This is a genomic window from Trichocoleus sp. FACHB-591 (genome assembly GCF_014695845.1).
In the GTDB taxonomy this organism is placed as follows: Bacteria; Cyanobacteriota; Cyanobacteriia; order FACHB-46; family FACHB-46; genus Trichocoleus.
This window is the reverse complement of sequence record NZ_JACJPA010000083.1, coordinates 1-115,343: the sequence shown is the minus strand read 5'-3', so window position 1 is coordinate 115,343 and position 115,343 is coordinate 1. Positions and strand designations below refer to the sequence as shown.

Here is a 115,343-nt window from a genome sequence, read left to right as displayed (position 1 = left end):
ATTTGGCCAACTGTGTGGAGCGGATTACCCGCCAAACGTCAGTCGCAGGTCTGGATGCTCTCTTGACTTGCCGCCAAGTGCGACGGCCTCTAGAACTTGCCAGTTGCGTGGTAGACATTAATCGCGAGACTGAAAACCCCGCCCTCCCAGAAGTATTGGATACTTGCCGCCGTAGTTTGCTACCTAAGCGCTTTGCAGACTGTGTCGTGGGATTGAGCCGCCGGGTTGACGACCTCACCCCAACCAATGCAATGGCAACCTGTCTGGATGCTGGTGACCCAGTCGTCGATTTTGCACCCAACTTCATTCCACAAGATGCCAGCCTACCTCCTCGCTTTACCCCGCTAACAACCCCCGTAGAATCGCCTGCCCTACCTTAAGGGCTTTCAAGTCTGCGATCGCTTGGTCTAGACTGGAGCCAACTCCGACGAACGGTTTGGCTTCAGGATAGGCATCCACTATGAACCTTGGCAAGCGAATCGCTGACTGGCTAGAAACGCATTGGGTCACGCCCTCCTACAGTGGTTGGCTCCTAGCAGGGCTGGCCATTTTCTTCTTCGCAGCGGGCACCAATACCCTGTCTGGTTGGTTATACGTGATGAGCGGGGTGATCGTGGCGCTGTTGGGGGTTGCCGCCATTTTGCCAGAGCGATCGCTGCGAGGCATTCAGGTGACACGCCGCCCCATTAATCCGGTCAGTGTGGGGAGCGACCTCACCATTGAGCTAGACCTGGAAAACCGCACCGCCCAAGCTAAAACACTGCTGCAAGTTCGGGATTTGCTGCCCTATCGCTTGGCGAAACCTGCGGCAACGGTCGTGGAAGCAATTCCACCTCGAAAAACTTACCGTTGGACTTACTTCCAGCCGACTGAGAAGCGGGGGGTGTATCGTTGGCACAATTTACAACTCCGCACTGCTGCACCCTTGGGATTGTTTTGGTGTCGGCGGGAGCGCACCGTTAAAGCAGCCGCGATCGTTTACCCTACAGTTTTACCCCTCACAGCTTGCCCCCTGATTGATGAAATTGGGCGAGAGAACAGCCCCAAGTTTCACAGTAGCCGTCGCTCCCAAAACGCTACAGAAGGGATTACTCGGGCTTTACGACCTTACCGTTGGGGTGATCCGATTCGCCTAATTCATTGGCGGACGAGCGCTCGTTATGGTGAATTTCGGGTGCGGGAGTTAGAAGTTTTTACAGGGGGAGAAGAGATTGTCATTTGCCTAGACAGTGCGGGGGCTTGGCAAGCCGATGATTTTGAACAAGCGGTGATTGCGGCAGCGTCGCTGTATTTCTACATGGCTCACCGGGATACTCATGTGAAGCTGTGGACGGCGGGTACAGGGTTGCTCCAAGGCGATCGCTCGGTTTTAGAGGCATTGGCGGGTACCTACGCTGGCGAAGAAGTGCGGGCAGAGAGTTTACCTGAGTTGCCCATGGTTTGGCTGACGCAAAACCCCCAAAGCCTGAATACCTTGCCTCCCGGTAGCCGTTGGCTTTTGTGGCCACCCACAAACCAAAAGACTCATTTAGTAGCCAGTAGCGACCTAGAGTTTCCTGGCTTAGTGATCCAATCAGATAAATCTTTACAAATTCAGTTGCAATCGCAGTTACAGCGTTTGTATTCAGAAAGCAAGAGTCAAGAGCCAGGCGTTAGGAGCTAAGAGTTACGAGTTATAAGTTGAGTTATCTAGGTTTTGGCTGCCTTTAGCCCAGAGAAGTGCTGCGATACAATGCGGGAATACGCTTGTATGAAAGAGCTTGCCCTATGAACTCATCTGAAAACGGCACCCTCGCGAGTGAAAAAAACTTGGAAGCGATGCGGAACTTTGCCGAAACCTATGCCAAGCGCACCAACACCTACTTTTGCGTTGATTTGTCTGTGACGGCTGTGGTGATCGAGGGTTTAGCCAAGCATAAAGATCAATTGGGTTGTCCTCTCTGCCCCTGTCGGCACTACGAAGACAAAGAGGCAGAGGTGAATGCGACGTTCTGGAATTGCCCTTGCGTACCTATGCGGGAGCGCCAAGAATGCCATTGCATGCTATTTCTACAGCGCGATAATGACTTTGCGGGTCAGCAGCAGGAAATTTCGATGGATGAGCTAGCTGTGGTTAGAAGTAGCCTCTCGGCTTAAGCTGAGGAAGCTGCGTCAGGAAGGCTTTATGAGTGAAACCATGCCACCAGAGTTTTGGCAGGCAGTGGAGCAGTTTAATCAAGGCGAGTTTTATGCCTGTCATGACACTCTAGAAGCGCTGTGGCTAGAGGAAGTTGATCCCCTACGGCGGTTCTATCAAGGCATCTTGCAGATTGCGGTGGCTTGCTATCATTTGTCAAACCTCAATTGGCGCGGTGCAGCGATCCTCCTAGGCGAGGGCATGAATCGTCTAAGAGATTACCAACCGACTTACGGCGGCATTGAGGTGACGCATTTACTGGAGCAAAGTGCAGTGTTGTTGCAGCAACTTCAAGCCCTAGGCCCAGAAAACGTGGAAAGTTTGAGACAGCAGTTGCAAGCGAATCAGGTGGAAGAGGAAGCGATCGCTCTCTCTGATACCCAACCCGCACCTTGTTGGCCCCAAATTATTTTAGTTACCTCATCCTGATGCTCGCAGGTATAAATGACAGAGGTTAGCGGCTGCGAAACTTCCAGGGGACAAGCATCGTCAAAGTTTCTACCTCAGTTGCTTACACTTTCTCCTGAACTAGGCACCAGGATTCGGTAAACTACCTACAGAGATTTTGCCTCTCTTCCAGCCTGAGGTCTGACCCGGTTACTGTTTTGCCCTCTGAACTTGTACGACCTATGCTGCCTTTCTCCCAACTGTCCCGTTCTACTAGCCGTCGCCTCGCTGCGGCCTTGCTAGTTCCTGCAACCCTAGCCGCGATCGCTCTACCTGTTACGCTCAAAAGCGCTGAAGCCCAAACTGCTCCAGGCCGCGCCCTGACGCTACGCTCGGATGTGCAAGAAGCCAATGCCAAAACGGGTGTGGTGACAGCTCGTGGTAATGTGCAAATTACTTACCCTGCTCGCCAAATTCAGGCAACTTCGGCTCAGGCTCAATACTTTAGCCGCGAACGCCGGATTGTCCTGAGTGGCAATGTGTACGTTTTGCAGCAGGGCAATAGCTTACGGGGCGAAAATATTACGTATCTGATTGACGAAGGCCGCTTTGTGGCTTTGCCGCAGACTAGCAAGCAAGTGGAATCGATTTATATTGTGGCTGACCCAGCATCAACCCCAGCAACTCCACCCGCTTTAGCGAACCCACCTTTTTAATGCGAAACCTGGATCTTAGGGGTTTACTCAGTGGAAGTAGCCTCAGACCACTCATCTTTGATACCATCAAGGCCGATTGGTCTGCGATGCAGCTAGGCTGGGAGTAAATCGTTGAAGATTGTTCTGGAGAATATTCACAAGTCCTACGGCAAACGCACAATCGTCAATCGGGTCAGCCTGTCGGTTTCCCAAGGAGAAATCGTCGGTTTGCTCGGCCCGAATGGTGCTGGGAAAACCACCACGTTTTACATCGCGACTGGATTGGAAAAGCCTAATCAAGGTCGCGTTTGGCTGGATAACCGCGATATCACCACTTTGCCAATGCACTCCCGCGCTCGGTTGGGCATCGGTTACTTGGCCCAGGAACCCAGTATTTTTCGGCATTTGAGCGTTCGGGACAATATCTTGCTAGTACTGGAGCAAACTAAGATTCCTCGGCGAGAGTGGCGATCGCGCCTGAACCATTTGCTACAAGAATTTCGCTTGGAAAAAGTTGCTTCCACCTTGGGAATTAGGGTTTCGGGTGGCGAACGGCGGCGAACCGAAATCGCCAGAGCCTTGGCAGCAGGAAGAGAAGGCCCGAAATTTTTGTTGCTGGATGAACCCTTTGCAGGTGTAGACCCAATCGCAGTGGCAGAAATTCAAGAAATTGTGAGTCGGTTGCGCGATCGCCAAATGGGGATCTTGATTACAGACCACAACGTGCGAGAAACTCTAGCGATTACCGATCGCGCGTATATTATGCGGGACGGGCAAATTTTAGCTTCTGGTAACGCCGAAGAACTCTACAATAATCCCTTGGTGCGGCAGTACTACCTAGGAGACAACTTCCAACGTTAGCGTTGCAGCTCGGTTCGACTGTTCGCCAGGGCTTCGGCTTCTATGACTAGCATCACAAAATCTTTCCGCTTTCTCTTCTGGCCTTTAACTTGGTTGGCAGGTGGCTTGTCCTTGATGGATCGCTACATCACCAGTCAACTAATCATGCCGTTTCTATTTGGCGTGGGGGCATTTTCGGCGATCGCGGTTTCGATTGGCACTTTGTTTGATTTAGTCCGCAAGGTGACAGGTGACGATCTACCCTTGAATTTGGCGATTCAGGTCTTTTTTCTGCGCCTGCCAGAGTTCGTTGTTTATGCCTTGCCCATGTCCACCTTGCTGGCAGCATTGATTGCTTACGGTCGGCTCGCCACCGATAGCGAATTGATTGCGTTGCGGGGTTGTGGGATCAGTGTGCGACGGTTAGTAGTTCCAGCACTGATTTTGAGCTTAGTGGTGACAGGCTGCACGTTTGCCTTGAATGAAGCGATCGCTCCACAAACCACTTATCAAGCTTCTGTCTTACTGAATCAAACCCTGAGGAAAGATCGCCCTTCCTTTCAAGAACGCGATATCTTCTACCGAGAATTTAGCGATATCCAGCGACCAGATGGCAAAACAGAACAGGCTCTATCGCAGTTGTTTTACGCCAAACAATTCGATGGTCAGCGCATGATCAACCTGACGGTGCTGACGTTTAATCAAAAAAACTTACAACAGATCGTGTCTGCCAAATCTGCTCTCTGGAATCCTACTCAAAGTGCTTGGGATTTTTTTGAGGGTACTATCTATGCCGTTGCTCCCGATGGTTCTTACAGCGGCATTCAAGAATTTCAGCAGCAACCTTTCGCGATCGCCCGTACTCCTCTTGATCTGGCAATGTGGAATAAAGACAGTAACGAGATGAACATTGCGGAGGCGCAACGATATCTCTCTTTGCTCAATCAAAGTGCGGATGAGCAAACCCTACGAAAGCTGAGGGTACAGATTGAACGCAAATATGCCTTTCCCTTTGTTTGCGTGGTCTTTGGTCTGATTGGTGCGGTGTTAGGCGCTAAACCAGGCCGCACCAACCGAGCTACAGGCTTCGGCCTCAGCGTTTTGATTATCTTTGTCTACTACACATTGGCGTTTCTCACGGCAGCGCTGGGGCAAGCAGGAGTTTTTTCCCCGGTTATGGCAGCTTGGCTCCCGAACATCTTTGGCTTTGGGGTAGGAGGCTTTCTGTTAGCTCGCTCTACCTGATCGCGTGACACTCATCACCTGATCAAACCCCAACTATCACAAGGCTGAGCTTGGTCTATCACTTGAATTGGCTGAGAAAAATTGGATATTAACAGTAGCGAGTTCCTGAACGTCACGATGCCTCCTGTTAACCTCTTGCCCTCTGCTCTCTCCGAACTATTTGCTCAAGTCAGCAGCTCTGGCAAGATCACCTTAGCCGATCGCTATGGCATCCTGGCAGCCCTCCTAAGCAACAACATGAGCGCAGAGGAGCAATGCACGATTGACCGTTTACTTCATGCCTTAAAACAACGTCGAGTGCAGGTTGTAAACGAGTTGTCGGCAGAGATGTAACTGCAAACCAACTACAGGGTGAGGACGATGGAAGTTAGAAATCAATCATTCATGCGATTTTTGCAAGAGGATTTGGCGATTCCTGCTGCTGCCGTCATGCTAGCTTGGCAACACTCAGAATTTCCTAGCCTATTGCCAATGGTCCTTTGGCAATACGGCTTAGTCACTTTAACCCAACTAGATCAAATCTTTGACTGGCTAGAGCAGCACAGCCTGACCTTGCTGTAGGTAGAACTTGAAGCGGGTACTGGCAGAACGCGATTGCCCGTTGGGGGTTAGTCAGTCTCGGCTTAGCACTTGACCCCACAATCACCTCAGTCAAGCTGCCTAAGCCGTTAGAGGCACAACTGAGTTTTGATTTCTGTATTGCGATAGAATCCGCCGCAGCGATCGCCGCATAGCATGATCGAAAGCAGTATTTCAAATCCAGCTTTAGCTCTGACTTCAGCGTCTTTGACCGAGATAATTTAGCTGGCTTCACACATACCGTTGTGGAAGTAGTGCGGGGTTGTCTGAGGTCATAGCTTCATTTTCGAGCATTTCTGGTTTTAGTAGAAATATGAGTCCTCCCCTATTCAGGAGGGCTTCAATTTCTACTCCAAGCCTGAAGTGCCTAATCATTGGAGAGACCAATATGAAAGTTCCTTTAGAAGTTACCTATCGTGATGTTGAAAAAACAGCCGCGATCGATGCTCTCATTCATGAAAAGGTTGCCAAATTAGAAGAAGTTTGTGACCACATTAGCAGTTGCCATATTGCTGTAGAAAAAATCCACGATCGCCCTCGCAGCGGTTCTCCTTACCGAGTCCGCATTGATATGACCGTACCTCCTGGGCATGAATTAGTGGCTGACTCTAACCCTGGAGAAGAAACGCAATATGTTGAACTCGATACTGTGATTCGGGATGCTTTCAGCGCCGCACGTCGCCAGCTAAGCAAACTCACCAAACGTCAGCACGAAAGTGATAAGTCTCAAAACCAAGAAGCCTATGAGACGACTGCCTTAGTCAACAAAATCTTTCGGGAAGAGGGATACGGTTTTATCAAAACTCTGGATGGTCAAGATATCTACTTCCACCGTAATAGCGTCCTGCACGACGATTTCGATCGCCTGGAAATTGGCACAGGTGTGCGTTTCTTTGTGGAAGACGGAGAAGAGGGGCCACAGGCAACCACAGTCAAAATTGTGGATAAGCCAGGAGTAACGGTTGGCAAATCTGATCAATCTTTAATTGAACCGCCTCTGGGTTGGGAATAGCACTAAGCTTCTGGGGGCAACTGCCTCCAGAGCTTCCTGAAAAAATGGGCGATCGCGCCGATATACGCCAATAAATTAGGGCAGCAAAAAACAACAAAGCTGGCAGGGTTAGTGCTGCCAGCGATCGCAAAACTGCGTAAAACTTTAGAGTCTTGCCCTAAGCTTGAATCACGTCTGGCAAGCAAACATTGGTCCCACCCAAGCCGCAGTATCCGTTAGGGTTTTTCGCCAAGTATTGTTGATGGTAGCTTTCCGCGTAGTAAAACTCTGGAGCTTCAATAATCTCTGTGGTGATGGTTCCATAACCTGCTTTACTTAAGCCTGTTTGGTAGGCATCCCGCGAAGTTTCCGCCAATTTATGTTGCTGTTCCGAATACACATAAATTCCAGAGCGATACTGAGTTCCAGAATCATTGCCTTGGCGCATGCCTTGGGTAGGATTGTGGTTCTCCCAAAATACCTTCAGCAGAGCCTCATAGCTGATTTGCTTGGGGTCAAACACCACTTGCACCACTTCATTGTGCCCAGTCATACCAGAGCAAACTTCCTGGTAAGTGGGGTTTGGGGTCACCCCAGCAGCATAGCCCACGGCTGTGGTGAACACACCAGGTAGCTGCCAGAACTTCCGCTCTGCGCCCCAGAAGCAGCCCATGCCAAACATTGCCACTTCTAGCCCAGCGGGGTAAGGTGGCTGCAAGGTGTTGCCATTGACGTAGTGCTTTTCCGGGACTGACATCGGTTCTGCCCGTCCTGGTAAGGCTTCTGCTGGCGTGGGCAAGCTCAGCTTTTTGCCAAATCCAAATAACGCCATGAGTTTTAACCCTACTTTTTGAGATACGCTTTACCTTACTTCATGATAAATGACTAACTTGATAACTGCTTTACCCCCGCCAGTCAGCTTTATCTAACGCCAAGGAAATTCGATGCGATTTACAGTGCTAACAACTTTACTCTTGCTAAGCGCAGTAATTTTAGCGGCTTCCTTTTTACCCTGGGCTTCGTTGCAATCTGCTTCACTCATAGATCCTAATATTTCCCCACTTGAAAACTTACCTGCAAAGCTAGGAGTCGCCAATGGTGCCTTTATGCTGGGTCCTAGTGATACATTCACGGCTTGGCAAGGAGGATTCCGATTGGGAATTTATGCCATTCCTAACTGGATTGTCGTGCTGGGAGCGTTGCTGATCCCCTTGGGAGCGTACAAGCCTGTCATTGGCATCACTGCCGCTCTGTTTGGGCTGATCCATCTAACGATATTCTCTGTCACCATGCACTCATTGGGTGCTCAATTCGGCATTGGTTATATCGCAACTCTTGTGGCCTACCTTGCAGCGCTGACTCTGTTGATTCAAGGCTTCTGTCGCGATCGCAGGTCATTGCCAAGCAGCAATTAGCATTTGGAAGTTACGGCTTGAGAAGGGCAAACTCGTAACGCAGAGGAGCTTTGGCACTAGGTTGTACTTTTACTAATACCCCAATGCCTGGCACAATTCGGCGCTCCCCAGAGGGAAGGAATTGAATTACGCCGCTAGCTCCCTCTAGTAGAAAATCTGGGCTTCTGAGGGTATCTCTTAAGCCTTTGCGAGTCTGTTGATGTTGTAATCCCATGTATACGGTTTTAGTTGCATCGTAGGACATAGCAGTACGCCAGTTTACCGAGCCGCCCCAAAGTTGCTGGGCATCACGAAGAAAAGAGTGTTTGGCCCGTGGTGTGGGATGCCAAGGCACAGGCAACACCAAGCCATTGACTGTGTTCTGTCCAGCCTGGAGGGTTTGGGAGGTATATAGCGTTGGGCTGCCGAATAAAGTTAAACGCCCTTGGTTGGCGCGTGCCATCTCCACAGCTTTATTGATGCGATCGACATGGGGAGCGAGGAGAATACTGTCAGCTCCACTACTGATGATGGTGGCGATCGCGGTTTCAGCATTAAAGTCAGAAGCGGAGAAGTCACACGGAACATTGATAAACTGTCCCCCATCGGCAAAAACCGCTGCCGTAAATTGATTGCGAAAAGATTCATTATCCACAGCCGCCGTATCAGAACAGATGGCAATTTTGACTTTATAGTCATTTTTGATGGTGTAGCGGGCCAACGCATCGGCAATGAAGCGAATGCTGGGCACCATGCGAAAAATATATTTGCCGCTAGAGGAGAGTTTGTCAGAAAAACTAGTGGGGGACAGCATCACCAGTTCTCCCTCGTCATAAATGGGAGCGGCTGCCACAGAAGCATCACTGGCGTTATGTCCCACCACGGCTATGGTCTGAGCATCCTTCACTAGTGCTTTGGCAATCTGACGGGCGATCGCTGGTTGGTTCTCATCATCCGCGATCGCCACCTGCAAGAGTTGTCCTCGCAGACCACCTTGTCGATTAATCTCATCCTGAGCTTGAGCCACTCCTCGAAGAATCTCCTGAGCGACATTCAGGTTGCTACCAATCGGCACGCTAACTGCGACTCTAACTGCTGCTTGGTTAGCGATCCGAGCATTATTTAAGTAGATCAAGGTTTCTGGATCGTTATGTTGTTGCTGCAGCGAGGCTTGAAACTGCTGCGCTGCCGAACTAAATTGTTTGGTGCGAAATGCTTTAACACCTGCTTCCTTAGCGGGGGTGGCGATCGCCCGAACCAAAATCTTGTCGCCCAAGCTGATGCGGTTGGCCCAGGGTGTTGGCAAGGGGGGAGTCGGCTGTAACATGCCTGTGCAGAGAGCCGCGATCGCCCCTCCAAACAATGTTTTGGCAAGACGATAGGGTTTTCTAACCACAGGCCAGGCCAAAGGAGACTCCACTGGATTTTGGCAGAGCACAGGCAACCAAGAAGCACAGGGAAAGTCTCCTTCCATCCCCTGTAGCTGTTCTCTCGCTTGACGCACAGATAGATATAATGACTGACCTTGGGCAAAAGCTTGCAGGAAATAGCGCAAGAATGCCTGAGCTACTGGATCGGGCACAGGTTCTCGCATCACAATTACCTGCGGAATGCCTAAATCTCCCAGATGTCGAGCCAGTTCTAAGCCATCGCAAGAATTGAAAATGGCCAGCTTCAGATTGTTACGCACTGCTGCCTTTAAGGCATAACGGAGCTGATCTAGGGAGAGTGTTTCGGTGTCATTAATTTGAATTTGCCCGCGTTCCTCACTAGAACTATGGCCCGCAAAAAACAGGATGTCCCACGGCTGGCTCCACAACTGTTCACTGAGTTGCTGGCGACGGGGTTTCTCTAGCAAAGTCACCTTGGCTCCTGGCAACTGCTCTAGCACCGCGCGATCGGCTTGGACATCAATACCTTCACTGTTACCCAACACCGCAAGAATTCTAACTGGGCTGTGCAGTGGTGGGGAAGGAGGTGCGTAATCTGCACATAAGGCCATCTCCGCGCCAGGACGACGTTCAAATAAGGCCCACAGATGCCAAGGTAACTTGCGTAAGAGGAGATCTTGAGTCTGTACAATTACCCGCGCCGCCTCATGCCGCTGCACCTCTTCTTGGACCTGCTCCCGCAAATCCCGCACACTGGCTTGGCTCCACCAATGGATTAAGCTGGCTCGTAATTTCTGCGCTGCTTGGTCGCACTCGGTCACGGTAGAGACATTGGTGACTTGGGCAGGGGGCACTTCAATTCGCATGCCTCCCAGTCGATAGTAGAGGTGTTGCCACTGCTGATATAGCTGAGGAATATCTGGAGCAGCCGGAAATCTCCCTCTGACCTCGATCGCAGATGCTTGTCCATCGTCACCAATTTGCAGCGTCACAGGAAATCCCTGTGCAAAACTGCCCTCACCAAACTTGAAGACGACCAACTTACTCACAATCTTTTTTCCGTCTTACGATCGCCCGCCAAACAACGCTAAACCACAAAATTTTCCACGATGCTAGCTGACTCTAGAGCAATTCTCACACTAAATTGTTCTCCTAGGTCAGCGGTAAACTTCAACTGAATGTAATCATCTTTACGTCTAGCTTGGGTGGTCAAAAACGCCTGCCCTTCAGCATCTAAGCCTACCAATTGCAATTCGGGTGGTAAATAAGCTTGACCTGCCATCGGGTAAACCCGCAAGAGTACCGCCACTTTTTGTTCTGGTTTGGGCAGAATCGCCACCATCAAGGCGATCGCATGGCCTGCTAGGTGCATGCCTAAGTCTGTGATGCGTCTGACTCCGGCGGCGGGATGGTCAGGATCAAGCGTCCACAATAGTTCAGCCGCAGTCCAACGGATTTCTTCGTCTTGCGTGGTTTGCAGCAGTTGAGTCAAGGCAGGAATAACACCCAAATTAGGGGCACCTAGTGTAGAACGTTCTGGTTCTTGCTCAGCCTGATTGGCATACAACTGCTCAACCAAGTGTTTCACTGCTTCCGGCGTATCGATGGTCATGCCTTTTACCTGTTTAGCCCGAAAAGCCATCGCATAATTGGTGTCTCGGTTCTCTAGCCAAGCCGCGATCGCCTGCCACTGCGGTTCAAAGACCTGATTAAACCACTGGCCCAGTTGCACAGCAGCAGGAGCAGGCTGATGCAAGCGCAACAGTAGAGCATCTAAAGATTGCAGTTGTGCGAGTGGCAGCAGGGTAGTAGTGACACGGGGGACAAATCCCAATAGGGTGCCAGCACGGCAGGCTTCATCTAACTGCACCACTACATAACCAATCCGGTCTTGCCATACCTCCGGCGGCATGGAGCAACTGCGATCGCCCATTGAAATAGAACGGCATTCCAAACGTCCCACTCCCGCAATTTCCAGGTCAGCCACATCTGCACAGAGACGAGCGATCGGATTCCAGCTATAGCTTGCCTCCAGATTGATAGGCATGTCGAGCATTTGTAAATAATCTCGCATCAGCAACACAGCCAGCGTATTGCGATAAACTTGAGTCGCTTTCTCTGGAGTGGGCTGGGCTTGAGCAAATTGTTGCGCCACCTGGCGGGCAGAGGCAGGAATTGGCAGCGTAATTGTGAGGTCTTGGGTGGAGTCAATCATGGGTAAGGAGGTTGAATGCGGCAATCGAAACGATACTGAAACGATCTATGAATCTAAATATCCTTGCGTTTGTCCAAACTTGAGCAAGCGAGGAAAACACTCTCGTTGATAAAAGTTACTCAAGGTGGCGATCGCCACACCAAACTCCTGAGATAGCGCTTCCCAAGCAGTTTCTGGTGGTAAGCGGCGCAGAATCAGCACTTCGCAGTTGATATCGGGGCGATCGCGCACATGAATCCGCCGGAGTTGTCTGCCTTCTCGCTCTACCCATTCCCGAATCTCTTCTAGGATCGGTGGCGGATTGGCAGGAGCAGGTAGAGTGTCGATCGGATTAATTACTTCCCCCGTCTCGGCAAGCTGACCAAATGCCCGTTCTGCCTGTTGTTGAAACACTTCCCGCTGGCGATCGCTCAACCGTCGCTTGAGATAGGCATTTAACCAAGTAATCACACTGGCTAGCTCTGGGTCGTAAGCGTTGCCAGTTAGCGCTTCGCAGAGGTTGCGACAGCAGTAGAGCCACGTTTGCTGGAGGGCATCTTCATAATCAGGGACACCAACGCCTCGGAGTAGTTTGCCAGAGCGCTGAATTTGCCAGATCAGTTGGTTCAAGGCCCGTTGGCGCTCCAGGCTCCCTCGCGGCTGGCGACAAGCAGCCATCACCAATTGGCGCAATTGTTGATCGATTTCATCCATGCGGTTAACCACCGCCGTCACCGCCACCACAGCCCCCACCGCCTCCGTCACCGCCCCCGCAACCCCCGCCTCCATCTCCACCGCCGTCACCGCCTCCATCTCCACCACCCACGCTTGCAGGAGGCATGAACACCTGATCTAAATCAGCCAAAACCGTGTCTGCCAAAACCGTATTACCAAACAGAGCCACCACCAATGCTAGTTGAGTAGCTGGCGAATTGTATTGCAACTTGGCATGTTGTCGCTGCAATTGCTCCAATACAGAATCTCCATATCGACTGCGATGCGGCTTAATAGATAGAAGGCCAGCGATGACTGTTGTTAATAGACAAAGTATGACGAGAAATCCTACAGGTTTATCCTGAGCAATACCGACCACTATCTTGCTAACTCCTAACACCAGTACCGCAGCAACAGAGAGCGTGGGTAACCACTGAGTCCTTGCTGCTTGACTTTGCTTGACTAGTAAGCCGAGTTCTTGCAAATTTGTGTAGATAGTCTTTGTCAAAGGTTCTACTAGGGATCTCACGTTCTCAATGCTGCCACCTCTAGAAACTGCTCGCACGACTGCTTGCTCTAAAAAATGACTATTTTTCGGCAGGGGGAGACCTCTCCGAAAGGCTCGTTCAGTCGTCAACAATCTCAGGTGTTTACGCTCTACCAAATGTGCGATCGCCGCTTCTACAGCCCGACGTTTACCACCTGCTAAGTAAGCCACCTCGTAGGGATCGAGATGTACCACCTGCACAGAGGTTTGATGACCTGGTTGGCAGAGATACCATCGTAAACCACAGGCAAAGAGTGTTACCACACTGAGCAATCTAAAGTAGAAATCTAAAAATTCAACTCCTGCAAAATCAAAAAGCGGATTACTAATGTTGGTGGCGCCATTAGTACCGACGCTACTAGCAAGCGATGGAGTAAAACTAGTGATGGCTAGGGTGAACAAAAACGACAAAACTGCGATCGCGCGTCGGTTAGCTCGGTGCCTTGTGAGAAGCCAGTTCCAGAGCTGATCTCTGTTGCCAACCTGTCTACCCGGATGAATCTGCCTAGGTACTGGCGGCCAAATATTTGAAGGAGGAGCTTGTCCAAACCAAGTTTGATAGCTATAAAGCGTTTGACTATACCAGCTATCAAACTTGTCACGTTCACTGCCACTCCCTGTGGTTGGCTCCTGATGTAGGAAAACTTGTAAAATCTCTGGACAAAAGTATCCCCCATAGGAGCGTGTATAAAGGAGATGCAAATGCCATGCCTCGTCCACATCCTTGGAGGGGCTAACTGGGTGCCCAGCAACTACTGCGAGAAATACAAACTTTTTGTACTCAGCAATCACTCGCTGCGTATACTGAGCAGTCCAGCCATTCTCCCTCGCCAATCGTTTGCTAAACGGCAGCTCGGTATCTACATCATCTAAGGCAAATTTCTGAATCCGGTCGTAAAGTTCTGCTGGCTCAATATTCATCTCCGGATACCTACCAAAGTTGAAAGTCAGGAAGCAAAGCGATTATGGACGGAGTGGCGCAAAGTCATAGCCAGAAGCACTGGGCTGGATTTGCACCAAAACAGCTTGACCCAGGCGATCGCCTGATGGCAGAAACTTCACCGGATCTCCGGCTCCAGAAGCTGAAAAGGCTGGACTCCGCAAAACGTTCTGCAAGCCACTCCGAGTTTTATCCTGCTCTAAACCCTTGATAATGGCACGACTGGCATCATAGGTCATTGCCGTTCGCCAGTTTACCGCTCCTCCCCATCGATACTTCGCATTGACTGCAAATGGATGGTCGGCAAAAGCAGTCGGATGCCAAGGCACAGGTAAAACTAATCCATTCATATCGGCTTGACCAGACTGCGGCGTTTTGATTGTGTATAAAGTTGGGCTACCCAATAATGCGAGCCTGCCTTGATTGGCTCTAGCTAACTCGATTGCGCGATCGAGCCGATCAATGTGAGGAGAAACCAACAGCCCCTCAGCCCCACTACTCACCGCTTGGGCGATCGCCGTGGTTGGGTTAAAGTTTGGAGTAGAGAAGTCACAAACGGTTGGCACGAGTTTGCCTCCCTGAGCTACCAAAGCTGCCACAAACTCATCTTTAAAAGAGACATTGTCTGGAGCTTGGGAGTCATAACACACAGCAATATTAGTTTTACGAGTGGTGCCAACTACATATTGCGCCAGAGGTTCCGCCATTAACCGAGTTGTAGGAACAGCGCGAAAGACATAACTGCCAAACCCAGAAAGATTGTTGGCAAAGCTAGTCGGAGTCACCATCACCAATTGTCCTTGTTGGTAGATCGGCGCAGCGACCAAAGAAGCATTACTGGCGTTATGTCCTACTACGGCAAGAATGCGCGAGTCTTTTACCAACTCTGTCGCCACCTGCTTCACAATTTCTGGATTATTTTCATCGTTGACAATTTCAACTTGTAGCGGCACGCCATCAATGCCACCATTTCGATTCACTTCATCCTGAGCTTGGGCAACCCCGCGCAACATCTCCTGAGCTACATTCAGGTTGCTCCCAATCGGAACACCCACGGCAATTCGGAGCGCTGTGTCATCAACACGGGCATTGTTCAAGTAGATCAGCGTTTCTGGGTCATTTTGGCGCTTTCGGAGAGAAGCCTCAAATTGGGCGATCGCGCCTTCAAAATCTCCTTTGGCAAAAGCTGCAACTCCGGCGCGTTTCTCTGGTGTAGCATCTGCCTCAATCAAGAGCTGATTCCCCAGACTCATGCGGTCTTTGAGAGCACCCGCATTGAGCGACTGGGATGATGGAGAAAAGATGTTTCCCTTCAGCCAGGAGATACCTGTGACTACTCCTAAACCTATTAACAAGAGCACAATGGGTGGGACACTGGCTTTGGGCCGCACAGAAGTAGAATTTCTTTTTTGAGTTGAGGTCATTGTAGGAGTTCCTTTAGGCATCTGAGGGAGTGACTGAGCGAGAGGATGAAGATGAAGTTGTCAGTCGTTGCAGTCGTTGAGCAATCTCATCGTCAAGCGTCATCTGAGCTAAATCTGCGGTCAGTTTCTCCGCTGGATTTTCTGAAAGCTCTGCCTGTGCTGTCATCTGGAGATGTCGCCGTTCTATAGAAGTTTGAGCCGTCGCAAACTGCGATCGCGCCGAGCCAATTTCAAGTTCAGTATTAGCCTGATCGATCACAGCCAATGCCTCATTTAGCTCCGCCAAATCTTTGAGATTTTGCATCTCCAGCTTGTAAGTTTCTAGCTTCTGGCGTTCTCGGTTGAGTCTGTCCTTAGCAGCCCGCACTACTGTCTCCGCTTTGGCAAATTTTTCCGCTAAGGAAGGCAGCGAGCGATCGAGCAAAATGGCCTTCGTCATCGCCATCCGGGCGGCTTCTGCATTGCCTTGTTGTTGTGCCAAAATTGCTTGTTGTTCAGCTTGCCGAAATTCTTTCTGCCTACTTTCGTACATACTCTTAGCTTGCTGGTAAGCAGCCATTAGACTCGCCACCGATTGGGTGAGTTGCGCTACCGACTTTTGCATCGTTTCCAAAGATTCCTGGGCCACTTCCACCGCAATCTTGCCGCCTGACTCCACAGGCAAGCCCCAGAGCCACGACCAAGTGGCTGTCAGTACGCGCCCAGCCCGCTCGCCTACGAACCAATAGATAAATTGTTTGAAATGTTTTTGAGCCATAGAGCCTAGATCCCGCCGTTGTAACGACATCGATATTTCGAGAAGCGATCGCCTATGTGCTTCTCAGGCTCTAGCTAAGAACTTATTTTGAATTTTGCAAAACTTTACAATTAGCCTTAAATTGAGGCCACAATAAGGAAGGAGAAACCTCGCTGATCCTCACGGTAGAGTCATAGTTGCATGGATAACCGATCAATTGAGCGGCTACTTGAAGACCTCAAGCACGCAGACCCAGAGGTGCGTAATCGTGCTACCCAGGAATTGTGGCGACGCTGGTTTGAACAGAAGGGCGTTGCGGGCCTGGAGCAAATTCGGCAGGCACAGATGTTGTTAGAAACCGGAGAAAAACTCAAAGCAGAAGCGGTGCTTACCCAGCTGATTCAGGACTTACCCGATTTTGCCGAAGCATGGAACCGACGAGCAGTGTTGTACTACGTTCAGGGCAAGTATCGTAAGTCGCTGGCCGATTGCCAACAAGTAGTGCAGCTCGACCCGATTCATTTTGGCGCACTTCATGGCATAGGGCTCTGCCATGTGGCATTGGGCGAATACCGAGAAGCCATTCCTGCCTTTCGTCGCGCCTTAGAAATTCAACCCTATTCAGTCGAGAACCAACGTTTGATTTTGGAATGTAGCGCTAAGTTGAGCTGAGCGATCGCATTGAGACCTAACCCCCAGCCCCTTCCCTAAAAGGAAGGGGAGCCAGCTTGCTGTAAAGCAGCATATACACTATTTACACAAAGCGAGTTAGCTGAACTCGGTAGCGATCTTTTTTGGTGACGGCGACTTCGCCAACTTCTAGGCGACCTTTGCCGCGGATTGCCACCAAGTCCCCAGTTTTGAGTTGATGGCTGGCAGAACTGATCTCCTTCCAGTTCACCCTGACATCTCCGCCGTCGATCAAGTCCACCATTTTGCTGCGAGACATGCCGAAGCCTGCCGAGGCGATCGCATCCAAGCGTAGTGAGGCTTCTACCGTCGTCAGTTCCTTTTTCTTGGGTTCGCGGATTTTCAGTTCGCTGAGTTCGATCCGTCGAGTTTTTACGGGCACCGATCGCACTTGATTAAGCTGGAGTTCTAGAAACTCCACTAGGTCAGGCACTACGATCGCCTGCGCTCCTCGCTCTCCTAACACAATAATGTCACCTACTTTTTCCCGAACAATGCCTGTGCCTAAAAGCGCTCCAAGGAAGTCACGGTGGGTCGCAGGGTCAAACAGAAAGTTACCAGCAATGTCGAGAGCTGCTATTTCTACTTGAGTGTCTTCTAGGGGGAGTTCGGCCCGTGCGATCGCCACTCGTTGCCGTTCTGCTTGCGGGTAGCCGCCCCAGGGTAACAACTGGACTTCAGTCAACCGCCCAAATGATTGCTGCATGTCAGCGAGTTCTGGAGGGGCAAGAAAATCACTACAGACGACTTCCCAGGTTTTGATCGCCTGGTCGGCTTGGTCGATCACTCGTGCGATCGCGTCTCGATTTTCAATACCTTTTAATAGGTCTTCGCGTGGCAGCATGCGTTAGCTGTAATTCTAGAGAGCACTTCTGATTTTAAAGGGAGAACTTACTGGATGACCATCTGGCGGTAGCGGGCCAAGACAAAATTGTAGATACCATAGGCCACCAGTCCTAGGGCTACCAGCCCCAACAACCAAGGACCATAAGGCTGACTCGCCAAAGCTGCCAAAGCTCCTCCCAGACCTCGCACCTCACTGGCATTAGAAGACCGAGCCGCCTGAATCAGGAAAAAACCAATCACGGCAAACACAACGCCTCTGGCAGCTAAGCCGAATCTACCCATGCGAGTGGCCCAGGTTTTTTCATTCTCACTCATTTCGTTCAGCTTCAATTTACGGCGAAACTTGGCGGTGTAGGCTTTATAGAAGTGGTAAAAACCGAAGCCAATAATTGCCGCTCCAATGGTGCCTACCAGCCATTGACCAAAGGGTTGAGCTAAGAGACGAGCCGTCCAATCTTGGGAAGCGCTACTACCACCTCCACTACTACCGGAACCTAGGACTAGCCGAGCCGCTGTCAGGGCTAATCCTGCGTAGACAATAGCCGTCCCGACGTAACCGAGTCGCTGGGCAATTCCCTTAGCATCGGTACCATGATTTTCGGTATCCATCGTTGCTTGGACCAAGCTCCAAAGCACATAACCCAACAAACCGATCGCTACTAATCCCAACAAAAACTGCCCAAAAGGCTGGTCTAGGATGGTTTGCAGCGCTCCTCGCGAATCTGTGGTTTTGCCACCTGAGCCAAAAGCAGCTTGAGCGGCTAGGATACCAACTAAACCATAAACAATCCCTTTAGCGGTATAGCCGAATCGGGCTAGAGGCTCCACCCACGGTTGAGACGCAACCTGTCTGGCAGCTCGCCCTGCTTGATTACTGGCTCGCTCTACTGAATCGCGCCCTCTCATTGATCTGCCCCTCGCTTGCCGCTGTCTAATTGGTTCTAAACTAGCAGCGATCGCGGTGATCCTCTGTCTTCCGGAAGGTGAGATTTCTCAACAAAGTGTACTTAGTCAACTCAATATACTGTTGCCGATTTGACAGCGATCAGTTGCAGCGCGATCGTAGAGAATGGATGGAAGGCTAGCAAGGCACCCCCTCTATGGAATCATTCAACTACCTCGGCATTGTATTGTTGACGTTGATCTCCCCGCTTCCGACTGAAGTCATCATGCCGTTAACAGGGTTTATGGCAGCCCAAGGCAAACTGAATCTAGTGTATGCAGTATTAGCGGGAGTCTTAGGTTCTGTAATTGGGGCGTTGCCTTGGTACTTTGCGGGCAAGTACTTAGGGGAGCCAGGATTGCGGAAGCTGTCCCATCGCTCGGGTGGCTGGATCAAAGTATCGATGGAAGATATTGAGAAGTCTAAATATTGGTTTAAGCAGTACGGGGGCCGAGCTGTAGTACTGAGTCGAGCCGTACCAGGCGTACGGACATTTATCTCTGTGCCAGTGGGTATCAGCGGTATGCCTGTGCTGTTGTTTCTGTTTTATGTAGTTTTGGGCGCAACGATTTGGGATGCCTTGCTAGCGGGTTCAGGATATGTCTTAGGCGATCGCTACTATTTAGTTAAACAATATTTGGGGCCTGCTTCTAATGTGGTGGTCGCGATTTTGTTGATTGCAGTGGTAGTTCTGCTGTTTAGGCGTAAAATCCGGCGTGCTAATAAATCTAAATCAAGCTTAAGACCAAAAAAATTAGAATCGAAACTATGACAGCTCAGCAACTCAGCCCCAACGGTAGCAACTCTGCTCTTTGCCAGCTCATTGCTCAACAGATAACCAACAGTCCCAATCAGCGAATTACCTTTGCTGACTATATGGAGTTGGCGCTCTACCATCCCCAGCAAGGTTACTATTCCACCAAAGCGGTCACCATTGGGGCTCAAGGTGATTTCTTCACTTCTCCTCATTTAGGGGCTGATTTTGGTGAATTGCTAGCGGAGCAGTTTGTGGATATGTGGCGATCGCTGGGGCAACCCTCTCCTTTTACGTTGGTAGAGATGGGAGCAGGTCAGGGACTCTTAGCCACAGATATTTTGCAGTACCTCCAGCAACAACATCCTGATTTCTTGCAAGCGATCGAATATGTAGTGGTGGAAAAATCTCCTACGCTGCGCTTACAACAACAGCAGCGTCTGCGATCGCAATCTCACCTTACTGCCTCTCTCTCGGTGCGTTGGTGCACCTGGGAAGAGATCCCTCCTGATTCTATTGTGGGTTGCTGTTTTTCCAATGAATTAGTCGATGCATTCCCGGTACATCAAGTGGTACTCACTGAGGGAGAACTACAAGAAGTTTATGTCACCCTCACTTCTAGCCCATCTGCTCCCGACACAATGCAGTTTGCTGAAGTGCTAGGAGAACTCTCAACCCCTCAACTGAGAGAATATTTTGATTGGTTAAATATCCCGCTGCTATCAGGTAATTATCCGGAAGGATATAGAACTGAAGTCAATCTAGCCGCTTTGAGCTGGTTACAAACAGTTGCCGATCGCTTACAGCAAGGCTATCTTCTGACCATTGATTATGGCTATCCAGCGACTCGCTACTATAATCCAGCGCGATCGGAAGGCACTTTGCAGTGCTACTACCAACATAGTTATCACAACAACCCGTATTTCTATGTAGGTTACCAAGATATTACGGCGCATGTGGACTTTACAGCTTTAGAACGCCAAGGCGATCGCTGTGGGTTGCAACAGGTCGGTCTGATTCAGCAAGGCTTATTCTTAATGACGCTGGGCTTAGGTGATCGCATTGCCGCGCTCTCCCACACTGATCTCAGTCAACCTGGGGAGTCTTTGCAAGCTCTGCTCGCTCGGCGGGAAGCATTGCATGCTTTGGCTAGCCCAATGGGATTAGGTAACTTTAACGTCCTGATTCAAAGTAAGGGGCTAGGGACCTCTGAGCAACAAAAAATCTTAAGGGGTTTGAGTTTGTAAACGAGTATAAAAGTCCCGCAAATGACACCCTGGTATTAGGAACGAGCTTTAGCTGTTGGGTTCTGCTTCCCACTCTACAGAAGTCACTGTTACGGTGCCCGGTTGAGAAAGCGTGCCCTCAAAATTGCCTGTTTGTCCAGGCTGGAGAGTTTCCGGGGTCACATAAGTGAAGCTAGCTGCCGCATCAGTAGTGGGAGCAGCGACTGCATAGTTCACAATCGCGAATCTAACTGGTTTCCCCGTATCATTACGGACTTGGCCCACCACGCGATCGCCGCTGCGCTCAAAACCAAGTACTACTACTTGAGGATTGCTGGGGATAGTAGGAGCCGATCGCTGACACAAATGGCTCAGATCTACTAAACCTTGATTGGTTGTCTGCATGTAGCACAGGGGCGTTCCTGCATCTGCAATCATGCTATTTTGACTAGCTGCATTATTTTGATTAGTTGCTAAGAAGGTTAGCTGTGAACTGGGTCCGGGCAAGGCTGCTGGCGTTTCCAACGGCATCAGTGTCAGTCCAGCCGCGATCGCTAGGTATGAGAATTTCTGCATACAAGTCTTAAGCCAACATTCTCCTTTCTACTTTTCAGGTTTATCAGGCGTCAACCGGGCGATTTTCTAACCGAAGTCAAAAAACATACCAAAAATTCTCTGAATAAATTAAAGATTGTGTAAAAGATTTTGAAGATTCGGTAAATTTTCTAGGCCACCTTCTTCCAACGCTGGGTTAGATTGCACAGGGTCAACGGTTCATTGGTGCATCCTGCCTCGTTTCTACATGGTTCAAGTTTCATCAGTTGGTTGTGCACAACCAAACCAGGTGTAGAAGCGGTGAAACATAACTTCTGACAAAGTTTTTGCTGGAGAATTCCTATGAATCAGCGTTTTCTGTCTGCGTTGCTTGGGCAACGACAACTCAACTTGTCTTCAAAGCAGCCTCATCAGTTACGCAGCGATCTCAACGCTTCGGCACCATCACAGCAAACCCGTCAACTTTCAACCAAGCTTACTGCTTTGGGTCTCACAACACTCCTCGGTGCAAGTAGCAGTATCGGTTTGGCAGGCGTGACTGCCCAAACTGCACAAGCAGCTCCTGTGGCATCAGTGGGTAGAGCTGTGGCTTTCACCTGTACCGACAGCCAAGCGACAATTAAGGCGAAGGGTGGCCCTTCTGTCACCTTCGGTACCACTAGTATTTACATCGGCTATCAACAAGTTTCATCGATCAACAAAAATCCTCGTCTAGTTCGCTTTGACAACGGACAGCGCACTTGGTGTAAAACAGATTACGAAGTCACCAATGACGATGGCACCGGATATGGCTTGATTTGGGATGGCGGGAGTGTGTTGTATGGCGTCTTCAGCTCTACTGGCACTCAAGGTTATTCCAGTCAAGACTTCCGTCGTTTTGCAACAAGTGGTTGGTTAACGAGTTATGGCAAAGGTGGAAGCCGTAAAGTTGCTGTGCTTGCTCGGATTAACCCCTCCACCGGGACCGTTGCCAATGCCACTTTTCTCTCCGGTATGCTCACTAGCGGCGACAGCAACTCCTTAACGGTCACGGGCTTGGCTTGGACGGGTAGCAGTTTGGTGGTCAAAGCCAATTCTTGGTTTGCTCCTCGCCGTAGCGATCGCTCCCGGATGAACTGCCCAGGCTCATCTCCTTTTGTCCAAACCATCACCTTTGCTGCTAATTTAAGCTCGGCCCTCCAATCTACTGCTGTTGGCTGTCAGTAGATTTTATCTACACAAGTGACTTGCTAAGAGCATACGTTGAGACCTAACCTTCAACCCCTTCCCTGTAGGGAAGGGGAGCCAAAGCCTAGCCAGAATCGCTATTCCTGATGCCTATACTGGAAGTAATCACGATTATGGTTTCGCAAGGGAAGGAAGCGGATGGTGCCAAATCCCACGATTATGCAAGCGGTAGAACGACTAGATTACCGCGTTACGGTTGGGGATATCGCGGCTCAGGCAGGGCTAGATATTAATCTGGCTCAGCAGGGGCTTTTAGCCTTGGCATCAGATGCGGGCGGGCACTTGCAAGTCGCCGAGTCTGGTGAAGTCGTTTATCTCTTTCCCAAAAACTTTCGCAATATCCTGCGGAACAAATTCCTCCGCTTGCGCCTGAAGGAATGGTGGGCCAGGGTTTGGCGAGTTCTGTTTTATCTGATTCGCATCTCCTTTGGCATTGTTTTGCTAGCGTCGATTGTTTTAATTGTGGTGGCGATCGCTCTCATCGTCATGGCAATGAATTCTAGCCGAGACAATGACAATGACTCCGGGGGCGGGGGTGGCATCTTTCTCCCCAATTTTTGGTTTACTCCCGATTTCTTCTGGATCTTTTACCCCAATTATTACGACGATCGCCCCTATGAACGCCGCCGTCGCCGTTCTCGCAATGCCGAAGGGAATCAGCTCAACTTTTTAGAAGCGATCTTTTCCTTCTTATTTGGGGATGGTAATCCCAATGCTGACCTAGAAGAGCGACGCTGGCAGACTATCGGCACTGTGATTCGCAATCATCGAGGTGCAGTGGTTGCTGAGCAAATTGCTCCTTATTTAGATAATGTCGGCCAAGGCTATGGTTACGAGTACGAAGACTTTATGATTCCCGTACTCTCTCGTTTCAATGGGCGGCCCGAAGTGAGTCCGGAAGGCGGGATTGTCTATCATTTTCCTGAATTGCAAACCACCGCTGCTCAAAATCGTCCGCGATCGGTGCCTGCTTATTTAGAAGAAATTCCTTGGCGCTTTAGTGCTGCTGGTGCAGGGCAAATTATTCTGGCGATCGGTCTGGGTGGACTGAACTTGATTGGTGCTTTGGTTCTGGGTAGCTTGCTAGCTGATGGAGCAGCAGCCGCAGAGTTGGGTAGCTTGGTTGCCTTTGTCCAGTCGATCTACTGGTTATTACTCGGGTATGGCACGGCGTTCTTAACTGTGCCGCTCGTCCGTTATTTCTGGGTTCAATGGCGCAACAGCCAGCTGGCGATTCGTAATCAAAATCGTCGGCAACGTGCCCTGCGGCTGAACCAAGCTGAACCAGAACTACAGCAGAAGCTGGCTTACGCCGAGCAATTTGCTGCTGAAATGGTGGTAAGTGAGAAGGATTTAGCTTACACCACTGAGACTGACTTGATAGAACAAGAGGTTGAGCGATCGGACCAAATTGACGCAGAATGGCAGCGTCGCCTGAATGAATCTTCCTAGCTGTCGCATCAGCAATCTCCTCAATATTGCCGCTTTCCCATCAAGAGTGGAAAGCGGCTCAGTTTATTTACGCAAACTTTATGAAATTCAGTTTTATAGAGGCTTTGTCTCTCAGCTGATTCACGCAAACTTGATAAAGCTTGATTTTGTATTAATGACTTAGTTAGGATGAGCTTTAAGATCCAATCTAAGTCAGATTTGCGACTAGCTGATCTCCTCAGATTCAGGCATCCTCTGCTTGACTTTCACCTCAGTTCGCTATGTTTCTTTTCATGGCCGTAGCTGTAGATTATTGGTTACAACAGAGCCGCTATAGCAATCGAGGCAGCATTTATTTGTTTGCCCCCATGGCTGACTTCAATGTGATGGCTGAAGTTGGCGACACTCCGCCTTAGACAGGCTCAGTGATTAAAGTTTTATTCATGAGTTGGTGAATAACTCATCTGATTTTTAGGGAGAGCAAAGTTCTGATTAGCTCTCTAGCTTCAGCCTTATTTTTATAGTTAGCGATCGCCCTTGGTATTTGCGATCGCTGAAAATCCCCCTAGGCCGAGAGTCAGAACTTAGCTTTTGCTCAGTCACCTAAAGTCGCATCAATTTTGAGCCTCAACCTTGCCTTGGAGGCTGGCAATTCACCTCACGAGTTGTCGTGAATCATTGTTTGCATATTTATCTGAAATGAGACTTAGCTATGAACGCCGAAGAGCATCTACCTGTTTTAACTCGATGGTTACGCCATAAAGAATCTCTTGTGATAGCTCCTTTAGAGGGAATACCCTTTGCCTTAGGAATTAAACTCCGCGAATGGCTCTACCGTAATGTTTTGGGCCGCTTAGGGAATGCGGTGCAAATTCAAAAAGACGTTGGATTTAAGGGTACTGCTGGCATTGAAATCGGTGATCGAGTTAACGTCGATCGCGGAGCTACTTTCAACAATTCGGGCAAAGATAACAAGATTTGTATTGAAGAACAAGTAAAAATCAGACGAAATGTTGAATTGGATAGTTCAGGTCAAAATAATACAATTTTAGTTCGTTGCCGAGCCCGCTTAGGCCGAGGAACTCGCTTAAGTAGTGCTGGTCAAAATAGCCAACTGATTATCGCTGAGCATGCCTGTCTCGATCGCGGTGTTGATATTAAATCTCATGACCACGGCTATGTAGAGATTGGTCAAGAAACCTATATTGGCCCCTACACCTGTATCGCTGGGCCTGGTCACGTCATCATTGGCAAAGACTGCCTCATCGCTTCGCATTCTGGTATTTATGCCAGCAATCATGACTTTGGCAATCCATCACAAAAAATTCGTGATCAAGGCGTGACTGCCAAAGGAATTGTTATAGAAGATGATTGCTGGTTAGGCAGCGGCGTCCGAGTGCTGGATGGAGTGACCATTCATCGCGGTAGCGTAGTTGGGGCAGGTGCAGTAGTCACCAAAGATATTCCTCCTTACTCAGTGGCTGTTGGAGTACCCGCCAAGGCGATCGCCCAGCGTCATCAAATCGACAACTCTCGGTTAAACGAGCTAGTCAGCTATGCAACTTTAGCTTTGGCTCAAGACTTGCAAGATAGACCTTAAAAAAGCTAGAAGTTGGCTTGGTGCTGGCTTCTAGCTCCTAAATCTTAATTTCTGGCTAACTCCTGTGTTCCCGCTAAAGGACGTTCTAGCTCAGGAAAACAGCTCTATTGCACTTGAATTCTGGCGAGGGCGGTGCCTTTGTAATAATGCAAGACAATTTGTTGATAGTTATAACCACGCTGAGCTAGGTTATGGGCTCCCCATTGGCTCATGCCTAAGCCGTGACCAAAGCCACGACCTGAGATTTGGAATCCTGGCAGCGAACTGCTGCTCTTGGTGCCAGCGGAACCAGAAACGGCAGTAGCAGTAAACAGCGTGCTTCTAAGACCCAAAGCATCTCGGAGGGCACTACCGCTGATAGTGCGGCTTCCAGCATCACCGACCACTTTCATGGTGACAATGCGACCTTGAGGCGTTGTCCGGGCGGGTTGCATGGAGATTACATTCCCCACTCCAGAGATGCGGTTGCTCAGTTCGGAGTTGGAAAAAGTCTTAGTCCATTGATAAACGGGTGCGCCTTGGTCATAGTCTTGCACGCCACGCAGGTAAGGCAGCGGTTGCTTCCAGACATCTTCCACGTTTTCTGTGTGTCCACCAGAGGAAGAATGGAACACCGCTTCAATGATGCGACCACTATGAGTCAGAACTTGACCAGCGGTGGCGTTGACTGCGGCTTGGGTAGTGGAGGTTTCTTTGGCGACCCCTTCATAAACTTGCCATGCTTGTGTATCGCCGACATCGTAAACACTGTTAGCAGAACTTTGCCGCTGATAGAGGGCATAAGAACGAGCCGCGATCGCTTGAGCTTTCAGAGCTTCTTGGGGCCAACTCGGAATCATCTCAGCCGCAACGACACTGTAGAGATATTGCTCTAGATCCACATAGTTGACAGCAGTGAGACCCTTAGCCGTGGGAACCAAGAACGCCCGTCCGCGATACCAGCGATCGCCAATCCAGACATAGCCACCTCCTGTGGGCTCCACCCAAATCTGACCTGCCTGCCACTGTCCTTGGAGGGACACACCACCCGCACTCAAGGCAGCACTCAAAGATTGCTCTGGAGCGAGTTCTCCTAAGATTCGTCCGTTACCATCTTTGATCAAGGCTTTTGTAGAGCTAGCCACTCCAACCTGCTGCTTGCCTTCTTCAACCGCAACTCGTAAGTCTAGAGCCGCCTGTGCAGGCGCAATCATGGCTAGCCAAATCAGGGCAGATACCCACCAGTGACGCCCTCCCAATCGAACCAAATGCCGTAGTCCTTGAATCAGGAAGGCAGGGGTATGTCCAGATGTCATTCCGTAAATCTCCTCACTCCAAACAGTGCGGCTAGATGAGTTGTAACTAGAATAATGATCAGCTTGAGTAATTCGATGCAAACCCTAGTTAATATAAGCTAATTTCTTCAAACTTGGGATAGAGAAAGTGAATAAAAAACAAGTCAAATTCATTACCACTGTTTGTGAGACTCCATCTTGAGAGTGAATGTTTCTCGAACTTTCCAAGAAAGCTGCTAACTATTACAAGACTCTGAGATAGTCTTTCCCTGCATACGAATAGGGGCATCGGAAGTGGCTGTCAAAATAAAAACTGTTGGGGTTGTTGTCTGTTGAGTCACAAAACAGTCTGCACCTGGAACCTTCTCTGTATAATGAATCACCCATTCCTTACGCTGAGGCATTACCACCTTTTCTATTCGGTCAATTTGTATACTAAAACCTCCTGTTGAGTGAGAACCTGAGGTTAGCCCAATCACCTGATGCCGCGAAAAATCCACGCTGGGAGCCGTTGGTTTTTGTAAATTTAAATCGAGCGAAGAACTGCGGTTCCAAAACTTAAACCAATCCTGCTGATTTTGAAATACTAAAACTTGGGGTTGAGTCGTCATACTTTGAGACAAAGGATTGGACCCAACCCGCAATACCTGAAAGGGAATGGATGTCTTCATGGTGGTCAGTTTGGCTGAGGTGTCAATTGTTGAACTAGTCGGCACTGAGATAATTGGTGTTGAAATAATTGGGGTTGACTTGGTTGGACTCGTTGGAGCAGTTGGATAAAGAGCTGTAGCCAGCGAATTGCAACCGACCAAGGCGATCGCTAGCCCACTGATTAATAGTGGTAACCAAAACTGGCCCGGAGGGAATCTCAACCACTGGGAAAACCAGATTTGCTGCATGGTGAAGACCTCACACTTGCTAAGGGCTGGCTAGAGAGCGATTTTAATAGATCCCTTCTTTTCCTTTCCAACTAAAGACAGGAAGTCTAACAAAGATAGGAAGGGATCTGAATCAGCAAGGCTTAGGCTAATGCGATCGCTCGCCGCACCGCTGCGTCTGCATTAACAAACCCATCGCCGTATTCTTCGTCATAACCAGGATCTCCTAGATCATAGGCAGTGGTTGACAGAATTTCCCGGACTTGAGTTGCTGTGAGCTCAGAGTTGATGCTCCAAACCAAGGACGCCACTCCAGCCACATTGGGGGTGGCAGCAGATGTACCGTTAAATTGAGTTTCGTAGCCGAAGTTTGTGCCTGAGCCGGCTGGAGTTGCACCAGTGGCAACGACTTCAGACGGTCCCATCAACGTTAAACCTTCACCATAATTAGATCCCCAAAAGTCAGGATAAGAAATCCGAGTGCCTGGGGTTTGAGAATTGCCATACATGTCTTCTGCGCCCCAAGAAGCTCCAACAGCGATGACGTTGTTGTAACGCGCCGCGAGTTGAGCGGGATAGAGAAGACTGTTCTGATCACCATTACCCGAAGCGATGACAAACAGTACATCCTCTTGGTGATTCGCGACCAGTGCTTCAAAGTCAGGCTCAAGGCCACCACCTCCCAGACTCATGTTAATGACTAAACGTTGGCCTTGGCGCGCAGCTTCAGCAATCATGGCTGCGGTCGCTTCAGCTAAGCTGTAGTCACCCGTTTCTCCTCCCAGCACATCAATGTTGATGACGCTGGAATTCCAGTTGATACCGCTCATACCTATACCGTTATTGACATTGGCAGCAATAATGCTCTGAACCGCTGTGCCATGTGATAGATCTGTTGAATCATCGTTGTAGTTGTCTGAAAAAATGGTTGTGGTCCTGAGGTCTGGATGTAAGAATCCGTCAGCATCCACGCCTAAACCTGAATCCTGAACGCCCACTAGCACTTCCTCTGAGCCAGTGGTAAAACGCCAAGCATTGTGCACACCCATCATATGGAGGTTCCACTGTTCGTTAAAGAGTGGATCGTTAGGGGTCACGGATAAATCGAAAGTTGTGTCAGCGAAAGCAATGCTGTCGATACTTTCAAATAAAATTTCGCGACCATCTCCTAAAGTCAAAGCATCAAAGAGGCGATCGCCATTGCCAGGATCGTAAAGTAAGCCCCCACCCGTAGTTGTTGCTAGATTGAAGGTGACATCCGTTGACAGCAAATGGGAAAGATCCAGCAGGTCATATTCGCCAGTGCCAAACTCCAGATTGCCATTGCCAGAGAAAACCATGCGACTCGCACCTGGTATCAGTGTGAAGGTATCTGCTTCTAGAGAGCCCCAAACGGTTTGCACGAGTTGGGAGGCAGTCAAACTAAAGTTGTAGTTGGTGTCGCCAATATATTGATCGATCAGTACTGAGTAAGTACCAGCAGCTAAACTACCAAAATTAATTGTTTCTGGCTGACTGTCTGAAGCTAAGGAGGAAGCCAAAACTTCAGCGTCGTCCATCAGGCCATTGTCGTTAAGATCCTGGAATAGGAAGAGATCGGCATCGTTCTCTAACTCACTCAAACTTAAGTTGAGGTTGCTGGTATCCTCCAAGGAGAAGCGATAGAAGTCTTGAGGATCGGAGTTGCCGACAAAGTCTCTATAGCTGCTCGTGCCGACTAAAAGCCCTAAATCCCTGGCTTCAAATAGCGTGTTGCCTGCTGCATCAGCGGTGAGGTTTAAGCTATAGCTCGTGCCGCCAATGTACTGCTCCACAATCACTGCATAGTCTCCAGCTTCTAGCCCTGTGAGAGCGATCGCTTCTGAAGTGGTGTCACCCTCAATGGACGACGCAATAATCTCATCAGTTTCGATCGCGCCATTTTGATTAGTATCTTGCGCTAGGTACAGATCCGCGTCAGTCGCTAAGTTAGTAAGGCTGAGATCAAGGTCGCTGGTCGTGTCTAGCTGGAAGTAGTAGATATCCTGAGGATTGTAGCTATCTACGAAACCACTAAAGTTGGAGCTACCACTTAAGGTGTCTAGCTCATAGGTGCTTAGCGGGGTGATTGGGTTGGATGTTGCTGGTGTTTCTGGAAAGGGCAGCGCTTCTAAACGAGCGCTAAACACCTCACTGCGAAATCTGCTCGCATCAGCAAGAATGGGCTGTAGGGATGACCAATTCTCCAGTGCAAAACTGAGGGCATCGGGCCCAGCCTGACGGTGGCCTAAAGGCGATGCCCCTAAATTCGGATCTGTTTCTCCCGCTAAGATGGCAGCTGAGTTGGAAGGAAGGGCAAAATGAGACAGGACTTGGGAGTCTAGTGGTAGAGGCTCTAGCATGGGGGCTACTTGTGAGAGAGTTGAATCTGGCCTTGGATCTGTACGGATTGATACAGTCCCTTAACAGGCATCAACTGCAAGCAGGGAATTTCCGCAAGGTTCTTTTCCCTATCCAAAGGGAAGCGTTGAGAATAGAAGCAAGCCCCTAGGAAAGATGCTATGTCGGAATTTTTTAACGTGTTGCTGGCTTCCAGCGGATTTATGCCTCACGGCCACTGCTACCTCTGGAGACCAGGCTTAGTCGGATTGCATTTAGTTTCAGATGCTCTGATCGCCCTCTCTTATTACTCGATTCCAATCATGTTGGTGTATTTCGTGCATAAGCGCCGAGATATCCCTTTTGACTGGATTTTTTGGATGTTTGGGTTGTTTATTGTTGCTTGTGGCACGACCCACATCATTGACATCTGGACTTTATGGCATCCAGTCTATTGGCTGGCTGGTCTCGTCAAGGCGATCACGGCTTTGGCTTCCGTAGGCACAGCCGCTTCCTTATTTCCCTTACTACCTCAAGCCCTGGCTTTACCCAGCCCCAGTCAACTGGCAGCCGTGAACCTGGCTTTGTCGAATGAAGTGACGGAGCGCAAGCAGGCAGAAGCTTGTGTGCGAACCTTGAATGCCGAGCTAGAGCAACGAGTAGATGAACGGACCGCGACCCTCCTGCAATTGAACGAACAGCTGAAAAATGAAATTGCTGAGCGTAGCCGAGTTGAAATAGAGTTGCGGCGATCGCTCAAAGAGTTATCGGATATTAAATTTGCCCTAGATAAAGCCGCGATCGTCGCGACAACAGACCACCACGGCACCATCAACTATGTCAATGACAAGTTCTGTGAGCTGTCGAAATACTCTAAAGCCGAGTTGCTAGGCCAAAACCACCGCATTATTAATTCGGGGCATCATTCTTCGCTGTTTTTTCAAGTTCTTTGGGCCACGATTAGCAGTGGCAAAGTGTGGCACGGGGAAATTCAGAATCGCGCTAAGGATGGTAGCGACTACTGGGTCGATACGACCATCGTGCCGTTTCTAGACCAGGCGGGTAAACCTTTTCAATATCTGGCAATCCGCTTCGACGTCACCGAGCGCAAACAGGCAGAAATCGCCTTGTGGGAAAGTAAAGAGCGCTTTCGTTTGCTTGTAGAAGGTGTGCAAGACTACGCCATTGTGATGCTGAGTGCTGATGGTCAAGTCGCCAGTTGGAACAGTGGTGCAGAGCGAATTCTGGGTTACCAAGCCCCGGACATCATTGGTCAATCACTGTCTCGCTTTTACCCGGATGCCAGCAACTCGCACGCTAAGGCCCAGCAAGAAATACAGCTTGCTACTACAACAGGCCGTTTTGAAGAAGAAGGGTGGCGCATGCGCCAAGATGGGTCACAGTTTTGGGCTCACGTCATCCTCACCGCCCTGCATGACCGCACTGGCCAACTACGGGGCTTCTCTAAGGTGACTCACGACATTACCGATCGCAAGCGGGCAGAGCAAGAAATCAAAGCACTCAATCAGGAACTTGAGCAACGGGTGATGGAGCGCACCACCCAACTGGCAGCCATTAACCAAGAGCTGGAAGCCTTTGCTTACTCGGTGTCGCACGACTTACGGGCTCCCTTGCGGAGTATTGATGGCTTTAGCCAAACGTTGCTAGAGCGCCATGCGGAGCAGCTAGATGCTAAAGGTCAACATTATTTGCAACGAGTCCGGGCAGGCACTCAGCGGATGGGACAACTGATTGATGATTTGCTGAATCTGTCGCGAGTCACGCGCAGCGAAATGAGTTGGCAACCCGTAGACTTAAGCGCGATCGCCCAATCTATTGCTACCGAGATCCAGCAGGGCCAACCAGAGCGGCAAGTCGAATTTGCGATCGCCCCTGACCTAATGGCCTATGGTGACACTCAACTGCTAACGATTGTGCTCGACAACTTACTCAGAAACGCCTGGAAGTTTACTTCCAAACATTCTCAAGCCTGGATTGAGTTTGGAGCCTTACCATTAGAAGGAATTACACCTGTTTACTTCGTGCGGGACGATGGCACTGGTTTTGATATGGAGTATGCTCACAAGTTGTTTGGAGCTTTCCAGCGATTGCATGCCATGACCGAATTTCCTGGCACTGGCATTGGCTTAGCCACTGTGCAGCGAATTATTCACCGACATGGAGGCAAGGTGTGGGCCGAGGGAGCCGTAGAGCAGGGAGCTTGCTTTTACTTTACGCTGGTCCCAGAAAGCGATCGCACCTCCCTTTGAGATCTACAGAGCCATCTAAAACGACTGCCATGCTCAAAAAAAGAATATTACTTGTAGAAGACAATCCAGACGATGAAGAGTTAACTTTATTGGCATTTGAAGATTGCCAGATTGCCAACGAAGTCATTGTCAAGCGGGATGGAGCCGAAGCGCTAGATTACTTATTGGGTCAGGGAATCTACAGCGATCGCCATCTGTATCCCATGCCATCCTTAGTTTTGCTGGACTTGAAGCTGCCTAAAATCGATGGTTTGGAAGTGTTGCGCCGTCTTCGCAGTGAGGCTCGTACCAAAGTTTTGCCCATCATTATCTTGACGACCTCGAAAGAGGAGCAAGACTTGATTAACAGTTACAGCTTAGGGTGCAACAGTTACATCCGAAAACCCGTGGACTTTAATCAATTTATGGAGGCGATTCGCCAACTGGGTGTTTATTGGTTACTGATCAATGAAACGCCGCAAATCCGAGAACTTTAATCTGACGGGAGCACATCATGGGTCAGATCTTGCGAGCTTTGATTGTGGAGGATTCTGAAGATGACACAGAGTTGTTGGTGTTGGAATTGGAGCAACAGGGTTACGACCCCATTTACGAGCGGGTAGATACTGCGAAGGCGATGCAGGCCGCTCTGGATCGAGCCCCTTGGGATGTGATTATTTGCGACTACTCTATGCCCCAGTTCAGTGCTCCGGCGGCTTTAGCTTTGTTGCAAAGCAGAGACTTGGATATCCCCTTCATTATTGTCTCCGGCACCATTGGTGAGGATATTGCGGTGGCTGCCATGAAAGCGGGGGCACATGATTATTTGATTAAAGGAAATTTGGTGCGGCTAGTGCCTGCGATCGCGCGAGAACTGCGGGAAGCCCAAGAGCGCCAAGCGCGGCGAGCCGCCCAGAAAGCTTTGCGAGAAAATGAAGAACGCTTTCGGTCACTGATTGAAAATGCCCTCGATCTGATCGTGGTTTTAGCGATTGATGGCACGATTCAATACACTAGTCCTTCCAGTAAAACCTTGTTTGGCTATGAATCAGAGGCGATCGCCGCCACCAATATTTTCAAATACCTGCATCCGGAAGATATCTCTCATGTGCGGCAGACCTTTCAAAATGTGATTGCTCAGCCTGGAGTGACTGCAACGGCGGAATTTCGCTGCCACCATCAAGATGGCTCTTGGCGGCTGTTAGAAGCCAGTGGTAAACATTTTGTTGAGCCCAGCGGCACGACTCGGATTATTGTGAATGCGCGAGACAGCACCGAACGCAGACAAGCTGAGGAGATGCGAAAAGCGCTGGAAACGGAGAAAGAACTTAGTGAATTACGCTCTCGGTTCTATTCCATGATGTCTCATGAATTTCGTAGCCCCCTCACCGCCATTCAAATGACCGCCCAACTGATGCGAGATCATTCTCAGGCTTTTGAGGTCAATAAGCAGAAAGAATGTTTTCAACGAATTCTGAACGCGACGAAACGCCTAGGGCATTTAGTGGATGATGTTTTAGTCATCGGCAAGGCTGAATCTGGTAAGTTTCAATTCGCACCTGTCCCTCTAGATTTGAGCGCCTTTTGTCAAGAACTAATCACGGAGTTTCAACTAACCAGTGGCAAGGAGCATCAAATTGTTTTTAGTTATGAGGGAGATGGCTCAGATGCGGAGATAGATGAGGAGATATTGCGCCATGTCCTGAGCAACTTGCTCGCCAATGCCATCAAATACTCGCCTGCAAACACCAAGATTCAGTTTGAGTTGCAGCAAAAGCGTGATGTCGCCATCATCCAAGTTCAAGATCAAGGAATAGGTATCCCTCCTGAAGATTTACCCCACTTGTTTGAACCTTTTCATCGTGCCAGTAATGTGGATCGGATTCCAGGGACAGGTCTAGGTTTAGCGATCGCCAAAAAATTCACGGAGTTGCAAGGTGGCATCATTACAGCTACCAGTGAGCTGGGTGTAGGCACTAACTTTATCGTCACCCTGCCGCTCCAAGCCCAATTGTGAGGAATTGAAGAATTTTGCGATCAATAGAGTTTATCCCTAGTTCTGTTTCACAACTTAGACTATGTTGGCAGTATCACTCATTCTGATAGCGGCACTCTCATTTCTTCGTTGTCAGCTTTGCGGTGAAACGTAGACTGTTAATCCAGAAACTAATCTAAGCAATGAGCAATTCCCTCATCCCCGTGATTCTGGCTGGTGGCAAAGGTGAACGCTTCTGGCCCCTAAGCCGCAAGCTACGACCCAAGCAATTTCTGAGTTTAGATGGCAGTGGTAAAAGCCTGTTGCAAGCCACAGCCGATCGCTTGTTGCCTTTAGCTGGAGGTTGGGAAAATCTCTGGGTGGTTACTGCTTCCCACTTAGCTGATGGGGTGAAGGAACAACTTCCCGATCTCCCCCCTGAAAACTTGTTGGTAGAGTCGGAAGGTCGCGATACTGCCCCGGCGGTGGCTTGGAGCACTTTGGAAATCGCTCGGCGCTATGGAGAAGATGCCGTAGTGGGCTTCTTTCCGGCTGATCACTGGATTGATGATCAAGCTACGTTTGAGCAAACGCTGAGCGCGGCTACGGAACTCGCAACGCAACAAGATGCGATCGTGACTTTAGGGATTAAACCCAATGCTCCTTCCACCGGGTACGGCTACATTGAGCAGGGAGAACCCGCTGGCAGCTATGCAGGCTTTCCCGCTTACCGAGTCGATCGCTTTACGGAAAAGCCCGATCGCGAAACCGCAGAAACATTTCTCGCCAGTGGTCGCTTCAGTTGGAACAGCGGCATGTTTGTCTTCCGGGCAGGAGTGACCCTAAATGAACTCCGAGTGCATGCCCCAGAGCTGATGCACCTGCTAGAACAACAAGGCCCCAGCGCTTATCCTCAGTTGCCCAAGAAGAGCATTGACTATGCGCTGATGGAGAAGACCCAAAAGGCTTATGTTTTACCTGTTGGATTTGGTTGGGATGATTTAGGAGATTGGACGGCGATCGAGCGCTTGCTCAAAGGAGATAAAGCTAACGTCGAGTTGGCGACCCATGTGGGCTTGGACACCCAGGGAGCCATTCTTTACGCCAGCAATACTGAGGATGTGATCGTCACGATTGGTCTGGAAGATGTGGTGGTGGTGCGAGATGGCAACGTCACCTTAATTGTCAAAAAAGACCGCACCCAGGAAATTAAGCAAGCCCTTGGTCAGCTACGCGATCGCCCCGATCTAGAACACCTACTCTAGAACATCTACTTTAGACCTTGCCTGCTGGAATCTCTCCCTTGGGGGACTTGGCGAACTGAGGCGTTAGGCGTTAGAAGAGAGTCAGTGAACGCAGCAGTGCCAGTGGATAGGGTTTCTAGCTCTGGCTATGAGCGATCGCGGCTCACTGACTCATGCCCCCTGACCTCACCCCCTAGGAAGTCCCGTGTTTTTAGCGCAAACCAGCTCCCGTCAGCGAGAAATTATTGAAGTAGTCCTCCGCAACGGCTGGGACTTCATGCGGCGCTTGCTGACCGGAGGCAAGGCGGATGAGCCAAAATTGCCACCTCCTGCCGTCCTGCGGAATATTTTGGTAGATTTAGGCCCTGTTTATGTCAAGCTTGGTCAGCTCCTCAGCACTCGCCCTGACTTGCTTCCCGCTGAGTACATTGAGGAACTCTCTACCCTGCAAGACGAAGTGCCTCCCGTTGCTTGGCCCGCGATTGAGATGGTGATTCGGCAAGCCATCCGCAGGCCGCTAGATGAAGTGTTTGCCACCATTGATGCAGTCCCCGTCGCTGCGGGTTCGATCGCCCAAACCCATCATGCGACGTTGATCGATGGTCGGGAAGTGGCTCTCAAAGTCCAGCGTCCTGGTTTGGAAGCGGTGATTAGGCAAGATATTGCCTTGATTCGGGGCATGGCAGATTTGGCCGCTCGTACCGAGTTAGGTAAAGAGTACGACATTGTGGCGATCGCCGAAGAATTTACCAATGCGCTGCAAGCAGAATTAGATTTTTGCCAGGAAGCCAGCTACACCGACCAACTGCGCCGCAATCTCTCTAAGAGCCGCTGGTTTGATCCTGCGCGCCTCGTGATTCCAGAAATCAACTGGGACTTAACCACAGAGAAGCTACTGGTGATGCAGTGGTTGGATGGTGTACCGTTGCTGTCTGCCGAGATTCGCCCCAGCGCGGATACGATCATTCCTGAAGAAGAACGACGACAAATTACGGTTTTGTTGTTTCGCGTATTCTTCCAGCAACTCTACATTGATGGCTTCTTTCACGCTGATCCTCACCCCGGAAATCTGTTTTATCTCAAAGATGGCCGAGTCGCGATTTTAGACTGCGGCATGATGGGACGATTAGATCCACGCACCCAGCAGATTTTGACCGAGATGATCTTGGCGATTTCGGATATGGATTCCCAGCGGTGTGTGCAACTCACCATCCAACTAGGGACTTCCGGACAGAGCGGAGTGAATATGGCCCGCTTGGAAACCGACTACGATCGCATGTTGCGGAAGTATGCCAATGTCAATCTCTCAGAAATCAACTTCAGTCAAGTGTTCTACGAGATTCTGCAAACCGCCCGTAACAATAAAGTTCGTTTCCCTAGCAACCTAGGACTGTATGCCAAAGCGCTCGCCAATTTGGAAGGAGTCGCTAGGCAATTTGATCCAGAAATCAATTTGCTAGAACAAATTAAACCGCTAATTACTGATCTGTTTCGACGACAGTTAATTGGCGATCAACCCCTGCAAGCTTTACTCCGCACCGCTCTAGATATCAAAAGCCTCTCCCTGCAATCTCCGCGCCAAATTGAACTGCTGCTCGATCGCGTCACTTCCGAAACCCTAAAGTGGAATCTGACTATCCGTGATCTCGACCCTCTGCGTCGCAGCATGGACGACTCCGCCAACCGTCTCTCTTTTAGTATCCTTGTGGGTTGCTTGACGATTGGGGCAGCGATCATCTCCTCCAATGCCCCCACAGGTAGCCTTTCTCAACTCAGCATTGGCTTATTCGTCGTTGCCAGTTTTCTAGGGCTTTGGCTCGTTGTTAGTATCCTAAGGTCAGGGAGATTGCGGTAGGCGATCGCACCACAACACCAGGCTCGCTTACACTCAAAAAAATATCTGCGGAAAGTGATGACAAGCATGAAAGCAGTCCGAATTTACGCTTATGGTGGTCCAGAGGTTTTGACCTATGAGGATGTCTCGGTGCCTGCGATCGCCGAGGATGATGTACTGATTCGGGTTCATGCTGCTGCTATCAATCCGGTAGATTGGAAGGTTCGCGAAGGGTATCTGCAAGGTTTTATCGATTATGACTTGCCCTTAACTTTGGGTTGGGATGTCTCTGGGGTTGTAGAAGCAGTTGCCGAGAACGTGACCACCTTCAAACCAGGCGATGAAGTCTACTCTCGCCCTGATATCAAACGAGATGGCGCTTACGCAGAGTACATTGCGGTTAAAGCCTCGGAGGTTGCTTTCAAACCCAAAACTGTTGAGCACATTCATGCAGCGGCTGTGCCTCTGGCTGGAATTACAGCCTGGCACTGTCTGTTTGAATCGGCTGGATTAAGCGCTGGACAGCGAGTTTTAATTCACGCAGCGGCAGGTGGAGTTGGCAGCTATGCAGTTCAGTTTGCTCGCTGGAAAGGGGCACATGTGATTGGCACTGCTTCGGCTCGGAATCAAGACTTTTTGTTCCAGTTGGGAGCGGATGAAATCATTGATTACCAAACCACTCAGTTTGAGGATGTTGTCGAACCTGTAGATGTCGTGTTCGACACGGTTGGGGGTGAGGTGCAAGAGCGTTCTTGGCAGGTAGTCAAGCCAGGCGGCATCCTAGTTTCGGTCGTTTCTCCCCCACCTGAAGAAAAAGCTGCGGCTCACCAGTGTCGGAGTGCTTATGTTTTCATTCAGCCCAGAGCTGATTGGCTAACCGAAATAGCACAACTGATTGATTCGGGGCAGGTGAAGCCGATCGTTGAAACAGTGCTACCTCTGAGCCAAGCAGTTGTAGCGCACAAGCTAAGCGAAGGTGGGCATACACGCGGCAAAATTGTGTTGCAGGTAGCCACAGCTTGATCGTTAGCGTTTCTAGCGCTCCGGGAATAATACAGCCACGAATTCGGCCTATGGCTATTTTGCTACTGTTTATTCTTAAGAGTTTTCTATGCCTTACCAAGACATCAACGTAACCTTATCGGACGCAGATCTCAAAGAAATTCGTCAAGCGATCGCTCGTGAAAATGGTACTTGCTATCAATGTCCTAGAATTTATGCGTAGGGCTATATTCCGGCGATTGCCTTATGGAATGGGTTTTAGAACAGCAGGTGCTGTTTGATGCGCTGTACTACTATAGGGGCAATCCCCATCCACATTTGTTACAGCTCTCAGCATGGGCAGAGATTCGGGGATTTTATAAATGGGAGTACCCTTATAAGAAAAGGCATTTAGAAATGGATTGATCAACTAAGTTAATTAGTTTTGTCAAGGCTTATGATTGCTTCAAGCTCAATAACTTGACCTCTTAATTGCTACTTGCCAAAACTGATCATTTGAATCATTAAGTGCCAGGCTGCGAATCATCTTTGGAGTAATAAGTGCGAAGCTGCTTGTCTACTTCTCTTAAAAAACGTTTGACTTCGGCAGCCAAAGACTTAATATCATCATGACCAATTTTACGATGATTCCCATCATTATTATTTTTCCCATTTCTATGAACGATATCATGACGAATTGCTATTGCTTTGTTTATTCTTTTGGTTGAGTCTTTGGGAAACTCTACACCTAGGCTTGCTTTATACAAAGCTTCTACTTTGGGTAAATTATGAAAAGATAATGCGGTTAGGTAATCAGTGACCTCACCCTTCAAACCATCCATCTTTATAAAAATATCGCTTAAGCTTATCTTTTGATTTTGAAACTCTTTAGTTGTTTCTACAAATCTTCTTAATCTTTCTTCTTTTGAAAGTACAATTTTGATAAAAGCGTCAGAGAGATAGCTCTCCATGGCAGTGATGATATTTGCATAAAGCATTCTGTTTAATGGTTCTTCCAATTCGCTTTTGAGTGTGTAAGGACCGTCAGTTGAGCGGCTAAGTTTAATAATGTGACTTATAGAAGTCGTAAATTCTTTATAAAAATCCGTACTTAAATTTTCTAAGTAATAGCTATTAATATCTCTATCTTTAGGGATTTTTGACCACTCAAAACATTCAAACTCATCTTCCAATAACTCCACGGCCTTTGATATGACGTTGGGAGATACAAAGCCCCAAAATTTATTCTTTATGACATCAAGTGCTAAGAAAGGGCCATCAAAATCTGCTATATATTCGTTGTCTTCAAAACTACTGAAACTGCGATCATAAAGAGGCTCATATTCCGACAAGAACCATTCTTTAATGGATTTAACTGTTGGATAGAATGTGGTTCCAGTAGTTTGGACGTTCTCATTCTGATTTTTTTCGGCATTAGAATCTAGTTCCTCTCCAATAAACTCAGGTTCCGACAAGTAGAAATATTTACCCTCATCGTTTATGAAGAAGTACTTTGTTTTTGAATAGGAGTTTTTTTGCTCAAGTCCTTTGCAATGTTTTCTGATCTGTCCTTTGACAATGTGCAAAGGATCTACGGCTCCGAAGGTATATAGCTTATCCCGTAGAATTGCTTCATAAATCTCCTCAGGAAACATTGGATGGGCGTGCTTTGTCATCACCTCTTTTATCGCTTGTACAATTGTTCTCCTGTCTTTTTTGCTCATACAATTCAAGAATTATTTGTAACTACTAAAACGATTTAAAACCAACTACTCATTTACCGCTTTTTCGTTCCACCTGTTTAGAGCGTACAGTAGCTTGTATGAGCTTAACTTGATACAGGTCAACATTTTTACGCCATACTACTGGATGTTCCTTCAATTCGGCACACTGTTTTTCTAGGCACTTCTGTCGCACTTCCGTCAACCTCAGCGATCGCGAATGGCTTCTACTTCCTTCGCCACATGCCAGATGTAGAATAGCTAAAGAGGTTATACAAACCCTATGGCTGCCACCCTTACCCTACAAATTCCAGACCTAATCTATCAGCGGTTGGTCAATACTGCTAACGCAACCGGGCGATCGCTCCAACACTAGATCCAGAATCGATACTTGAGCGATCGCACCTGTATAGTTGAAAAGGACTATTTTAGGCGCAGCGACAAGAAACGGCTGTTTAACTGAGATCATGGCAAAGCTGCCCCACATTCAACTTCCCACTGCGCTCAAAGAGCGGCTCCTCCAAGGGCATCCTTGGGTTTACCGTAACCATGTCCCGTCGAATCTGCACTTCCCCTCTGGAACTTGGGTGCGCGCGCGTTGTGGCAACTGGACAGGCTATGGTCTGTGGGATACCAATGGCCCGATCGCGATTCGGATTTTTTCAGAAGAGCAAGTTCCAGATCCACGATGGCTCCGGGAACAAGTACAGGCAGCCTGGGACTTACGCTCTCCCCTCCGAGACAAAGGTTGTACGGCGTATCGGTGGTTGTTTGGGGAAGGAGATGGCCTGCCAGGGATCACAGTGGATCTCTACAACGACTTTGCCGTAGTGCAAACTTACATGGAAGGAGCGGCTGTGCTGCTCGATTGGCTAGTGGATGCGCTCAAAGCTGCCAAACCGCTACAAGGCATTTTCCTCCGCACTCAACATAGAGCCTCTGATGAAGCGACTGATAATAAACCTGATAGCAAGATAGAACGGCTGTGGGGCCAAGCTGCACCGGATGATTTGGTGGTGAAAGAGCACGGGCTATCGTTTCAGGTAAATTTATATTCTGGGCAAAAGACGGGACTATTTTTAGACCATCGCGAAAACCGCCGCTTTGTCCAAGACTTGAGCCAAGGACGTGAGGTGCTGAACTGCTTCGCTTACACCGGAGCCTTCTCGTTATATGCCCTGCGCGGCAAAGCCCAACACGTTACCAGCGTAGACATTGGCAAGGGGTTGGCGGAAGCGGCAGATACCAATATTGCGCTCAATGGTTTAGACCCCGATCGCCACACCTTTGTCACGCAAGATTGTTTCAATCTGCTCAATAGCTACGCAGAACAAAAGCGCTTTTTTGATTTGGTGATTCTTGACCCGCCCAGTTTTGCCAAGAGTAAGCAAAATCGTCATGCTGCCCAAAGAGCTTATGTCAAACTCAATGCGTTCGCTCTGCGCTGTGTGGCTCCTAGTGGTTTATTGGTCAGCGGAAGTTGTACGAGCCAAGTTAGCCCAGAGGCATTTAAGGAAGCGATCGCGGCAGCAGGAGCTTCAGCAGGGCGACGCGTGCAAATCATCCATGAAGCGGGTCAACCCCTCGATCATCCGGTTCCTGCTCATTTCCCCGAAGGACGCTATCTCAAGTTTGTGGTGGGGCGAGTGAGATAACTAGGAAGTCAAGTAACGGCTGAAGTTCAGAATTCTGTTCGCGATCGCCCTCGGGCTACGGTAGAAGAAAAACGATGGAGATCGTCACTAAAAGATTTCTACTACGAGACTTTATCCAGGAGGATGAGCCTGCTTTTATGGCTTATCATGCCGATCCAAGATATGCCGAATTCTGTGCGCCCGAAGAGGTGACACCCAACCGAACCCGTGAATTGCTCCACCTGTTCAGTCAGTGGGCAGCCGAATCTCCCCGTCGCAACTATCAGCTTGCCATCCGCGATCGCCGAAAATTGCATGAGCTGATTGGCTGCGGTGGACTGCGACGTGAAGGTTATGGTGCTGATCAAGCAGAACTAGGGATTGAGTTAGCTCCCCAGTTTTGGGGACGTTATGCCTACGCAATCGAGATTGCCCAAGCCTTGATTCAGTTTGGCTTCCGTGATTTGGGATTAAAAGAGATTTGGGGTGTTTCTGTGAGTGCAAACTTGCGAGTCACCCGTTTAGCCCAACGGTATGGGTTTGTTGAAGTTGGCCCACGTCCTAGCCCTGGTTGGATGACTGCGCGGGGATGGAGTCAAACTGAATGGCAACTGACGCGGGAAGCGTGGGAGCATTTATCAGCCGTCTGACTAGCAGATGGCAGCGGGTGAAATTGAGGATGTAGTTATACCCAAAGTTTAGCGAATGGCTACCTAAGCCTAGGTTTACCATTCGCTAAAAGCGATCGCTTGATTCTACTTGCGATCGGCAGCAGCTTGACGAGAGATAGCGACAAAAGCAGCAAAAGGATACTCAATTAAAACAGGATCTTCAGGGACAAAGCGCCCTTTCAGAGGTGCCTTTTGACCCAACCCCTGCAAAGAGGCGATCGCGATGGGAGCTTTCAGTTTCTCTAATTCTTGCACTTCCCAGTAAATCGCCCAAGTCGGTCTCGCTCCAGCAGTAGATTGGGGACGAAACATCGATTTGCCTGGGTAACGGCCATTGCGAGAAGGCACATGCCCAATGTAACGGGCCCGCCACCAAACTTCAGGATTTAATGGCTGATCTCCTTGAGCCTCAGAAGCGTAAATTAACACTTCGACCGCGCGTTCTTTGCGAAGCTCATCCGCTTTCCGAATGACTTCAAAGGCCATACTACCAAAAGCCACCTTGGGCAACCCTTCGTTTGTGACTTCATCTAAGTTGAGTTGAGCAGCGATCGCTTCTAGTCCCGAAGGCAGGTGAATTTCCGGGACAGGAGCAAGAATCGCAAACGTGCGTGTCGTCTCCATTCATGCATCTTCTAAGCTTCCTTAAGCATTCTAGGCCGTCTTGCCGCTTCTGGAGATTTTCTCTGAAGCGAGCTAAATAAGATTGCTTGGACTGCTTGGGTGAGTAGGCACAAAACTTGCTGCTACGGAAATACTGTAGTTCAGCCAATTAAAAATTGCGCTAAGAAATCTTTTAATTAGATTTAATTAGAACTATTGGCGTTAGGCAGTCCTTTGATGCTGGCTAAACAGTGGGCGAGTAGGCAGCGATTAAGCGAGCTGTATTTGGTTTGTCCCTCTTTTCTGACTTGGACTAGGCCGCAGTCAACCAAGGTTTTGGAGTGATGGCAGAATAAGGCCAGGCTAATTTCTAGATGGTTGGCGAGTTCGGAGCCGCTCATTTCTACGGACTGAGCTAACAAATCCACAATTCGTAGACGGGTGGGATCGCCAAGAGCTGCAAAGATTTTAGCCCGTTGTTCTGAGTCTAGTTTTAGGAGCGGGGCAGCGCTGCGAGATGAATCAAGGTTGGAGTCGAGCATGGGGCGATCGCAAGGGTAGAACCCCTTTTTATGGCTAATGATTCTACTTCTATCTTAAGGCGTAAAAGCTTTTACTTAAATACTTAAACAAGTACTTGACGATCGAGAATAGGTTGTTTACTATTTAGTTAAATGGTTGTTTAACTACTTGAACTGCAACAACCAACTGGAGGCGTAACGCCATGTCAGATCATTATCAATCCATCAAGCTGACCGACGAAAACTTTGACAGCGAAGTGCTGGCTAGTTCCATGCCCGTGTTAGTAGATTTTTGGGCTCCCTGGTGTGGGCCTTGCCGAATGCTCAGCCCCATTGTGGAAGAATTAGCCGCAGAGTTTGAGGGGCAGGCAAAGGTAGCCAAGCTCAATGTGGATGACTACGAGCAACTTGCCACGCAATACAACATCAGCGCTATCCCTACTCTCATTTTCTTCCAAGATGGTCATGCCGTTGACCAAGTGAGTGGAGTGGTGCGTATGCAAGTCTTGGCAGATAAGCTCAACGCCCTGTTACACCGCGATCGCGCTTCTCATTCCGCTGCCTAACTTCGTTGATTTTCAGGAATCTCAGGGAGATTTTGTTCATGAGTGCCAATGTTGATCTGCTCTCTCCGGTAAAGCTCGGTCCGTACGAATTGCCGAATCGCTTAGTAATGGCTCCGCTAACTCGCAATCGGGCGAGCGCAGGATATGTACCTGGAGCCTTAATCGCGACTTACTACGCTCAGCGAGCTTCGGCAGGTTTGATCATCAGTGAAGCCAGCCAAGTGTCACCGCAGGGTTTGGGATATCCCAGTACTCCTGGGATTTACTCACCAGAACAGGTGGCAGGATGGCGGCTCATCACCGATGCTGTGCATGCCAAGGGAGGTCGGATCTTTCTGCAACTTTGGCACGTGGGACGAATCTCCCATCCTTCTTTGCAACCTGATGGAGCGTTGCCTGTAGCTCCTTCCGCGATCGCCCCTACAGGACAAGCTTCTACCTACGAAGGGATGCAGCCCTTTGTCACGCCCCGCGCTCTAGAAACTCATGAGATTCCTGGGATCGTAGAGCAATATCGCCAAGGAGCGCAAAATGCTCTAGAGGCTGGGTTTGATGGCGTAGAAATCCACGCGGCCAATGGTTATCTAATCGATCAGTTTTTGCGAGATGGTACCAACCATCGCACAGACGAATATGGTGGCTCGATTGAAAACCGAGCTAGGTTCCTGCTAGAAGTCACAGCAGCAGTAACGAGTGTATGGGGCGGCGTTGGCGAAGCCTCCCGGAACGGGAATTGCGTTGGAGTTCGTCTCTCTCCCAGCGGTTCCTTCAACAGCATGTCTGACTCTGATCCTGTGGCAACGTTTAGCTATGCGGCTCAAGCGTTAAACCAGTTCAATTTGGCTTATCTACATATTGTGGAACCCAGAGCTGATGAGAACTTTACTGCTGACACACCCGCATCTCGCTTGACCACAGGCTACTTCCGCTCGATCTTCAAAGGCACGCTGATTGCTGCGGGGGGCTACGATCGCGAGAGTGGCAATGCGGCATTAGCCAACGGAGAAGCAGATTTGGTCGCTTATGGCAGACACTTTATTGCCAATCCAGATCTGCCAGAACGCTTTGCTCTCAATGCTCCGCTCAATCCTGCAGATCGCTCTACTTTCTACGGAGGAGATGAGCGGGGCTATATCGATTACCCCACTTTAGCTCTCCAATCTGCCTAAATGCTCTAACTCTAACCAGCGCTTGACCGAAACACTCAACTAACTTCACGCGATCGCCTGATTTAAGCACAGGCGATCGCTTTTTTAGCTTTTTTGGATGTTGCAGAACGCCTCAAGCTTTCGCAAGACGATGGAGCCAAATAAAGTTAGGTCCTTCTGGCGAACACTTGCTTTGGATCAACTGATTAGAATAATGGAGGTTTTCCCCAGATAAATCGTTTCTGTAGCCTGACGCAAACCACTCCCCATAAGGATCATTGACATAGAAACCGTTGGCATCATAACCACGAACCACCATAATGTGACCGAAGCTCGTGAAGTAGCCATGAATAATACAGGGTCTCCCTTCCGCGATCGCTTTACGGATATCCGACAGCCGCGCTTGAGTTGTGAAATCTACCTTTAATCCATAAGCTCGACCCATTTTTGCTAAATCCAGCGGCTCCCAACGGGACAAACCATTTCGCTCCATGTAGCGATACAGTTCATCCTCTAGCTGTCCCACTCCGGTTCGTCCCTTAATTTGCAGGTATGCCATCACCATCGCGTAGGAGGTGACATTACAAGCACCAGTAGGATTTAAGGCATTATCTAACTGGCTTTTGTGGGGAATATTCAGCGTTTTGCGTTCTGGTAGACGGCGAGTCGGGAGCGGCAGTGAAATCTTCGGTCCTGGGGGAGCGGCCGTCGTCACTTTGTTTTGATTATTGATTAGTTGAGTATGGGGTGTATAAACATACCAAGTATTTTGCGGCGGTGTTCCTAGAACATCTTTGAGGAGTGCCACCTTGAGATGATTTTTACCTACTGCTTTCCACGAATGAACTTCAAATACTTTACCTGCTTCGACCTGGACTTTGTCTGATTCAGGCAACTTGGCAGAATCATCTGTGGATTGCTTAAAAGTAGTATTGCGAATAACTTTGAGTTTCATAATTTCATTGAAGATCAACTCAAGGGGACAGTTCCACCATATCTCTGCTTCAACCCTGTTCTGATAGCTTAAGCGATTGCGCGATCGCCGCTATTGCCACTCAATCCTTGAACTCAATCCTTGGTCTACAGGGCTTGGCGTAGACTTCGCTAAAATGGCTATAGGTAGCTCCTAAGTTTAACAATCTTAAGAATCTACTCCCTGAAGCTCTCTCCCACTTCAGTCAAGTTGCCCCTCGTTGCTGTGTTGATGCCATGACCCAACCCCCTGACGCAGATTCTCAATCCGCTCATCCACCAACTCCAGGCATGACCCCGGAAGCGGGCAAAGAAGCTTGGAAGCAGCGTATTTCGGGGGTTTGGAGCAATGCCACAACTCGCCTCACCAAACTTCTGCCAATGGAGCAGGTTGCTCAACTGACATCAGGCTGGTTCAACGTCAGCGAAGAGCAGGTTGCCGAAATTTTAGAGAAAGTGCGGGCCGAGTTGCCTACTACGGAAGCGCTGCTGATTGGCAAACCCCAATCTGGCAAGAGTTCCATTGTCCGAGGCTTGACAGGAGTTTCAGCGGAGATCGTGGGTCAGGGTTTTCGGCCTCACACCCAGCATACGGAGCGCTATGCCTACCCTTCCAACGATTTACCGTTGCTGATTTTTACCGATACGGTTGGGCTAGGTGACGTGAACCGGGAGACGCAGCTAGTCATTCAGGAACTCATTGGGGATCTACAGCAGCAAAGCCAATGTGCCAGAGTGTTAATTCTCACTGTCAAAATTAACGACTTTGCTACCGATACGTTGCGCCAAATTGCTCAACAACTGCGGCAACGCTATCCCGAAATCCCCTGCCTGCTGGCAGTGACTTGCTTACATGAGCTATATCCCTCTGGCACCGCTGATCATCCGGCGTATCCCCCCGACTATACAGAAGTAAACCGCGCCTTTAGCGCTTTGCAGAACGCTTTTGGAGAGTTATGCGATCGCGCTGTCTTAATCGACTTCACACTCGAAGAAGATGACTATCATCCGGTCTTTTATGGCTTAGAAGCCTTTCGCGATGCCTTAGCTGACTTACTCCCAGAAGCAGAAGCGCAAGCAATTCATCAACTGCTAGAGCAAGGTGCTGGTGAGAAAATTGGTAATCTTTACCGAGATGTTAGCCGTCGCTATCTATTGGCCTTCTCCATCAGTGCTGCGACTCTCGCCGCTGTACCCTTGCCATTTGCTACCATGCCTGTCCTCACCGCTTTGCAGGTGTCGCTGGTGGGTTTACTGGGTAAACTTTACGGCCAAACCCTCACTCCGTCTCAAGCAGGTGGTGTCGTCAGTGCGATCGCAGGTGGTTTTGTGGCGCAGGCGATCGGACGAGAACTGGTCAAGTTTATTCCTGGCTTCGGCAGTGTGATCGCTGCATCTTGGGCAGCAGCTTATACCTGGGCTTTGGGTGAAGGAGCTTGTGTTTATTTCGGCGACTTAATGGGTGGCAAAAAGCCTGATCCCCAAAAAATTCAGACGGTGATGCAAGAAGCTTTCAAGTCAGCTCAAGAGCGCTTTAAAGGAATTAAACCTTCGTAGGGGCGAGCTTTGTAGTTGCCCTCATCTTGGCTTGCCCTGATGCATTCAGGGGGCAGGTGCAAAACCCGCCCCTACAGTCATTGTTGCCATGTGACGCGTGTCTATCTCAGCAGCCTGGTAACTCTTGCGTCGTACTCAGCGCCTTGTGGGTAGTCACTTCTAGCCTGGTCGCAGGCGATGCCACCCGCTTTTTGCATTGACTCAGCATCGATTTCGTATCGGGTTGTGCCGTGGTTAAAGGTCGTGCATAGCTGCTCAGCACATTCTTTGATGTCAACCCATACTTCGTAAGTGTGAACCATTTCGGAGCCTCCTCGTTTAACTCGAAACGATGGGAATCGCTTCAGTATAAAAACATTGGGCTGGAGTCATCTGGGGAGAAAGACAATTCTTTAGTTGTTGTTATCTAAGTTAGGAGCTTGTTACAGCAGGCAAATAATTAGCCGTATCGGATGGTAATCTGCTGCCCCTTTTAATTGTTAATTTTCTTAAAATACTAAGTAAGCTAATACTCCTCTTACTTGAGCACTCACGCCCTAGAACTGCTATGCCCTTAAATGCCTACGAAGATGCCTCGTCTACACAACTGCCGCTATCCGAAGTTAAAACTGTAGCCGCTACACCCTCCTGGAAAATTAAATTGCTGTATGACGGTGAATGCCCGTTGTGCTTGCGGGAAGTTAATTTCTTGGCTAAGCGCGATGCAGGCCGAGGATTAGTCGCATTTGTAGACATTGCCAAGGATGACTACGATCCCAAAGCCAATGGTGGAGTAGATTTTGCAGCGGCTATGGGACGCATTCATGCCGTGCTAGCCGATGGCACCGTGATCAAGAATGTGGAAGTGTTTCGCCGAGTTTATGAAATTCTGGGGATGGGCTGGATCTACGCCGCCACAAAATGGCCTGTAATTGGCCCCATTGTGGATCGCCTGTATGACTTTTGGGCAGATCGACGACTGGCGCTGACGGGGCGACCCCATTTAGCGGCGATCGCGGCAGAACGCCAGCAGCGACTAGAATGCCAGACTCAAGGACGCTGTCAATTGGCTCACGATGATGTTTAACTATGGATGCATCAGGCAACTCTTTCTTAAATGAGTCCCCATGACACGAATTTTAATTCTGTACTCTTCTTTAGGATCAGGGCATGTCAGCGCTGCCAGAGCCTTGAAGGACGCATTCGCTCGCTTTCCTGATGTAGAAGTGCTCAGTGAAGACGCCCTTACCTATGCCAGTTCAGTTTACCGCAACGCCATTACTCAACTTTATGAGCAACTAAGCGAAAAAGTGCCATTGCTCTACAAGGCGTTTTATGAAGGCAGTGACGTAGATGACCTGGAACGCGCTATTGACAGTAATCTCACTTGGGCTCGGTTGGAACGGCCCTTCTTTCGCAAGTTAGGGCAGTTTATCAAGAAAGCCGATCCCGATGTGGTGGTCTGTGTGCAGCAGATTCCCAGCCGCTTGTTACAACTCCTAGACCAGGAAGATGAAGTCTCCAAACCACAATATGTGGTTGTAACGGACACGATCGCCCACAGCACCTGGATTAACTATGGCGTTAATGGCTACTTCCTGCCGAATGATTTAAGTGCGAATTTTTTAGTGCAGCGGGGGGTAAATCCGCAATTGCTGCATGTAACGGGGATTCCAATTCACCTAGAGAGTACGAAGCCTAAGACTAAAGTCGCGGTGCGATCGCAGCATGATCTACCTCTTGATGGCTCGATCATTACACTTTTTGGAGGTGGCCTAAACCCCAGGCGAGTCCGGACAATGGTTTCTAGTCTAGTGGAGTACTCCGGGGCGAGCATGGTAGTGTTGGTCGCTGGACGTAATGGTGATTTGTTAGAAGCAGTGTCCGATTTGGCGGACAACGATACAACTAAGCTGCGTCGGCTGGGCATGATTGATCATGTAGATGATTTGATCGTAGCCAGCGACTTGACGATTACGAAAGCAGGGGGACTGATTACCAGCGAGATCTTGGCGCGGGGTACACCGATGGTGATTGTTGATCCAATTCCCGGTCAAGAGGAGCAAAATGCTGACGTAATTGCATCGGCGGGCGCAGGGGTGCAACTGAGACTTTTAGAAATGGTCACTCCAGCAGTTCAATATCTGCTACAGCATCCAGAGCGCCTAGCAGAGATGCGGCAGGCAGCTTTGGAAATTGGTCAGCCTGCGGCTGCTCTGAATATTGCTGAATATGTTCTCCACAATTGGCAATCTCACTACGTTTCTAAAGATTCGAATCTAGAACCCTATGCAGAACAACTCAACGATGTCACGTGAATCATTCTTGTGGGGAGTTGCCACCTCCGGTTACCAAAGCGAAGGGGGATATAACGGTCCTGGACAACCCCAGAACAACTGGTGTTGGAGTGAGTCGAAAGGCAGCGTGATGCCGACGGTAGGGGCGACTGAATTTTGGCATCGCTATGAAGAAGATTTTCAGCGTTGCCAAACCATTGGCTTAAACTCATTTCGCTTAGGCTTAGAGTGGGCCCGAATTCAACCTTCTAGCGATCGCCACCCCAGTTCTCTTCCAGCTTTTGACTACAGTGCCCTAGATGCCTATAGCGATCGCGTCGCGGCTTGTCGTCGATATGGCTTAGAGCCAGTCGTTACCTTACATCATTTCACTCATCCTGCGTGGTTAGGGATAGATGCCTGGCTAACTGAAGCGACTGTTGATTATTTTGTGGAATATGTCCGGGTGGCAGTTACACATATTAATCGCCGCCTAGTGGATCATCATCAACTGCCGCCGATCCATTGGTACATCACCATCAATGAACCCAATATTTTAGTTTCCAATACCTATTTGAGTCGGCAGTTTCCCTCGGATGCGGCAATGGGTTCGAGTATCGTCCTAGAGGCTTACAATCACATGTTGGCCGCTCATGTTCGAGCTTACAACTGTATCCATGACATCTATGTTGCCTCTGGGTGGACCACGCCACGAGTCTCTCTCAATACTTACTGTAGCGATCTTTATTGGTCAGAGAAAGTAATTTGGGATCTACTAGATTTACGACAACATGATGTTAAGCCAAGGGATATTAAAGAGTATATTCATGACAAAGCGGATCAGTTAGAAACAGCGCTGCTAGAAGCCAAGCTGCCCTTTCGACATAATTTGCCGTATCAACTGGGGCGCTTTACTCATTGGAGTGTGAATCGTTTAGGCTACCGCTTATTCAATCTTGAGCAGCTTGACTTATTCTTGCAAGAGCTAGAGCTTTCACCTCGGCCTCAGGTCATTGACTATCTAGCGATCGATTATTACGATCCGTTTATTGCTCATATTTTTCGTCTCCCCGCCTTCTCAGATTTCGAGTTTAAAACTAAGGGCTTCCGGGCTTGGCTGATGAGTGGCATTACTAGTAAGTGGTGGGATTGGCGCAGTTTACCCGAAGGTCTACATTTCTTCTGTAAATACTATTCCGAAGATCTCCGTAATCTTCCTATGATGATCGCTGAAAATGGTATGGCGCTGCGGCGGAAGCCAGATAACAGTGTAGCCACCCATCGGGCGGATCAACTTCGTCGTAGTGAGTTTCTTAAAGCCCATCTCCAGCAGGTGCAGCGGCTATTGCAGGAGTCTGTGCCCATGATTGGCTACATGCATTGGTCACTCACTGATAACTATGAGTGGGGTTCTTATACTCCACGTTTTGGTTTGTTTACCATTGACTTTGCTCACGGCAGCGATCGCTTGCTAGAAGACCACCTCGGCGATCGCCCCTCAGAAACTTATGCCCAATTAATTCAAGAAATTATGGCTGAGCGAGTGAATGTATCGGGATGACAATATCATGATGGAGCGCAAGGATTCTAGTAGCTTAATAGGGAAAGGTTCTAAAGGGTTTGCCTTCAATGGATCAAAGCTGGGTGTTTCTTGCGTCTGCCATTCTTTGCGAGTTGATAGCAACTCTGTGCTTAAAGAAAACCAATGGTTTCGTTAATTCCAAATATCTATTGGGTTCTGTGATTGGCTATCCAGCCGCTTTTATCTGTTTTGGATTCTCTCTCAAAGGAATAGAAGTGAGTGTAGCCTACGCCATTTGGTCGGCAATTGGCATTGTTGGCACGACGATCTTGGGAGCAGCTTTGTTTGGCGAGAGCCTGAGCAATTTCAAGCTGGCCTGTATACTTCTGATCCTCTTTGGTATCATTGGCCTGAACGTCGCCAAAAGATAGTTTTTTTGATTTCTGACTTGAGTTGCCCGATGGCAGGCGGCGATGAACTTGGACATAACTGGCGATCGCGAGCATGTACTGTCGGGTTACTGCGTAGATAATCACTGACCCAATCACATCCTTGTTGCATCAGCCAGTCTAGTTCTAGGCTCCATAACACCACTTTTCCATTACTCACGGAAAGAATTTGTTGATTATCCAGGCCAAATGTTGCTCCGAAGACACTTCCGTTATATCCCTGGAGCGTCTTCAGCAGTGTGCCATCCAAGCTCCACAGTTTCACAGTGTTATCAGCACTTCCAGATACTAAGGTTTGGCCATCGGCACTGAAGCCGATGCTGGTGACAGTATTACTATGGCCCCGTAAAATGCTGAGCAATCTGCCATCGATACTCCATAGCTTGATCAGATTGTCGGCACTGGCAGAAGCTAGCATTTGACCATTCGGGCTAAAGCTAATTGCTAGAACGCTGGAATTATGGCCTTCTAGGGTCTTCAGAGGCGATCCATCTTGCCGCCATAGCCGAATCGTGCTGTCTTTACCCGCAGAAGCCAAAGTTTGCCCATCCGGGCTAAAGCGAACAGTCAGGGCTAAATCTTGATGACCCCATAGAATGTGCAAGAGTTTTCCTGTCGAGTTCCATAGGCGCACGGTGTGGTCGAAGCTGGCAGACGCTAATGTTTGCCCATCGGGGCTGAAGCTGACATCGTAAACCGCAGCGTTATGCCCTGTTAGGGTGATCAGCAAAGTGCCATCCTGCCGCCAAAGCTTCACCGTGCCATCACCGCTAGCGGAAGCCAGAGTTTTACCATTGGGGCTAAAGCGAATGCTGTAAACCGGAGCTGCGTGCCCTTGCCATTGATGCAGGAGCTTACCATTTGGCTGCCAAAGTTGGATCAGACCATCTCGGCTACCTGCTGCAATCGGGCGACTGCTGGGACTCAGACTGGTGATATTGCTGCGATCACCAATACTCTGTGAGGCGCGGCGCTGGAGTTGCCAAAGTTTAACGGTGCGATCGCCACTCCCAGAAGCGAGTAGTTGCCCATCCGGGCTAAAGCTGACCGTTTCAATCCGTGAGCTATGACCCGGTAGAGTTTGGAGCAGCTTGCCCTTGAGATTCCAGAGTTTGACGGTGCGATCGCCGCCCACAGAAGCTAACCTTTTTCCATCCGAGCTAAAACTGATGGCTGTTACGGCGGCGCGGTGCCCTGACAAAACCTGAAGCATTGCTCCATCCACATGCCATAGGCGAATCTTTTGGTCATTACTAGCTGAAGCCAGCAGTTGGCCATTGGGGCTGAAGCGCACCATGTTCACTGTGCCCTTATGTCCTTTAAGGGTTTGTTGCAGAGTGCCATTGAGTCGCCAGACTTTGATGCTGCCGTCCCCGTGGGCGGAGGCTAGTGTCTGACCCTGGGGACTAAAGCTAAGAGACTGAATGCTATCTCCCTGAGCAGTCCACGTTTTTAAGGGCGTACCATTGCGTTGCCATAGTTTAATCTTGCCGTCGGTACTGCCCGAGGCGAGAATTTTGTTGTCCGGGCTAAAACTGACGCTGGTTACTGCTGCTGCATGGCCTCGCAGAACTTGTAGCGGCTTGCCATCAGCTTGCCACAATCGCACCGTTTGGTCGGCACTGCTCGATCCGATAAGTTTTCCATCTGGGCTAAACTGCACCGCTGTGACGCGATCGCGATGACCGGAGATCGTTTTTTGCAAGGTGCCATCCAACCGCCACAACAAAATGGTTCGGTCTGCACTGGCTGAGGCGAGAATCTGACCGTTGGGACTAAAGCTGACACTGGTAACCGAGTCTCGATGTTGTTCCAGTCGTTGGCGCTCTTGCACCGTATAGAGCGCTTGTAGGAGGGTCGAGGCAACTCGTATGCGCGTGGTGGGGGTCACGCCTGACGCATGTTGGAGCTGATTACCAGCGCGAAGCGCTTCCAGCAGGGCATCGAAGGCTTTGTCAGACGCCAGCAGCGCTTCTGAGGAAAAGCTTCGGGCACTGAGTTGAGCATTGCGGGTTTGGATTTCTGCCCGTTCCCATTGCCAAGCCGCGATCGCGCCCAATCCCAGCGACCCAAACAAGCCCAAACTGAGACCGAAAATCACCCGTCGGCGGCTGCGGTGACGCTCGGACTGCTCCTGGTGTTGGTAAGCTAAACTGCGCTGAATAAAGGCTTGTTCCTCTGGTCTTAGATCCGCCGACTGTTCTTGCAACCAGAATTGGGCTTCCAGTAAAGGGGCACCCCGCAGCAAGGCTCCATCATCGCGATCGCTCACCTGCCATTGCCGAATCAGCGATCGCAGTCGCTCCTGCCACAGCCGAAACGTCCGCACCTCTTCCATCCACTGGCGCAACCGCTGCCACTCCCGAATCAAGGCTTCATGCACTACTTCTGCGGTTTCTATGCCATCGGCACTGCGATTCGTCACCACCAATCGAGCATCAGCCAAGCGTCTGACCAAGGGCCAGTTAGTTTCGCCAATCTCACTGCGAGTGGCTAAGCGGCGGATATCGACACCACCTTCTCCAGGCCGTACCAACTGCGTCAACAAACGCTGCACCTGTTTTTGCTCAAACGCAGCCAACTTTGCATAAACCTGCTCAGCATAAACCGCTAGCGCTTGATTGACTCCCCCGATCGCATCATAGGCAGCATGAGTTAACTCGCCTTGTTGTTGCCGCTCCCAAAGTAATGTCAGTGCAAATTCCAAGAGTGGCAGGTTTCCGGGAGCCTGACTGATGCTCTCCAAAATCCGAATGGTGAGACCATCCGCAATTTTGACCTTCATTAGGGCGGCGGGTAGGGCGATCGCCGCTTCCAAGTCGGCGGTACTCATGGGACCAATCAATTCTGGGGCGAACTGGCTCAAAGCATCAGCAAAAGGTCGGTAGGCTAGAGCTGATTCGAGGAAGTCTGCTCGTAGCGTCAGGACTAACGTACAGGCAACCCCAGATGGGAGCAGGGCCAAGAGCTGATCGAGAAACTGCTGCCGTTCTGCATCCAGTTGGCAAAGGGTGTAGAGTTCCTCAAACTGATCTACCAACAGCAGCGATCGCTTGGCGGTGGGGTATTTGTAAAGAATCTGCTCAATCACATCGGGCAGAGTTACAGTCCCTTGTTGCAAAGCAGCAGCCAGTTGATTGGCGGCGAGTAGTTGTTCTGTCTCACCCCGATCTGGCTCTAGCAGCATCACGAACTGCTCCGCTAAGCGTAAAAAAGGCCGTTGGCTAGGGCGCAAGCTGCAAATCAGCCAATCCCCCTCCGTCCGTAAGCGAGGGATTAACCCTGCTGCCACCACTGAAGATTTACCACTGCCAGAAGGCCCAGCGATCGTGATTAAAGGTTGAGTGGGTGCTAGACGCAGCAGTTTGTTGATAAAGGCTTCTCGCCCAAAGAAAAACGGCGTATCCGACTCTTGAAAGGCTGCTAAGCCGCGATAAGGACAAGGTGGGATTTGGGCTAAAGGAACTGACTCAACCCGCTGATCTACCGATTGGGTTTTGGGCTGCCAAACCATTGGTAGTTCGGCAGGATTTTGGCAAATAACCGGGAGCCAACTAGCGCAAGGAAACTCATCTTCTAACCCTTGCAACTGCTCTCTGGCTTGCCGTACTGCCAGATAGAGCGGTGCTCCTTGAGTGAAGCTTGTAAGAAAGGCTTTCAAGAACTCCTGAGCCACCAAATCAGGCACAGGCTCTCGCATCACGATCATCTGGGGGATATGCAAAGCCTGTAGATCGTGGGCTAAGCCTAAACCATCACAAGAGTTGAAGATGGCTAATTGCAACCCCTGAGCGATCGCCTGCTGGAGGGCATGTTTCAAGTCGCCTAACCCCAATCGCTGCTGGGGATTGATCGCAATTTGTCCTGTGGCTCCATCTGCTTGACTGGCGCTATGTCCCGCAAAAAACAGGATATCCCAGCCTTGGGTATCCCAAAGTTGTTGATTTAGTTCCCGGCGATTAGGTTCTACCAAAAAGACAACTTCAGCCGTGGAAGGGAGTTGGGCCAGGAGTTGGCGATCGGCTTCTGTGTCGATTCCTGCCCGGTTGCCCAATACTGCCAGAATCCGGATTTTGTCTCTAGCGATCGCAGGTCGGTCTAGTCGTTCGTATCCAGGCGCACTGAGCGCAAGTTCAGCATTCGGGTAGCGCTCAAAAAAATCCCACCGATGCCAAGGTAAGCGGCGTAAACGCAGATCTTCAACTTGCAAAATTAACCGAATCAGGTCAGCAGGGGACAGTTTCTCCAGCAGCTTCTCGCGGACGGGACGAAACGAGTCAGCGCTGAGCCAATGATTGAGATTAGCGCTTAAAGCCTCGGCAGCATCCTGACAGAGCGTGGTGAAGGAGACTCGATTAACTTGCCCCGCTGGAACTTCAATCCGTAAGTTGAATTGCCATCCCAAAGCAAGATAAGCGGTTTGCCAGCGCTGGTAGTCTTCCAAGATGGTGGGGTTGGGCGGGAGAAATCCAGTGATTTCTGTACTGGGGCGATCGCCTTCCACACCAATCTGCAACGTTACCGGAAAGCCCCGTTCAAAATCGCCTGCACCCAGCTTGAAGACAACTAGCTTCCCCATCGGCATTCAGATCACAAACTGTTCGGTGACGCTGACATCTCCTAGGACTAATCTGACATGGAATTGTTCGCCTGTCTTGCCTCTAAGTAGCAACTGGATGAAGTTATCGGTTTGGTGACTGCGAACTGCTAGGGGAGTGCCACTAGCATCGAGAATTGGTTGATTTGTTGCATCCAACACGATGAGTTGTAAATTTGCAGGGAGAAAACGCTGCTCGCGAGTAGGATGAACTTGCAAGAGCACTTCATGTTTCATCTCAGAAGTCTCTGGTAGAGGAGTAACTTCCACGACTAGGGCGGCTACATGAGCAGTGGGTTGCCCTCCTAACTCAATTAGCTTCCCTCGTCGTATACCTGTTGGTGGCTCCAGGCTAGCTTCAGAAGCGATGATCGCGGGTGCGGAGCGATCGCCCCTAAAGTTAAAGGCTGGACGCAGATCGTCACTAAACAAATCTTCCCAAGTTTGCCAGCCCACCTCAAATTGGTTCTGGAACCACTGACCCAAATTCACGGGCGCACTCGGCACTGTGATTCGTGTTTCTGGGGTAGCAATTGCCTGGGCACTGCGGAGTTGATGCAGATGAGCCGATAAGGTTGCAAGAGGCTGGAAATCGGTAAGAGATAGTTGGGTAAGAGGTGAGGGTGAAGGCGCGATCGCAGGAACAAAACCCAGCAATTGCACAGCATCTAACTGCGTCTGAAATTGCACGCCGACGTAGCCAATACGCTGATCTAACGTTTCTGGTGGTAAGTGGCAAACCGAGGTTTCCGGCAGGATGGGGCGGCATTCTAGTTTCCCTACGTTAGGAATGACTAGATCGGCCACATCTAACACCGCTTGCAAATGAAGTTGCCAACTGTCTCCTTGGCTAAGATCCGTGGCAATGCGAATCCAGCGGAGATAGGTGTGAACGGCGTAGACCGCCAAGGTATTGAGATAAACCCGCTTGCCATGATGCGGATTGATTTGCTCAGCGGCGAATTTCCGAGCCCAAGCATGAGCATCGCGGCTGAGGGGAACGGTGAGGAGAGGAGTGTGAGTGCTGTTCATACCTATTTATCGGGTTGGTAGCCGAAATTTTGGGCGATTTCTTGCAACAAAGGTAAAACTTTGTGTTTCCAGTGCCAGTAAAGCGCTTGGTAAGGCACTTCTAGCTCACGGGCGATCGCCGTTAATTTGTCTGGCGGTGACTTCAACAGTAAGCGTTGAGCCAGGACTTGAGCATGGGCTTGGGGATAAGCGCCGGGATGGCATTGCCGCAATTTAGCTTCAGGGTCTTGCTCGACATATCGCTGCAACTGCTGACCCACCCGCATAGCTCGGCGCTGTTGCTGTTGTTGCTCAATCTCGGCATCTAGCTCCCAGATAGTACAAGCAGCCGTAGCAGGTAGGTCTATCTCTAAAGGTAACGGAGCTGGCTGAGTGGGGCTGTGGAGTTCTTGAACTCGATATTTTAAGCGAAGTTTTTTATTGATCCAGGCGACTAAACTCGTTTCAAAAGATAAATTCGGTTGGGGCTGAAACTCGCTACAGAGGCAATCGCCCAACTCGCTCAGCGTTTCGTTGAGGACATCGGCATAGTTGGGATGACTAGAGCGCGCCAAACCGGGCAGAGCCAGCACTTGGGTCAGCAAAAGCGTCATGGCTTGTTGCCATTGCCAAGTTTGAGGAGTCGCTTGGCAGACTGCCGCAACCAGTTGCCTCAGTTGTTCGTCCCGTTCACTCATGGCTGCTCAATGATCTCTACATGCACCACTGAATGGCACTACTTCATGGCCTCTTATTGATAAACCATTTAGCTCGATTCGCCAATATAAAGTTTCAGTAAAGCCTGAGTGTAACTCCCAAAATTTGTTTGCGATCGCCTGAGAGAAAGATGAATCGCTGGTCTACAGCAAATCGCAGAGGGAGAAAATATGGGGCAGGTTAGGGGTCATGTTGGAGGGCACGTGGGGGGTTATTTTGGGATATTGATGCAGCTCTTGCGCGATCGCCCAGGGTTTATGGAGGAAGTAAATCAGGGAATTAAGCTAGAACAAAAAATTATTGCCCTGCTGGTCGCCAGCTCGATTCTATTTACAGTTTATGGAGCCGTGATTGGTTCCTTTACAGGCGGATTGCAAATTGTAGCTTCTGCCATCAAGTTGCCAGCGCTGTACTTAATTACTTTGGTAATTTGCCTGCCGACGCTGTATTTCTTCAATATCCTTTTTGGCTCGAACCGCAGCTTTGCTCAACATTTTGCCTTGTTATTGTCATCGGTGTCGCTCATCAGCTTGTTGCTCTGTAGCTTTGCCCCCATCACTCTCTTTTTTCGTCTGTCGGTTATAGACTACGAGTTCTTTAAGCTCCTCAATGTGGTGATTTTCGCGGTGACTGGCCTAATTGGCGTGAATGCTTTCTATCAGGCAATGCGACCCACCGAACTAGAGAGCCAAACAGACACTAAAACTCGACAGAAAATTCTGCAACTTTGGCTGGTGCTCTATGGCTTTGTGGGTAGCCAAATGGGATGGATTTTACGGCCTTTCTTCGGCGCACCCAACAAGGATTTTGAGCTGTTTCGGAACTTGGAAGGTAACATTTACTCCCATGTTTTAGATGCCGTAAAAAACATTTTAGGGTTTTGAAAGTTCTACCTCGCTTTTATCCTGGTCTCTTTTGCTAAATCGTCCTTGTTAGATCACCGCTCATAAACTCGTCAAATTTACTGCTGCTGGAGTTCGAGCATGAAAAATTTTCTCCATGCTATATTCCATACCGTCTTTTGGGTTTGGAACATTGCATTTTTATTCCTTGTCTGTGCTGGGCTCTTACCTCAACTAGGTGTTTATCTACTCGAAGAGAATCTTGCAGATCCTTGGATCACAGAGTCACTGTTGACTTTGGCGATTTTAATTGTTGTTTCCACAATGGCTACTGCTGTAGGGCTGCGGAGGTTTCGCGCTCAACCGTTACAACTAATGCGCTTATTTTTTGGCGTAGAAGTGCCGCTCCTGCTACTCTGTCTGTTGCGGCTATTTATTTGGCAGCGGCTAAATCCTGCAAGCACTTTAATTCTCGGTACTGCAGTTGTTGGCATTGTCGCTTTTTATCTAGAGTTACTCTATGGCTATGCCAGACAAAATCGAGCGATCGCCAGCATACAAGTGGTTGCCCACACTCTTTTGATTGGCTTGAGCGTCTATGCTGGACTCGTGATCTTGTCTTACAGCGTCCCCGCAACTCCTGCACTGGTCCTTTGGTTTTTCACCTTTGAATGGGTAAAACCTCTGATGGAATCCTGGAACTGGGAATACTGGTGGGCAGGGGCAGGTGGCATCCTGCTAGGGTTCAGCGCTTTTTTGTTTCTCCTCTTTCCCTTTGAGTTAGGTAGTTCTTACATCCGCTCCGGGCACCGAGTCCTCAAAGCTTTTGCAGAACAGTACGGGCAAAAGAAGGCACTGCAAATTGCGATCGCAGGGTTAACCGCTTGGTTAGTGCTATTTCTCTCTTTTCTACAACAGCCGCAAATTCAAGCCTTTAAGTTACTGTCAAACCCACCTGAGACAGACCGCGATCGCCAAGCCCTTGTAGCCAAATCAAATGTCATTCGGGCGGGTTTGCTTAATGCTTATTTGGCAGACTACCGTTACCTCGGTTATTCAGAGAACAGCTACTACATCACTGACACATTTCTGCCAGAACCCATCGCTCAGTTTTGGCGAGAAGCTAACAATTGTCTCTTCGCACCATTCTTATATCAAGGCTCTTACAACGATCGCGAGAGAGCTGAGAAGCTTTACGCTCAATTCTTTGATACTCCGATTGAAAAGGCAGAAGCCGACACGATTCGACCGATTCTCAGAATTGCCGAAGCTCCTTGGCGGCAATCGCCAGAGGCCAGCTTGTTGGCGATCGATCAGGAGAATGTTTGGCTGCGATCGCAACAGCTAAAAGTTACCGAGCAGGGAGACTGGGCCGAAGTTGAGCTGTACGAGGTTTACAAAAATGAAACCCCGCAGCAGCAGGAAATTCGCTATGCCTTTACACTGCCCGAGACAGCCGTCCTAACTGGGATCTGGTTGGGAGATACTGCTAACCTGGACCAGCGTTTTGTATTTCAAGTATCCCCACGGGGAGCCGCTGAGCAGGTTTACACCACAGAAGTTAGACGCCGCGTTGATCCAGCATTATTAGAACAGGTAGGGCCGCAGCAATACCGTCTGCGGGCATTTCCCATTCCTCCTAAACCATTACCTGGAGCAGAGGTACCCAGCGATCGCCCGACTGAGATGCATCTGTGGCTGGCCTACAAAGTGATGCGACAACCTCAAGGCTGGGCATTGCCACAACTCACCGAGAAGCGCAATGTCTTTTGGAATCGCAAGACTGAGCGTCTCTATAATGGGCAGTCACCTTTATTAAATCAAGTAGATTGGCTACCAGCTTTTCTACCAGCGAGCAGCCAAACTTCACCCAGCTTGCATCAAGTTGAGCTGGGAGATTATCAGATTTCGGCAAAACCAGTCACCCTCACAGACTACACATCTTTGCAAAATAAACGATTTGCTGTTGTAGTAGATAGCTCCTACAGTATGTCCGCTCGTGCCAAAGAACTCAATCAGACAGTCGAGTGGCTAAAACGACACGGGTTTGCTGACAATAACCTCGCCAATAATGATGCGGATCTCTATATCACTGGAGCTGCTAATGCGAAACCCCAACGCATTGATGATATTCGTCAGTTCAATCCAGCTAAAATAGCCTTCTACGGCACCTTGCAACCAACCCAGATGTTGCGACAATACTCCCGCCTACAGGGTGACACTGCTTATGATGGTGTCTTGTTGTTAACAGATGGTGGTAGCTACGAATTAGGCAAGAATCAGCAAAAGGCGATCGCGACTCTCTCTGCTCCTTTATGGGTGGTGCATTTGGGAGAACAACCGATCGCGTATGACGACACCATCCTCAAAATTATCCAGGCCAATGGTGGGGGTACGGCTTCTGATCTTCCCACAGCTCTGCAACGCCAAGCGACTCAAGCGGCTTTAGGGCCAGAAGTTATCACAGTGGCAGATGGCTATGCCTGGTTTGTTGAAAAACCAGCTTCACCTCCAACTGCATCTCCAGACACTTCTTCTTCAGAAAGTGCTCAGGATAAGCCTGCGAGTAATCAAGCTAAACCCCCACGTTTTACTACCGAAAATCCAGATACCTTTGCTCCTCTCGCTGCACGACAGCTCATTTTGGCCCTGAGCAAAGACATGGCAAACCCTCAACTGGCTCAATTGGATACAGTGCATGCGATCGCGAAACAACTCAAGATCGTGAGTCCTTATTCCTCCATGATCGTACTGGTCAACGATGAGCAGAGAGAAGCTTTGCGCCAAGCTGAGCTGAATAAAGACCGCTTCAATCGTGTGGGCGACAATGACAGCCCAGAAAATATGGAGAGTACTCCAGAACCAGGAATAATACTTGGGATAGCCGCGATCGCCCTACTGCTGATCAGCCGTCGCCCACGCCGTCGGTTGGTGATGCGCTAGGGATACCTGAGATAGTTAAACCGCGATCGCCTTTACTAAGACTAGAGAGGCGATCGCAGTTTATGTGCTACACCACGCTGATGAAGTCGGCTTGGGTAATCAGACTAGAGTTAACTCCTGACAAGATTGCTAGCACGTCTCCACCGTTCTTAGCGATGAGCGTATTGCCGTTGCTGGAGCTAACCGTTAGTTGCCCGAAAGTCAGACCCTCAGCTAAACCAATTTGGTCTTCGCCATCAGTGAAGTCCTGAATGGTGTCTGTGCCATTTTGGGAAATTAGCACAAAGGTATCACGTCCTAAACCACCGTTCAGCAGGTCATTACCACGTCCACCATACAGCCAGTCTTTACCTTCTCCACCTTGTAAGTTATCTATACCATTGCCACCCAACAACTTATCGTCCCCAGCAAAACCTCGTAAGATATCATCACCATTGCCGCCGTTGAGCACATCATCTCCAGCCGTACCGTTCATGGTATCTTGGCCGTTGCCGCCATCATCAACCACGCCAACCAATACGCTCACAAATGCGATATCAGTTCCGCCCTGACCATCGCTGAGAGTATATTCAAAGCTGGCAGTTGCGACGTTGGCATTCGCTGTGAAGACGACATTGCCGTTACTGTCGAGGGCAACTGTACCATTTTGGGCATTCTTCACCTGAGTCAAGCGGAGGGCATCTCCTTCAATGTCAGCATCGTTAGCGAGTAAGTCAGCCGCCAGGATGGTTTTGGCTGTGCCTTGGCGAGCAGTGATGATGTCATTGATGGCATCTGGGTTGTCATTCACAGCATTAACTGTGAGATTGACAGTAGCCGTGCTGGTTGCGCCCTCGCGATCGCTGATAGTGTAAGTGAAGCTATCAGTATCGTTGTAGTTGGTGTTGGGGGTGTAAGTATAAGTGCCATTGCCATTGTCAACCAACCCACCCTTACCCGGTTGTGTGACAGCCGAAACGCTGAGACTATCGCCTAAATCAACGTCGGCATCGTTGCCTAAGAGACTTGCTGCACTGATAACCAAAGGTACGTCTTCGGCAGTTGTGAGGCTTTCGTTGGTGGCAGTGGGAGTATCGTTAACCGCAGCAAGGGTGAAAGATTGGGTAGCTTCGGTGCTACCGCCTTGACCATCAGTGACGTTATAGCTGAGGTTGACTGTGCCGTTGTAGTTGGCAGTTGGGGTGAAGCTCCAAGTGCCATTGTTATTGTTCACCAGGGTGCCGTTGCTGGCAGTGAGGTTGGAGACGGAAAGGCTATCGCCTTCCACATCACTAAAACCTGTGAGCAAGTCAGTTTGGCTGATGGTGTAGACAGTATCTTCACTGCCAGCAGACAAGATGGCTTTTGTCCCTGTCAGTGTAGCTGCATCGTTAACAGCAGCGAGGGTGAACGATTGGGTAGCTTCGGTGCTACCGCCTTGACCATCAGTGACGTTGTAGCTGAGGTTGACAGCGCCGTTGTAGTTGGCAGCCGGAGTAAAGCTCCAAGTGCCATTGCTATTGTTCACCAGGCTGCCGTTGCTGGCAGTGAGGTTGGAGACGGAAAGGATATCGCCTTCCACATCACTAAAACCTGTGAGCAAGTCAGTTTGGCTGATGGTGTAGACAGTATCTTCACTGCCAGCAGCGAGGCTGGCTTTGGTGCCTGTCAGAGTGGCTGCATCGTTAACCGCAGCAAGGGTGAAGCTGTTTGAAGCATCAACCGAGAGGGAACCATCACTAACCTTGTAGCTTACGGTAACTGAACCGTTGTAGTTGTTTGCCCCAGTGATGGTGAAGCTACCATCCTCGTTCTCCACAAAGCTGCCGTTGCTGGTGGCAAAGTCAGTGATAGATAGTGCATTGCCATCGACATCGCTGAAGCCAGCTAGCAGTTGGGCTTTGGTGATGGTATAAGCCGTGTCTTCTGTGCCAGCAACTAGAGATGCTGTAGCAGAACCTGTGGGCGCTTTATTGCCGAGATCTACGGCTGCGTAGTCGATCAAGTTAGCAGCATATTCTTCGGCATTCCTGTAGATGCCCCCTGTACCGCCATTGCCAATGACATCCCCAAGATAAACATCGAGCGGAATGGACGAGTAGATGACATGACCATTGCCATGCCTATAGGAGAAGGTGACGATCTTACTTGCATCCCCTTGACTCAGGATGAGATCTGCATCTACGGGTAACGTGCCAGAGAGTGCGAAGCCATGACTCGAGTAGTTGCCTTGATCAAGCGATCCATCGTTAAGATTGCCACCAGGTCCTGAGGCGACACTATGATTGTCATCAATAAAGTTGATGTTGAAGCTATCGGAGAAGTCACGGACAATGTTGAAGCCCACAGAGCCAGGCAGAATTGTTTCTGCACTAGCTACATGCCGATCATGGATGATGAGCTTCAACCCGCTCTCGACAGCCAAGTTTATAGCCGACAGCCGCGCTAGATACTCACTACCAAAGCCACTGTTGTTTGGATTCTGCACGACCAGCATGTTGATGCTTGCGAGTTCTGCATCGGACAGGCTTGTAATCAGGATCGGGATATGTCCGGCAGCCTGGATGGCTTCCACCTGACTAGCATTCCCGGAACCTAGAGACATGTCATAGTAGCCAACTCTTAAACTACTAGCTTCTAGAGCCAGAGGTATTCCATCAACTACCCCTTCAACCTGATCGTTCTCAAACTGCATAGCAGCTAGTGCTGGCTCACTAATCTCAATTCCACGAACGTAAGCTGAAAACAGTTCCCCTTCATCCCCCAGCGTATCGCTGATATTGATCCAGCTATCCAGCGAGTGACCGATCTCTTCTATTAGTACCGTTGTGATTTGATCTGCTGTTGCATTAGCCAGAAAATCAGCATTGATGTAGATTTTGCCTGTCTGGGCCGAGAAGCCTCCTTGTACCCCTGACATGGAGGCGTTATCTAGTACTTGAATCTCTGGCAGTTGGGAAAAATCGCTGGCTTGCCAGGCTTGCTGGATGGCTTCTGCTTGAGCGCGATCGTATTCTGTACCAAAAACGCTATCGAGTACTGACAAGAAATTTTCGCTTTGGGCAAAGCCTTGGAGTTGTTGCTGAGCGAGAACTAGAGAATCGGCCAAAATAGCTTCGTTGAGGCTAGTCATGAAATCTTTCCTGAGTAATGTAGGTTTGAGTGCCTCGTACTGGAGAGGCGGCGCGGAAGCAGAGCGAAGTAATAGTTATGGATTGGAACAGGTTGATTAAGACGGGCAGCCGAGTTGAAGCAGCGATCGCCACCTCAAATCCATCGCTAGAAGCGATCGTGTTTACAGTTGCAAAAGATTAGTTGCTATCAGTAAGGCGGCTGAGCGGGGAATCTGCAACATTTGCGCCTGTCAAGCTGTGAACCATATTGACAAAGACCCAACCGCGATCGTCCTTAGCTACTTCACAGCCGTAGATCAGTAACTCTGCGGTATTGGTGAGGGATTCGGCCCAGGCTTGCAGTTCCCAGGAATAGCGATCGATGGTTTCTAGGCTTAGTTCGCTGGTACCCAGTTGTACTCGTCCGGGTGAGCCATGAGAGACCACATGTACAGCGGTCAAGTTGTGCCGCTGAGCTAAAACACTGCTAATTTGCTCAACTCCATCTGCCATTGCCTCTAACACAACAACTTCAACCCCCGATCGCACCCCTGTGACCAAATCTGGGTAATCGGTTACGGCTGGATCGATAAAGACAATTTCGCGGCTAGCGGCTGAGGCGCTGAAGGTGAGAGAAGCGGCTGGAGCTTTTTGCAAAGTAGCGGTCATGGGCTGATCTCAAACGGTTGAATAAGGGAACGGCAGCAGAATTAGAGCGGCAACGATGATTACCGCAACTTTTCTGCTCTACAGAGATAAAAACTGTTAGCGCGATCGCAACGAGTTGGGCCAGTTGCTTGGCATAAAAGATGCTGTCGCAGCAGATGGAACCATTCGGCAGACGAAAACCTGATTCAGTAATCTGACGGGTTTATAGGCTTGCCGTCAGTTTGCTTCGCTGTACTAACAACACTTACTCCGTGAATGTACATCGAAGATACAGCACCCTACCTGTAAAATCTACTACGCGTCTTTCTGCTTTACAGTCTTTTTATGAATTTCTTCATAATAATTTGGTGCTTTGTTGAAAGTAGAGCAAGCGATCGCCTACACACTCTATATTTTCATCATTTTTGAATTAGTGAGCGCCTTAAGGTTCTGCTGGAAGGCATTTAAAGGATTTTTATATATTAAGAAATAACAATCAAAAAGTAATTTAAACCTTAAAAAAGAAGTGATTTAATTCTTGTAGAAATTGACATTAAAAAATAATCCACCAAGTCTTAAATGAAATCGTAGTGGGTTGCGTAAGTATAATTTATTACTTAAATGAAATTGGTTTACTGATTGCGTCCTAAACTGCGTTGTCTCAGCAATCTTGTTAACTCAGGCCTCTAATACTCAACTCCCAGCCAACTTTAACGTGTTGTCCTACATTCTGAGGGTCAGAAAAGGTCTGGAGAAAGTCAGATCTTTATAGCAATAACTCTTGCGGCAGGGCAATGAGCCGCGATCGCTCCTGCGGGTCGTACCAAAAGATAGAGGCTGTGACCCCCCACCCTGACTATATTTGAATCATTCCTGGTTGAGTTCTCTGTTCTTTTGCCTTTCTGGTTAGAGTGAGCTGCACAAAACGTTGAAAAGGGAGAACCGTTTTGCTGGGCAACTCGATACAAGTCGCTTTACTACCATCCATGACTTCGGGAGATCTTGGCGCTAACTCACTCACCACCCCTGTGGTTAAAGTTGGGGTTGACTCTGGCACAGGCGCTCAGATGGGTGCCTTTCGGCGGTTTGCTCAAGTGGCAGAACAGGTAGGTGCCACAACGAAACGTTTGGCCAAGTCTGCTTTACTGGGTCACTACTTTAATAGCCTCAATGATGAGCAACTAGCTTATGCAGCTCGTTATTTTGCAGGCTATGTGTTTCCTTTGAAGGAGCAAAGAACAACTAAGGTTGGAGGGGCAACTCTGTTGTCAGCTTTGATGCTGATTACGAAGATTGAGTTGGAGACGCTCAAGACACAGTTGGTCAAACTGGGAGACTTGGGTGATGTCACTGCTGCTGTGTTTCCCAATCACGCCTCATCCTTACTTGATCTCACAGATGTTGCGATCGCCCTAGAGCAAATTGCCAAAACCAAAGGCTCCAAGCGCAAACTAGAGTGGGTAGTCAAACTGCTGAAACGCGCGACTCCCTTAGAAGCAAAGTATTTGATCAAGCTGTTATCTGGAGATCTGCGGATTGGTCTCAAAGAAGGCGCGGTAGAAGACGCGATCGCTCGGCTGGCGAAGCAAAAGGTAGAGTGGATTCAGTGGGCGAATATGTTGCTAGGGGATATTGGGGCAACGGCTGTGTTGGCTCGTCACGGCCAGCTAGAGCAAGCCCAAATGCAGCTATTTCATCCAATTAAGTTTATGTTGGCAAGTCCCGCCGAGGATTTGGTAGAAGTATCCCGACTGTTACCAGGAGAATTTGCGGTTGAGGATAAATACGATGGCATTCGAGCCCAAGCCCATATTGCTCCCGCCGATCCAGCAAATAAATCGGCTCACGGAATCGTGATTGATGGCATTCGGGTGGCTCTTTTTTCTCGCACCTTAGATGACATCACAGCGAGTTTCCCAGACTTGTTGGCTCCATTGGCTGCTTTAGCAAGAGGGACTGGAGAAGGAGAAACCACAGAATTGATTTTGGATGGCGAGATTGTGCCATTCCGAGATGAGCAAATTCTCCCCTTTCAGGAACTACAAAAGCGGCTGGGGCGTAAAACCCCTACGGAAAAACTACTGGGTGAAGTGCCTGTGGCGTTTGTTGCCTATGATCTGCTCTACCAAAATGGCACGGTGTTGATAGAGGAGCCGTATGTGCAGCGTCAAGCGGCATTAACGATGCTGCCACTGGCGACACCGAGAGTTCGTCGGGCAGTCTCACAACGCTTTAGCGATGCCACAGCTTTGGATGCAGAATTTCTCGCAGCTCGCGATCGCGGTAATGAAGGCTTGATGGTGAAGGCACTGGGCTCTACCTACAAACCAGGTCGTCGGGGTAAGGAGTGGCTAAAAATTAAGCGAGCGATCGCCACTCTAGATGTGGTGGTGACAGCAGCAGAGGTGGGCACTGGCAAGCGTAGTCGATTTCTCTCCGATTACACCTTTGCCGTGCGAGCCAGTGAGACCGATCCCACTTTGCTAAATGTGGGAAAGGCTTATTCTGGCTTGACGGATACGGAAGTGACAGAGCTATCTACTTGGTTTCAAGCACATACACTGCAAGAGTTTGCTCATGGCAAAGTGCATGTCGTGGAGCCTCAAATTGTTCTGGAAGTGACGTTCGATCGCGTCCAACTCTCCAAGCGCCACAAAAGCGGTTATGCCTTGCGCTTTCCTCGGATTGTGCGGATACGGCATGATAAGCCGCCAGAAGAGATTGACACGTTGGAAACAGTCCGTTGGCTCGCAGAAACATGAGAACTTATCGATCATGACGCAAAAACTGGAAACTAGAACGGATCTCACTTACAACTTGGCAGCAGCCTGTACCGTGTTCGCACAGTTTGTCGGAGGCATTTCTACCACTAGTAAATTGGTGGCACTACATGACTCTGATGCTGATGGTGTGACGGCGGGAGTTGTATGGCAGCAAGCCTTTCAGCGAGCTGGGTTTGTTGCTCCTACCCGTGTGATTCCCGATCGCGAACGCAATGCTTGGACATCTGGCAACCGCGATCGCGTCAAGGCAGAGAATCCCGAGCGCTTATTTGTCTTAGATTTGGGCAGCCAAACTGAACCTGTTTTGCCTGGTGTTTTCACCTGTTTTATCGATCATCACCATCCTGAAGGAGTACCACCGGGAGATACGCTAATTAGCGCTTACACTTGGGACCCTGTACCAAATACATCGCTCCTAGCTTGGGAGCTATGCCAAACGATCGCGGATATCTCTGATTTGGATTGGATTGCCGCAATTGGCATTGTCAGTGATTTGGGCGATCGCGCTCCTTTTGAGTTATTGAGTACTGCTAAGCGCAAGTACACCGCCAAATACTTAAAAGAGGCAACGGTTCTCATTAATGCCATCCGCCGAGCCTCTCACTACAACCCAGAAGCCGCAGCTCAAGCCCTACTAACGCACAGCAATCCTAAGGAATTGGTGAACTCTACCTCAGATGCCGTGCAACAGTTGCGATCGGCGCGGGCAGAGGTGAAAGGAGCAATGGAGGCAGGCCGCAAAGCGGCACCTGTTTTCGCGGGGGACGTGGCGTTGATTCAAGTTAACTCTCCCTGCCAAATTCATCCCCTGCTGGCTCAAAGTTGGCGCACTCGTCTCCCTAAACATATTGTGATCGTGGCTAATTCCGGTTATCTCCCTGGCCGAGTTAACTTCTCCGCCCGCTCTACCAGTGCCGATGTGTTGGAGTTTCTCCGGGCACAGCAGATCTCTGAGGGAGAAGGCAGCTACGGTCACGGGCATGATCAAGCATCAGGAGGTAGTTTACCGCAGGAGCGTTGGCAGGAGTTACTGCTCAAGATTGGTTTTCCGAGAGAGGCGATCGCTTCCTAACTCACTGCTCCCAAAAGATGTAGCGTTTCTTTCTCGGCATCAGTCAGCCCTGTGATGCCTGTAATCTTCATACCTTCGTAAGGGCGAGGGGCGCGTAGAACGTTAAGGCATTCTCCCGTATCAATATCCCAAAGGCGAATGGTGCCGTCTTGGCTACCAGTGGCTAAGGTTTTGCCGTCGGGAATAAAGCAGACTGAATTAACTGTATGAGTGTGACCTATAAGCACTTGCAGGCATTTCCCGGTGGCTACATCCCAAATCCGAGCAGTTTGGTCATCACTACAGCTAGCCAGAAGTTTGCCATCTACACTAAATTTTGCCCGCCAAGTCTGCTTGGAGTGGCCTGGGAGAAAGTGCAAACAGGTACGAGTGTTAGCATCCCACAAACTCAGAGTGCCACTAGGGCTGCTACAAGCTAGGATTTGGCCATCGGGACTGAACTCGGCTAACCAGACTGGATGCTCTACAGGGGGTAAGGCGGCAAGATATTCTCCAGTTACCAAATCCCAGAATTTGACAGCTAAATCTTGTCCTCCACTGACTAACGTTTTGCCATCTGGGCTACAGGAAAGGGACCAAGCTCGACCTTGGTGTGCCGCGATCGCTCTTAAGCATTCTCCCGACTGCACATCCCAAAATTGAATACATCCATTCCCCGCACCGCTGATCAGTACGTTGTCGTCGGCGCTAAAAGCGACTGCCCAGAACCAATAGATACTTCCTGGTAGAACTAGCAGACAGACACCCGTTTCGGTATCCCATAGCCGAAGAGATAGATCACTGCCACCGCTGGCAACCATAGAACTGTCTGAGTTAAAGGCAACCGACCAAATTTTAGCGGTGTGCCCTTTCAAGGTTTTGCCAGCTTCTCCAGTTGAGAAATCCCAAAAGCGAATCATGCCATTATGATGGCCACTGGCTAACCAATGGCGATCGTGAGCATAAGCAAGGGAAAAAATCTCATCTTTAAATCCATGAAACGTTCTGATCAATTGCCCAGACTTGACATCCCATAACTTCAGGATTTGATCTTCTCCACCTGTAGCGCAGATTACGCCATCAGGACTAAAGGCGATTGCTGAAATCTGGTTAGAATGTCCCTCCAGCACCTTTTCACAACGCCAAGTCTCTACATTCCAAAGCTGGGCTCTATTTTTAGAATCAGTCATAGCTAATAATTTTCCAGTTGGGTCACAGGCACTGGAAAACACTACATCTATATGACTTGGTAAGATAGCTAAACATTCACCTGTGTCACAGTCCCACCTTCGCACAGTTTCATCATCCCCAATGCTTAGTAATATCTGATTATCTAGATAAAATTCTATGAACCGAACCCAATGTTGATGCCCTTGTAGAACCCGTAGACAGTTTCCGGTATGAGAATTCCACAGGCGAATCGTGCCGTCAGAACTGCTACTAGCCAGCAAGCGACCATCAGGGCTGAGAGCTAGTTTCCAGATACGAGCGCTATGTCCTATTAGAGTTTTAAGGCACACACCTGAATTCACTTGCCAAATTTTCACCGTTTGGTCACTGCTGGCACTGAATAAAAACTGACCATCTGGACTAAATAATATATGCTGAACCCAACTGTTATGTCCTTCCAGCATCCTCAAGTAGGTCTTTGTGGCAATGTCCCAAAGACGAATGGTATGGTCGTAATTACCGCTAGCCAAAATGCTACCATCTGGGCTAAAGGCGACTGAAGAGACCCAACTGCTGTGCCCCTTCCAAGTAAAAATTTGTCTTCCTGTTGGGACGTGCCAAAGACGGAGAATGCCATCAATTTCTCCGGTTGCTAGCAGATTACCATCAGGGCTGAAAGCAAGGGCGAGAATGCTGCCAGTGGTTTCGGTAAAAACAGATTGCTCGATAGTGGTATGAGTGAAGTTGGTCCGAGGTAAGGAGACATTGGCTAAATAAGCTTGGCGAATTGCTAGATCAGAGAAATCGCGATCGCTCAAGTCTACTTTTAGATGGCAAAGTAGATTGAGGATATTACCTGCCGCATAGCCTGTGTACGATGAAGGTTTACCTCGCAACTCTGCCAAAATTTGGTTTAGTTGTTGTTCAGCCGCTGCAAATTCGCCTAATTTAGCCAAAAGCTGATCCGTGAGTGTCTGGAGAATCAGTTGCTTTTGAGCTTCACGGATATAGTCTTTGGCGATCGCCTTCAGCAAAGCATGACTTTTGAAGAAGCGTACATCGCCTGTTTGGATCTCCGCTGCGATCGCCTGAATGAATTGAGCCGCGAAGTACTCCATCAACACCGGATGCAGCGTAAAGCGATCGCCAGCTTTTTCTAGTGCCAAGCGGCGTTGCAGAGATTGCAGCGTGGTAGGTAGTTGCTCCCTAGAGATGGGAGAGAGGAGATCCTCACTTAATTGAGCGATCGCTACTGGCTCGCGATTGATTACCAACCAATAAATTACCTCAATCTCTTGGTCGGTTAAGCGCTGAAAGTACCAACCAAGTAAGTCTTGCAAGTCATGAAAGATGGGCTTGCCATATTTGAGGAACTCACTAATACTGCCACAGAAAACATCCCGAATATGTTTGGCGGCTAGCTCTAATGCCAGAGGATTACCGTGGTAGAGCGCAATCAGTTCTTGCCAATCTTGCTCAGCACCAGAAAATTCATCGATCTCAGCAAAAATCTGCTGTCCATCGGTGACTCCCAAACCTCCTAGCTCCAGCGATCGCACAGGTCGATTGCGACCTTCTAAACGCGCTACTTCTCGGGGCTTCTCGCGGCTGGTGAGCAATAGGCAGCTTTTGTGAGGCACTTCTCCCAGTTGCTTGAATAGTTGTCCGTAGCCTTCATATCCTGCTCGATATTGCCCTGCCACATCTCCGCCTTGCAAAATCGTTTCTACGTTATCTAAAATCAGCAAACAACGTCGCGATCGCAGGTAATGCAATAACCGAGAAAGACTGTCTTCTAAAGTATTTGGCAGGGTTGATTCCTGCTGATTTGAGAGAATCTGGATCAGATCTACCAGTAAAGTAGCCAAGGGAGAAGCATTGAGGAGCGATCGCCAAATGATGCACTCAAACTCATCCTGAATATTCTGAGCCAAGGTGAGAGATAGGTTAGTTTTTCCCATGCCACCAGAGCCGAATTTCAGAGAGAGTCCTGTTTTGCCAGTGCCACCAATGCCCAAAATTGCGACTAGACGGCACCGCTCTCCTAAAATCCATTGCTCCAGAATGCTCAATTCCTGCGATCGCCCAAAAAACACGGGAACCTCTGGAGCCTCTCCCCAATCCTGATAACAGGACAGAGACACAGCAGGCAGAACTAATGGAGAACTAATTCCTGCTGTTTCCTCTAGTTCTACAACCGATTGCCAAGGCAGTTCTAGGACTTGGCAGAAAGCCTTGAAGACCTTGGCGTTGATGGCCTCGCCGCGTAAAAAGCGCTTCCAAGTAGAAAGAGAAATGCCAGGTGCAAAAATCTGTTGGCCTGCGTAAGCTTCAGAATCCCAGTCGGTGGCGGGGGCAAGAATTTGACTGGCGACAATTAACCACTGCCTGTCTTCAATTGCCCAGTGTCTCGCCTTTCTAAGCTGCTTGATTCGGTTTAACTCCTGAGGGGAGACTTTGAGCGAGGGCATTGATAGATTGCACGAGAGCGGAAATTGAGTCTATCTCAGTATTGCACGCTCATTTCAGAATTGATATTGACGAAATGTGACACTGAACCAAAACTGAACCAAAAAGTGAACCGATTAAAATCCGTACGAGGCCATACTTCTAGCGATGTTTATAGATAGGAGATGACTTGTTGGTTCTAAAACAAACTTCTCCTAAGCTACGTCTACTTTGAAGGAGCAAGCCACAATGGTGCAGTACCCCGCCTCACCCCAATCATATCAAGCGTTTCTCCAAAAGGTGCGATCGCTCGATCTTGGTCCTATTGCACATCAATTAATGCACTCTCAGACTGGTCCTCAGTGGACGAAACTTCAGGCTACCAGGGCGATCGCGCGTTATCTAGGTTTTCTTTATTTGGTAGGGCAATATCCCCGTTTGCAACTGGTACCGACTCAAGAAATTGATCAGGTATGGCATCAACATATCCTTGATACACATAAGTATGCGGAAGATTGTCAACACTTATTTGGGCGATTTATTCATCATTTTCCTTATCTGGGTACAAGAGGAGAAGCCGATCAACAGAATTGGCAACGGGCTTACGCACTAACTCAGGTGCTCTTTCGCAAACACTTTGGATTAGATTTGGCGACGGGTGCTGCTCCATCAGATTGCGAACCCTTACAAGCAATGCAAACTTGCCGAGGCGTAGATCAATCTACTTCTCAGTCGCGTCCCACCGTTAGCCTCTCAATGGAGGCTGCTTTGAGGAGCTTTTTTACGCCTGCCTAAATATCCCGCAGGCTGAAGCTTGGGGCTATTGAAACCAAGCCTGCCTCTGAAGGCTATAAATAGTTTTTCAAGAATGAGACCGCGCAGGCGGTCTTTGTTTTTGTAGCCGCAACTTTAGTTGTTAGGTGATAGGTTGTTAGGCTTATACCAAGGTTTGCAGCAGGACGGCTGTTTCCTTAGCTTCGGTCAGCATTCCCAACTCCTCAAAGCGGTGTTTCGCTGTCGCGGCCCAATGTTGGGCGATCGCACCGTTGCCACGGGCTTTTTCTAAGCGGGCTAGCGATCGCTCACAAAAGGCGACTCGGCATGTGTCTTGGTTGGTTGTGGCTGCTTGCAAGCCTTCCTCTAGCAAGTGTTGTGCTTCGCTGAAGTGCTGTTGCTGAATGGCAATATCCGCTAACCAGTCTTTAGCTAAAAACTTAGCCCGTTGCCAATCCAGGTATTCAGCTTGCGCTAAGACTTGTTGGAATAAAGTGTGGGCTTGGTTATAGTTTTCGGTTTTGTAAGCCACCTCGCCTTGGTAATACCAAATCTGTATCTGCGATCGCGGCATGGCTGTCTCGATTGCAGCACGGCTAAGGAGTTGTTGCGCTTGTTGTAGCCAGTCTGTCGCTTCGGCAAAAAGGCGCTGTTGAATTCGGAGCACGGCGATGTTGATGGCTAACTCGGCTTGGAAGTTGAGAGTTTGGTAATGCCGCAGTTCCCAAGCTTTTTGATAGAGGGTATGAGCTTGTTCTAAATGTCTGGATTGACCGAGTAAAGTTAGGGTCCAGCCTTGGTCCAGCATCACTTCTAGAGCGGTAAACCAATCTTGCCGTTGCTCGGCAGCTTGGATGAGCCAATCGGCCCAGTCGAGGCGAGTGTTCCAAACGTTCAACCGATTTTTGCGGTAGCCTTGCGTGTGGGTGTAGGAGTTGACCTGCTGCCACAACTGCCGCATCTCGTCATAGCGATCGCTGGCAATACACCATTCAATCACCGCTTGCAGGTTATCCCATTCCTGGTCGAGCAAAGGATATTCCTGCCATTCTTTGCCATCTTTGCCGCCGTGCTGTTGCACATAGGACAGGAACCAATTGATCCAGCGATTGCGGGCTGCTTGCTCAAAGTTGGGATGGGTCGCCAGTTCGGCTAAGGCGTACTCTCGTGTTAGCGCCAAGATAGAGTATCGGCCTGCCTGCTGATTCACTAGAGAAAGTTGCAGCAATTGTGCCAACCCCTCAATCGAGTGAGCGAGGTTGTCGCTGCCTGCAATATGCGCGATCGCTTCTAAAGGAGCTGACCCCGGAGACAGCGCCAGCGCCATGAGTAAGTAGTGAGGTAAGGTTCCTTGCAGCAGGGACATAGAAGTCTGGAAATAGAAGTGAGCATAGTCCCCAACCGCCAAGGTCAAACGAGAAGGTAGATGCTTCACTGGGTAACCTGCTGCGAGTTGCCCGATCGCATAGACAATAGCCGCAGGTACACCGCTGGTGTAATGATGTAGGGTTTGCACATCGGCTGACCCTAGCACGATACTCTTGCTTTGAACCTGCTGCTCAATTAAGGAAAAGCTTTCCGCAGGTGGCAGTGGCTCTAAGCGAATGGCATGAAATGAGAACTGTTGACGGCTGGTGATCACCACTTTAACCGTAGATGGCAGGTCATACAAGAATGCCAAGATCGACCGCCAATCTTCTAAGGTTTCCAGGTTGTCTACAATCAGCAGGGTAGACTGACGATTTAGCGCATCCTGAATTTGTTCAATCTGCTCCTCAAAATCCATCAATAAAATATCCGAGCACTTGAGCGTGCGAGCGATCGCGCGGAAGACATCTCGCAAACTCCGCTCTGGCTTCAGACGGGGCAAGACTCCTTGAGGTGTAAGACGCTCTTGTTTGGCCGAGGTGAAGATGATCGCCTCAAACGTGGGTGCAAGCCTCAGAAGTGAATCAGAATCTGGATTAGCAGTGCTGGGTGTAGCATGTAGGTAGTGATAGGCCGCAGACAAAGCTAGCGTAGTTTTGCCCATACCACCGATACCTTCAATGCTGATGCAGTGAGTGGGGCAATCAAAATCTAGCGCTTCTAGTAGTTGGGCAAGTTCGCGATCGCGCCCTACAATGCGACTGAAATCTCGAACGGGTAGGTTGTGGGCGATCGCGGTTGAAGTCTTAGGCAGGATAAGCGGTGAAGCGGGTGGTAGCGGTTGAGTGCTAGGTGCTTCTCGTTGAATAAAGCGTTGTAATACTCCCCGAAAGTTATGTTTTGTGACTTTTTCACCTAACACTTGGGAGAGCAGCTGCCACAAGTGAGACCCCACATCTTTGACATAGCCAGCATCGTAATCAGAAGCGAGAGCTATATCTGTGTAGGATTTCCCGTCCCAAGATTGACGCAAAATTTCTGCCTGAATTTTGCTTAACCGTCCTTGAGGCAAGATTCGCTCAACAACTACTAATGCTTCCTCCACCGTCATTCTGTCTCACCCTTTGCTGATGTCGTTGAGATGGAACGGCTGTCATTCTGCCACCCATCTGGCTATTTCATAGTTTCCGCACCCCACAGACATTATCCCGGACTATTTGTTGGTATTCAAAGCCCCTCTCCTTGAAGGAGAGGGGTTGGGGAGAGGTCAGCCTTAATTGTTATCGTAGAGAAGCTGCCAGTTCTTGTTGAATACGGCTCTTGGCAGTTTTGAATTCAGTGGCTAGTTGCTCTTTCTGCTCAGTACTGCAATTGCGATCGATCGCGGAAAACATCGTGCTTTCTTCTTGACGGATGTGATCACCCACGGCATCCATCAAATCCTTGATTCTGGATCTGAAAGCATCAGCATCAGCAGGATTCATCGCTTTGATTTCATCTAGCACCCGCTTCATCTCAGCTTGCTCGTCGTATAGCTCCTGCGTATCGTCGTTACCGTAGAAGGGGCGAACTTTTGGATAAACGACTTCTTCTTCTGCTTGAGCGTGAACTAGCAAATCTTTGTAGAGCTGCCCGAAGTACTCTTGGAGTTTTTGAGGATCTTTGGTGGCTCCAATTTCTGTGAAGATGGTATTCACCTTCTCATGGTCCAGACGAATCAAAGTCTGGATATTCATATCCTGCTTGTCGGTGTTTTGAGTGACCACACTACCGGCCACACCAGAGAAAGCGGCGATCGCGTCTTGCACTCTTGCCCAGAGACCTTGATCGGCATCTTGACCTGTCATTTCCCGGACACCAACTTGTTCTAGCAAGCCCTTGAGCTGTTCTTGGTGCGCTCGGCCTTCAAAGTTAACCGTATTCAAAGGGCCAATGGCTAATTCGATGTCTGCGCCTACCTTTTGAGCCGCCTTATGGATCACGATGCCGCTCATTACTTGATTGTGCTTCATCAGTTCGTGGTGCATGAGTTTCTGGTAGAACGTCAACTCATTGCCTGACATCATCTGCTCAAACTGAGGAATAACAACTTTGGTTGCAGCACTAGGTTCGGATTGAATGCCGTATTGCACGATGACGGTGTCGATAATGTCGATGTTTTTCTGATCGTCGGCCAGCATGTTCTGTAGCCGTTCCCGCACGTCTTGGTAAGGGCAAGCTTCAATTAGCTTTTGATCGTTAGAGAGAATGAAAGCCTGAAGTGCTCTCAGGTCTGCCAATCTCTCTGCGATCGCGAGCCGCTTTGTATCATCTAGGGTTGTAACCATGTTGTGTCTCTTGTTATGTCTCTTATAGGAAAGTTAAGTTGATGAATGTTTTGTTCTTGCGACCCAATCCTTATGGGAAAAGCATTAAAGAGCAGCAAGCCAGCCATACACTGGATTATGTTTCAAGTAAAAAGGCTTGAATACCTTGATTCCGCTCAGGTTGCAGGTATCATCCACCTAACTCAGGTTAGATGTTTCAGTGAGTCTGCCAAAAGCTGTAGGGAAATATAGGTTTAATAATCGCTCCTAACCCGAAATAGGCAGCCCTTCCGTAACTTGAGATACAGAGTCAGGAAACAATCTAGTCCTCAATAGATTAGGGACTGGAGTGATATACCAATGCCTGATCCGTTGATAGAGCGCCTTGATGCAACTCGGATTCTGTTTGATTTGCAACAGGGCAATGAAATTGCTCAAGGCTTTTCTGGTTGCTTAGAACCAGAGGAAATAGCCCAGCGGGTTGCGAATGGCTTGGTAGAGAAGTTTGACTGTGCCTTGGCGCGGATCTGGCTGCTAGAACCAGAGCAAACTACTTTAAAGCTGGTTGCTTCTTCAGGCATGTATACGCATCTCAATGGTACCTTCGGGCGAGTTCGGATGGGGGCTTACAAGGTGGGCAAAATTGCTCAAAATCGAGTTTCCTTTTTGAGCAATCATCTTGCGGCAGAAACTTGGGTAGGAAATCGCGAATGGGCGATCGCTAACAACATTCGAGGATTTGCAGGATATCCCTTAGTGATTCAAGATAAAGTCATCGGCGTGCTGGCTACCTTTAGCCATCAAGCAATGGAGACAGAGTTTCTAGAGGTTTTACAAACCCTTTGCACGGTTACTGCGATCGCCTTAGACACAGCTATACAATATCAGCATGAAAAGCAGATTTGGCAAAACTCGATGCAGTCGATGGCCCAGCCTGCGGTTCAGAGTCTTAAATTCAACTATATCTCTCTTTCTGATCAATTAGTCAGTCTGCTAAGTGATACCCGCTTAACTTTGGTAGGCACAGAGCGACCTCTCCCTCTGCCAGTAGCTTATGTCTTCTTGCAAGCAGCCGAAACTTTGTACCAATTTACCTGTCACTATTGTCGGCTGATTTATACAGCAGAGTCTGTAGCATTAGAGGCCATGATTCCGGCAACTCATTTTCCCGACCTCGATCCACAAAATGGCTTGCCGTCGTCTCTAAATAAACTGTTTTTCACTGTTACCTGTTTAGGGGGAGTGCTGCAAACCCAAGCCACCAGTAATCAACGGGCCATGCAGTTTTTGCTCAAAGTACCCGATTGGCGCGATCGCGGTGGTCATCAATTGCGAATTCAATGCCACTCATCAGTTCTACAACTAGCCTTTACACACCTAGCTTTTTCAGCAGGTCTACCCGTTTGCCGTGAAACAACCAAAGAAGCAGACAAAAATATACCTTTATTAACCGATGATGCTACACAAATTCAGACAGCAAAATGGGTGCTGTGGGTGCAACAGGGAAGTCAAATTGTACCGAAGGGGATTCGAGGCAAAGTTGATTTGTCTACCAGCCCAGAGGCATTAAGACAGGCAGTAGAAGCGTTGTCACAGGGTAAATCGTGGGGTATCGACCCAGATTTGGAAAAACAGCAACCTCTGTCTGAGCGAGAGTTGGAGATTCTGGCTTTGTTGACTCAGGGGCATCGCGATCGCGATATTGCCGATCATCTAATCATTAGCGAAAGTACCGTTAAGTTTCACATGAATAATGTCTTGGCGAAATTGCAGGCGCGGACTCGTTACCAAGCGATTTATGAGGCGATCGCTAAGGGATGGCTGGCTAAATAAATCTGAGGAAATGATGCGATCGCTTCTCCTATCCTTATTGCTAGATCTCCGGCTTCCGTAGTGAGAGATACAAAGACTTGCGAAATCAGGACTTAATCTGGCAACACATTCCAGCCAGACAAAAGCCAGCTTATGAACAATCACTATTCAGTCATTATTGTGGGTGGAGGTCAGGCAGGGCTCTCCATGAGCTATTGCTTGAAGGAGAGAGGCATCGATCACATTGTTTTTGAGAAAAACAAAATTGGCTATGCTTGGCGCACTAAACGCTGGGACTCCTTTTGTTTAGTCACACCCAATTGGCAATGTAAGCTCCCAGGCTATGCCTATCCAGGCGATGACCCTCACGGTTTCATGCAGAAAGACGAAATTGTGCAATATATCGAGGCTTATGCTGCCTCTTTCGATCCTCCTATTCAGCAAGGGGTTGAGGTATTCAAGCTGAGTCAGAACGTAACTCAGAACTTCTTTGAGGTGACAACTTCCATCGGAGAATACACGGCTGACCAGGTAGTCGTGGCATCTGGCAGCTACCATCTCCCTAAGGTGCCAAAGATTGCTGAACGGCTCCCTAAAAACATTACGCAACTCCATGCCTCAGAATACAAAAATTCCCAGTCTTTACCGCCTGGAGCCGTGTTGATCGTAGGTACAGGGCAATCAGGATGCCAAATTGCTGAAGATCTCCACTTGGCTGGTAGACAAGTACATCTCTGTGTGGGGAGTGCACCGCGATCGCCCCGACGCTACCGAGGCAAAGATGTGGTCGATTGGCTAGATCAGATGGGATATTACGATTTATCGATTGAAGAACATCCCCAAAAAGAAAAAGTGAGAGCCAAAGCCAACCACTATGTTACAGGTCGAGATGGAGGGAGAGAGATTGACTTACGACAATTTGCTCTAGAAGGGATGCAACTCTATGGCAGGCTGAAGGATATTAGCGATCGCCAGTTAGAATTCTGGGATAACTTGCAACAAAATTTGGATCAAGCCGATGCGGTGGCGGAAAGCATCAAGAAAACCATTGATGGATTCATTGAGAAAAACCAGATTGAGGCTCCGACAGAACCTGCTTACCATCCAGTTTGGCAGCCTGAGCAGTCGATCCTCAGCCTGGACTATGCTCAAGCCAATATTAGTACAGTGATTTGGTGTACTGGGTATCAGTCTGATTTTAGTTGGGTAGAGGTGCCTGTCTTTGATGGCAAGGGATATCCAGGTCATGAACGCGGTGTAACCGGAGTCTGGGGGCTCTATTTTCTAGGGCTTCCCTGGCTCTATACCTGGGGGTCAGGCCGCTTTTCTGGGATTGCCCGTGACGCCAGTTATCTAGCTGATTACATCGTCGCCAGGAAGAAGGTGTCATACCCCAATGACTGGAGTGTGGTCAATGAATTTTTGCTGGGTTCGTAGTCCAGAGACGCATTGTTAGCGACCTAGCGAAATCGATAGGTACTTAGGTGAGTTTGGTACTAATTTTCAGCGTTTTGACCTGAGAAATAGACTGAGTGCTCGCCCTCCCTAGCCTTATTGATAGAGTTAAACCTTTCGTAGTGAGGGATACAAAGATCTCCTCAGCTAGCCCTTAATCTGGCAACACTATTCAAGGAAAAAGAGATGCCTGAAGTAACTACTCCTGCTCATCAAGTTGGTGATTTCTTTGTTGATTACGAAGAGAAAGTCTTTCCCGATGTCAAAGCTGAGCCTGGTGAGAAAGCATTAGTCACGTTCCACACCGTTGCATTTGAAGGATCGATCGGTTTTGTTAATTTATTGCAAGCTACGCGCCTACTGCGTAAAGGATTTGAGACTTCTGTCTTGCTGTATGGCCCTGGCGTAACTTTGGGAGTACAGCGGGGATTTCCTAAGTTAGGAGATGCAGCTTTCCCTGGACATCAAAACTTTAATGACCAAATCAGCAAGTTTATGGCAGAGGGTGGCAAAGTTTATGCCTGTCGCTTTGCTCTACAAGCTTTGTATGGGCATGGTGAACCTTCCCTGATTCCTGGTATCCGTCCCATCAATCCTTTGGACGTCCTGGATCTAGTGCTCCTGCATCGCAAAGATGGAGCCTTAATTTTAGATACTTGGACCTTGTAAGCAATGAATGATTCTCATACCATTCGAGCCGCAGCCGTACAGCTTAGCCCAGTTTTATTTAGTCGGGATGGCACCACAGAGAAGGTGTTGCAGGCGATCGCTAAAGCTGCCAAAGCAGGGGTGCAATTGATCGTTTTTCCTGAGACTTTTATCCCTTATTATCCTTACTTCTCCTTTGTGCAACCGCCCGTTCTCATGGGGCAGGAACATATGCGGCTGTATGAAGAAGCCGTGACAGTGCCTGGGCCAGTGGTAGATGCGGTGAGCAGAGCGGCTCGTTCTTATGCAATGGTGGTGGTGCTAGGAGTCAATGAGCGAGATCATGGCTCCCTCTACAACACGCAGCTAATTTTTGATGCCGACGGTACTCTATTGTTGAAGCGGCGCAAGATTACACCCACCTATCATGAGCGGATGGTATGGGGGCAAGGAGATGGTTCTGGCTTGAGGGTTGTGGAGACAGCAGTGGGAAAACTGGGTGCCTTGGCTTGCTGGGAGCACTACAATCCTTTGGCTCGATTCGCCCTCATGGCCCAGCATGAGCAGATTCACTGTGCCCAATTCCCTGGTTCCTTGGTGGGCCAGATTTTTACAGACCAAATTGAAGTAACAATTCGCCATCATGCTTTGGAATCTGGCTGTTTTGTTGTAAATGCGACAGGTTGGCTCTCTCCAGGACAGGTGGGTCAAATCACCTCTGATGAAAAGCTGCAACGGGTGCTCGGTGGTGGCTGTAATACCGCAATTATTGGACCGGAAGGAAATCACCTTTGTACCCCAATTACAGAAGGTGAGGGGATGGCGATCGCCGATCTGGATTTCTCCCTAATTACTAAGCGAAAACGCATGATGGATTCTGTGGGTCACTATTCCCGCCCTGATCTGCTGCAATTGCAAATTAATTTAGAACCCCAGTCAGTGATAAAGGAGGTTTCAGCTCCAAGACTTCCAGTTGCAGAAGAACCCCTTGATCCATCCTTACAACCTACTTCCTAATCCCGACACCGTATGGAAATAAAACCACCCCTACCACCCTTTACGCTGGAAACAGCAAAAGCCAAAGTTCAAGCGGCAGAGGATGCCTGGAACACTCGTGATCCGCAGAAGGTCGCTTTGGCCTATACAGAGGATTCCCAATGGCGCAATCGAGCTGAATTCTTTAGTGGGCGAGAAGCGATCGCGGCTTTTCTGAATCGCAAGTGGGCCAAGGAGTTAGATTACCGTCTCAAAAAGGAGCTTTGGAGCTTTACAGAGAATCGGATCTCGGTTCGATTTGAGTATGAATGGCATGACGACTCTGGCTATTGGTATCGGGCTTACGGCAATGAACAGTGGGAGTTTGCCGAGAATGGGTTGATGCAAAGACGAGAGGCCAGTATTAATGATGTGCTGATTCAAGAGTCTGAGAGAAAGTTTCGGTGGGAGCGTAAACCCAATCTATGAACAAGCAACAGTTGATTGTAGAATTACAAACCCATGGCTTGAAGCTGGTAGAGCAAGAAGTTGGAGCAGCAGGACGCAAAGGTGGGGCGGGTCCTTCTGACCACAAAGCTGTGACTGTAGACGGCACAACTGTCATGGTGCCTATCTTCAACAATCCAGCAGCGCGATCGCCTTACACAGTCACTACCACCTCATCTCCATCATTGACTTTAGATCATCAGGGAGAAGCGATCGCCCCAATTCAGTTTCCTCAACCGCCCCAGTTCTACAACCTTACAACGGCTGACGGTATCCCTTACAGCCAAATTGCCTTGTTGCATAGCCGAGATGTATTAGCGACCACGGTGCTACAAACCTGTATGCGTTATGGCGATACAGATAGCTCTTGCCAGTTTTGTGCCATCGGGCAATCATTGGCAGCAGGGAGAACGATTGCTCGAAAAACTCCTGCTCAACTGGCTGAAGTTGCCGAAGCAGCGGTTCGGCTGGATGGGGTGAAACAAATGGTGATGACGACAGGAACCCCTAACAGCAGCGATCGCGGTGCGGCTTATTTGACAGAATGTGCCAAAGCCATCAAAGCCAGGGTGAATATCCCGATTCAGGCGCAGTGTGAACCTCCAGATGATTTTGTCTGGTTCGATCGCATGCAGGCAGCAGGAATTGATAGCTTAGGCATGCATTTGGAAGCGGCTGACCCAGAAGTTCGGGCAAGGATTATGCCAGGGAAAGCTACAGTCCCCGTTGAGTACTATTTTGAGGCGTTTGCTGCCGCAGTCAAAGTGTTCGGTTGGGGACAAGTGAACACATATTTACTGGCAGGATTAGGAGATAGTTTAGAGACCTTATTGGAGATTTGCGATCGCCTGATTCAAATGGGTGTTTATCCCTTTGTGGTGCCCTTTGTTCCTATCACAGGCACTCCGCTCGCTCATCATCCTGCTCCTAAGAGCGAATTTATGTTCACTCTTTATGAACGAGTCGGTGCCATGTTAAAGCAGGCAGGGATGTCATCAGCAGACATGAAAGCAGGCTGCGCAAAGTGTGGTGCTTGCTCGGCTCTTTCTACTTTTGAAAAGTAATTCTGATAAACCCAGTCCATGAAGACTTACGAATTCAAACTCGCGACAAATACTCAAGAGATTGCAGCTTACTTTGCATTGCGTCGTGCCATCTTTGCGGAAGAACAGCAACTCTTTTCCGGAGACGACGTAGATGAAATTGATCAGTTCGCCTATCCTATCGTGGCGATCGCCACCGCTACCCAGCAGGTCGTCGGAGTAGTGCGAATCTACGAAGCTAAACCAGGCATTTGGTACGGGGGTAGGCTAGGCACTCATCCGGAGTATCGCAAAGGTTGGCAAATTGGCAAAGGACTTATTTACAAAGCTGTCACGACTGCTAACACTTGGGGCTGTCAGCAGTTTCTAGCCACGGTGCAATTACAAAACGTGCGTTTCTTCCAACGGTTGCATTGGCAGTCATTAGAAGAGATGACCATCCAGGCTTGTCCTCATCATTTAATGGAAGCAGATCTCAGTTTCTATCCTCCTAACAAAGAGATTCGTCCTGTGCTCTCCCTACAAACTAGAGAGGCTTCTTGATGCTATCGTCCCTCGCTGTCCAGTTGCGCCAATCCCTTAGCCTTTTGCAGAAGCAGGATATCCAAACGGCATCTCAAGCTTTAAAAGTAGGGTCACAGTGGACTTCTATCAACGTACTGCCGGGAGATGATTGTGCAGCTATCCCGGATGGAGAAGGATATCTGTTATTGGCAGCAGAGGGGATGTTGCCGCTGCTTGTAGAAACAGATCCTTGGTTTGCGGGGTGGTCGGCAGTGATGGTTAACATCAGTGATATTGCTGCGATGGGCGGACGAGCGATCGCGGTGGTTGATACTCTGTGGAGCCAGTCCCCCAACAGTACTAAAGCGATTTGGCAAGGGATGCAAGCGGCGGCTCAAGCGTACAATGTGCCAATTGTGGGTGGACATACCAATTGCCATAGTCCCTACAACGCTCTTTCCGTGGCAATTTTAGGGCGATCGCAGCGCTTGATTAGTAGTTTTAATGCTCAACCTGGCGATCAACTGTTGGTTGCCACCGATTTTCGAGGCAAATCCCATGCTAAATATCCTTTTTGGGATGCGGCCACGACTGCTGATCCGGTGCATCTACGGAAAAATCTAGCAATTTTGCCCTATCTGGCGGAAATAGGGCTGTGTGATGCAGGCAAAGACATTAGCAATGGCGGCATCATTGGCACTCTGCTGATGTTGCTGGAAACCTCTGGCTGCGGGGCCATCCTGCATTTGAACCAAGTTCCTTGCCCCCCAGGATTAACCCTGGAGCTTTGGCTCGTAAGTTTCCCTAGCTATGGCTTTCTCCTCAGTGTTCGGCCCCACAATGTCTCAGCAGTTCAGGCTTACTTTCAGCAACAAGGCTTAGTCTGTGAGGTAGTTGGAGAAGTGCAACCAACCCAGCAACTTATCTTATGCTCTCACCAAGAGTCAACGGTATTTTGGGATCTATCTCATGAACCGCTGACAGGGTTCTCTCCAGTAGGAGTATAAGATGAGCTCTTCTGCACTCATTACCGATCGAACTGAGCCGAACTTCTCGCAGACTTCTCCCTCAGCCAACTTCAAAATTGCTCTACTCACCTACTCCACCAAGCCCAGAGGCAGCGTTATCCATACGCTGGAGTTAGCTGAAGCACTGCACCATCTAAGCAATGAGGTCTGTGTTTATGCCCTGGACAAAGATGGGACAGGATTTGACTATCCTTTAACTTGCAATTACCAACTTGTTCCCGCACAATCTGCCCTAGCTGACATGGATGCTTTGATCCAGCAGCGGATTCAGGAGTTTGTAGACTATTTAAGTCACTCTGAACAAACTTATGACTGCTATCATGCTCAGGATTGCATCAGCGCCAATGCCCTAGCCAAGCTGGTTCAACAGCAACAGATTCCCCACTTTGTCCGAACTGTACATCATATTGAAGACTACAGCAGTCCCTATCTACAGCAGTGCCAGGATCGTTCGATTCGAGGCGCGAATCTCTGCTTTTGTGTCAGTGACTATTGGCAGACTGTCGTTCAGCAGCAATACCAGATTCAAGCTCCCCGGATTATCAATGGCGTGAACCTAGACAGATTTACTCCTGTCCTCAATGACACAGAACAAGATTTGAAAGAACGATGGGGCTTGAATGGTTCTCCCATTTATTTAACCGTGGGTGGGATTGAACCTCGCAAGAACTCCATCCGACTACTACAAGCCTTTGCTCAAGTGCAATCGCATTATCCCAACGCTCAGTTAGCGATCGCAGGCGGGGCTACCCTATTTGACTACCAATCCTACCGAGATAAGTTTTTTGCGATCGCCGATACCCTAGAAATCAAAATCGGGCATTCCCTAGTCTTACCAGGAGTCATTGCCGATGTTGATCTGCCCGCTCTGTATCGAACTGCCGATGCCTTTGTCTTTCCTTCGGTCAAAGAGGGGTGGGGCTTGGTGTTACTGGAAGCGATCGCCTCTGGTCTCCCGGTTCTAACTTCCCACCAAACTCCTTTTACCGAATTCCTTGCTCCAACTCAAGCTCTCCTGGTAGACCCCGAATCACCCACCGCGATCGCCCAAGCCATGCAAGCTATGGTTCAGTCAGACCTGTCTCGCTCTTTGGTGCAGCACAGCCAATCAGTTTTGTCTCGCTATACCTGGGCAGCCTCTGCTGAAATGCACCTCCATCACTACAAACAACTTCTAGCTTCCTATGCCTGAAATTCGTTTTCAAATTCAATGGCCCGATGGTTCTCAGGAAACTTGCTATTCTCCCTCTCTAATCGTCAAAGACTATTTCGCTCCCAACCAGGACTATGACTTAGATGATTTTGTAGCGCGATCGCGTACAGCCCTAAAAATTGCCAGCGATCGGGTGCAGGTCAAGTATGGAAAACCTTGCGGTTTAGCATTGGGCCAACTACAAGAAATTGAAGCCAAGGCTGCTCAGTATCAGTCTGGCCAGTACAAGAAGCTACCACCGTTGAAGGTGCAGTTCGTGCAGTTCATTGAATCAAGCGAATCGATATTTTAACCGCCTGGATGGGAATACTGTGTTTAATCTGATACCAGACTGAACCGTAATTGCACCCATGAAAATGCATCGCTTTGGCCAAGTTCAAGCTTTCCCTTTACAGCTTGTCCTAATTGTTCCCTTTGTGCTGCAAATTTTTGGGGCAGTTGCTTTGGTTGGCTACCTGTCCTTCAAGAACGGTCAGAAAGCGGTCAATGAGTTAGCAGACCAGTTAATGGAACGCACTAGTCGTTCGGTGAATCAACATTTGGATGCTTACTTGTCAGTTCCCCATAAGGTGCTTCAGATCAATGCTGACGCGATCCAGATGGGGTTGCTAGATGTGGGCGATCGCGAAACAGTGGCTAAGTACTTTTGGCGGCAGATGCAGGCCTATGACCTGAGTTATATCGGTATTGGGTTGACCACAGGTGAGGGGGCAGGGGCAGCCCGCTACGATGGCAAAACCGTTACAGTAGACGATTGGACCGCCGCATCTGTCAATAATCTCTCCACCTATGCCACTGATAACCAGGGCAATCGGACCAAAGTCATGACGGTCTTCAACTGGGATAGCCTTAGGGAAACCTGGTATACTGAGCCGATCACTGCGAAGAAACCAATTTGGTCTCGGGTCTATACTTGGAACTATCCAGGTCACCCCTACATTGTGGCTTCAGCGGGTAGACCAATTTATGACGCTGAAAATCAATTGCTGGGCATCGTTGCTGTAGATATTCATCTACTGAAACTCAGTGAGTTTTTACGAAGTTCAGATGTCAGTCATTCTGGCCAGATCTTCATCCTAGATCGCAAAGGTACCTTGATTGCTAATTCGGCACCTGAGCAGCCTTTCGCGATTGTAAAGGACGAAATCAAACGTTTGCAGGCGATCGATAGCCCCAATCCAGTGGTGCAGGGAATTACCAAACAACTGCAACAGCAGTTCGGCGATTTTCGCAACATTACCAAAGCCCAGAAGATTAAACTCGATTTCCAGGGAGAGCCACAGTACGTGCAGCTTACTCCTTGGCGTGATCAATATGGGCTGGATTGGCTTGTGGTGGTTAGCGTGCCAGAAAATGGGTTTATGGCCCAAATTAATGCCAATAACCGCACCACGATCTTACTGTGTCTAGTGGCTCTAGCTGTCGCCTCAGTTTTGAGCGTGGTTACTTCTCGTTGGATTAGCCGACCTATTCTGCGGCTGAGCCGTGCCAGTGAAGATATGGCAGCAGGCAACCTCAACCAAACGGTAGGAGATAGTGGCATTCAGGAGCTGAACACGTTGGCGGTCTCCTTCAACCATATGGCGGGACAACTACGCGACTCCTTTGCCGCTCTGGAGCAGAGCAATACCGAACTAGAGCACCGCGTTGAAGCCCGTACGGTCGAGCTTAAAGAGGCGCTAGGTGAGTTGCAAAGAACTCAAGCTCAGGTGGTGCAAAGTGAGAAAATGTCGAGCTTGGGACAACTGGTTGCGGGATTGGCCCATGAGATCAACAATCCCATCAACTTCATTCACGGCAATCTGGTGCATGTTCAGGAATACACTCAAGACCTTTTAGGCTTTGTGCAGTTATACGAGCAGCACTATCCTCAACCTGTCTCCGAGATCCAAGCGGAAGCCGAAGAGATTGACCTCGAATTTTTGCAGCAAGATCTGCCTAAAATGCTCGCTTCTATGAAAATCGGCAGCGATCGCATCCGGCAGATTGTATTGTCATTACGCAACTTCTCGCGTATGGATGAAGCAGAGATTAAGCCTGTCAATATCCATGAAGGTCTTGACAGTACCCTAATGATTCTGCAACACCGCCTCAAAGCCAGACCAGAGCGACCGGAGATTGAGGTCATCAAAGACTACGATCAGTTGCCCTTGGTGGAGTGCTACGCAGGTCAGCTGAATCAGGTGTTTATGAACATCCTAGTGAATGCCATTGATGCCCTAGAGGAGCACAACCACAAACGTACCTACCAAGAGATGCAAGCCCATCCGAGCCAGATCACTATTCGGACAACGGCAATAAATGCTCAGTGGGTCCAAGTGGCGATCGCGGATAATGGGAAAGGAATGACGCAACAGACGCAGCAGCAAATCTTCAACCCATTCTTTACGACCAAGCCAGTAGGTAAAGGGACAGGCATGGGAATGTCGATTAGCTACCAGATCATTACAGAGAAACATGGTGGAAAGCTGGAATGTTTCTCCACATTAGGAAAGGGTACAGAATTTGTGATTCAGATTCCTAGAAAATGTTGATGGTATAGCAGTCCTAAACGTGCACAAAATTGCAAATACAGATGTAACTCTGCGATCGCCTCAGCCTTCTGCCTAAGCTCCCTCATCTGGACTGGCTTCTGCTGCCTCTCTAAACAAATCGGGTCTAAGATCTCTGCCCTCCTGAATCATTTCAGGGGCAACGGCTGGATTGCCTAAAATCTCTTGAGGGTCTCCATCAAAGCCACCCGGACGGACTAGCTTTAACACGTCATAGGTTTCGACTTCTTGCGGGCGATCGTTCTCCTTCGAGGGCTGATTTTGTTTCTCACTACTTTGATCGTGATGATTACTCATGCTCCTGTCTCCTTTAAGTATTTTTGAGGAACTGCTTTGATAGCTTTTTACGAGCTAATTCCCTCTAACCGATGAGAGGTGATGGCTATTAGCTCTCTCTCTATCCAGTGAGTAACCCCGTGCTAAGCCCAAAAATAATCTAGACACGGTTGCGGTTAAATATCTGTGTCAGCAATGGATAGTAATGAAGCGGTACATTTAGATCAATAAACAACAATGGCAGTACCGCTAAGATTCGACAAAGCAAAGGCACTGCCATGAATTCAGAAATATTATAGCGATCCTAGGAGGTTGTGAGAGGCGCACCCCGCTAATTTCATCAATCATTTAGGACTGCTATACATCAGCTAACTAGGAGAAAACTCCATAGTAATAAAGCGTAGCCAGAAGAACAATTGCCGAGGCTCCCATTGAAAGCCAGAAAGTCAATTTTACTGGAAGGCTTTTGTTAGGATTTAACCCGTCTTGACCATGATCAATAACAGTTGACAGTTCTTCACTAGCACCTGGAGCAAAATTCTTTTTTGTATTTTCCATATCAAATATCCTTGAATTTCCCTTATTCCTTAACTTACTGCTAATCTCAGAAATTACCTCTGACTTTGGCTATATCTCAGAACTTTGACAGGAGCCTAAAGGAATAGGGTTTGTCTAGAAGCAACGCTACCTGAACTGGCCCTGAATACGATACGCTGAAGAAGTTTAGGGATTCAGCAGGCTCTGGGATGGTCAATCAGGTATACGACGTTGTGGTAATAGGGGGCGGAGTAGCAGGAGCAGCCTTGCTCTACTCTTTGGCGACCTTTACCGATCTCAAGCGTGTGGCACTGTTAGAAAAGTATCCTAGCGTTGCCTCGGTCAACTCGAAAGCCACAAATAATAGCCAGACAATCCATTGCGGCGATATTGAGACCAACTACACGCTGGAAAAAGCAATTAAGGTCCGGCGATCGGCTCAAATGTTGGTCTGCTATGGTAGCCAGTTGCCGCCAGCCCTGCGGGACCAGATTATCTACCAGTTTCCCAAGATGGTTTTGGGGGTGGGCTCCCAAGAGTGCGAGTTTTTGCGGCAACGATATGAAGTATTTAAGCCCCACTTTACGGGGATGCAACTGCTGGAGAAAGCTCAGATTGCCGAAATTGAGCCAAATGTGGTGCGGTTGAACGGCGGCGATCGCCCAGAAGAGTTAGTCGCGATCGCCATTTTGGGAGAATACACGGCCATTAACTATGGAGCCTTAGCGCAGTCCTTTGTGGAGCAGGCTCAAGCAGTAACCGATAAAACCGTTGATCTGAAGTTGGGTTACCCAGTCCAATCGATTGAACTTGTGGGGTCTAATTACCAAATCACAACCGCTGAAGGAACTGTAACAGCGCGGTTTGTGGTGGTGTCTGCAGGCGGTCACAGCCTGCTGTTCGCTCACCGCATGGGAATTGGGCTGGAATATTCTTGTTTGCCAGTCGCAGGCAACTTCTACTTCACGCCAGAGATCTTGAACGGTAAGGTTTACACCGTCCAGAATGATAAGTTGCCCTTTGCAGCAATTCACGGTGATCCAGATATCACGGTGCCCGGTAAGACTCGTTTTGGACCTACGGCGTTGCCTCTACCGTTGTTGGAGCGAAACAACCTCAAAACCTTAATCGACTACTTGGAAGTTTTGAAGCTAGACGGCACTGTAGCGAGTGTGCTGGGCGATCTGTTGAAGGTGAAAGACATCCGGAACTACATCTTCAAAAACATGGCTTTCGAGGTGCCTTTAGTCAACCGTCGTTTGTTCTTGCAAGATGCTCGTAAAATCGTTCCTTCATTGCAGTTAGAAGACCTAGAATTCGCTCACGGCATTGGCGGGATTCGGCCTCAGTTGATCGATCGCACCCAACGGAAGCTAATTCTAGGGCAAGCAGAGATCGATCCAGGAGAGGGGATTCGCTTTAATATCACGCCTTCTCCTGGAGCTACTACCTGTTTAGGCAACGCGGAACAAGATCTATTACGAATTCAACAACATTTAGGTTGTAACTTCGATCGCTCTTGGTTCGAGGCAGAATCGATCTCAATGGCCCAGAGCTGAGTTGTTGAAAAGATGAGATGAGGGATGAAGGATGAAAGAAATCTCATTGCTCCCTCATCTCTCTTTTGATCATGCTGATTCGCTTAGAGTCTCGGCAGATCAGTGCTGTTAGTCATCGATTTCACCAGCAGCTAGGGGGCTAGGAATTCGGGAGTTGATGAATGTTTGAGATACGTTAGGAATGGATAGATCCTTAGCTGGAGAATCCTGAACTGCTGGAACGTTAAAGACGATTTCGGAAGTGTCAGGGTTGGTTTTTGCTACTAACCGAGTGCCGTCCAAAATCTTAAACACAGCGGGGCTAGATGGAATTCCTGCGGCTTGAGCATCATTGGGGAGGTAGACGCCGTTGCAATCCCATCCCTCTGGGGTTGTTTCACCATCTGCCAGGAAGTAAAGGGCGTTACTGCCAGACTTAGCTTCCTCACCTGCGGGGCCATAAATCGCTAAAGTCTGCCCCGTTTCATTGCGGCACTGACCCCAAGTAATGCCAGATTCGATCGCCGCTTTCTGTAGTTGTAACTCGTCAATTTGTTGCTTCAGCTCAGGAGAATTGCCTTGAGCATCTCTTTCTGCGAACAAGCGATTTAGAGTTCTGGTCATCTCTACATAGTCATGATTTTTGCTGACCTTTGGTTTATCGGCCCAGGAAGCGGGAGCGATCACCAGATTGACTAGAAATACGAGCAAAACCAGAATAATTTTTACCAGTTTCATACGAGATCTCCTATTCACAAATTTGGTTGATGCTGAAACTATGGCGATTATGTGCTGAATAACGTCTCTAACGTATGCTCAGAACTCCGCCAAGTGTTTCTGTAGACTTTGTCCCGCCGTTGATGACTATCTATGAAACGGACGGGTCCCAGCCGATTATATCGACCTGCTAGTTTACGTACCCAATCGGTAGAAAAGCCTAAAATTTCGGCAACTTGTTCTACTGTCATTGGTATATGCGGTTGGCTCAAAAGTTGAATGGTGAGCCAGTAGTTTTTGGTTTTGGGGTCTTGGCATTCCTCTTGACGACGCACTAGTTCTGCATGGGCCAAGTGAGGAAGAATTTGAATTCGAGGGCGAGACATAATCTAGTTCTATCCCTGAGTTTGTTAAACGATCTGCGCCTGCACCCACTTGTTATCACTTTTCTGGTTCTGCGCTGATCAGGATATGTTTTCTAATCAGCATCAGCAGTTACTATCGTTTTACTATCGTTCCTAGGCTTCTAGCGAGGCTGTACGCTTAGAAAATCCCCAGGTAAACAGTACGGCAATCATGGTCAATACAATCCACTCAGGCGGTACTGAATCGGGTTGCAACGCTTTACATAGCAGCCGTAATCCTACTCCTAAAACAGTTAGGTAAGCCGCATCCTGGAGGTAGGTAAAGCGTTCTAGCCATTGCACAAACAAGCCTGCTAAAAAGCGGAGAGTCAAGATACCAATGATGCAACCTGTGAGGACAATCCAGGTGTTATCAGAGATAGCGATCGCAGTTGTAACGCTATCTAGGGAGAACGCTAAATCTGTTAAAGCAATTAAGGCGACTAGCTGCCAAAGCGAACCGGATACTGGTGGTTCAGTAATGGGGTCATTGAAGGCTGAGCTGACGGAAAACTTTGTCCAGAAATGTTTGCCAACTAACCACAGTAAATAAAGCGCCCCCGCTAATTCTACCTGCCAGAATCGAATGACCCAGGTGGCAGTAAAGAGCAAAGCGATCCGTAGGATGAAGGCACCTGCTAGGCCCCAGTTTAAGGCTTGCTGCTGATGTTTAGGGTCGGGTAGTGGCTGGACTAGAGCTGCTAAGGCGACTGCATTATCAGCAGAGAGAACCGTTTCTAAAGCAACTAGGGCCAATAAAACTCCCAACGTATTGGGGGAGAAAGCTATCCCTACAGTATTTGTCACTTGCTCTAACATGCCTGTTTCCTAACTACCTACATCAGCTACTTTTCCCAAATGCCGAGGGAAAATCAGGTTAGTCTTCGATTGGGGCATTGGGTACTTTAGCGTCAATGTTGGCTTGAGATAGGTTAGGAATGGACCAATTTGTTTCACCAGCCCGGAACACTTGCGCGGGATTGACATTGAATTCCAGTAAACCTGTTTCAGGATCATTCTTGGCAATGAGTTGAGTGCCAGGGGTAACTTTGAGCGCCAGAGGTTCAGCCAAGGGTTGATCTCGATTCGCGATTAGAGCCCCACTGGGTAAGTAGACACCATCGCAATTCCAGTCATCATCTGTAATTTTGCCACTGCCTAGATAGTAGAGGGTGCTGGGTTGAGCTGCTTTCTTGGCTTTGTGAGCATAGACTGCCAAAGTCTTACCTGTGTTATTGCGGCATTGCGCCCACTCCGTTGCAGTTTCAAGGATATACTTTTGCAGTTTCAACTCACCGAGTTGTTGCTCAATCTCGTCGGGAGCTAAGCCCGATCGGTTGGGTGCACTTTTAACTTGCAGGAGACTAGCGATCGCCTGGGTTACTTCTGTGTATTCAGGGGTATTAGTGAGTTTGGGTCGGTCTGCCCAAGAAGCAGGAGCAATGACCAAGTTTACTAGCAGTACTAAGGCGACAAGAACGACTTTGAATAATTTCATGGGCTTTACTCCGGTTGGTCTGAAAATTTTTAAGGCTGGGATGGGGAAATACCAAGCTTGAGTGAGGCGATCTATGAGGCGATCGCTGGGGGTGGCATGACTGCAACTCGCTGCAACTTAGAAAGGGAATTTACGTTACCTGCTATCCCAACTAAGTTGATTGCTCTTGATAGAGTTCAGTGAAGACTGGCTGCGAAAAACATAGTCTCACTCTAGGAAGCCTGTTTGATAAAAGCAAACATTCTTTTTTGTTGAGAAGATAACTTGAAGTGATTAATATCTGCAAACACAGCTACGCTTGCCTTCCAGGATGGACATCTTTCATCCTTAGCCCTCTTTTTGGCTAGCATTACTTAAATTTATCGTTTTAAGAAAAAAGAGCATTTGCTTTTATTTCTGGACTGGCTTTATGTTGATAACAAGCTGAATTGCAGCCCATGCCAACAGCTCATACAGAACTCACCCAACTCTTCAATAGGTCAATTATGAGAGCACAACACTCCACCCAACAGGCAACCACGGCTAAAGAAAATAAAGTAATTGAGTTGAGACAGAAAAAAACATACACAGCTTTGCAAGAGATTGAGCAACAACGCTCGCAACCGCAAAAGCTGACCACAGGACAACGAGTTGCTGATAAACTGGCTGCCAAAGTGGGGTCTTGGGGATTTCTGATTGGACAAACGACGATACTCACAGGCTGGGTAACCTTCAACTTGATGCCTGGAGTGCCCCATTGGGATGAACAACCGTTTATCTTGCTCAATTTGGTGTTCTCCTTTGCTTCAGCCTACACCGCCCCAATTGTGTTGATGAGTCAGAACCGTCAGTCAGATGCGGAGCGAGAGAAATCTGAATATGACCGCCAAGTCAACTTAAAAGCAGGATATGACATTGGATTGCTACATGAAAAAATAGATACTCTACAAGCGCAACAATTGAAAGAATTGACTCTGATTGTGAAAGAACAACAGCATAGCCTGAATGAAATGAAATCAACCGTGCTACCTGTCTTGCAGCAACAGCAGCGATCGCTGAACGAACTCAAGGTCAGCATTCTACCCATTGCTCAGCAGCAATTGCAGGAGATCAAGGTGGGCGATGAGCAGTCCCCCAAGAGCAATAACTATTCTGTCTACTTCCCTTTTAATGTTAATTCTATTGAATAAGTTGAATCAGACGTGAAATGAAGACGATCGCTTCATTACATGTACTACCGATAATTTATGACAACTGTTGCATACAACTATTGCGCTTTTGGAACAGACGCTACAGCCTATTTAGAATTAAATTAGGCACAATGTCCCAAAAGTGGGGATAGAACGGTTGAGTATTCTAGAGTTTTCGTTACTGGTTTGGTTGGGATCGTTAATTGCTGGTTTTTTAGGCTCACTGACCGGCTTGGGAGGCGGCGTTGTCATTGTCCCTTTACTCACTTCAGTGTTTGGGGTGGATATTCGTTATGCGATCGGTGCTTCCCTAGTTTCCGTGATTGCCACGTCCTCTGGTGCAGCCTCAACCTATATCCGACAAGGGTTTGCCAATTTACGCTTGGGCATGTTTCTAGAGGTTGCTACGACCATTGGCGCGATCGCAGGTGCATTATTAGCGACCTTTGTTTCAGTTAAAGCCCTGACAGTCATCCTAGCCGTTGTTCTGCTCTACTCGGCCTACCTAGCTCAACAGCCGCGATCGGAGTATGTTGCGAGTGAAGCCGTTGATCCGCTAGTCGTTCAGCTTAAACTCAGTGGCACCTGCCCCACCCCAGACGGCTTAATGGCTTATCAAGCGGCGGCAGTGCCAACAGGATTTGGGGTCATGTTTGTGGCGGGAGTGCTTTCCGGGTTATTGGGCATTGGTTCAGGCGCGCTGAAAGTGTTGGCGATGGATCAAGCGATGCGACTGCCGTTTAAGGTTTCTACGACCACCAGCAACTTCATGATCGGAGTAACCGCAGCCGCCTCAGCAGGCGTGTATTTAGCAAGGGGCTACATCGATCCAGGGTTGTCAATGCCAGTGATGTTAGGTGTGCTGCCAGGTGCCTTTTTAGGCGCAAAAGTGTTGATTGGCACCAAGACGCAAATTTTGAGGATTCTGTTTAGTCTCGTGCTCGTTGTCATGGCCTTGAGAATGGTCTACAACAGCTTGGCAGGAGGGCTTTAGATGCGCGAACTGAATTCAGAGACACAACCAAACTCAAGCGCTAAAGAGTGCAATCCTATCTTTGTGGCTCGTGAGCAAAAACTGGGACAATGGATTAGTTACCTGCTCAGTTATGGAGTATTAACAGCCAGCGCGATCGTTTGCATCGGCGGCATTTGGTATTTGATTCGTCATGGTGGAGAACCTGTTGATTATCACGTTTTTCGAGGAGAACCAGATATCTTCCGTTCTCCTACGGGGATAGTAAAAGCAGTGCTGGCGGGACGGGCAAGGGGGCTAATTCAGCTCGGTCTTCTGCTCCTGATTGCCACGCCGATCGCCCGTGTCATTTTGTCGCTAATCACTTTTCTGCGCTGGCGAGATTTGACTTATACCGTGATCACCTTATTGGTTCTCACGGGATTAATTTACAGCTTTATCGGGGCTTACGCTTGAGACTGCTTGATTCTGAATTTGGTCGTACTTGCGATCGAGGAACTCTTGGATCACGATGGGCGTGTCTGCTGGACTCGGCTCACTGATTAGTGAACCTGGATAGACCACACAATCATGATTGGTTTCGCAAAAGAAGGCGATCGAGTACCGGGTGTTCTGGAGTTGCTGAGCATCCGTAATCCGAACTCGATGGGGAGCTGCGTGTAATGTATCTCCGCTCCAGCGTTGCATTACCTCACTAGCAAGCACCCCAATACAACCCGGAGGGATATCTACAGCAACCCATTCATAGTTGGGAGTGAGAACTTCTAGGCCTCCGGTGGAATCTTGCCAAAGCAGAGTAATTCCAGAGTAGTCTTGGTGGGCTCCCAGGCGAACCGAGCCGACGGTAAAGTGAGGGGCAGGAGGATAATGTAGGAGCCGTAGAGTACTGTTCTGACCATGCTGCTTCACTAAACTATTTGGAGGCTGCTGATAGACTATCTCAAGGGCCGCTAAAACTCGATTAGCCTGTTCCTGAAAGGCATGAAAGATTTTGTAGAGTTGAGCTGTTAGCCTAGCCAGTTCCTCTGGGTGAGGAAGCATCTCTTCTATAGTGCTTGAATCTGCATCGGACTGCTTTCCCCAACGCTGGAGCCATTGAGCATAAGTGCCATTCTCTAGATTGAGATCTAATACTTCTTTGTAATCTTCATTTTCATCGCTGAGTTGCTCCTGCCCCAACGGGAGAAACACACCTTGCCAGGGAGACGATAACTGTTGAGCCAGCGATCGCTTCTGTAAATCGCTGAGGGCAAAAAAGTCTCGCAAGCTATTGAATAAATCATTGTCCTGCATTGCGGGTAATACAGGAACATAGGCCACACCCACCCTAAAAAGCGCATCAAAGAGTTGATAAGCAAACTCTGTCTGAGCAGCGGAGGAATCAGAGAGTAAAGGAAAGTGGGGGATTGCTTTCATAGACTTGCTGGGGGCTGATGGACTAAGGCAAGCGAAAGGATACAGGAGCACTAGGGGCTAGGACAGGCTCCACAATCGCTAAGATTATAGCAAGTCGCGATTTTTTGTTTTAACGCGATCGTATAGTTCATCAATCGTTGCAATAAACGAATGATCCTTTTGCCAAAAGGCGGGAAAGTCTCCCTGCTTTTTGACCAAGATGCCTGAAACGGGACTAGGTGGCAGCACTTCAACAGTTTTTGGGAATGGTTTCTCTCCCTGCCAAAAAGTTTTAGGATTGATCTCCTGTGGCAACGCCGTGAGTTGAGGTCGAGTGTAGTAGGAGGTCACAGACGAAGGCGCACTCGCTTCAGCGTTCAGTTCTGCAATCAGAGCTTGGCCTAAAGGTGATTTGGCTAGCTCTGCATGGAGTTGTTTTCTGGGTAGCCCTCGTAACTCAAATAGGAGAAAGGGATCGCGATCGAGATCTTTGGCAACGCGGTAATAAACCCCAGCCACATGCTTGCAAGGATTCCCCCAATCGGGGCAGGAGCAGTGCGTTTCAAAATCTAATTTTGACTTTGGCAAGAGATGCAAGCCCAGGGTTTGAAAGGCATCCTCGATGTTATCTGGCATCTCATTCAGCAGCAGTTTGGAAATAAAACTGGCTTTAGAAGCAATGTAAGCGATCGCTGCCGCCCATTGCGCCTGACTAATCGGATGGATGACAATCTCAATGTTATAAGTCGGTTCTTTGTAAACGCCAAAATAGGGGTTGACGTTGCCTCGCACTTTCGCGTGAATCACGGAATCAATAATATCGAGTTCGCGGATGCGATTGCTATTGGCATAGGAACGCCCCCGGCTCAAGCGAGCAGGATCGCTGAATTCTTCTAAGGCTTGAATAAACCGATTGCCCCACCAGGTTTTTGAGAGTTTCTTCATGGCTACCTTTAGTCCAACACAGCACTGCGATTCAAAGAAATGAGTTGCTTAAAGGCTTCATTGTCGAGTTCTGTCAGCCAAGACTCATCAGCTCCGACGATCGCGCCCACCAGTTTCTTTTTATCCTCAATCATCTGGTCAATTCGTTCTTCCAAGGTACCGATCGCCACAAATTTATGCACAAAAACATTCTTCTTTTGCCCAATCCGAAAGGCGCGATCGGTGGCTTGGTCTTCTACCGCCGGATTCCACCAGCGATCGAAATGAAACACATGATTGGCTTTAGTCAGGGTAATGCCCACACCGCCTGCTTTGAGTGACAAGACAAACACTGAAGGCTCAGTATTGAGGTCTTGGAACTCGGCAATCATCTGTTCTCGCTTGGGACGAGGGGTGCCGCCATGGAGATAGTAGGTATTGCAGCGGAGGGTGTGTTTGAGATACTTCTCTAGGGCTTCACCAATTTCTGCAAATTGGGTAAATATCAAGAGGCTTTCGCCTTCCGCGATCGCTTCTTGAGTCATTTCTGTCAGTCGCTCTAGCTTGTGCGATCGCTCTGACGTGAAATCGCTGCCGTCTTGCAAAAACTGCATAGGATGGTTACAAATCTGCTTCAGTTTCATCAGGGTGGCAAGAATCAAGCCTTTGCGCTGAATACCTTCTGCCGCTTGCAGTTGCTTCTCCACATCTTTTACCGTGGCTTCGTAGAGAGAGGCTTGTTCCTTGGTAAGGTTGCAGTAGAGTTTCTGTTCCACCTTGTCAGGGAGATCTTGAATAATTGAAGGGTCGGTTTTGACACGGCGCAGAATGAAGGGTTCCACCAGCTTTTTGAGCGTGGCCGAGCGCATTACATCATTGTTTTTCTGAATGGGGATTTCAAAGGATTGGCGGAACTGTGACTCTTTGCCTAAATAACCAGGATTGAGGAAGTTAAAAATCGACCATAGATCGAGCAAGCGGTTTTCGACCGGGGTGCCTGTGAGTGCAAGCCGATATTGCGCTGGCAGTTTGTAAATCGCTTTGGTTTGTGCGGCTTTGGGATTTTTGATGTTTTGGGCTTCATCAATCACAATCCGTCGCCATTTTATTTCCGAGAGCAAGGCAGCATCTTTACGCACCAAGGTGTAAGTGGTGATCACTACATCACAGTTGGCGATCGCGGCTTGAAATTCCTCTTTTTTCTGGAGGCGATCGCTACCATGATGGATGAGCGATCGGAGATGCGGTGCAAATTTCTCGATCTCTTTTTGCCAGTTACCCACCACTGAAGTTGGTGCAATCAGTAAAGTGGGGGGAACAGCTACCGATTTTTTAGACTTTTTGGGCGTTTGTTCTCGCTCTTGCACCAAGCGAGCAATCACCTGTATCGACTTGCCCATGCCCATATCATCGGCGAGGCAACCGTTAAGTCCTAGCGTTTCAAGATAGTGCAGCCAAGCTAATCCGCGTTTTTGGTAAGTGCGTAGGGTTCCTTGGAGCGCTTTGGGATCAGGCAGTATTTCTAAATGGCTTTTATCATTCAGCCTGCTCAGCATCTCTGCCAAGGTTTCGTCGTGATCGACCTCTAGCTCAATCCCATCTTCACTGCCTCCAGACAATCTCATGAAATCAAGCAAACTCAGTTCTGGCTGTTCGTGCTGATGTTTTTTCCAAAACTCTAGCATCTGCTGCATCTTGTCTTGGTCGAGCTGCATCCACTGTCCACGAAATTGCACCAGGGAAGCTTTGGCGTTGACCAACTCTTGCCATTCCTGTTCGCTCACGGGCTTGCCATCGATCGACAGCTCGTAGCGATAATCTACTAGGGTTTCAAAGGAGAAGTAACTCTTACTTTTGTCATCTCCGCCCAACGTGCGACCGCGTGCTTTCATCCGAAGCTTAGTGCGTCGCCAACCCTGGGGAGTCCACCAAGCAGGTACTCTGACCTTGTATCCTGCTGCTTCTAAGACCCAAGCTGATTCTTGCAAAAAGTCAGAGGCTTCGGCGATCGCCAGAGAGATACCAACTGGTTGATCAGTTTCTAAGCCAGCCCAAAGTTGCGGATAAATCCGAGCGGCATAACCCAAATGAATCAGCAAATGCTGCTCAAAGTTGTCTCCAAACTGTTGCATCAAAGCTTTATGTCGCTTGGTGCGGAGCCGCCAGTAGTCCTGTAAGGAAATCTGCACCGAGGGATCTTGGCGTGAAGCAACTTGAAACTCCAGCGTCCAAGCGTCCTCTGGTTTGGCAGGAGACTGGAGCTGAAAACATAAATAAAAAGGAAGATCACTTTGGCTGCGACCAATGCGATCGCGCCAAGTTTTCCACTGCTGATATTGGGTTAGCCCTTCTGGATGTTGCCAGGGATGCCCGGGATGTAAGCAACTGCCTAGCAAGGTATCGTTAATCTGTTTCTCAAAGGCAGCAGAAGTGGGAGTATGGGTGACAATTTCTGCGAGCAGCACCTCTGAGAAATGACACAGCAAGGTCATCTTGTCGTAGAGTTGCGGTGGTTCTTGCGGCTCTGCGCGACCTGCTACACAAACAAAAGGCATGAGTTCTACATAGCGTTCTAATTCCGCTTCATACCGAACTGAGAGGATTTCCCAACCTTGATAAATTTCAAATTCTTCTGGTGGTGTTTTGGTTGTAGTTTGGCTCTTACTCTTGGTGGTTTTAGTGGTTTTGCGTTTACCTTTAGCAGGCGGCTCTGTAGAAGTTAGCGATCGATACTTCAGCGCTGGGATATATTGATCGTGCAGAATAATTTGCTTAAAAAATTGGGTGTAGTGATACCAGAATAGGAGATCCGCACCCAACTGAATCTCAACTAAGTTGTGCAGGGCGATGAAGTGTAGCTCATTCAGCAACTTAATGACATTCGTGACAGAGGCACGGTTGTAGGTACCAGTTTTGACATAGGCTGTGGGACGGTAGCAATCTACTTGCCAGTATTGCCACTGCCATTGCTCCGGTGGCTCCAGTTCTAGGTAACGAGCTAGCTCTGGAGAAGGGCAAGGTTGATCTCCTACAGTGGGCAGCACGAAATATTTAGGCGCGATCGCCGTTTCAAGTGTTTGGTAGGCAGCAGACTTAATGCCCAAGGATTCGGTGAGAAATGTTGCCAGCTTCTCTTGTGGCAGATGATTTAAGTGGAGCAGTGGAACTGTCTTACGCTGTCGGAGTGTATCTGTGGTTTCAATCCACAGATGAAATCCACCGCTCTGAACGAAGCTCGCTGTCTCTTCTGGAATCCAAGTGCCATGAAGAATATGCATCGCAGCTACTCGCAACACCCTTGACTTGATCTTGCCTCCATTAAATCAGATTCTTCCAAAGAGCGTTGCTTAATTTAGCTCCCCTTCCCTGCTAGGGAAGGGGCTGGGGGTTAGGTCTTCTACAATTCACCTGTTGCTAGCATCTGAATCAGGCGAGGCGCACTGGGATCAAAGCCTGCCATATCCCAGGAAAGTGGATCTTGGGGATCAAATAGGGAGATTTGGTAGGGAGCCAAGGTGATATACACCGCCTTTACGTTAGGATTCACCTTGCGGCGATATTCCGCTAGCGCTTGGCTAGGGTGCTGTCGCCCTGCCCAGCTTTCGCAATCCGTCCAGAAGCAAACGACATCTGCTTTGAACTTGTGCTTAATCATCCAGTCGTAAGCTACCGAGGCATCAGTGCCACCAAAATTTTGGTTGTTGGCTTTAGCGATCGCAGAACTAAATGAATCTTGAGCAGAGATACTCAAGTCTCGGAAATTCTCTGCGAACCCCCGAATCACATAGTTCTTCTCAGCTTTAGCTGTGGCAAGCGCCATTGTGGTAGCAATCTCACAACAGGTTAGACCAATGGAACTCACGCTGTAGTAAGACATAGAGCCAGAAACATCGATTGCATGGAGAAAGACTTTTCCAGTCGGTTGCAGCACATTAAAGGAGAGTTCTAACGCCTTTTCCAAGATGTCTACAATCCGAGGGATCGGTTCCCATGTTTTCTGGCTGCGACCTAACTTACCGCCTGACTGGTAAGTTTTCAGCGCTTTGAGAACATCAATGGGATGGATACGACCTTTACGGAGATGATCGCGACTGTTGAGGACTTTCTCCACTTTGTCTAGATTTTTGCGGTGATCAGAACGAAGAACCCCCAACTCTGTCAAGGAACCTAGATTCCGCAACATGGCTCCAATCGGCATGTCATTGAACAAGAGCTGCCAAGCCTGCTTATCCATTTTGCCAACAGGTGCGGCCATTTCGTGAGTTAAGCGGCCTTTCGCGATCGCCTCATGAGCCTGCTCTGGGTGCCGCTTTAGCCACTCATACCACCAAATTTGTGACAGAGCCTCTGAGGGAGCGGCTTTAGGTAGATTCTCCCAACCTTGAATCACCCATTGAAACAACTGGTTATGTTCTTCAGTTGGGGGCTTAACGTGGAATAGACGCAGCGCATCTCGATGTGAGAAGCCTTGGCGCTGTTGATATTTCAGTAATTGATACGCCAATTCTTTGACGTTCTCTCGTGCTAGCCAACGTTGACCCGCTGCTCGGACAATCTTGCCAAATCCCCGCGCTGACTTGGTATAGTTCAGCCACTCATAGAAATGGCTAGCCGTCCGCACCACCTTGGGAAAGATTTTTTGGAATGCCTGTTTCGCTTCCGGTGCTTCCCCCATCGAGAGCAGCACCAGGGCAAAAATCGGCGCACTGTTATTGATGGCACGACCATCCGAGGCATAGACAATTTCAGCCGCAACTCGCTCCGGATTCTCTGCGATCGCTTGCTCTAAGACATCCACAAACTCGTTCGTCAGTTCTTGTTTTCCGGCGTAGTAAGTGCTCTGGGCGGTACCAATCAGCAAGCAACGTCGCAGATTCTGCCACAACCCCGCTTTGAACATGTACCCCCCAGAGCGCCCCTGGATCATTTCCTTTTCGCGTCCAGGAATGAGTTGATTTTGTGGCGTGCGAGCTTTGTTTTGAGCAAAAAATTTGTAGTTCATAGTCTTCTACATCTCTGGCCCGATTGGGCAAATTGGGAAATTGACAGAACGGGAATTGCACCCGCATCTCCGGCGATTAAGGGGGACTTCGTCTACAGCGATAACCCTAAATCTGCGGCCCGTGAGGGCAAAAAGTGGTGCTTTACTGTTAAGCGACCTGCCAGTGTGAATAGAGAAATTTTGAGTTTGGTGTGGTGGGGCAGGAATCGAACCTGCGATCGCGCGTTAACCGATAACCCTCATTCGTCGGCCCTTACGGACAAGGTTGTGAACAAGGACATACTCACGCTGCTTTACCACTTAGCTACCCGCCACATGTAGGCTTAGAGTTTGGTGTAGCGGCGCGGGGGTTGCACCCGCATCTCCGGCGATTAAGGGGGTGTCGATTTTCAAGCGATAACCCTAAATCTGCGGCCCGTAAGGGCAAAGTTGGTGCTCTACTGTTGAGCTAGCCGCCACATGTAAAGTTGTTGGATTTTGTTGGATTTTGTTGTTTAACTTCGTTGTGAATTCATCATTCTTGCTGCCTCTTTGTCTTGGATGAATCCAGAATAGGCGGATGAGATTCCCCCAGGCGAATTACAGAGTGAACCACTCAAAATGCAATCAAAACAATGTTTTGGAAGCTAAGGGAGGTAGTAGAACCTGGGGGATTCCCCTAGCTTTTAGAAAAAATATGGGATAAAACCGTAGAGCAATCTGGGAGGTCAGAGCTTTCTGATCACCCCTTAAGCGCTGGTTGTTCTACCAATGGCACGCCTGAGTTATGGCCCGGAAGTGAAGAAGCGATCGCAGCAGTTGTTGGCGGTGTTGTTGGATTACGCCAATGATGAGCTGGACTGTGATGAGGGGACTTTGGATGGGTTGCGATCGCAGATTCAGGCGCATTGGCAGACGGAACAGCGGTTGGTGGTGCGGACAAAAGTGCGGTTTTTGGAGGCTTTAACCAAAGTTGCGACTGCCCCTTTAACCGGAGAACAGATTAAGGAAGCCTTGCGACGGTTGGAGGATTTCCTGGAACTACTGGAGGATAATCGCCCAACTCGCGGTGGATCGGAAACTTGGCATTTCACCTTGAGGCTGTGGCATCCTCGACGCGATCGCAAGGCCAACTTAGAGCGATTTGAGCAGGAGTGGGAGCAGCGGCGGTCTCAAAAGTCGAAGCAGTCTACTCAGAAAAGCACAACTCAGGATGCAGAAGTCGCAGTTGTAGAGGCAAATGGTGATGCGTCCGAAACGGATATGTGGTGGCAATGGTGCCGAAAGGTTTTGGAGGCACAACAGTATCAACGACTCACAACCAATCCGCTAACAATAGGAGATGGCGTCGCGTTTGAGTTGGATGAAGTTTATGTGCCGCTAGGGTTAGTGGAGCGCAAGCAACAGGAGCGGCAAGATACAGAGGTGAGGGCAGATCAAGGCTCGAAACTTTACGAGGCGGAAGAGGGAGATACAGCTCAATTTGCTCTAGAGCAATTTTTAGAACAGTTGCAGCAGACCGGATTGGCGAAGCGAATTGCGATCGCCGGAGAACCAGGGACGGGCAAAACCACATTGCTGCAAAAAATTGCCCGTTGGTTGTTGGAACAACAAGCTTTGCCGATATGGATCTCCTTGGCAGATTTGCAGGGAGCTAGCCTAGAGCAGTATCTACTACAAGATTGGTTGAAAGCAGCAACTCGCAAAGTCACGGTTTCAACACAGTTACAAGAAGCCTTAGGAGCGCAGTTTAATCAAGGGCGAGTGTGGCTGTTACTGGATGCAGTGGATGAGATGGCAACGGAAGCAAGTTCTGCTTTGGCGGCGATCGCGAAGCAATTACGCGGTTGGGTTGCAGATGCCAACGTGATTCTTACCTGTCGTCTCAATGTCTGGGATAGTGGCAAAAATGCGCTAGAAACCTTTACCACCTATCGTAATCTCACGTTTAGTCATGGAGATGCTGCCAGTGCAGATCAGGTAGGACAATTTATTGAGCGTTGGTTTCATCAACACCCCACATTGGGCGATCGCTTGCAGGCAGAACTCAATAAGCTGGAGCGACGACGGATCAAGGATGTGGTGAAAAATCCGTTGCGATTGGCTTTGCTTTGTCGAGCTTGGTCACTCAGCCAAGGGACTCTACCTAGCTCGAAAGCAGCGTTATATCAACAGTTTGTCGATACTATCTACGAGTGGAAGCAAGATCGCTTTCCCACGACTTTGGCTCAACGCTGGCAACTGAATCAAGCCTTGGGGCATCTGGCTTTGCAGGGATTGGCTCAAGCAAAGACTAAGTTCCGATTGTCTCAGTCGTTTGTGCAGCAAGTCTTTAGAGAACAGTCCTTAGAGTTGCTAGATCTGGCTCTCAATTTAGGCTGGTTAAATCAAGTAGGGATCTCTACTGCATCCGGAGAAAAGATCTACGCCTTTTACCATCCTACGTTTCAGGAGTATTTTGCGGCGCAAGCGATCGCTGATTGGCGTTGCTTTCTCCCTGCAACTGCTGCCAACTTAACGGTAGATCTAGAAGCATCTCCGCTCGTCTTTGCCTCCAAGTGGCGAGAAGTGATCTTGCTGTGGTTAGGACGCTCCGATATACCTGTTACAGAGAAGACCGCTTTTCTGCAAGCCCTCACAGCATGGGAGGATAGCTGTGGCGGGTTCTATCACTATCAAGCTTATTTCCTCGCAGCCGCAGGTTTTGCAGAGTTTCCCGAATATCCTGATGCAGAGTCTATCTTTGCTCAGTTGCTGCGATGGCGGTTTGGTGAGTTCGACTCTCAGGAGCATTGGCACTGCTACCCATTTCCAGCACAAGAGGGAGCGAGAGTGGCATTGCTGCAAAGCGATCGCACCCACGCAATCGCGGCGTTAGAACAATTTATTCAATCTACCTCCAATTTCTTTGCCCGTTGGAACGCCGCCTATAGTTTGGGCAAAACTTTTGATCCAAGCAATCCAGTGGCGATCGCGGCAATCACACAGCTCTTACAAACGCTACAGAGTGAAGCGCTGCGGCTGCAAATTAGTGAGAGTTTAGGCAGAGTTGACCCTGGCAATGCTTTGGCGATCGCGACCCTAATAGAACTCATTGCCACGACCCAACAAAACACGCTGCGGCGGAAAGCTGCCTACGCCCTCGGCAAACTTGATCCAGGCAATGCGATCGCCATCACCACTTTACTCAACCTGATCAAGTCAGCTCCAGAGGAGGTTTTATGTCTGCAAGCAGCAGAGAATTTATTGCAGTTAGATCCAGGGAATGCGATCGCTACCCAGTTCATCCAAGCGCATCGAAAACCTGCACCATTCCCCAAGCCACAGCGCAAGACTAAATCCCAAGTGCAAAGAGATCCAGCCCAAGCGATCGCGTCTTTGGAACAGCGCTTGGCAGCGGCGACGGATGCTTCTACCCAGCGGCGGTTGGCCTGTCAATTGGGGCATCTACAGCCAGGACACCCTCAAGCAGTTGAGATGTTGCTGCAACTGTTGCAATCTCAACGTTCTACGACTCTCTATCGCCGCATTGGTGAGAACTTGAGGGAGGTTCTCCTGCAAGAACAATTACCAATGATTGTTTCTACTCTGAGACGTTTTGGCTCTGCAACTCAGACAGATCTGGCCAAAGACAAGCCCAAGGAAAAACCTTCTTCTCAAGCCCAGGAGTGTTACAAGCTGCTTTGGTATTGCGCCCAACAATTACCTTATGCCGCTTTTTATACGGCTTGGCATCTGAAGTAAGACTGGAGGCTAAATTCTAGGCGACGCACCAAGGAAGATGTAGTGTAAAGGCGATCGCGTCGTCCTTCTTAGCCACCTCAATAGTGCCTTGAATTTGTTCTACTCGCTTCTTGACTAAGGCTAGTCCTAGTCCTGTGCCACCGTGTTTCCAAGGATCATTGCTACGAATGCGGTAAAACTTGTCAAAGATGTAGTTGAGTTCTTTATCAGGAACTTCTATTCCTGAGTTGCTCACTTGCAATTCTAAGTTTGTCGCTGTTGCCTGGGCTGAGATGGTGATGCTTCCCTGGGGAGGAGTGTATTTGTAAGCATTGTTGAGCAGTTCGCTCAGTATCCGTTCTAGGTAGGAAAAATCGGTTTCTAGTGGGGGAGTTGAGGTGGGATCGCAATTTGTAGGCATTGTTGTTGCTGGCAAATTCGGTCGGTAAAAGGCTCGATCACTGGGATAATCCATTCGCCTAGATTCGCGATCGTTAGTGCTAAGGGGTCGATATTCGCATCAAGACGCGCTAAATCTAGCAGATCATTAATGAGTCGCATCTCTCGCTGGCACTCATTGCGAAGGATTTGAAGATAATGGGTTGCTTTTGCTTTGCCTATTTCTGGCTGCTTGAGGGTGATTTCTAGCAGTTGAATTGCCATTCTGATGCTGGTCAGTGGTGTGCGTAATTCGTGGGAGACTGTGTTCAGGAAATCATCCTTTAGATGACTTAAGCGCTCTAGCTCTTCAACTTGCTGTTGCGCTGCCTGATAGAGACGGGCTTGACGAATCGCGATCGCACATTGATTGGCAACTTGGTGTACCAGGCCAATTTCTGGTTTAGTAAATGCTTCTGTGGATTGCTTAAATAGCCCCAAGTCTCCTATTATCCCTTGGTCATCTGCAATGGGACAGGCCAACATTGCCAAATCAGAGGTGGCATCAACCGGACAAAATTGAAAACCTTGATTTTGCAAAAGTTGGCGATATTCTTCCGCAGAAACCGTCATCAGAACTATGTGGCCTGGAAAAGATAGTAATGAGTTTAGAGCCGTATCAGTAGAGGTGAGTTGGAGAAGTACACCCATTTAGAATTGCTACATGTTGGATTTCAGGGTAGTTGAACTAACTCAAAATTCCATATAAGTTAATGCGAGATTGCGTTAACCACCTAATACTAAAATTTAGCTTCATCCTAAATAGGTAGATCTGAAAAATTTATTGTTGATCCAGATTGCTACGGCTAATTTTTGCTGAGGATTCAAAAGCATATTTAGTTATTGCTTGATTAAAAACAGATTAAAACACCAGATTTTTTATGATTTACTTCAACGAATTTAGGAATTTTGAAATAGTAAGAGCTATTTTTCGAGAAGTAGTCTAAGCTGATCAACAGAGACAAAAAACTAGGTGAATACGTGGCTGACATTGTTGATACTGCCGTTAATGCTGGTTCATTCAGCACCCTAGTTGCCGCAGTCAAGGCTGCCAATTTAGTCGATACACTTAAAGGTGAAGGTCCATTTACAGTCTTTGCACCGACCGACGAAGCATTTGCTAAGCTTCCCGCAGGAACTGTAGATGCACTACTTCAAGATGTGCCTAAGCTCACAAAAATCTTGACCTATCATGTCGTCTCTGGAAAAGTGATGGCAGCGGATGTCACTAAGCTGAAGTCAGCGACTACCGTTGAAGGTTCAGATGTAAAAATTGATGCTTCCAGTGGTGTCAAAATTAATGATTCCACAGTCACAACTCCCGATGTTGCTGCTGATAATGGCGTCATTCATATTATCGATACTGTGCTAATTCCTGCATAAGCGATCGCTTAAATAGCTAAATAGCAAGTTTAGATAGCGAGTACTATCTAATTCTGGGGCAGTAACTTCCAAAGGGTTGCTGCCCCTATTTTTTTGCCACCACTCTACGCATAGGTAGAGACCGAACTGAACCAAACTCTGCCGCAGGCAAGAATAGCTTTCTCTCTTGTGATAGTTCGGAAAGTCCTAGGTGATTCGATAACTTATAAATGTGTTCAAGATTCATTGCATCAAATTTAGAACGTTTATTTAGAAACCATAGTTTTTAAGAAAGGAGAACAAAGATGAATATTTTGGCTTGGATCGTATTAGGTTTAATCGCGGGTGCCATTGCTAAAGCTATCTATCCTGGTAGTCAGGGTGGCGGTATCCTCGGCACAATGTTGTTAGGAATTATTGGTGCCTTTGTGGGTGGTAGCCTCTTTAGCTTCCTCACGACAGGATCGCTGGCCTTAACTTCGGCTGGCTTAAGCTTAGGTGGTATTTTGGTTGCTGTTTTAGGCGCGATCGTGGCTCTCTTTATTTACTACGCTGTTAGTGGCCGTCGTGGTGTCTACTAAACTCTAATTTGATACGGCTAGAGTTTGAGATCTGGTTTTTGTTAAATAGTTTCTGAGAAATTCGAGCCTCTGCGACTGACGCAGAGGCTTTTGCTTGCTTACGAAGCGAGGGGAAAAGCTGCCGCGATCGCCCACCCAAAGAACAACGCACAGCCTAAAGCATAACCCCAAGTATTGTTGAGTAGAGCTGCCACATAAGCAAAGAGAGCCATAAACAGTGGAAACAGAGGCAGCAGGATATAGAGAAAACCCAGTTGGGGAGAAAATTGCAGCATCAGAAAAATTCCTATGACTAGGGCAATGCTCTGACCCAACCACCATACAATTCGGGAACCACCTGAAATATCCTGCTGAGCCATACCAGAGGCTAAAAACCACGGTAAAAACCCCAGGGCTAGCCAAGGCCAAAGGGCTAAGCGAGTCGGAATGAGCCACCATTGCAACCAGACGAGTTGAGCCATCAGGCCAAAGCCAATCCACAAGAGAGCAAAGACCGAGAAACCTAACAGCAGAGCGCGAAGCGTCGGTCGCGGAAATTGAGTTAGCAGTCCTAGCCAGAGAATTCCTGCAATGCCAAACCACAGCGCCACTGCTCCTCCGACTTGCACACCCCCCAGTGCTGATAAGTTTTTCCCGCCTCCTAGCAACGGGATGGTGCCGCTGGCTGCCAAAGCCGAAACCAGCAAGCTACCCCAGCGCCGAATCGGCGATCGCACCTGAAATTTACTAACTTGGCTCAACGCGGGGCTCGACCCTGCAAAAGATGGCAATATCGCTCCCATCGCGAGCAACCAACCTAGGAGATGCAACCCGTACCAAGCCATGCGTCGATCTATATATAGACTGGAGCTTTGACGACCAAAGGTGGCATCCAGCCAACGCAACACGGCTTGGTGACTCGCCTGACGAAACAGAATTGTAATGTGTTCGGCTTTAGGAATCAGCACGAGCGATCGCCCTTGTCCTGCTGCTAAGTTCTCATTTTCTCCACCTGCTCTGTCTAGCAATCGTTCGGCATTGGCTATGAAGCCACCTTCCCAACTGCCTGCCTGGAGTTGTAAGTTTCGGGGTGATTCGGGTGTGACTTTGGCTCCCGTAGGGGAGATCGCTACAGTAGCGGCAAAGCGATCAGCTTGTTGAATGCCAGCCGTCATTACAGATCCGCTGCCCATTGAGTGACCCAACAGTGCCAAGCGAGTTGCATCGATCTCGGGCTGAGCCATCAGCGCCTCATAAGCTACTTGTAAATCTGCTTGCAAAGAATCACGCTGGGGTAGCGTACTGCCACCATGTCCAGAGAAATCCCACAGCATCACTCCATAACCAGCATGCGCTAATACATGCCCATAGCCCAACATTAGTTGCTTAGAACCCGCAAAGCCATGAGCAATCAGCACTCCAGGAACACGAGTCTGGTTTTGTGGAGCCAGATAAATTAGGGGCACATCGCTCCGCGCTATCTGACGCACTACTAAACCACTCCGCGCACCCATGACGCCCACCCAAGCCAGTCCAATCATCAGCAAGGCCAGAGCTAAAACAACCCACCGCTTTCGACTCATCACATTTTTTAATTAGAGCGCCTGTTCCGCCAAACATCTTAAACGAGGTTTAGGCTTCAGTGTCAGCATTGGGCAATCGGGCAGCATTTGGGTCGATGGATTTCTACGACTTAAGCCCCACTGGAAGATCTGTCTTCTTAGAGAGGTTATAGACAGGTTGGGTCTTGCACGATCAACGTAGAACTTTTAAAGCGTTTTACTGTTGTGTTTAAGGGAAAACCAAGATGATTAGTAATCTTTTAACGCTGGTCGCGACTGCATTGAGTTTGCTGGTGGTTGATTTAGCCGTTCCTGGCGTTGATATCGCCACCTTCCCGGCTGCTTTAATTGCGGCGATCGCGATCGGTCTAGTGAACGCTGGTGTCAAGCCTGTTTTAAGCGTGCTCTCCCTGCCTCTGAATTTTGTCTCCTTAGGGGCTTTTTCGCTCGTTGTGAACGGTCTTTGTTTCTGGCTCTCATCCGTCTTAGTTCCCGGATTCAGAGTCGATGGTTTGATTGCCTTCTTGCTCGGTCCCGTGATCCTGTCTTTCGTCAGCACTTTCATGAATCGATACTTTGCTGAGAGAAGTGTGGATCTAAAAACCGAAGTTTAGTTTTTACCGCTACACGCTGGCTCTAAATTTGCCCTGGCTGGATCTACCCAGCCTTGGTGATGAAATAGCCCATTCGACGGAGTATTTCGAGCGGTGGGTTTAGGAGAATACAGACAAAACAAATTTAACAAACGGAAGGAATTCTATGAAACTGGTTCGCATTCTTGCAGGTATTTTGGTGCCTCCTCTAGGCATCTTCCTGACTGTGGGAATTGGCCCCACTTTGATCATCAATATTGTGCTGACTTTGTTGGGTTGGTTGCCTGGCAGCATCCATGCAATTTGGGTCATTCTGAAGCATGATGAGCGTCTCAACCGTCAGGAAGGCGTTTATTAACTGTTTCGATAATTCCTTGTGATTGCGGGTGATTTCCTTAAGATCAAAACTTTAAAGCAACGTCCAGGGGGGGCGTTGTTTTTATTTGATAAAAAATCAAAGTATTTAGGACAACACACTTATGTCGGAAGAACCGCGTTTAGAAGAACAAGTACTGGCTCAAGTCGTGGAAGCGGGGTTGACTAGCCAATTAGATGCCGTGGACGCGATCGCGGTAGATGTACGCACTGATCTAGGAAAAATTGTGCAGGGACAGGCCAAGCAAGTTTCTGTGACAGGTCAAGGACTGGTGGTGCAACCTGATGTCCGGGTGCAAGAGCTAGAGGTGCATACGCAAGGAGTAGCTATTAACCCGCTAAGTGCGCTGTTCGGCAAGCTCAAGCTAGATCATCCCGTCGATACAACGGTTCGAGTTGTGCTGACAGAAGTAGACCTCAACCAAACTTTGAACTCGGATGCCCTCAAGCAATATTTGTCTCCTTGGGATCTGAATGTAGACGGTCAAATGGTGACGGTGGAATTGCAACCGCCTATGGAGATTCAATTGTTGAGCGGCGGCAAAATTCAATTTATGGCCAATGTGGTGCGAAATGAGAACGGTCAAGAACAGCGAACTAGATTTTCGGCTGTAATATACCCTCGAAACGAAGAGCGGCCTGTTTTATTAGAAGAATTCCGTTGTCATCCCGGTCAAGGATTACCCTTTGGACTGACTTTTGCCTTCTTCAAGAAAATGAAAGAGCTGATGGAGTTGCCCTACCTCAAATGGGAAGATATGGTGGTGCGAGTTCATCAGTTGGAGATTCAAGAAGGTAGTCTAGTGTTACAACTTGAAGCTCACGTTGGTCAAATCCCCTCCTTTGGAAATGATGCCGTATGAAATTTGTTTCTGACCCGCCGATCGCTGACAAGATTCGCCAAATGCAGCAGCGAGTTCGGTGGCAAGATCCATTGGTGCTGGAGCGAGGAATTGATCAAACTCGGTTGGTCATTGAGGATGGAGGAGCGGAAGATACAGATTTCTCTTTTTTAGTGGTGGGGGATAGTGGATCTGGAGAACATCGCGGCCATAGTCCTCAACGGCAAGTAGCAGAGCAGATGCTGGCCCAGCAAGAGAACTCTCGTTTTGTGTTGCACACAGGCGATGTAATCTATTTGGTGGGTGCGAGTGAGTACTATCTGAAGAATTTTATTGAGCCGTATCGTGAGTTTCTAGTCGGGGGGGAGCGACCAGAAAAAATTCCTTACGATCGCATGGTGTTCAACTTTCCTTTTCTTCCTACTCCTGGCAATCATGATTACTATGACTTACCGTTAGCCTTGGGTTTGCTGGTGCAGGCAACCTTGCCCTTTCGTCGCTTACTGCAATCCCACTTAGACTTTGATATTGGTTGGCGCGGTTCTGGGCAAGGCAAGGTATATGCTCAGGCATTTTTAGATTGCTTAAATCGACTCGGTTCGCCTCAAGCGATCGCTCAACATTTAGACACTCATTACACCGCAAAAACAGATACAGGTTTATCTCTCCGTTACGATCCGGGGCAGTTTACGCGATTGCCGAATCGCTATTACACCTTTCGCTATGGCGGCATCGATTTCTTTGCGCTTGACTCTAATACATTTAATGCACCGCTCCCTTTACCCACGACAGGAGAGGGCAGAGCTTACCGCCATGTCTTAGAAAAACAACGAGATGAATTAGAGCAGCAAAAACAACAAATCCTAGCGACTTCCACGACACTGAAGCCTAACCAACCGGAAGAAGCTGAGCGCCTAGATGACATGCGCACTAAGTTGGAGCAACTGGAAGAAGCAAAGTTAGATATTGAAAAACAATTAGCAGCCGACGAAACTGTAGTTGTAGATCAGGAGCAACTGGATTGGCTGAAACAACGACTGATTGAGTCTTGGCACACAGAAGCAGTGCGGGGACGTGTGCTCTATTTCCACCATCCTCCTTATGTCACCGAGGCAACCAAATGGCACCAAGGTCAAACCTTAGCGATTCGTCACCGCTTGCGCCAAGTTTTGGATGCAGTAGCGGCTGAGCTAGGGCCGTTGCCTGATGGTGCTCCCTTGGTAGATTTAGTTCTCAATGGACACGCTCACTGCTTGGAATACCTCCGCACCCTGGACACAGGTCATGCCGATTCTCATCTCAACTGGATCGTTTGTGGAGGCAGTGGTTTTAGTCTGCGTCGCCAGAGAGAGGAAGGGCCAGAACTGCAAGAGTCTATCAGCACTATTGCTAGCCCTGATGATCGTTTGGTAGCGCGATCGCTGCTCTATGTAGGCAGAACTGGAGCTGGCACTCAAAAGCGACGACCTTATTCTTTTTTGCGGATCGATGTCAAAGCAGGTAAACCGCCGCAGTTCGTGATTCGACCTTACGTGTCGGAGCGGGTGCAACGGAAATGGAAGAACTACGCGATCGAGCCTTTTACGATCTGACTTTTACACTATTCCTGGGTAGGGCTAAAAGTCTGGGTGTTGCATAGTTGCAGGACAGTTGAAGTGGATAAGGGCAATTCCTTGGGGTTGTCCTGATATTAAGCGGCCAGCATCAGACCTGGCGCTACAGTTTTCATCCCACACGAGCAAAGCTCGTCTCATTTCAATATCGAGAATCTTTCAATGAGATTCATTTAGAGAATGCAAGTCTTACTAAAAGACAGAGTAGATCGGCAATAGTAATAGCCTTTTGATTCAGGGTCCAGGTTGGGTTATCTAGAAGGCTCATGCTAAGAAGGAAAACTCAGATCTTGCACCAAGGCTTAAAAGGTGGCAGAAAGGGCGTGAAACTAATAGACCGCAAGAACAATGGACATTCTTGCCCACGCCCAAGAACTAATCTATCACTTGCTCGATGGGATGCCGACTCCCTACCAACGTCAAAGCCTGCAAGCTTTGC

At 48.9% G+C, this 115,343-nt stretch carries 100 protein-coding genes, 3 tRNA genes and 1 pseudogene (1 of these 104 running past the window's edge); 61 read left to right on the top strand and 43 right to left on the bottom strand.

Annotation, left to right across the window (positions count from 1 at the left end; all coding sequences use genetic code 11):
* The 10 genes from H6F90_RS15370 to H6F90_RS15325 form a co-directional block, all read left to right on the top strand.
* Positions 1 to 380: the 3' portion of a hypothetical protein gene (locus H6F90_RS15370; RefSeq protein WP_190553285.1), read on the top strand. It extends 220 nt beyond the left edge of the window; only the last 380 of its 600 coding nucleotides appear in the window; its start codon lies beyond the left edge, outside the window; its stop codon occupies positions 378 to 380.
* Positions 381 to 460: 80 nt separating this feature from the next.
* Positions 461 to 1,663, top strand: coding sequence for a DUF58 domain-containing protein (locus tag H6F90_RS15365; RefSeq protein WP_190553284.1), 1,203 nt, complete (start codon positions 461 to 463; stop codon positions 1,661 to 1,663).
* Positions 1,664 to 1,767: 104 nt separating this feature from the next.
* Positions 1,768 to 2,136, top strand: a complete 369-nt coding sequence (locus H6F90_RS15360; protein ID WP_190553283.1) for a ferredoxin thioredoxin reductase catalytic beta subunit — start codon at positions 1,768 to 1,770, stop codon at positions 2,134 to 2,136.
* A gap of 28 nt (positions 2,137 to 2,164) precedes the next feature.
* Complete coding sequence (locus tag H6F90_RS15355) at positions 2,165 to 2,605, top strand: DUF309 domain-containing protein (RefSeq protein WP_190553282.1); 441 nt, start codon at positions 2,165 to 2,167, stop codon at positions 2,603 to 2,605.
* A gap of 200 nt (positions 2,606 to 2,805) precedes the next feature.
* The gene (locus tag H6F90_RS15350; protein WP_190553281.1) at positions 2,806 to 3,279 is read left to right on the top strand and encodes an LptA/OstA family protein; all 474 of its coding nucleotides are present in this window, start codon (positions 2,806 to 2,808) and stop codon (positions 3,277 to 3,279) included.
* Positions 3,280 to 3,390: 111 nt separating this feature from the next.
* Complete coding sequence (gene lptB / locus H6F90_RS15345) at positions 3,391 to 4,119, top strand: LPS export ABC transporter ATP-binding protein (protein WP_190435564.1); 729 nt, start codon at positions 3,391 to 3,393, stop codon at positions 4,117 to 4,119.
* A 42-nt stretch (positions 4,120 to 4,161) separates the two neighbouring features.
* Positions 4,162 to 5,343 carry an LptF/LptG family permease gene (locus tag H6F90_RS15340; RefSeq protein WP_242024486.1) on the top strand — a complete coding sequence of 394 codons (1,182 nt, stop codon included), beginning with the start codon at positions 4,162 to 4,164 and terminating at the stop codon, positions 5,341 to 5,343.
* Positions 5,344 to 5,460: 117 nt separating this feature from the next.
* On the top strand, positions 5,461 to 5,676 hold the full coding sequence (locus tag H6F90_RS15335; protein ID WP_190553280.1) for a hypothetical protein: 216 nt from the start codon (positions 5,461 to 5,463) through the stop codon (positions 5,674 to 5,676).
* A 27-nt stretch (positions 5,677 to 5,703) separates the two neighbouring features.
* On the top strand, positions 5,704 to 5,904 hold the full coding sequence (locus H6F90_RS15330) for a DUF2949 domain-containing protein (RefSeq protein ID WP_190553279.1): 201 nt from the start codon (positions 5,704 to 5,706) through the stop codon (positions 5,902 to 5,904).
* A 406-nt stretch (positions 5,905 to 6,310) separates the two neighbouring features.
* Positions 6,311 to 6,934, top strand: coding sequence for an HPF/RaiA family ribosome-associated protein (locus H6F90_RS15325; RefSeq protein ID WP_190553278.1), 624 nt, complete (start codon positions 6,311 to 6,313; stop codon positions 6,932 to 6,934).
* Positions 6,935 to 7,091: 157 nt separating this feature from the next.
* Here the strand turns inward: H6F90_RS15325 and msrA are convergent, their stop codons facing one another.
* A complete protein-coding gene (gene msrA / locus H6F90_RS15320; RefSeq protein WP_190553277.1) occupies positions 7,092 to 7,745 on the bottom strand; it encodes a peptide-methionine (S)-S-oxide reductase MsrA in 654 nt (217 codons plus the stop codon).
* Between the two features lie 112 nt (positions 7,746 to 7,857).
* Here msrA and H6F90_RS15315 point away from each other — a divergent pair, with 112 nt between their 5' ends.
* A complete protein-coding gene (locus tag H6F90_RS15315; RefSeq protein WP_190553276.1) occupies positions 7,858 to 8,328 on the top strand; it encodes a hypothetical protein in 471 nt (156 codons plus the stop codon).
* Positions 8,329 to 8,338: 10 nt separating this feature from the next.
* Here H6F90_RS15315 and H6F90_RS15310 read toward each other — a convergent pair whose 3' ends face one another.
* The 6 genes from H6F90_RS15310 to H6F90_RS15285 are packed head-to-tail and all read right to left on the bottom strand — an operon-like array spanning position 8,339 to position 16,304.
* Entirely contained in the window at positions 8,339 to 10,747 is a 2,409-nt protein-coding gene (locus H6F90_RS15310) for an ABC transporter substrate-binding protein (RefSeq protein WP_190553275.1), read from the bottom strand.
* A 38-nt stretch (positions 10,748 to 10,785) separates the two neighbouring features.
* Complete coding sequence (locus H6F90_RS15305) at positions 10,786 to 11,913, bottom strand: DUF1822 family protein (RefSeq protein WP_190553274.1); 1,128 nt, start codon at positions 11,911 to 11,913, stop codon at positions 10,786 to 10,788.
* A 45-nt stretch (positions 11,914 to 11,958) separates the two neighbouring features.
* Positions 11,959 to 12,705, bottom strand: coding sequence for a sigma-70 family RNA polymerase sigma factor (locus H6F90_RS15300; RefSeq protein WP_242016907.1), 747 nt, complete (start codon positions 12,703 to 12,705; stop codon positions 11,959 to 11,961).
* Positions 12,611 to 14,074: a TIGR04222 domain-containing membrane protein gene (locus tag H6F90_RS15295; RefSeq protein ID WP_190553273.1), complete on the bottom strand. Its 1,464-nt coding sequence runs from the start codon at positions 14,072 to 14,074 to the stop codon at positions 12,611 to 12,613. The genes H6F90_RS15300 and H6F90_RS15295 overlap by 95 nt, the downstream gene beginning before the upstream one ends.
* 42 nt (positions 14,075 to 14,116) lie before the next feature.
* Positions 14,117 to 15,517: an ABC transporter substrate-binding protein gene (locus H6F90_RS15290; RefSeq protein ID WP_190553272.1), complete on the bottom strand. Its 1,401-nt coding sequence runs from the start codon at positions 15,515 to 15,517 to the stop codon at positions 14,117 to 14,119.
* 13 nt (positions 15,518 to 15,530) lie between these two features.
* On the bottom strand, positions 15,531 to 16,304 hold the full coding sequence (locus tag H6F90_RS15285; RefSeq protein ID WP_242024485.1) for a PspA/IM30 family protein: 774 nt from the start codon (positions 16,302 to 16,304) through the stop codon (positions 15,531 to 15,533).
* 150 nt (positions 16,305 to 16,454) lie between these two features.
* On the opposite strand from H6F90_RS15285, the gene H6F90_RS15280 reads away from it, so the two are divergent.
* Positions 16,455 to 16,925 (top strand): tetratricopeptide repeat protein, encoded by a 471-nt coding sequence (locus H6F90_RS15280; RefSeq protein ID WP_190553270.1) that lies wholly within the window; start codon positions 16,455 to 16,457, stop codon positions 16,923 to 16,925.
* An 82-nt stretch (positions 16,926 to 17,007) separates the two neighbouring features.
* Here H6F90_RS15280 and H6F90_RS15275 read toward each other — a convergent pair whose 3' ends face one another.
* The gene (locus tag H6F90_RS15275) at positions 17,008 to 17,787 is read right to left on the bottom strand and encodes a photosystem II S4 domain protein (protein WP_190553269.1); all 780 of its coding nucleotides are present in this window, start codon (positions 17,785 to 17,787) and stop codon (positions 17,008 to 17,010) included.
* A 47-nt stretch (positions 17,788 to 17,834) separates the two neighbouring features.
* Positions 17,835 to 18,695 (bottom strand): DUF1206 domain-containing protein, encoded by an 861-nt coding sequence (locus H6F90_RS15270; protein ID WP_190553268.1) that lies wholly within the window; start codon positions 18,693 to 18,695, stop codon positions 17,835 to 17,837.
* A 194-nt stretch (positions 18,696 to 18,889) separates the two neighbouring features.
* Here H6F90_RS15270 and H6F90_RS15265 point away from each other — a divergent pair, with 194 nt between their 5' ends.
* Together H6F90_RS15265 and H6F90_RS15260 are read left to right on the top strand one after the other, a co-directional pair.
* Entirely contained in the window at positions 18,890 to 19,504 is a 615-nt protein-coding gene (locus H6F90_RS15265; RefSeq protein ID WP_190553267.1) for a DedA family protein, read from the top strand.
* A complete protein-coding gene (locus H6F90_RS15260; RefSeq protein ID WP_190553266.1) occupies positions 19,501 to 20,733 on the top strand; it encodes a class I SAM-dependent methyltransferase in 1,233 nt (410 codons plus the stop codon). Before H6F90_RS15265 ends, H6F90_RS15260 begins: the two co-directional genes overlap by 4 nt.
* Positions 20,734 to 20,781: 48 nt before the next feature.
* Here the strand turns inward: H6F90_RS15260 and H6F90_RS15255 are convergent, their stop codons facing one another.
* Entirely contained in the window at positions 20,782 to 21,288 is a 507-nt protein-coding gene (locus H6F90_RS15255; protein ID WP_190553265.1) for a hypothetical protein, read from the bottom strand.
* Between the two features lie 321 nt (positions 21,289 to 21,609).
* Between H6F90_RS15255 and H6F90_RS15250 the strand changes: the two genes are divergently transcribed.
* The 4 genes and pseudogenes from H6F90_RS15250 to H6F90_RS31555 all read left to right on the top strand — a co-directional run.
* Complete coding sequence (locus H6F90_RS15250) at positions 21,610 to 22,473, top strand: hypothetical protein (protein ID WP_199295942.1); 864 nt, start codon at positions 21,610 to 21,612, stop codon at positions 22,471 to 22,473.
* 159 nt (positions 22,474 to 22,632) lie between these two features.
* Positions 22,633 to 23,946: a hypothetical protein gene (locus H6F90_RS15245; RefSeq protein ID WP_190553264.1), complete on the top strand. Its 1,314-nt coding sequence runs from the start codon at positions 22,633 to 22,635 to the stop codon at positions 23,944 to 23,946.
* 260 nt (positions 23,947 to 24,206) lie between these two features.
* A complete protein-coding gene (locus H6F90_RS31145) occupies positions 24,207 to 24,341 on the top strand; it encodes a hypothetical protein (RefSeq protein ID WP_255525006.1) in 135 nt (44 codons plus the stop codon).
* Between the two features lie 935 nt (positions 24,342 to 25,276).
* Positions 25,277 to 25,438, top strand: a pseudogene (locus tag H6F90_RS31555) (DapH/DapD/GlmU-related protein); the annotation flags it as partial.
* Between the two features lie 191 nt (positions 25,439 to 25,629).
* Here H6F90_RS31555 and H6F90_RS15235 read toward each other — a convergent pair.
* The 3 genes from H6F90_RS15235 to H6F90_RS15225 all read right to left on the bottom strand — a co-directional run bounded on the left by H6F90_RS15235 (position 25,630) and on the right by H6F90_RS15225 (position 30,058).
* The gene (locus tag H6F90_RS15235; RefSeq protein ID WP_190553262.1) at positions 25,630 to 26,820 is read right to left on the bottom strand and encodes a SpoIID/LytB domain-containing protein; all 1,191 of its coding nucleotides are present in this window, start codon (positions 26,818 to 26,820) and stop codon (positions 25,630 to 25,632) included.
* A gap of 215 nt (positions 26,821 to 27,035) precedes the next feature.
* Positions 27,036 to 27,698 carry a protease complex subunit PrcB family protein gene (locus H6F90_RS15230; protein ID WP_190553261.1) on the bottom strand — a complete coding sequence of 221 codons (663 nt, stop codon included), beginning with the start codon at positions 27,696 to 27,698 and terminating at the stop codon, positions 27,036 to 27,038.
* A 122-nt stretch (positions 27,699 to 27,820) separates the two neighbouring features.
* Positions 27,821 to 30,058, bottom strand: coding sequence for a S8 family serine peptidase (locus tag H6F90_RS15225; RefSeq protein ID WP_190553260.1), 2,238 nt, complete (start codon positions 30,056 to 30,058; stop codon positions 27,821 to 27,823).
* Positions 30,059 to 30,217: 159 nt separating this feature from the next.
* On the opposite strand from H6F90_RS15225, the gene H6F90_RS15220 reads away from it, so the two are divergent.
* The 6 genes from H6F90_RS15220 (at position 30,218) to H6F90_RS15195 (ending at position 38,360) form a co-directional block, all read left to right on the top strand.
* Positions 30,218 to 32,305 (top strand): PAS domain-containing sensor histidine kinase, encoded by a 2,088-nt coding sequence (locus tag H6F90_RS15220; RefSeq protein WP_190553259.1) that lies wholly within the window; start codon positions 30,218 to 30,220, stop codon positions 32,303 to 32,305.
* 29 nt (positions 32,306 to 32,334) lie between these two features.
* Positions 32,335 to 32,781, top strand: a complete 447-nt coding sequence (locus H6F90_RS15215) for a response regulator (protein WP_190553258.1) — start codon at positions 32,335 to 32,337, stop codon at positions 32,779 to 32,781.
* Positions 32,782 to 32,798: 17 nt separating this feature from the next.
* Positions 32,799 to 34,301, top strand: a complete 1,503-nt coding sequence (locus tag H6F90_RS15210; RefSeq protein WP_190553257.1) for an ATP-binding protein — start codon at positions 32,799 to 32,801, stop codon at positions 34,299 to 34,301.
* A 161-nt stretch (positions 34,302 to 34,462) separates the two neighbouring features.
* A complete protein-coding gene (locus H6F90_RS15205) occupies positions 34,463 to 35,524 on the top strand; it encodes a mannose-1-phosphate guanylyltransferase (RefSeq protein WP_190553256.1) in 1,062 nt (353 codons plus the stop codon).
* Between the two features lie 184 nt (positions 35,525 to 35,708).
* On the top strand, positions 35,709 to 37,358 hold the full coding sequence (locus tag H6F90_RS15200; RefSeq protein WP_190435482.1) for an AarF/ABC1/UbiB kinase family protein: 1,650 nt from the start codon (positions 35,709 to 35,711) through the stop codon (positions 37,356 to 37,358).
* Positions 37,359 to 37,415: 57 nt separating this feature from the next.
* Positions 37,416 to 38,360 (top strand): NADP-dependent oxidoreductase, encoded by a 945-nt coding sequence (locus H6F90_RS15195; RefSeq protein WP_199295941.1) that lies wholly within the window; start codon positions 37,416 to 37,418, stop codon positions 38,358 to 38,360.
* Positions 38,361 to 38,842: 482 nt separating this feature from the next.
* On the opposite strand, the gene H6F90_RS15190 is transcribed toward H6F90_RS15195, so the two are convergent.
* Together H6F90_RS15190 and H6F90_RS15185 are read right to left on the bottom strand one after the other, a co-directional pair.
* Entirely contained in the window at positions 38,843 to 40,042 is a 1,200-nt protein-coding gene (locus tag H6F90_RS15190) for a HEPN domain-containing protein (protein WP_190553255.1), read from the bottom strand.
* 313 nt (positions 40,043 to 40,355) lie between these two features.
* Positions 40,356 to 40,508, bottom strand: a complete 153-nt coding sequence (locus H6F90_RS15185) for a hypothetical protein (RefSeq protein WP_190553254.1) — start codon at positions 40,506 to 40,508, stop codon at positions 40,356 to 40,358.
* Here H6F90_RS15185 and H6F90_RS15180 point away from each other — a divergent pair.
* Both H6F90_RS15180 and H6F90_RS15175 read left to right on the top strand, forming a co-directional pair.
* Positions 40,507 to 41,694, top strand: a complete 1,188-nt coding sequence (locus H6F90_RS15180; RefSeq protein ID WP_190553253.1) for a class I SAM-dependent rRNA methyltransferase — start codon at positions 40,507 to 40,509, stop codon at positions 41,692 to 41,694. The genes H6F90_RS15185 and H6F90_RS15180 overlap by 2 nt on opposite strands.
* 74 nt (positions 41,695 to 41,768) lie before the next feature.
* Positions 41,769 to 42,323: a GNAT family N-acetyltransferase gene (locus H6F90_RS15175; RefSeq protein ID WP_190553252.1), complete on the top strand. Its 555-nt coding sequence runs from the start codon at positions 41,769 to 41,771 to the stop codon at positions 42,321 to 42,323.
* A 105-nt stretch (positions 42,324 to 42,428) separates the two neighbouring features.
* Here H6F90_RS15175 and H6F90_RS15170 read toward each other — a convergent pair whose 3' ends face one another.
* The gene (locus H6F90_RS15170) at positions 42,429 to 42,968 is read right to left on the bottom strand and encodes a hypothetical protein (protein WP_190553251.1); all 540 of its coding nucleotides are present in this window, start codon (positions 42,966 to 42,968) and stop codon (positions 42,429 to 42,431) included.
* A 182-nt stretch (positions 42,969 to 43,150) separates the two neighbouring features.
* Positions 43,151 to 43,489, bottom strand: coding sequence for a metalloregulator ArsR/SmtB family transcription factor (locus H6F90_RS15165; protein WP_190553250.1), 339 nt, complete (start codon positions 43,487 to 43,489; stop codon positions 43,151 to 43,153).
* Between the two features lie 182 nt (positions 43,490 to 43,671).
* Between H6F90_RS15165 and trxA the strand changes: the two genes are divergently transcribed.
* Together trxA and H6F90_RS15155 are read left to right on the top strand one after the other, a co-directional pair.
* Positions 43,672 to 44,034 (top strand): thioredoxin, encoded by a 363-nt coding sequence (gene trxA, locus H6F90_RS15160; protein WP_190553249.1) that lies wholly within the window; start codon positions 43,672 to 43,674, stop codon positions 44,032 to 44,034.
* A gap of 38 nt (positions 44,035 to 44,072) precedes the next feature.
* Positions 44,073 to 45,203 (top strand): alkene reductase, encoded by a 1,131-nt coding sequence (locus tag H6F90_RS15155; RefSeq protein WP_190553248.1) that lies wholly within the window; start codon positions 44,073 to 44,075, stop codon positions 45,201 to 45,203.
* A gap of 112 nt (positions 45,204 to 45,315) precedes the next feature.
* On the opposite strand, the gene H6F90_RS15150 is transcribed toward H6F90_RS15155, so the two are convergent.
* Positions 45,316 to 46,137, bottom strand: coding sequence for a C39 family peptidase (locus H6F90_RS15150; protein ID WP_190435457.1), 822 nt, complete (start codon positions 46,135 to 46,137; stop codon positions 45,316 to 45,318).
* Between the two features lie 254 nt (positions 46,138 to 46,391).
* On the opposite strand from H6F90_RS15150, the gene H6F90_RS15145 reads away from it, so the two are divergent.
* Positions 46,392 to 47,711: a GTPase gene (locus H6F90_RS15145; protein WP_190553247.1), complete on the top strand. Its 1,320-nt coding sequence runs from the start codon at positions 46,392 to 46,394 to the stop codon at positions 47,709 to 47,711.
* A gap of 101 nt (positions 47,712 to 47,812) precedes the next feature.
* Here the strand turns inward: H6F90_RS15145 and H6F90_RS15140 are convergent, their stop codons facing one another.
* Positions 47,813 to 48,013, bottom strand: a complete 201-nt coding sequence (locus H6F90_RS15140) for a hypothetical protein (RefSeq protein WP_190553246.1) — start codon at positions 48,011 to 48,013, stop codon at positions 47,813 to 47,815.
* 245 nt (positions 48,014 to 48,258) lie between these two features.
* On the opposite strand from H6F90_RS15140, the gene H6F90_RS15135 reads away from it, so the two are divergent.
* The 4 genes from H6F90_RS15135 to H6F90_RS15120 all read left to right on the top strand — a co-directional run bounded on the left by H6F90_RS15135 (position 48,259) and on the right by H6F90_RS15120 (position 51,919).
* A complete protein-coding gene (locus H6F90_RS15135) occupies positions 48,259 to 48,777 on the top strand; it encodes a thiol-disulfide oxidoreductase DCC family protein (protein ID WP_190553245.1) in 519 nt (172 codons plus the stop codon).
* A 40-nt stretch (positions 48,778 to 48,817) separates the two neighbouring features.
* Positions 48,818 to 50,008: a glycosyltransferase gene (locus H6F90_RS15130; protein WP_190553244.1), complete on the top strand. Its 1,191-nt coding sequence runs from the start codon at positions 48,818 to 48,820 to the stop codon at positions 50,006 to 50,008.
* A complete protein-coding gene (locus H6F90_RS15125; protein ID WP_199295940.1) occupies positions 49,998 to 51,527 on the top strand; it encodes a glycoside hydrolase family 1 protein in 1,530 nt (509 codons plus the stop codon). The genes H6F90_RS15130 and H6F90_RS15125 overlap by 11 nt, the downstream gene beginning before the upstream one ends.
* Before the next feature lie 68 nt (positions 51,528 to 51,595).
* Positions 51,596 to 51,919, top strand: coding sequence for a multidrug efflux SMR transporter (locus H6F90_RS15120; RefSeq protein ID WP_190435438.1), 324 nt, complete (start codon positions 51,596 to 51,598; stop codon positions 51,917 to 51,919).
* On the opposite strand, the gene H6F90_RS15115 is transcribed toward H6F90_RS15120, so the two are convergent.
* The 3 genes from H6F90_RS15115 to H6F90_RS15105 are packed head-to-tail and all read right to left on the bottom strand — an operon-like array spanning position 51,891 to position 58,243.
* Positions 51,891 to 56,516, bottom strand: a complete 4,626-nt coding sequence (locus H6F90_RS15115; protein WP_190553243.1) for a CHAT domain-containing protein — start codon at positions 56,514 to 56,516, stop codon at positions 51,891 to 51,893. The genes H6F90_RS15120 and H6F90_RS15115 overlap by 29 nt on opposite strands.
* 6 nt (positions 56,517 to 56,522) lie before the next feature.
* On the bottom strand, positions 56,523 to 57,566 hold the full coding sequence (locus H6F90_RS15110) for a DUF1822 family protein (RefSeq protein ID WP_190553242.1): 1,044 nt from the start codon (positions 57,564 to 57,566) through the stop codon (positions 56,523 to 56,525).
* A 2-nt stretch (positions 57,567 to 57,568) separates the two neighbouring features.
* On the bottom strand, positions 57,569 to 58,243 hold the full coding sequence (locus H6F90_RS15105; protein ID WP_190553241.1) for a hypothetical protein: 675 nt from the start codon (positions 58,241 to 58,243) through the stop codon (positions 57,569 to 57,571).
* A 189-nt stretch (positions 58,244 to 58,432) separates the two neighbouring features.
* Here H6F90_RS15105 and H6F90_RS15100 point away from each other — a divergent pair, with 189 nt between their 5' ends.
* Together H6F90_RS15100 and H6F90_RS15095 are read left to right on the top strand one after the other, a co-directional pair.
* Complete coding sequence (locus H6F90_RS15100; protein ID WP_190553240.1) at positions 58,433 to 59,146, top strand: actin-binding WH2 domain-containing protein; 714 nt, start codon at positions 58,433 to 58,435, stop codon at positions 59,144 to 59,146.
* Positions 59,147 to 59,245: 99 nt separating this feature from the next.
* A complete protein-coding gene (locus H6F90_RS15095; protein ID WP_190553239.1) occupies positions 59,246 to 62,047 on the top strand; it encodes a TIGR02921 family PEP-CTERM protein in 2,802 nt (933 codons plus the stop codon).
* A gap of 67 nt (positions 62,048 to 62,114) precedes the next feature.
* Here the strand turns inward: H6F90_RS15095 and H6F90_RS15090 are convergent, their stop codons facing one another.
* Positions 62,115 to 65,159 carry a cadherin-like domain-containing protein gene (locus tag H6F90_RS15090; RefSeq protein WP_190553238.1) on the bottom strand — a complete coding sequence of 1,015 codons (3,045 nt, stop codon included), beginning with the start codon at positions 65,157 to 65,159 and terminating at the stop codon, positions 62,115 to 62,117.
* A gap of 29 nt (positions 65,160 to 65,188) precedes the next feature.
* On the opposite strand from H6F90_RS15090, the gene H6F90_RS30385 reads away from it, so the two are divergent.
* On the top strand, positions 65,189 to 65,341 hold the full coding sequence (locus tag H6F90_RS30385; protein ID WP_206756181.1) for a hypothetical protein: 153 nt from the start codon (positions 65,189 to 65,191) through the stop codon (positions 65,339 to 65,341).
* Here H6F90_RS30385 and H6F90_RS15085 read toward each other — a convergent pair.
* Entirely contained in the window at positions 65,338 to 65,808 is a 471-nt protein-coding gene (locus tag H6F90_RS15085) for a DUF4347 domain-containing protein (protein ID WP_190553237.1), read from the bottom strand. The two genes, H6F90_RS30385 and H6F90_RS15085, sit on opposite strands and share 4 nt — an antisense overlap.
* Positions 65,809 to 66,773: 965 nt before the next feature.
* Between H6F90_RS15085 and H6F90_RS15080 the strand changes: the two genes are divergently transcribed.
* Entirely contained in the window at positions 66,774 to 68,549 is a 1,776-nt protein-coding gene (locus H6F90_RS15080; protein ID WP_190553236.1) for an ATP-dependent DNA ligase, read from the top strand.
* A gap of 13 nt (positions 68,550 to 68,562) precedes the next feature.
* Positions 68,563 to 69,642, top strand: coding sequence for a DHHA1 domain-containing protein (locus H6F90_RS15075; RefSeq protein ID WP_190553235.1), 1,080 nt, complete (start codon positions 68,563 to 68,565; stop codon positions 69,640 to 69,642).
* Here the strand turns inward: H6F90_RS15075 and H6F90_RS15070 are convergent.
* The gene (locus H6F90_RS15070; RefSeq protein ID WP_190553234.1) at positions 69,639 to 73,262 is read right to left on the bottom strand and encodes an NB-ARC domain-containing protein; all 3,624 of its coding nucleotides are present in this window, start codon (positions 73,260 to 73,262) and stop codon (positions 69,639 to 69,641) included. The two genes, H6F90_RS15075 and H6F90_RS15070, sit on opposite strands and share 4 nt — an antisense overlap.
* Positions 73,263 to 73,488: 226 nt before the next feature.
* Here H6F90_RS15070 and H6F90_RS15065 point away from each other — a divergent pair, with 226 nt between their 5' ends.
* The gene (locus H6F90_RS15065) at positions 73,489 to 74,034 is read left to right on the top strand and encodes a glycine-rich domain-containing protein-like (RefSeq protein WP_190553233.1); all 546 of its coding nucleotides are present in this window, start codon (positions 73,489 to 73,491) and stop codon (positions 74,032 to 74,034) included.
* Between the two features lie 142 nt (positions 74,035 to 74,176).
* On the opposite strand, the gene H6F90_RS15060 is transcribed toward H6F90_RS15065, so the two are convergent.
* Both H6F90_RS15060 and H6F90_RS15055 read right to left on the bottom strand, forming a co-directional pair.
* Positions 74,177 to 76,492, bottom strand: coding sequence for an ATP-binding protein (locus tag H6F90_RS15060; protein ID WP_190553232.1), 2,316 nt, complete (start codon positions 76,490 to 76,492; stop codon positions 74,177 to 74,179).
* A 169-nt stretch (positions 76,493 to 76,661) separates the two neighbouring features.
* A complete protein-coding gene (locus tag H6F90_RS15055; RefSeq protein ID WP_190553231.1) occupies positions 76,662 to 77,708 on the bottom strand; it encodes a hemerythrin domain-containing protein in 1,047 nt (348 codons plus the stop codon).
* A 339-nt stretch (positions 77,709 to 78,047) separates the two neighbouring features.
* Here H6F90_RS15055 and H6F90_RS15050 point away from each other — a divergent pair, with 339 nt between their 5' ends.
* The 11 genes from H6F90_RS15050 (at position 78,048) to H6F90_RS15000 (ending at position 89,406) form a co-directional block, all read left to right on the top strand.
* Positions 78,048 to 79,520 carry a LuxR C-terminal-related transcriptional regulator gene (locus tag H6F90_RS15050; RefSeq protein ID WP_190553230.1) on the top strand — a complete coding sequence of 491 codons (1,473 nt, stop codon included), beginning with the start codon at positions 78,048 to 78,050 and terminating at the stop codon, positions 79,518 to 79,520.
* A gap of 132 nt (positions 79,521 to 79,652) precedes the next feature.
* The gene (locus tag H6F90_RS15045; protein ID WP_190553229.1) at positions 79,653 to 80,936 is read left to right on the top strand and encodes an MSMEG_0569 family flavin-dependent oxidoreductase; all 1,284 of its coding nucleotides are present in this window, start codon (positions 79,653 to 79,655) and stop codon (positions 80,934 to 80,936) included.
* 204 nt (positions 80,937 to 81,140) lie between these two features.
* Positions 81,141 to 81,623 (top strand): MSMEG_0572/Sll0783 family nitrogen starvation response protein, encoded by a 483-nt coding sequence (locus tag H6F90_RS15040; protein ID WP_190440278.1) that lies wholly within the window; start codon positions 81,141 to 81,143, stop codon positions 81,621 to 81,623.
* 3 nt (positions 81,624 to 81,626) lie between these two features.
* Positions 81,627 to 82,619 (top strand): Nit6803 family nitrilase, encoded by a 993-nt coding sequence (locus tag H6F90_RS15035; protein WP_190553228.1) that lies wholly within the window; start codon positions 81,627 to 81,629, stop codon positions 82,617 to 82,619.
* A 12-nt stretch (positions 82,620 to 82,631) separates the two neighbouring features.
* A complete protein-coding gene (locus H6F90_RS15030; protein ID WP_190553227.1) occupies positions 82,632 to 83,066 on the top strand; it encodes a nuclear transport factor 2 family protein in 435 nt (144 codons plus the stop codon).
* Positions 83,063 to 84,148, top strand: a complete 1,086-nt coding sequence (locus H6F90_RS15025; RefSeq protein ID WP_190553226.1) for an MSMEG_0568 family radical SAM protein — start codon at positions 83,063 to 83,065, stop codon at positions 84,146 to 84,148. Before H6F90_RS15030 ends, H6F90_RS15025 begins: the two co-directional genes overlap by 4 nt.
* Before the next feature lie 18 nt (positions 84,149 to 84,166).
* Positions 84,167 to 84,670 (top strand): MSMEG_0567/Sll0786 family nitrogen starvation N-acetyltransferase, encoded by a 504-nt coding sequence (locus H6F90_RS15020; RefSeq protein WP_190553225.1) that lies wholly within the window; start codon positions 84,167 to 84,169, stop codon positions 84,668 to 84,670.
* Entirely contained in the window at positions 84,670 to 85,638 is a 969-nt protein-coding gene (locus tag H6F90_RS15015; RefSeq protein ID WP_190553224.1) for a sll0787 family AIR synthase-like protein, read from the top strand. Before H6F90_RS15020 ends, H6F90_RS15015 begins: the two co-directional genes overlap by 1 nt.
* Position 85,639: 1 nt before the next feature.
* Positions 85,640 to 86,851, top strand: a complete 1,212-nt coding sequence (locus H6F90_RS15010) for an MSMEG_0565 family glycosyltransferase (protein ID WP_190553223.1) — start codon at positions 85,640 to 85,642, stop codon at positions 86,849 to 86,851.
* Positions 86,844 to 87,164, top strand: coding sequence for an MSMEG_0570 family nitrogen starvation response protein (locus tag H6F90_RS15005; protein WP_190553222.1), 321 nt, complete (start codon positions 86,844 to 86,846; stop codon positions 87,162 to 87,164). Before H6F90_RS15010 ends, H6F90_RS15005 begins: the two co-directional genes overlap by 8 nt.
* A gap of 58 nt (positions 87,165 to 87,222) precedes the next feature.
* Positions 87,223 to 89,406 carry an ATP-binding protein gene (locus H6F90_RS15000; RefSeq protein ID WP_190553221.1) on the top strand — a complete coding sequence of 728 codons (2,184 nt, stop codon included), beginning with the start codon at positions 87,223 to 87,225 and terminating at the stop codon, positions 89,404 to 89,406.
* A 72-nt stretch (positions 89,407 to 89,478) separates the two neighbouring features.
* On the opposite strand, the gene H6F90_RS14995 is transcribed toward H6F90_RS15000, so the two are convergent.
* Positions 89,479 to 89,721, bottom strand: coding sequence for a hypothetical protein (locus H6F90_RS14995; RefSeq protein ID WP_190553220.1), 243 nt, complete (start codon positions 89,719 to 89,721; stop codon positions 89,479 to 89,481).
* 351 nt (positions 89,722 to 90,072) lie between these two features.
* Positions 90,073 to 90,258: a hypothetical protein gene (locus H6F90_RS14990; protein WP_190440249.1), complete on the bottom strand. Its 186-nt coding sequence runs from the start codon at positions 90,256 to 90,258 to the stop codon at positions 90,073 to 90,075.
* Positions 90,259 to 90,446: 188 nt separating this feature from the next.
* On the opposite strand from H6F90_RS14990, the gene H6F90_RS14985 reads away from it, so the two are divergent.
* Positions 90,447 to 91,796 (top strand): FAD-dependent oxidoreductase, encoded by a 1,350-nt coding sequence (locus H6F90_RS14985; protein WP_190553219.1) that lies wholly within the window; start codon positions 90,447 to 90,449, stop codon positions 91,794 to 91,796.
* A 108-nt stretch (positions 91,797 to 91,904) separates the two neighbouring features.
* On the opposite strand, the gene H6F90_RS14980 is transcribed toward H6F90_RS14985, so the two are convergent.
* The 4 genes from H6F90_RS14980 to H6F90_RS14965 form a co-directional block, all read right to left on the bottom strand.
* Positions 91,905 to 92,513, bottom strand: coding sequence for a hypothetical protein (locus H6F90_RS14980; protein WP_190553218.1), 609 nt, complete (start codon positions 92,511 to 92,513; stop codon positions 91,905 to 91,907).
* Positions 92,514 to 92,560: 47 nt separating this feature from the next.
* Positions 92,561 to 92,878: a hypothetical protein gene (locus tag H6F90_RS14975; RefSeq protein WP_190553217.1), complete on the bottom strand. Its 318-nt coding sequence runs from the start codon at positions 92,876 to 92,878 to the stop codon at positions 92,561 to 92,563.
* A gap of 132 nt (positions 92,879 to 93,010) precedes the next feature.
* A complete protein-coding gene (locus H6F90_RS14970; RefSeq protein ID WP_190553216.1) occupies positions 93,011 to 93,715 on the bottom strand; it encodes a DUF475 domain-containing protein in 705 nt (234 codons plus the stop codon).
* Between the two features lie 58 nt (positions 93,716 to 93,773).
* On the bottom strand, positions 93,774 to 94,394 hold the full coding sequence (locus H6F90_RS14965; RefSeq protein WP_190553215.1) for a hypothetical protein: 621 nt from the start codon (positions 94,392 to 94,394) through the stop codon (positions 93,774 to 93,776).
* A gap of 485 nt (positions 94,395 to 94,879) precedes the next feature.
* Between H6F90_RS14965 and H6F90_RS14960 the strand changes: the two genes are divergently transcribed.
* The 3 genes from H6F90_RS14960 (at position 94,880) to H6F90_RS14950 (ending at position 96,992) form a co-directional block, all read left to right on the top strand.
* Complete coding sequence (locus H6F90_RS14960; RefSeq protein ID WP_190553214.1) at positions 94,880 to 95,563, top strand: DUF1003 domain-containing protein; 684 nt, start codon at positions 94,880 to 94,882, stop codon at positions 95,561 to 95,563.
* Between the two features lie 157 nt (positions 95,564 to 95,720).
* Positions 95,721 to 96,557: a sulfite exporter TauE/SafE family protein gene (locus tag H6F90_RS14955; protein WP_190553213.1), complete on the top strand. Its 837-nt coding sequence runs from the start codon at positions 95,721 to 95,723 to the stop codon at positions 96,555 to 96,557.
* Positions 96,558 to 96,992: a DUF1634 domain-containing protein gene (locus H6F90_RS14950; RefSeq protein WP_190553212.1), complete on the top strand. Its 435-nt coding sequence runs from the start codon at positions 96,558 to 96,560 to the stop codon at positions 96,990 to 96,992.
* On the opposite strand, the gene H6F90_RS14945 is transcribed toward H6F90_RS14950, so the two are convergent.
* The 7 genes from H6F90_RS14945 to H6F90_RS14915 form a co-directional block, all read right to left on the bottom strand.
* Entirely contained in the window at positions 96,960 to 97,952 is a 993-nt protein-coding gene (locus tag H6F90_RS14945) for an isopenicillin N synthase family oxygenase (RefSeq protein ID WP_190553211.1), read from the bottom strand. The two genes, H6F90_RS14950 and H6F90_RS14945, sit on opposite strands and share 33 nt — an antisense overlap.
* An 84-nt stretch (positions 97,953 to 98,036) precedes the next feature.
* Complete coding sequence (locus H6F90_RS14940; protein ID WP_190553210.1) at positions 98,037 to 98,876, bottom strand: SWIM zinc finger family protein; 840 nt, start codon at positions 98,874 to 98,876, stop codon at positions 98,037 to 98,039.
* Positions 98,877 to 98,884: 8 nt separating this feature from the next.
* Complete coding sequence (locus H6F90_RS14935; RefSeq protein WP_190553209.1) at positions 98,885 to 102,133, bottom strand: DEAD/DEAH box helicase; 3,249 nt, start codon at positions 102,131 to 102,133, stop codon at positions 98,885 to 98,887.
* Between the two features lie 119 nt (positions 102,134 to 102,252).
* Positions 102,253 to 103,857 carry a TROVE domain-containing protein gene (locus H6F90_RS14930; protein WP_190553208.1) on the bottom strand — a complete coding sequence of 535 codons (1,605 nt, stop codon included), beginning with the start codon at positions 103,855 to 103,857 and terminating at the stop codon, positions 102,253 to 102,255.
* Between the two features lie 40 nt (positions 103,858 to 103,897).
* Positions 103,898 to 104,020: transfer RNA gene (locus H6F90_RS14925), tRNA-OTHER, on the bottom strand.
* 24 nt (positions 104,021 to 104,044) lie between these two features.
* A tRNA-OTHER gene (locus H6F90_RS14920) sits at positions 104,045 to 104,172 on the bottom strand.
* A gap of 16 nt (positions 104,173 to 104,188) precedes the next feature.
* Positions 104,189 to 104,316 (bottom strand) — tRNA-OTHER (locus H6F90_RS14915).
* A 291-nt stretch (positions 104,317 to 104,607) separates the two neighbouring features.
* On the opposite strand from H6F90_RS14915, the gene H6F90_RS14910 reads away from it, so the two are divergent.
* Positions 104,608 to 107,580: an NACHT domain-containing NTPase gene (locus H6F90_RS14910; RefSeq protein WP_190553207.1), complete on the top strand. Its 2,973-nt coding sequence runs from the start codon at positions 104,608 to 104,610 to the stop codon at positions 107,578 to 107,580.
* A gap of 16 nt (positions 107,581 to 107,596) precedes the next feature.
* Here the strand turns inward: H6F90_RS14910 and H6F90_RS14905 are convergent, their stop codons facing one another.
* Positions 107,597 to 107,980 (bottom strand): sensor histidine kinase KdpD, encoded by a 384-nt coding sequence (locus H6F90_RS14905; protein ID WP_190553206.1) that lies wholly within the window; start codon positions 107,978 to 107,980, stop codon positions 107,597 to 107,599.
* The gene (locus H6F90_RS14900) at positions 107,941 to 108,648 is read right to left on the bottom strand and encodes a histidine kinase dimerization/phospho-acceptor domain-containing protein (protein ID WP_190553205.1); all 708 of its coding nucleotides are present in this window, start codon (positions 108,646 to 108,648) and stop codon (positions 107,941 to 107,943) included. Before H6F90_RS14900 ends, H6F90_RS14905 begins: the two co-directional genes overlap by 40 nt.
* Positions 108,649 to 108,978: 330 nt before the next feature.
* Here H6F90_RS14900 and H6F90_RS14895 point away from each other — a divergent pair, with 330 nt between their 5' ends.
* Together H6F90_RS14895 and H6F90_RS14890 are read left to right on the top strand one after the other, a co-directional pair.
* Positions 108,979 to 109,380, top strand: coding sequence for a fasciclin domain-containing protein (locus tag H6F90_RS14895; protein ID WP_190440206.1), 402 nt, complete (start codon positions 108,979 to 108,981; stop codon positions 109,378 to 109,380).
* A gap of 284 nt (positions 109,381 to 109,664) precedes the next feature.
* Positions 109,665 to 109,940, top strand: coding sequence for a GlsB/YeaQ/YmgE family stress response membrane protein (locus H6F90_RS14890; protein ID WP_190440204.1), 276 nt, complete (start codon positions 109,665 to 109,667; stop codon positions 109,938 to 109,940).
* A gap of 98 nt (positions 109,941 to 110,038) precedes the next feature.
* On the opposite strand, the gene H6F90_RS14885 is transcribed toward H6F90_RS14890, so the two are convergent.
* Entirely contained in the window at positions 110,039 to 111,502 is a 1,464-nt protein-coding gene (locus H6F90_RS14885) for an alpha/beta fold hydrolase (RefSeq protein WP_190553204.1), read from the bottom strand.
* Between the two features lie 224 nt (positions 111,503 to 111,726).
* Here H6F90_RS14885 and H6F90_RS14880 point away from each other — a divergent pair, with 224 nt between their 5' ends.
* The 4 genes from H6F90_RS14880 to H6F90_RS14865 all read left to right on the top strand — a co-directional run bounded on the left by H6F90_RS14880 (position 111,727) and on the right by H6F90_RS14865 (position 114,883).
* Positions 111,727 to 112,095, top strand: a complete 369-nt coding sequence (locus H6F90_RS14880; RefSeq protein ID WP_190440201.1) for a phage holin family protein — start codon at positions 111,727 to 111,729, stop codon at positions 112,093 to 112,095.
* 145 nt (positions 112,096 to 112,240) lie between these two features.
* Complete coding sequence (locus tag H6F90_RS14875; protein ID WP_190440200.1) at positions 112,241 to 112,432, top strand: YqaE/Pmp3 family membrane protein; 192 nt, start codon at positions 112,241 to 112,243, stop codon at positions 112,430 to 112,432.
* 121 nt (positions 112,433 to 112,553) lie between these two features.
* Positions 112,554 to 113,312 (top strand): DUF2993 domain-containing protein, encoded by a 759-nt coding sequence (locus H6F90_RS14870; protein ID WP_190553203.1) that lies wholly within the window; start codon positions 112,554 to 112,556, stop codon positions 113,310 to 113,312.
* Positions 113,309 to 114,883, top strand: coding sequence for a metallophosphoesterase (locus H6F90_RS14865; protein WP_190553202.1), 1,575 nt, complete (start codon positions 113,309 to 113,311; stop codon positions 114,881 to 114,883). The genes H6F90_RS14870 and H6F90_RS14865 overlap by 4 nt, the downstream gene beginning before the upstream one ends.
* Positions 114,884 to 115,343 lie beyond the last annotated feature (460 nt).

Coding starts and splice junctions, on each gene's coding strand:
- H6F90_RS15365 (WP_190553284.1), top strand. CDS start 461: ATGAACCTTGGCAAGCGAATCGCTGACTGGCTAGAAACGCATTGGGTC.
- H6F90_RS15360 (WP_190553283.1), top strand. CDS start 1,768: ATGAACTCATCTGAAAACGGCACCCTCGCGAGTGAAAAAAACTTGGAA.
- H6F90_RS15355 (WP_190553282.1), top strand. CDS start 2,165: ATGAGTGAAACCATGCCACCAGAGTTTTGGCAGGCAGTGGAGCAGTTT.
- H6F90_RS15350 (WP_190553281.1), top strand. CDS start 2,806: ATGCTGCCTTTCTCCCAACTGTCCCGTTCTACTAGCCGTCGCCTCGCT.
- H6F90_RS15340 (WP_242024486.1), top strand. CDS start 4,162: ATGACTAGCATCACAAAATCTTTCCGCTTTCTCTTCTGGCCTTTAACT.
- H6F90_RS15335 (WP_190553280.1), top strand. CDS start 5,461: ATGCCTCCTGTTAACCTCTTGCCCTCTGCTCTCTCCGAACTATTTGCT.
- H6F90_RS15330 (WP_190553279.1), top strand. CDS start 5,704: ATGGAAGTTAGAAATCAATCATTCATGCGATTTTTGCAAGAGGATTTG.
- H6F90_RS15325 (WP_190553278.1), top strand. CDS start 6,311: ATGAAAGTTCCTTTAGAAGTTACCTATCGTGATGTTGAAAAAACAGCC.
- msrA (WP_190553277.1), bottom strand. CDS start 7,745: ATGGCGTTATTTGGATTTGGCAAAAAGCTGAGCTTGCCCACGCCAGCA.
- H6F90_RS15315 (WP_190553276.1), top strand. CDS start 7,858: ATGCGATTTACAGTGCTAACAACTTTACTCTTGCTAAGCGCAGTAATT.
- H6F90_RS15305 (WP_190553274.1), bottom strand. CDS start 11,913: ATGATTGACTCCACCCAAGACCTCACAATTACGCTGCCAATTCCTGCC.
- H6F90_RS15300 (WP_242016907.1), bottom strand. CDS start 12,705: ATGGAGGCGGTGACGGCGGTGGAGATGGAGGCGGGGGTTGCGGGGGCG.
- H6F90_RS15295 (WP_190553273.1), bottom strand. CDS start 14,074: ATGAATATTGAGCCAGCAGAACTTTACGACCGGATTCAGAAATTTGCC.
- H6F90_RS15290 (WP_190553272.1), bottom strand. CDS start 15,517: ATGACCTCAACTCAAAAAAGAAATTCTACTTCTGTGCGGCCCAAAGCC.
- H6F90_RS15285 (WP_242024485.1), bottom strand. CDS start 16,304: ATGTCGTTACAACGGCGGGATCTAGGCTCTATGGCTCAAAAACATTTC.
- H6F90_RS15280 (WP_190553270.1), top strand. CDS start 16,455: ATGGATAACCGATCAATTGAGCGGCTACTTGAAGACCTCAAGCACGCA.
- H6F90_RS15275 (WP_190553269.1), bottom strand. CDS start 17,787: ATGCTGCCACGCGAAGACCTATTAAAAGGTATTGAAAATCGAGACGCG.
- H6F90_RS15270 (WP_190553268.1), bottom strand. CDS start 18,695: ATGAGAGGGCGCGATTCAGTAGAGCGAGCCAGTAATCAAGCAGGGCGA.
- H6F90_RS15265 (WP_190553267.1), top strand. CDS start 18,890: ATGGAATCATTCAACTACCTCGGCATTGTATTGTTGACGTTGATCTCC.
- H6F90_RS15260 (WP_190553266.1), top strand. CDS start 19,501: ATGACAGCTCAGCAACTCAGCCCCAACGGTAGCAACTCTGCTCTTTGC.
- H6F90_RS15255 (WP_190553265.1), bottom strand. CDS start 21,288: ATGCAGAAATTCTCATACCTAGCGATCGCGGCTGGACTGACACTGATG.
- H6F90_RS15250 (WP_199295942.1), top strand. CDS start 21,610: ATGAATCAGCGTTTTCTGTCTGCGTTGCTTGGGCAACGACAACTCAAC.
- H6F90_RS15245 (WP_190553264.1), top strand. CDS start 22,633: ATGGTGCCAAATCCCACGATTATGCAAGCGGTAGAACGACTAGATTAC.
- H6F90_RS31145 (WP_255525006.1), top strand. CDS start 24,207: ATGTTTCTTTTCATGGCCGTAGCTGTAGATTATTGGTTACAACAGAGC.
- H6F90_RS15235 (WP_190553262.1), bottom strand. CDS start 26,820: ATGACATCTGGACATACCCCTGCCTTCCTGATTCAAGGACTACGGCAT.
- H6F90_RS15230 (WP_190553261.1), bottom strand. CDS start 27,698: ATGCAGCAAATCTGGTTTTCCCAGTGGTTGAGATTCCCTCCGGGCCAG.
- H6F90_RS15225 (WP_190553260.1), bottom strand. CDS start 30,058: ATGCTAGAGCCTCTACCACTAGACTCCCAAGTCCTGTCTCATTTTGCC.
- H6F90_RS15220 (WP_190553259.1), top strand. CDS start 30,218: ATGTCGGAATTTTTTAACGTGTTGCTGGCTTCCAGCGGATTTATGCCT.
- H6F90_RS15215 (WP_190553258.1), top strand. CDS start 32,335: ATGCTCAAAAAAAGAATATTACTTGTAGAAGACAATCCAGACGATGAA.
- H6F90_RS15210 (WP_190553257.1), top strand. CDS start 32,799: ATGGGTCAGATCTTGCGAGCTTTGATTGTGGAGGATTCTGAAGATGAC.
- H6F90_RS15205 (WP_190553256.1), top strand. CDS start 34,463: ATGAGCAATTCCCTCATCCCCGTGATTCTGGCTGGTGGCAAAGGTGAA.
- H6F90_RS15195 (WP_199295941.1), top strand. CDS start 37,416: ATGACAAGCATGAAAGCAGTCCGAATTTACGCTTATGGTGGTCCAGAG.
- H6F90_RS15190 (WP_190553255.1), bottom strand. CDS start 40,042: ATGAGCAAAAAAGACAGGAGAACAATTGTACAAGCGATAAAAGAGGTG.
- H6F90_RS15180 (WP_190553253.1), top strand. CDS start 40,507: ATGGCAAAGCTGCCCCACATTCAACTTCCCACTGCGCTCAAAGAGCGG.
- H6F90_RS15185 (WP_190553254.1), bottom strand. CDS start 40,508: ATGATCTCAGTTAAACAGCCGTTTCTTGTCGCTGCGCCTAAAATAGTC.
- H6F90_RS15175 (WP_190553252.1), top strand. CDS start 41,769: ATGGAGATCGTCACTAAAAGATTTCTACTACGAGACTTTATCCAGGAG.
- H6F90_RS15170 (WP_190553251.1), bottom strand. CDS start 42,968: ATGGAGACGACACGCACGTTTGCGATTCTTGCTCCTGTCCCGGAAATT.
- H6F90_RS15165 (WP_190553250.1), bottom strand. CDS start 43,489: ATGCTCGACTCCAACCTTGATTCATCTCGCAGCGCTGCCCCGCTCCTA.
- trxA (WP_190553249.1), top strand. CDS start 43,672: ATGTCAGATCATTATCAATCCATCAAGCTGACCGACGAAAACTTTGAC.
- H6F90_RS15155 (WP_190553248.1), top strand. CDS start 44,073: ATGAGTGCCAATGTTGATCTGCTCTCTCCGGTAAAGCTCGGTCCGTAC.
- H6F90_RS15150 (WP_190435457.1), bottom strand. CDS start 46,137: ATGAAACTCAAAGTTATTCGCAATACTACTTTTAAGCAATCCACAGAT.
- H6F90_RS15145 (WP_190553247.1), top strand. CDS start 46,392: ATGACCCAACCCCCTGACGCAGATTCTCAATCCGCTCATCCACCAACT.
- H6F90_RS15140 (WP_190553246.1), bottom strand. CDS start 48,013: ATGGTTCACACTTACGAAGTATGGGTTGACATCAAAGAATGTGCTGAG.
- H6F90_RS15135 (WP_190553245.1), top strand. CDS start 48,259: ATGCCCTTAAATGCCTACGAAGATGCCTCGTCTACACAACTGCCGCTA.
- H6F90_RS15130 (WP_190553244.1), top strand. CDS start 48,818: ATGACACGAATTTTAATTCTGTACTCTTCTTTAGGATCAGGGCATGTC.
- H6F90_RS15125 (WP_199295940.1), top strand. CDS start 49,998: ATGTCACGTGAATCATTCTTGTGGGGAGTTGCCACCTCCGGTTACCAA.
- H6F90_RS15120 (WP_190435438.1), top strand. CDS start 51,596: ATGGATCAAAGCTGGGTGTTTCTTGCGTCTGCCATTCTTTGCGAGTTG.
- H6F90_RS15115 (WP_190553243.1), bottom strand. CDS start 56,516: ATGGGGAAGCTAGTTGTCTTCAAGCTGGGTGCAGGCGATTTTGAACGG.
- H6F90_RS15110 (WP_190553242.1), bottom strand. CDS start 57,566: ATGAACAGCACTCACACTCCTCTCCTCACCGTTCCCCTCAGCCGCGAT.
- H6F90_RS15105 (WP_190553241.1), bottom strand. CDS start 58,243: ATGAGTGAACGGGACGAACAACTGAGGCAACTGGTTGCGGCAGTCTGC.
- H6F90_RS15100 (WP_190553240.1), top strand. CDS start 58,433: ATGGGGCAGGTTAGGGGTCATGTTGGAGGGCACGTGGGGGGTTATTTT.
- H6F90_RS15095 (WP_190553239.1), top strand. CDS start 59,246: ATGAAAAATTTTCTCCATGCTATATTCCATACCGTCTTTTGGGTTTGG.
- H6F90_RS15090 (WP_190553238.1), bottom strand. CDS start 65,159: ATGACTAGCCTCAACGAAGCTATTTTGGCCGATTCTCTAGTTCTCGCT.
- H6F90_RS15085 (WP_190553237.1), bottom strand. CDS start 65,808: ATGACCGCTACTTTGCAAAAAGCTCCAGCCGCTTCTCTCACCTTCAGC.
- H6F90_RS15080 (WP_190553236.1), top strand. CDS start 66,774: ATGACTTCGGGAGATCTTGGCGCTAACTCACTCACCACCCCTGTGGTT.
- H6F90_RS15075 (WP_190553235.1), top strand. CDS start 68,563: ATGACGCAAAAACTGGAAACTAGAACGGATCTCACTTACAACTTGGCA.
- H6F90_RS15070 (WP_190553234.1), bottom strand. CDS start 73,262: ATGCCCTCGCTCAAAGTCTCCCCTCAGGAGTTAAACCGAATCAAGCAG.
- H6F90_RS15065 (WP_190553233.1), top strand. CDS start 73,489: ATGGTGCAGTACCCCGCCTCACCCCAATCATATCAAGCGTTTCTCCAA.
- H6F90_RS15060 (WP_190553232.1), bottom strand. CDS start 76,492: ATGACGGTGGAGGAAGCATTAGTAGTTGTTGAGCGAATCTTGCCTCAA.
- H6F90_RS15055 (WP_190553231.1), bottom strand. CDS start 77,708: ATGGTTACAACCCTAGATGATACAAAGCGGCTCGCGATCGCAGAGAGA.
- H6F90_RS15050 (WP_190553230.1), top strand. CDS start 78,048: ATGCCTGATCCGTTGATAGAGCGCCTTGATGCAACTCGGATTCTGTTT.
- H6F90_RS15045 (WP_190553229.1), top strand. CDS start 79,653: ATGAACAATCACTATTCAGTCATTATTGTGGGTGGAGGTCAGGCAGGG.
- H6F90_RS15040 (WP_190440278.1), top strand. CDS start 81,141: ATGCCTGAAGTAACTACTCCTGCTCATCAAGTTGGTGATTTCTTTGTT.
- H6F90_RS15035 (WP_190553228.1), top strand. CDS start 81,627: ATGAATGATTCTCATACCATTCGAGCCGCAGCCGTACAGCTTAGCCCA.
- H6F90_RS15030 (WP_190553227.1), top strand. CDS start 82,632: ATGGAAATAAAACCACCCCTACCACCCTTTACGCTGGAAACAGCAAAA.
- H6F90_RS15025 (WP_190553226.1), top strand. CDS start 83,063: ATGAACAAGCAACAGTTGATTGTAGAATTACAAACCCATGGCTTGAAG.
- H6F90_RS15020 (WP_190553225.1), top strand. CDS start 84,167: ATGAAGACTTACGAATTCAAACTCGCGACAAATACTCAAGAGATTGCA.
- H6F90_RS15015 (WP_190553224.1), top strand. CDS start 84,670: ATGCTATCGTCCCTCGCTGTCCAGTTGCGCCAATCCCTTAGCCTTTTG.
- H6F90_RS15010 (WP_190553223.1), top strand. CDS start 85,640: ATGAGCTCTTCTGCACTCATTACCGATCGAACTGAGCCGAACTTCTCG.
- H6F90_RS15005 (WP_190553222.1), top strand. CDS start 86,844: ATGCCTGAAATTCGTTTTCAAATTCAATGGCCCGATGGTTCTCAGGAA.
- H6F90_RS15000 (WP_190553221.1), top strand. CDS start 87,223: ATGAAAATGCATCGCTTTGGCCAAGTTCAAGCTTTCCCTTTACAGCTT.
- H6F90_RS14995 (WP_190553220.1), bottom strand. CDS start 89,721: ATGAGTAATCATCACGATCAAAGTAGTGAGAAACAAAATCAGCCCTCG.
- H6F90_RS14990 (WP_190440249.1), bottom strand. CDS start 90,258: ATGGAAAATACAAAAAAGAATTTTGCTCCAGGTGCTAGTGAAGAACTG.
- H6F90_RS14985 (WP_190553219.1), top strand. CDS start 90,447: ATGGTCAATCAGGTATACGACGTTGTGGTAATAGGGGGCGGAGTAGCA.
- H6F90_RS14980 (WP_190553218.1), bottom strand. CDS start 92,513: ATGAAACTGGTAAAAATTATTCTGGTTTTGCTCGTATTTCTAGTCAAT.
- H6F90_RS14975 (WP_190553217.1), bottom strand. CDS start 92,878: ATGTCTCGCCCTCGAATTCAAATTCTTCCTCACTTGGCCCATGCAGAA.
- H6F90_RS14970 (WP_190553216.1), bottom strand. CDS start 93,715: ATGTTAGAGCAAGTGACAAATACTGTAGGGATAGCTTTCTCCCCCAAT.
- H6F90_RS14965 (WP_190553215.1), bottom strand. CDS start 94,394: ATGAAATTATTCAAAGTCGTTCTTGTCGCCTTAGTACTGCTAGTAAAC.
- H6F90_RS14960 (WP_190553214.1), top strand. CDS start 94,880: ATGAGAGCACAACACTCCACCCAACAGGCAACCACGGCTAAAGAAAAT.
- H6F90_RS14950 (WP_190553212.1), top strand. CDS start 96,558: ATGCGCGAACTGAATTCAGAGACACAACCAAACTCAAGCGCTAAAGAG.
- H6F90_RS14945 (WP_190553211.1), bottom strand. CDS start 97,952: ATGAAAGCAATCCCCCACTTTCCTTTACTCTCTGATTCCTCCGCTGCT.
- H6F90_RS14940 (WP_190553210.1), bottom strand. CDS start 98,876: ATGAAGAAACTCTCAAAAACCTGGTGGGGCAATCGGTTTATTCAAGCC.
- H6F90_RS14935 (WP_190553209.1), bottom strand. CDS start 102,133: ATGCATATTCTTCATGGCACTTGGATTCCAGAAGAGACAGCGAGCTTC.
- H6F90_RS14930 (WP_190553208.1), bottom strand. CDS start 103,857: ATGAACTACAAATTTTTTGCTCAAAACAAAGCTCGCACGCCACAAAAT.
- H6F90_RS14910 (WP_190553207.1), top strand. CDS start 104,608: ATGGCACGCCTGAGTTATGGCCCGGAAGTGAAGAAGCGATCGCAGCAG.
- H6F90_RS14905 (WP_190553206.1), bottom strand. CDS start 107,980: ATGCCTACAAATTGCGATCCCACCTCAACTCCCCCACTAGAAACCGAT.
- H6F90_RS14900 (WP_190553205.1), bottom strand. CDS start 108,648: ATGGGTGTACTTCTCCAACTCACCTCTACTGATACGGCTCTAAACTCA.
- H6F90_RS14890 (WP_190440204.1), top strand. CDS start 109,665: ATGAATATTTTGGCTTGGATCGTATTAGGTTTAATCGCGGGTGCCATT.
- H6F90_RS14885 (WP_190553204.1), bottom strand. CDS start 111,502: ATGAGTCGAAAGCGGTGGGTTGTTTTAGCTCTGGCCTTGCTGATGATT.
- H6F90_RS14880 (WP_190440201.1), top strand. CDS start 111,727: ATGATTAGTAATCTTTTAACGCTGGTCGCGACTGCATTGAGTTTGCTG.
- H6F90_RS14875 (WP_190440200.1), top strand. CDS start 112,241: ATGAAACTGGTTCGCATTCTTGCAGGTATTTTGGTGCCTCCTCTAGGC.
- H6F90_RS14870 (WP_190553203.1), top strand. CDS start 112,554: ATGTCGGAAGAACCGCGTTTAGAAGAACAAGTACTGGCTCAAGTCGTG.
- H6F90_RS14865 (WP_190553202.1), top strand. CDS start 113,309: ATGAAATTTGTTTCTGACCCGCCGATCGCTGACAAGATTCGCCAAATG.